This window comes from Luteimonas sp. TWI662 (assembly GCF_039673825.1).
Lineage (GTDB): Bacteria > Pseudomonadota > Gammaproteobacteria > Xanthomonadales > Xanthomonadaceae > Luteimonas.
The window spans coordinates 57,672-153,078 of the sequence record NZ_JBDJMI010000006.1 but is presented as its reverse complement, the minus strand read 5'-3'; the positions used below and the strand labels follow the sequence as shown (position 1 = coordinate 153,078).

Sequence of the window (95,407 nt, the reverse complement as noted above, 5' to 3'; positions counted from 1 at the left end):
GTGCGCGACGCCTTCGGGGGGCGCCTCCGCATCCGCCCGATGTGGGGCCGCCCGCGTCCATACCCGGGGTCTGCGTGAAATTTCGCCTGGCGAATTTGCACTCTGACCCCGGTTTTGGTTTTGCGAGCAAACAAGCAGGGCGGGTTCGCCCATGGCGTGCTGCACGCGGCCCCGACGGCCGGTGCTCTGCCGCAGACGTTGGCTGCGCTCGGCTTTGGGGGCGAAGCGGTGTTGCCCGCAGGGAGGCGTCGCGCGCTGTCGTTGCGCGCTTCGGGGAAGAGCGCTGCAATCGAGCCAACGGGAGCCGGGAGTCCCTGGTCTCAGCGAAGATCAACAAAAAAACCCGGCTAGAGCCGGGTTCTTTTTGCATCGGCCGCGCAGGCGGCCGGGCAGGGCTCAGGCAGCGGCCTTGAGCGCCTTGATGCGGGCCGACAGGCGGCTCTTGTGGCGGGCTGCCTTGTTCTTGTGGATCAGGCCGCGCGAGCTGAAACGGTCGAGGATCGGCTGGGCGACATTGAATGCCTCCTGCGCGCCGGCGGCGTCGTTGGCGTCGAGCGCCTTGAGCACCTTCTTGACGGCGGTGCGGAGCTGCGAGCGCTGGGCGGAGTTGCGCGCGTTGCGCACGACGGTCTGCTTGGCGCGCTTCTTGGCGGACTTGATGTTTGCCACGATGGATTCCTGGAAGCTGGACGTGTGAAAATCCGGCTTGGCCGGACCAATGGAAATTTGAGCAGGAAATTATGGTGCTTTCATATACTTGCGTCAACAGGCCCGGCCTGAACGGGCTGCGACGGTGACCGCGCCCGATCCGGCGGCCGCCGCGCCCAAGGCCCGAGGCGGCCTACTGCGCTCGAGCGCGGTGTTCAGTGCGATGACCCTGCTGTCGCGCATCGCCGGCTTCGCCCGCGACATGCTGCAGGCGACGCTGTTCGGAACCGGCGGGGCGATGAGCGCCTTCATTGTCGCCTATCGCATTCCCAATTTCCTGCGCCGGGTGTTCGCCGAGGGTTCGATGGCGATGGCCTTCGTGCCGGTGCTCAACGAGATCAAGGAGCGCGGCGACCGGGCGGCGCTCAAGTCCTTCGTCGACCATATGGCCGGTGCGCTGTGCGCGGTGGTGCTGGTGGTCTGCGCGGCGGGCATGCTGCTGGCGCCGCTGGTCGCGCGGCTGTTCGCGCCGGGCTGGGCGGATCAGCCGGAATTGCTGGCGCAGACCGCACAGATGCTGCGGATCACGTTCCCGTACCTGTTGTTCATCTCGCTGATGTCGCTGGCCGCGTCGATCCTCAACAGCCACGGCCGCTTCGGGCTGCCGGCGTTCACGCCGGTGCTGCACAACCTGACGATGATCGCCGCGATGCTGTGGCTGGCGCCGCGCTTTGCGTTGCCGCCGCAGGGCCTGGCCTGGGGCGTGCTGATCGCCGGTTTCCTGCAATTGGCGCTGCTGTGGCCGGCGCTGGGGCGGCTGGGCCTGCGGCCGCGGCTGCGGCCAGGCTTCGGCCATGCCGAGGTACGCAAGGTCGGCCGGCTGATGTTGCCGACGCTGTTCTCCTCGTCGGTCGCCCAGGTCAACCTGATCGTGGGCACCGCGTTCGCCTCGCTGCTGGCCAGCGGCAGCGTGGACTGGCTGTACTACTCCGACCGGCTGATCGAGTTCCCGCTCGGCCTGTTCGGCGTCGCGCTGGGCACGGTGATCCTGCCGCATCTCTCGCGCCGGCACGCGGCCCAGGACGCGCAGGGCTACAGCCAGTCGCTGGATTGGGGCCTGCGCATGGCGCTGCTGGCGGGCGTGCCCGCTGGCCTTGGCCTGTTGCTGCTGGCCGAGCCGATCACCGCGACCGTCTACAACTACGGCGCGTTCGGCGCCCATGACACGCGGATGGCCGCGGTGAGCCTGACCGCGATGAGCCTGGGCGTGCCGGCCTTCATGCTCAGCAAGGTGCTGGCCCCTGCGTTCTACGCCCGCCAGGACACCAAGACACCGATGCGCGCGGCGATCTGGACGGTGGCCGCCAATGTCGCATTGACCATCGCGCTGACCACGCCGTTGTGGTTCTACGCGGTGCCCGGCGCGCACGGTGGCATCGCGCTGGCGACGGCGCTGGCGGGTGTGGTGAATGCGGCGCTGCTGTGGCGGTACCTGCGCCAGCGCGCGATCTTCGTGCCCGAACCGGGTTGGGGGCGTTACCTGCTGCGGCTGGCTGGCGCCTGCGTGGCGATGGCCGCGGTGGTGCTCGCGCTGCGCGGCTGGATCGGCGAGTGGACCGCGATCAGCGGCTGGCAGCACCGGATCGCCTGGCTGGCGTTGGTGATCGGGGCCGGCGCGGCCGCCTACGGCTTCGCGATGGTGGCGTTGGGGTTGCGGCCGCGCCACTTGCGGCACTGACTGTCGCCGTGGGCGGGACCCTGCGGCCGGCGGCGCGGCGGCCGCGCCCGCTATAATCTCCGGTCACCTTCCCGAAGGCGGCGCCCGACGTCGCCTCCGCCCCGACGAGACGCCATGAGCAGGCTGTTCCGCGACATCGCCGGCGGGTCCGAGTGTGCCGACGGCAGCGTGGTCTGCATCGGGGCGTTCGACGGCCTGCACCTCGGCCACCAGGCGCTGGTGCGCCATGCGGTCGCGCGCGCGCAGGCCCTGGGCGTGGCGGCCGCGGCACTGAGCTTCGAACCATTGCCGCGCGAGTTTTTCGCCGCCGCCGCGCCGCCGCCGCGGCTGGGTCCGGTGCGGGCCAAGATCGAGGGTCTGCGCGCGCTCGGCGCCGACGTGGTCGGGCTGCTGCGCTTCGATGCGCGGATGGCGGCGATGTCGCCCGAGGCCTTCGTCGAGCAGGTGCTGCTGGCGCGGCTGGGCGCACGCGAGGTCTGGGTCGGGCCGGGCTTCCGGTTCGGGCACCGACGTGCCGGCGACCTGGCGACGCTGCAGGCGCTGGGACGCGAGGCCGGCTTCGTCGCCGGCGAGATCGCGCCGCTGGCGATCGACGGCGAGCGGGTGTCGAGCACGCATATCCGCGCCGCGCTCGTGGCCGGCGACTTCATCCACGCCGCCCGTTTGCTGGGACGCCCCTACGCGGTCTCCGGCCGTGTGGTGCGCGGCCAGCAACTCGGCCGCACCCTCGGCTACCCGACCGCGAACCTGCGCTTCGGCGGCAAGGTGCCTGCGCTGCGCGGCATCTACGCCACGCGCGTGCATGGCGTCGGCGACGACCCGTGGCCATCGGTGTCCAGCTTCGGCACCCGGCCCACGGTCGGCGGCGTCGAACCGCTGCTCGAGGCCCACTTGTTCGATTTCGACGGCGACCTGTACGGTCGCAGGATCGAGGTCGAGTTCGTCGCGCGACTGCGCGATGAGGAAAAGTTCGACGACCTGCCCGCCCTGGTCGCGCAGATGGACCTGGACGCCGTGCGCGCCCGGGCCCTGCTCGCCGAGGCGGCCGCCGGCGCCCCACCACGATCAAAAACCGCAACGACAGGATGACGCGTGAGCGCCCAGGCCGACACTTCCCCCAATCCCTACAAGTCGACGATCCACCTGCCGGCGACTGACTTTCCGATGCGCGGCGACCTGCCCAAGCGCGAGCCGGCGATGCTGGCGCGCTGGGAGGAGACCGGCCTGTACGCGCAGCTGCGCGAGCATGCGCGCGGCCGTCCGCTGTTCGTGCTGCACGACGGCCCGCCGTACGCGAACGGCGCGATCCACCTCGGCCATGCGGTCAACAAGATCCTCAAGGACATCATCGTCAAGTCCAAGGGCATGGCCGGCTTCGATGCGCCCTACATCCCGGGCTGGGACTGCCACGGCCTGCCGATCGAGATCGCGATCGAGAAGCAGTGGGGCAAGGTCGGGGTCAAGCTCGATGCGGTCGAGTTCCGGCGCAAGTGCCGCGAGTACGCCAACGAGCAGATCGACATCCAGCGCCGCGATTTCAAGCGTCTGGGCGTGATCGGCGACTGGGACAATCCCTATCGCACGCTGGACTTCCGCTTCGAGGCCGACGAAATCCGCGCGCTGGCGAAGATCGTCGACAACGGCCACCTGACCCGCGGGGTCAAGCCGGTGCACTGGTGTTTCGACTGCGGCTCGGCGCTCGCCGAGGCCGAGATCGAGTACGCCGACAAGGTCTCGCCGGCGATCGACGTCGCCTACGTTGCACGCGATGCGGCGGCGTTCGCACGCGCCTTCGGCGCGACGGTGCCGGCCGGTGTCGAGATCGCGCTGCCGATCTGGACCACGACGCCGTGGACGCTGCCGGCGTCGCTGGCGGTCTCGCTGGGCGCCGATCTCGAGTACGCACTGGTCGAAGGCCCGCCGGCACAGGACGGACACCGCCGCTGGCTGGTGCTGGCCGATGCGCTGGCCGAGCACGCGCTGCGTCGCTACGGCGTCGAGGGCGACATCGTCGTGCACGGCCGCGTGGCCGGCAGCGCGCTCGAGCACCTGCTGCTCGGCCATCCCTTCTACGCCGAGCGCGACATCCCGGTGATCCTCGGCGAGCACGTGTCGGCCGAGGACGGCACCGGCGCGGTGCATACCGCGCCCGGCCACGGTCAGGAAGACTATGTCGTCGGCAAGGCCTACGGCCTGCTCGAGCGCTACAGCGCCGCGCAGCTCAACCCGGTCGACGGCCGCGGCGTCTACCTGCCATCGACGCCGCCGATTGGCGACACCGCCCTGGCCGGCCTGCACATCTGGAAGGCCAACGACGTCATCGTCGACGCCCTGCGCGCGCAGGGCAGCCTGCTGGCGTTCTCCAAGCTCACCCACAGCTACCCGCACTGCTGGCGCCACAAGACGCCGATCGCGTTCCGCGCCACGCCGCAGTGGTTCATCTCGATGGAGCAGGGCGGGCTGCGCGCCGATGCGCTCAAAGCGATCGAAGGCGTGACCTGGTACCCGGCCTGGGGCCAGGCGCGCATCGCCGGCATGGTCGAGGGCCGCCCGGACTGGACGATCTCGCGCCAGCGGACCTGGGGCGTGCCGATCGCGCTGTTCGTGCATCGCGAAACCGGCGAGCCGCATCCGCGCACCGTCGAGCTGATGCGCGCGGTCGCCGAGCGCGTCGAGCAGCACGGCGTCGACATCTGGTACACGCTCGATGCGACCGAACTGCTCGGCAGTGATGCGGCCGATTACGACAGGATCACCGACATCCTCGATGTCTGGTTCGACTCGGGCGTCACCCACGAAGCGGTGCTGCGCGCGCGCGGGTACCCGAAGCCGGCCGATCTCTACCTCGAGGGCTCCGACCAGCACCGCGGCTGGTTCCAGTCCTCGCTGCTGACCGGCGTGGCGATCGACAAGGCGGCGCCGTACCGGCAGTGCCTCACGCACGGCTTCACCGTCGACGAGCACGGCCGCAAGATGTCCAAGTCGCTGGGCAACGGCATCGAGCCCCAGGACATCATGAAGACGCTCGGCGCCGACATCCTGCGCCTGTGGATCGCCTCGGCGGACTACAGCAACGAGATGTCGCTGTCGCAGGAGATCCTCAAGCGCACCGCCGACGCCTACCGCCGCATCCGCAACACCGCACGCTTCCTGCTCGGCAACCTCGCCGGGTTCACGCCGACGAGCGACCTCGTCGCGCCGCAGGACATGGTCGCGCTCGACCGCTGGATCGTGCACCGCGCCGCCCAGCTGCAGGCGCGCATCGAGGACGCCTACGCGCGCTACGACTTCGCCGAGATCGTCCAGGCGCTGTCGAACTTCTGCAGTGTCGACCTCGGCTCGCTGTATCTCGACGTGACCAAGGATCGCCTGTACACGATGCCCGAGCACGCGGTCGGGCGGCGCAGCGCGCAGACCGCGATGTACCACATCGCCGAGGCCTTCGTGCGCTGGATCGCGCCGGTGCTCAGCTTCACCGCCGACGAGATGTGGGGCTACCTACCCGCGCCGGCGCAGGGCACGCGCGAAGCCAATGTGCAGTTCGCGACCTGGTACACGGGTCTGACCCTGCTCGATGGCGACGCCGACTGGGGACCGCAGGACTTCGAGCGCGTGCTCGAACTGCGCGAACGCGTGGCCAAGGTGCTCGAGCCGATGCGCGCCAGTGGCGAGATCGGTGCCGCACTCGATGCCGAGATCGAACTGCGCTGCGGCGTCGCCGACGCCAACTGGCTCTCGCCGGTGGTCGACGAACTGCGCTTCCTGCTGATCAGCGGCGACGTGACCCTGGTCGACGACCCCAGTGCGACGGCGATCGGCGTGTTGGCACGCGTGACCGACAAGCCCAAGTGCGTGCGCTGCTGGCAGCGCCGCGCCGACGTCGGCGCGCACGCCGACCATGCGGGGCTGTGCGGCCGCTGTGCGGAGAACATTGCGACCGATGGCCGCGATGGCGGCGGCGAGATCCGGAGGTGGTTCTGATGGCCCGTCCCGTCCCCAACGCCCTGCCTTGGCTGACGCTCTCGGTGGTGGTGATCGCGCTCGATCAGCTGACCAAGTGGTGGGTGTTGACCTCGCTGCCCGAGTACACCGCGATCCCGGTGATCGAGGGCGTCTGGAACTGGTACCGCACCTACAACACCGGCGCGGCGTTCAGCTTCCTGGCCGACGCCGGCGGCTGGCAGAAGTGGTTCTTCACGATCCTGGCGATCGTCATCAGCGGCGTACTGGCCGTCTGGCTGGCCAAGACCCCGCGCCGCGACTGGCGCACCGCACTGCCGTTCGCGCTGGTGATCGGCGGCGCGCTGGGCAATGTCATCGACCGCCAGATCCACGGCCACGTCGTCGATTTCATCCAGTGGCACTGGCGCGACCACTACTGGCCGGCGTTCAACCTCGCTGACGCGGCGATCGTCGGCGGCGCGATCGGGATCGCCCTGTTTGGCTTCTTTCCGGCGAAAAAGCAGTAGGACCGCCTGCGCTCCGCCCCTTCCCCCGCTTGCGGGGGAAGGCTGGGATGGGGGCAACGATCCGTTCGCGTGCAATCTGAGCAGCTCAAAGCTGGGAGATCGCGCGCATGGCCCTCCCATCCCTTCTTCGCAGGGCGGGGGAGGGCTTCGGTGCCATGTATCCCGGACACGCCGTCCTGCCCCCGTTCCGCTTCGGAACCACCGCCTCCGGTAGACTGCGCATCTCATGGATATCGTCCTCGCCAACCCCCGCGGCTTCTGCGCCGGCGTCGACCGCGCGATCGAGATCGTCAAGCGCGCGATCGAGACGCTCGGCGCACCGATCTACGTGCGCCACGAAGTCGTGCACAACCGGTTCGTGGTCGAGGATCTCAAGCGACGCGGCGCGATCTTCGTCGAAGAACTCGACGAAGTACCCGACGGCGTGACCGTGATCTTCAGCGCCCACGGCGTCTCGCAGGCCGTGCGCGAGGAAGCCGCCCGACGCCAGCTCAAGGTCTTCGACGCGACCTGTCCGCTGGTGACCAAGGTGCACTTCGAGGTCGCGCGCCACTGCCGCGCTGGCCGCGACGTGGTGCTGATCGGCCACCAGGGCCATCCCGAAGTCGAAGGTACGATGGGCCAATGGCGCGCCGAGGCCGGCGCCGGCAGCATCTACCTCGTCGAGGACGAGGACGACGTGGCCGCGCTGGACGTCGGTCAGCCAGAGAACCTGGCCTACACGACCCAGACCACGCTGTCGGTCGACGACACCCGCGGCGTCATCGCCGCGCTGCGTGAGAAGTTCCCGGCGATCCAGGGCCCGAAGAACGACGATATCTGCTACGCCACGCAGAACCGCCAGGACGCCGTGCGCGACCTGGCGAAGGAATGCGACCTGGTGCTGGTGGTCGGCTCGCCCAACAGCTCCAACTCCAACCGCCTGCGCGAACTCGCCGAGCGCGACGGGGTGGAGGCCTACCTGATCGACGGCGCCGACGAGATCGACCCGCGCTGGGTCGAAGGCCGCCACCACATCGGTGTCACCGCCGGCGCCTCGGCCCCGGACGTGCTGGTGCAGGGCGTGCTCGACCGCCTGCGCGAGCTGGGCGCCAACGGCATGCGCGAGCTTGCCGGCGAGCCCGAGAGCATGGTCTTCGCCCTGCCCAAGGAACTGCGCCTGCGCCTCGTCGATTGACGGCCGGCCCCCCGCTCCCTAGAATTCGCGTCCCAAGCCGGAATAGCTCAGTTGGTAGAGCGGCGCATTCGTAATGCGTAGGTCGTAGGTTCGATTCCTATTTCCGGCACCAGCGTCATCGAAAGCCCCGGCCTTGGTCGGGGCTTTTTGTTGTACTCCTCTTGACCTGGTGCTTTTGTCTACGCCTCATCAGCCCGTCTTTCGGCCCGGATGGCGGCAGACGATACAGAGGATACGCATGCGTGCGCACACGCGTGCTTGAACCGCTCGGCTTTCGACACCACTGGCCTGCGGTGCTAGTGTCTGGCGGCTTCGGCTGGTCGGCGAACAGCCATCGCAGGCGCATCTTTCCGCAGCGGCATCGGGTTTGCCGCATGCATAAGATGCAAGGGCGGACTTGGCTTGCAGGAGGGCGGGCTTGGAGACAGACGATTGGCGCGGTGCGCACCGTGACGATGCCGCCGCGGACACGCGCCGCGTGCTGATCCACACTGTGGAAGGCGATTTCCATGCGGCCGTGGCCGGGCATGCACTGCGGTTGCGAGGACACGAGGTCGTGCGCTGGCGCGGCGATCACTATCCCGAGTTCAGCGCCAGTACGGTGCACTTCGGGGGCGACGGCATGCGCGGAACGCTTGTCTGCGACGGGCGGACGGTGTCGTCGGATGCGGTCGATGTGGTCTGGTATCGCCGGCGGCGTCTGGTGTCGTCGCCGGTTTATGTCGATCCGCGCGACCAGGCGTTCTGCACCGAAGAGCTGCGAATGGCGGCGCGCTCGCATCCCGAAGCGTTCGCCGATGCCTTCTGGATCAATCCGCCGGCCGCGTCCTTGCTGTGCGAGGTCAAGGCGCACCAGTTCCGTCATGCGCTGGCGGCCGGGCTCACGGTGCCGCGGACCTTGATCAGCAATGACCCGGCGACGATCCGGGACTTCATCCTCGAGGTCCGGGACTGCATCTACAAGCCGCTGGGCGGCTACATCTGGAAGGAGGACGGGGCGAGCCTGAAGACCTATACCGCGAAGGTCGAGGTGGACGATCTTCCACCCGATGCGCTGTTGCGGGCGACGCCGGGCATCTTCCAGGAGAAGGTCGCCAAGGCGTACGAAGTGCGTGCGCAGTTCTTCGGGCACAGCTGCTTCGCGATCAGGATCGAGTCCAACACGCTCGAGGGCGGCGATCTGGATTGGCGACTCGATCAGAGATCGATCCGGCGTTGCGAGTCGGCGCAGTTGCCGGCCAAGATCGAGGCGGGCTGCATCGCGCTGATGGCGCAGTTGGGCATCGTGAGCGGCGGATTCGATTTCATCGTCACGCCGGCGGGCGACTGGCATTTCCTGGAGGTCAATGAAGCGGGCCAGTTCTTCTTCATCGAGTCCTGGTGCCCGGATCTGCCGGTGCTCGATGCGTTCTGCCAATTCATCGAAACCGCGCGTGCGGATTTCAGGTATTTGGCACCCGGGAAGCCGACAACTTTGACGCAGGCCACGGTTTCGGCCCACGCGCACGGGCTAATCTCGAAGTGACCTTCGAAGTCCAAGGATCGCAGGAGCTGCCCAGTGCGGCCTCTTTCGATGTCGCGGCGGTACGTCGTGGCAATGATGTGGTGTGTCCCATCCAATCATGAGGAGTGGTGATGTCCAGGAAGTCCGAAGAGCGTACTGCCGCGGCCGTCGAAGGCAGGGTGTTGGCGCGCGTGCTGTCCCGCGAGGAGATCGCGCACGTCAGTGGCGGCGCTGGCGCGCTGGCCGAACCGACCGATTCGTGGGTCGACAATGGCACCTGCACGCCCAAGAGCGATCCGCCGCTCGTGTCGGATCCGCATCTGTGAGTCCATCGTGCGCGCGCGTCTGACGATCTCGCGGGCGCCGATCCTGGCGGCGATTCGATCGCCGCCGGGGTTTTATGACCTGGAATAATCGCATGCAGGCGCGTCTTGCGGGGGCGTTGCTGGTGTTGGCCTGCGATGCCGCACTGGCCGCGACGGGGACGTCATCGCCGTCGGATCCCTATATCGAGTTCCTGTGGTCCAAGACGCGAGAGGGCGCGCTGGCCAGGCAGGAGACGCGTTCGTTCGTGCTCGATACGCGCTTCGATCATCAGATCTGCGTCGCGGTGCTCGATGCCGACGCCACGACATCGGGGCTGACGATCGAGATGCGTGACGCCGCGGGGCGGGTGGTCGCGCAACAGGCGCATCCGGACTTCGACGGCAGCAAGCGCTGCTTTCCCGCGCAATTGCCCCCGGATGCGACGCCGGGGACGTGGCGCGTGGTCGTCTACCTGGATGGTGCAGCGGCGCCGGCTGGCAGCCGCGAGGTCGAAGTCTACGCGACGCTCGATGCGCTGATCGCTGCCACGCCCCAGGACATGCCCTATGTGCTGGGGCGCCCCAACTACGACGCGACGATCGCGCCCGAAGCGTTTGTCGGTGAGCTGGCCTGGGTCATGCACATCGCGCCTGACGGCAGCGTCGACCGGGTGGAGATCGAGCGCGCCGAAGGCATTGGCCTGAAGATCCAGGACCGCGCCATTTCCGCCGGCGAGATTTCGCTGTTTCCGCCGCGGTCTGGACCCGAGTCGACCTCGACCTTTCGCCGGCAGCTGTCGTTTCGCAACGACGAGTAGTTCCGGTATCTCGGGCACGTGGCAGGGCGCCTGGGCCCGCGTCGCCACGTCCCGAACATGTCCGTGCAGCGCTGCAACTGCAGGCATCGCGCCGTCAGCCAACGCAGCGCAACGTCAGCGGCGTCGGGTCGCATGTCCTGTGTCATCAGGCGAGGAGACAATACGCGCTCCTGCCGTTGTCTTGATCGCGATGATCTGCTCCCTATACCTCGCCGGACCCGATGTGTTCCGGCCCGATGCCCGCGCACACGGGGCCGAGCTCAAGGCGCTGTGTGCGCGCTTCGGGATCGAGGGCTTGTACCCGCTCGACCAGGACGTACCGGCGACACTCCTCGATCCGGGCGAGCAGGCGCGATGGATCTACCGCGCCAATATCGGCTTGATCGAGCGCGCCGACGCGGTGCTCGCCAATCTGGATTTCTTTCGCGGACCGGAGCCCGACAGTGGCACTTGTTTCGAGGTCGGCTATGCGGTCGCACGCGGCAAGCCGGTGTACGGCTACATCTCCGAGGGCGGCACCCTGGCCCAGCGCATCCGCCAGCGGCATCCGCAGGCGGTCGGCCCGGACGGCGTGCTCGATGCGCACGGCTGGAGCATCGAAGAATTCGGGCTGCCGCTGAACCTGATGCTGTCGGTGCCGGCGCCGCTGGTGGTCGGCGATGCGGCGATGGCGTTGGCGCAGTTGGCGCGCCAAGGCGAGACGCCGCGCATGCCGGTGGGGGCGTCACGCGTGCCCGGCCGTCAGGGCGAGGTCGCAGGCGCGGCCTAGGCGAAGACGCCGGCTCAGGCCATCGCCACGCGATTGCGTCCGGCCGCCTTGGCGCGGTAGAGGGCGCTATCTGCATCGCGCAACCATTCGGCCGGCGAGCCGAACTCAGGGCGGGTCGTCGATACCCCGATGCTGGCCGTGCACGCCAGCGTCGGATGGCCGTCGAAAGACAGCGCGGCGATGCCGGCGCGGACGTACTCGGCGACTGCGGCCGCGCGCGCCGGCCCGGCGGGCGCGAGCAGGATCGCGAACTCGTCGCCGCCGATCCGGGCCGGTGTGTCGGTGGCGCCGGCGGCGCTACGCAGCACGTCAGCCACCCGTCGCAGGACGAGATCGCCGACCCCGTGGCCGTAGCGGTCGTTGATCGACTTGAAGGCGTCGATGTCGATCAGCAGCAGCGTGGCCGGATCGCCGTGGCGATCGAAGCGCGACAAGGCATCGCGCACCCGGATGTCGAAGTGCCGCCGGTTGGGCAGGTCGCTGCCCGAGTCGGTCCGGCTGCTGCGTTCGAGTTCGCGGTTCTGTCGGGCGATCGTCCTGCCCAGCCGGTAGGTCACCAGGCTCAACGCGATGGGGTAGCCGACCATCAGCGGAACGCACGCGAGGAGGGTGCGGGGCGAGGTCGAAGGCGCGAACGGAAAGCCGGCGAGCGCCCAGCCGGCCGTGAAGGCGAGCGCGAACACCAGGGCGGCCCGCCAGAACAGGCGCCATCCGCCGGCAGCCAAGCGGTCGGAGGCCAGCACCGACGCGATGGCCGCCGTCGGCAGCAGGTTGACCGCCATCGCCGCGACCCACAGGCCACCTGCCACTGCATCGACGAGCAGGTTGCGGTACTCGGTGGCGACCGGATCGCGTGCGCGGCGCGACACCATCCAGGCCACCTGCGGCCACACCATCGCGTTGACCGCGAGTGCGGCCCAGAGCCAGGCCGGGGCCCCGCGTTCGGCCAGCACCGAGGCGATCGGCAAGGCACACAGCGCGGCGCCGAGCATGCGCATGCGGCGGATCCGGGATGGGAACTGCAGGGCGGCAGGACGTGCCCGGTCGTGGAGGTCGTCGCGGTCAGGCATCGGGGCGGGCCTCCGGGCCGGTCTGTCCGAAGCGATTGTAGCGGTGCCTGGTGGCACGCAGATGCCCGGACGCCGCGCACGCGTCCGCGTCTCCTTGGGTGCGACCGCCCTCGGCTATTCTGCCGGTCCCCCGCAACGGACCGATCGCCGATGGCCAAGCCCGCCGCCAAAGCTCGAACCGCCTTCGTGTGCAGCGAGTGCGGCGCCGACTACAGCAAGTGGCAGGGGCAGTGCAGTGCCTGCGGCGCCTGGGACACGATCGCCGAGATCGTGCTCGAGAGCGCGGCCTCGGCCCGCTCGCCGGCGGCGCGCCGTTCGGGCTGGGCCGGCAAGGTCGACGCGCCCAAGGTCATGGCGCTCAAGGATGTGCAGCAGGGCGAGGACGTGCGGGTGTCGACCGGCATCGGCGAATTCGACCGGGTGCTGGGCGGCGGCCTGGTCGAGGGCGCGGTGGTGCTGGTCGGCGGCGATCCTGGCATCGGCAAGTCGACGTTGCTGCTGCAGGCGCTGGCGCGGATGGCGCATACGCTGCCGGGGCTGTACGTCACCGGCGAGGAATCGCTGGCCCAGGTCGCCGGGCGCGCGGTCCGGCTGGGGCTGTCGCTCGACGGCCTGCACGCGCTGGCCGAGACCGGCATCGAGCGCATTCTCGAGCACGCCTCCAGGCTCAAGCCTGGGCTGATCATCGCCGACTCGATCCAGACCTTGTGGACCGAATCGCTGACCGCCGCGCCCGGCTCGGTGAGCCAGGTCCGCGAGTCGGCCGCGCGCCTGGTGCGCTATGCCAAGGAGACCGGCACGGCGGTGTTCCTGGTGGGTCACGTCACCAAGGAGGGCGGCATCGCCGGCCCGCGCGTGCTCGAGCACATGGTCGACGCGGTGCTGTATTTCGAGGGCGACAGCGGCAGTCGCTTCCGGGTGATGCGCGCATTCAAGAACCGCTTCGGCGCGGTCAACGAACTGGGCGTGTTCGCAATGGGGGAGAAGGGCCTCAAGGAAGTCGCCAACCCGTCGGCGATCTTCCTGTCGGGTGCGGGCGCGCAGCAGCCTGGCAGTTGCATCATGGTCACGCGCGAGGGGACCCGGCCGTTGCTGGTCGAAGTACAGGCGCTGGTCGATGCCTCGCCGCTGTCCAATCCCCGGCGCGTCGCGGTCGGCATGGAAGGCAACCGGCTGGCGATGCTGCTGGCGGTGCTGCACCGGCACGGCGGCATCATGACCGGCGACCAGGACGTGTTCGTCAACGTCGTCGGTGGTATTCGCGTGCAGGAGACCGCGGCCGACCTGCCGGTGCTGCTATCGGTGCTGTCGTCACTGCGCGACATCCCGCTGCCGGACAAGACCATCGCCTTCGGCGAGGTCGGTCTGGCCGGCGAGATCCGGCCGGTGCCCAACGGCGAGGAGCGCCTGAAGGAGGCCGCCACGCACGGCTTCGTGCGCGCGATCGTGCCGCGCGCGAACGCGCCCAAGGCCGGCGCCTACAAGGGCATGGAGGTCATCGCGGTCGAACGGCTGGCCGAGGCGCTCGAGCATGTCTGAGTGCCGGGCCGGGCGGGCACTGCGCCGATGAGCCGAGTCGGTCCAGTCGATGCGGTGCAGGCCGGGACGCCGTGCGATGGCATGCCGCTTGCTGCCCGGCACGATCTCGACCAGTTGCGGGGTGACTTCGCGCGCGATGGCCATGTCGTCGTGCCCCAGGTGTTGACCGATGGCTTTGCGCAGGCGCTGCGTGCCTGTCTCCTCGATTGGTCGCGCTGGGCGCTGGTGACCCGGATCGAAGGTCGGCATCGCGACTTCGACGCCGCCGCGATCGCGCAGATGGATGCCGCTTCGTTGCGGCCGTTGCAGGCGCTGATCTTCCAGGAAACGCGTCGCGGCATGCAGTATCTTTACGAACGATTTCCCGTTCATGACGTCGGCTACGACCCTGGCCCGCTGCCGCCGGCGCTGGACCGGTTCCGTATGCTGCTGGGCGGCGGCCCGCTGCGCGCCTTGGTGCGATCGGTTACGGGCGTCGACGACATCGACTTCGGCGATGCCCAGGCGACTCGCTATCGTGCAGGGCATTTCCTGACCCACCACGACGACGACCAGCCTGGGAAGCAGCGACGGCTGGCCTACGTGCTGGGCCTCTCGCCGGGCTGGCGCGCCGACGACGGCGGGCAATTGCAGTTTCTCGACGGAGACGGGCACGTCACCGATGTCGTTGTGCCGCGCTTCAATGCGCTGGCGCTGTTCCGGGTGCCGCGTCCGCACCTGGTGACGGCGGTCTCGCCATTCGTCGATGCGGCCCGGCTGTCGATCACCGGCTGGTGGCGCGCATCGTGATTGCCCGGGCAGACGCGCATCGCGCGCCGATATGTATGCGATGCGGGCCTTCGGTCCGGGGCGGGCGATGACAGGTGCCGGCTTGTCGCGGCCGCTCGCCCGGCTCGTCTCGATTGCACTGCATCCGTTCGTCGTGTTCGCGGCGCTCGCGTTGCTGGCGGCCTGGCGCGCCGATCCCGCCTCGCTCGGGCGGACCGCGCTGGGGCTCGTGGCCGGGGTGGCGATCGTCGCGGCCTTCATCTGGCAGCGGCGATGGGGCGGGCATTGGGAAACGGTCGATGCCTCGCGGCGGCAGGAGCGGCCGCTGCTCTATGCGCTGCTGCTGGTCGTCGCCGGCGGCTATTGGCTGTGGATGGGCGGTCGCGGCGCATCAACCTCGGCCGGCGTGCTCGCGGCCGTGTTGATGCTGTGCGTAGCTGGGCTCGCCAACCGCTGGATCAAGCTGTCGCTGCATATGGCGAGCCTGGCGTTTGCGGCAGTGGCGCTCTGGCCGCTGTTGCCCACGGTCTCGGTCGCCGGGCTACTGGCCCTGCCGATGTTGGGGTGGTCGCGGCTGCGTTTGGCACGGCATACGTGGCCCGAGACGATCGGCGGCACCGCGCTTGGGGTGGTCACGGGCCTGGTGCTGCTGGCCCTCGGCTGACGACGCGCACGACCTCGCGCGCGTCGCCGCTCAGTGGCCGCCCGAGGCCGCGCCGCCGATCTTCGCCGCGAACGGTGGCCGCGCCATCCAGACGAACGCGATCACCAGCAGGAACAGGATGCCCAGCAGATGGAAGATCTCGTTGAAGCCGATCTGCGTCGCCTGCTGGGCGATCATCTGATCGAGCATCATCGCGCCGCGTTGCACATCGCCCTGGCCCAGCGCTGCGACCGTCTGCTGGATCGCGGGATCGTGGGCGGGGATGTGCTCGGTCAGCTGCGCATGGTGGATGGTGCTGCGCTGGTTCCACGCCCAGGTGGTCAAGGATGCGGCGAAGCTGCCGCCGAGCGTGCGTACGAAAGTCGCCAGGCCTGAGCCGGCGGCGATCTCGTGCGGTTCGAGGTCCGACAGCAGGATGGTCAGCACCGGCATGAAGAACAGCGCCACGCCCAGGCCCTGCCACAGCTGCACCATCGCGACATGCTGGAAGTCGACGTCGAGATTGAAGCCCGAGCGGATGAAACTGGTGAAGGCCATCACCATGAACGCGAACGTCGCCAGGATGCGCAGGTCGAATCGGGTGGCGTACTTGCCCACCAGCGGGGTGAGCAGCACCGGCAGGATGCCGATCGGCGCGGTCGCAAACCCTGCCCAGATCGGCGTGTAGCCCAGGTTGCGCTGAAGCCACAGCGGCACCAGCAGGCCCACGGCGAAGAACGCCGAGTAGCCGAGCACCATCGCCAGCGTGCCGAAGGCGAAGTTGCGATGCCGGAACAACCGCAGGTTGACGATCGGGTCCTTCTCGGTGAGTTCCCAGATCAGGAACACCGCCAAGCCCAGCACCGAGGTGATCGCCAGCCATACGATCTTGGTCGACTCGAACCAGTCTTCCTCGTTGCCCAGGTCGAGCAGCGTCTGCAGCGCGCCGACGCCGATGATCAGCGTGATCAGGCCGACGTAGTCCATCTTCGGCGTCTCGAGTTTCTCCGGGCGCCCGCGCAACTGGCTGGCGACGACGAGACTGGCGAAGATGCCGATCGGCACGTTGATGAAGAAAATCCATTCCCAGCTGTAGTTGTCGGTGATCCAGCCGCCGAGGATCGGGCCGCAGATCGGCGCGACCACGGTGACCATCGCCAGCAACGCGATCGCCTGTCCGCGTTTGGCCGGGGGATAGATCGAGATCAGCAGGGCCTGGGTCACCGGATACATCGGGCCGGCGACGAAGCCCTGCAGCGCGCGGGCGGCGACCAGGAATCCCATGCTCGACGCCAGGCCGCACAGCAGCGAGGCGATCACGAACGCGAACGTCGCCCACACGAACAGCTTGCGCTCGCCGAAACGGCGGGTCATGAAGCCGGTCAACGGCAATGCGATCGCATTGCTGACCGCGAACGAGGTGATGACCCAGGTCGCCTGGTTCGAGCTTGCGCCGAGGTTGCCGGCGATCGTCGGCAACGAGACATTGGCGATCGTGATGTCGAGCACTTGCATGAACGACGCCAGCGCAAGGCCGATCGTCGTCAGCGCCAGGTTCGGCGGACGGAAGGCGGATGCAGCGGCCGGGGCAGGAGCGCCCGGCGCGTCGGCAGTGGTCGTGGACATGGCGGGCTCGATGCCGGGAACCGGCTCAGCGGCGGGTGGCGAGCTGGGGCAGGTTGGCCTCGATCGTGCGCGTGATCAGCGCATCGGCCTGGGCCTGCTGCTCGGCGTAGGCATCGGTGGACAGCAGGGGCGCGGCGCGCTTGGCCTGGGAGGTGGCCAGCACCGGGCCGTCCTGGTCGCGCACGGCGACATCGACGTGCATGCTCAGGCCCAGGCGCAGTGGATGTTCGGCCAACTGCGCGGGATCGAGCTCGATGCGCACCGGCACGCGCTGGACGATCTTGATCCAGTTGCCGCTGGCGTTCTGCGCCGGCAGCAGCGAGAACGCACTGCCGGTTCCCATGCCGAGGCTGGCGACCTTGCCGGTGTAGCGCACCTTGCTGCCGTACAGGTCGGCGCGCACCTCGACCGGCTGGCCGATGCGCATGCCGGTGAGCTGGGTCTCCTTGAAGTTGGCCTCCACCCAGACCTGTTCCAGCGGCACGATCGTCATCAGGGTGTTGCCCGGCTGCACCCGCTGGCCCAGTTGCACCTCGCGGCGGGCGATGTAGCCCGACACCGGCGCGACGATGGCCATGCGTTGCAGGTCGAGCCAGGCGCGGCGCAACTGCGCGGCGGCGGCCTGGACTTGCGGCTGGCTCGCGACCTCGGTCGCGTCGACCAGCGCGCGGCTGCGCGAGAGCTGGCCTTGCGAGGCCGACAGCGCAGCTTCGGCACCGGCCAGCACATCGCGGGCGTGGGCCAGTTCCTCGCGCGAGACCGCACCGCTGGCGACCAGGCCTTCGCGGCGCCGCACGTCTTCGCGGGCCTGGCGCACGGCGACCTGCCGCGCCGCCAGTTCGGCCTGGCCGGATTCGACGCTGCTGTAGAGGCCACGCACCTGACGGACGGTACCGGCCAGGTTCGCGACCGCCTGATCGTAGGCGACCTGCGCGTCGTTGGGGTCGAGGTGCACCAGCGCCTGCCCGGCCTCGACGCGCATACCTTCGTCGGCGTCGATCGAGACCACCGTGCCCATCGTCTGCGGGACGATGCTCACGACGTTGCCCTGCACATAGGCATCGTCGGTGTCCTGGTGCCAGCGTCCGACAAGCAGGTACCAGCCCGCCCAGCCGAGGCCGGCCAGGATCGCGACGGTGGCGAGGATCACGAGCGCGCGACGGCGCTTGCCGGGCTTGGGTGGCGGGGTGGCGGATTTGGATTCGGAGGTCATGGCGTGGTCGCCCCGGCTTGGGTCTGCGTGGAAGGGGAGGGCGCGGCGAGCGTCAGGCCGCCGCCGAGCGCGCGGTCGAGATCGACAGCGGCGCCGAAGCGCTGCGCGCGCAGCGTGGCGAGCTGTTGCTCGAGCTGGAACAGCGGCCGCTGCGCGGCAAGGACGTCGAGCTGGTTGCCGATGCCGGCGCGGTAGCGGGTGTCGGCGAGCGCGAACGCTTGGCGTGCGGCTTCGGTCGCGTCGGCGACGGTGTCGATCTGCGCATCGAGCGCACGTGCAGCCTGCAGGGCGTCGGTGACCTCGCGCAGTGCGGCGACCAACGTCTGGTCGTAGCTCGCGACCGCGGTGTCGTAGTCGGCGTCGCGCTGGGCCAGGCCCGCGCGCAGCCGGCCGCCGTCGAAGATCGGCAGGCTCAGTGCGGGTCCGCCGAAGCCGAGCACCGCATCGCTGCCGAACAGGTCCGAGAGGTTGCCCGCCGCCAGGCCGACCAGCGCGCTGAGGTTGATGCTGGGCTTGAAGGCGGCCTTGCCGGCGTCGACACCGCGTGCGGCGGCCTCGACGCGCCAACGCGCGGCGACGACGTCGGCGCGATGGCCCAGCAGCTCGCTGGGCAGTACCGCGGGCACCGCCGGCGGCGGCGCCTGCAGCAGGCGCGGGCGGACGATGTCGAGGCCGCGATCGGGGCCCTTGCCCAGCAACGCGGCCAGCGCATTGCGCGCGGCATCGATCTGCTGCTGCGCAGCCTGCGCCTGCTGGCGTGCGATGCCGATCGCGGTGTCGGCATTGCGCAGTTGCAACTGGTTGTCGAGACCGGCCTCCACGCGCTGCCGCGCAAGGTCGCGTAGCCGGGTGGCGCGGTCGATCTCGCGCTGCGCCACGTCCTGCGCGTCGAAGGCCTGCGCCAGCGCGATGTAGCCGCGGGCGACGTTGGACGACAGCGTCAGGCGCGCAGCCTGCGCATCGACTTCGGCGGCCCGTGCCTGCCCGGCGGCCGCCTCGAAGGCCGCGCGCTGGCCACCCCATAGGTCGGGCGTCCATGCGAAGTCGAGCATCAGCACGCCGCTGGCCTTGAAGTCGCCGCCGATGGGGGCAGGCGCGAGGGTTTCGGGCAATTGCACGCCGCTCACACGCGCGCTGGCACCGAGGGTCGGCCGACGCTGCGCATCGGCGAGCCCGGCCTGCGCCCGTGCGCTGCGGGTGCGGGCATCGGCGGCAGCCAGGGACGGGCTGTCGCGCAAGGCCTCATCGATCAATGCGTCGAGTTGCGGGTCGCCGAACGCAGTCCACCAGTCGCTGCGCGGAAAATCGGCAGCGCTGAGCGGGGCACCGGCCAGGCTGCGGCCGGTGGCGAGCGTGTCGGCATCGCTGGGGGTCAGCTGCGGCGCCAGGCCGCGACTGCTGGCACAGCCTGCGAGCAGCAGTGCGGCGGCGATCGGCAACACCGCAGCCGGCGCCCGTCGCCGGGCGCGTGTCGTGGGAGAAGGCATGGTCACTGTCCCGGGAAGGAGAGGTTGTCGCGAACCTGTTCGAGAAGCTGGATCAACTGCTGCCGCTGGGCATCGTCGATGCCCGACATCGCACGCTCGCGCACGCGGTTGCCGCATTGGTCGATGTCGCGCCAGATCGCCTCGCCCTGCGCGCTGAGCCGGATCCGCACCACGCGGCGGTCGTCGGGATCGGCATGGCGCTCGACCAGACCGCGGTCGATCAGCCTGTCGATCAGGCGCGTCATCGCGCCAGGGTTGAGCTCGGCTGCACGCGCAAGATCGGTCGCGTTGCTGGTGCCCAGCGCCAGTTTCTTGAGCGTGATGTATTGGCTGAAGCTCAGCTCATGCCCGGCCTGGGCGAGCTCGTCGGCCATGCGCGCCCACATGGCATCGCGGACCTGCCGGAACAGCAGGCCCAGCGACGAACCGCTGGCGGAGGCGCAAGGGCGGGGAGGAGACGACATGGTGGCGCATGGTCCTCGCCTCTGCAATTGTTGTCAAGGCAAGTATTGCCGTAGCAAGCGCTGTTCAGGCAGGCGGCTGGGATCGGTTCAGTGTTTGGGCGCCGGAGGGCGAGGTTCCCCTTCGCGGGCAGGACCGGTCAGCTCAGGCGGGCCGTCCGAGCACCAGCTCCAGCACGAACTTGCTGCCGAAGAACGCCAGCACCAGCAGCGCCATCGCCGCCAGCGTCCAGCCGACCGCGCGCGGGCCGCGCCAGCCGTGGCGCCAGCGACCCAGCAGCAGGGCGCCGAAGGCCAGCCACGAGAGCACGCTGAGCACGGTCTTGTGGATCAGGTGTTGGGCGAAGAAGTCGTCGACGAACAGCACGCCGGTGATCAGGGTCGCGGTCAGCAGCGCGAACCCGACGCCGATCGTGCGAAACAGCAGCGATTCGAGTTCGGTCAGCGGCGGCAGCGCGCGCAGCCAGCGATGGAACTCGCGTCGGCGCAGTGCGCGTTCCTGCGCCCACAGCAGCAGCGCAAGCAGCGCGGCGATCGCGAGCGTGGCGTAGGACAGCAAGGCGCAGCCGGCATGCACTTGCAACCGCCAGTCCGGCACGCTGGAGGCGACATGCGCGCCCCGGCCATAGGAGATCAGCGCCGCGGCGGCGATCGGAAACACGATCACGCCCAGCGCGGCGACCCGCCCGCGGATGTCGTAGAGCATGGTCAGCACCGCCATGCCCAGGCCGACCAGCGACAGCGCGGCGTAGAAGTGCAACTCGGTGCCCACATCGCGCCACACCAGCATGTGCGCGGCGGCATGCAGCGCGACGGCCGCACCGGCCGGCACCGCCCACCAGGCATTGGCGGGCGCGGGGTCGCGCCCGACGCCGTGCACGAGCGCCACGGCAGCGGCCACGTAGAGCAGGGCTGCGATGAGAACCATTGTCATCGCGGAAGTGTCGCACAGGAACGTGCCGAACGCGCCTGCCGCCGATCGACGCGGGCCGGGGCGCGCGGGCGTGCGGGCTATAATCGCCGACCGTTTTGACCCAGCCCGAGTCCCGCATGTTCGAGTCCCTGACCCAGCGCCTGTCCGGCACCATCGAGCGCCTGCGCGGGCGCGGCCGCCTGACCGAGGAGAACATCCGCGAGGCGACCCGCGAGGTGCGCATCGCGTTGCTCGAGGCCGACGTCGCGCTGCCGGTGGTGCAGGCGCTGATCGAGCGGATCAAGGTCCGCGCGGTCGGGCAGGAAGTGCTCAAGTCGCTGACCCCGGGCCAGGCGCTGATCAAGGTCGTGCGCGACGAGCTGACCGCGGTCATGGGCGCGCAGGCGACCGAACTCAATCTCGCCGTGCCGGCGCCCGCGGTCGTGCTGATGGCCGGCCTGCAGGGCGCGGGCAAGACGACCACGGTCGGCAAGCTGGCCAAGCTGCTGAAGGAAAAGCGCAAGAAGAAGGTCATGGTCGTCAGCGCCGACGTCTACCGTCCGGCCGCGATCGAGCAGCTGCGCACGCTGGCCGAACAGGTCGATGTGCGCTTCTTCCCGTCCGAGGCCTCGCAGCAGCCGGTCGACATCGTGCGCGCGGCGATCGCCGATGCGCGCAAGTCGTTCATCGACGTCCTGCTGGTCGACACCGCCGGCCGCCTGGCGATCGACGAGGCCATGATGGCCGAGATCAAGGCGCTGCATGCCGCGGTCAATCCGGTCGAGACGCTGTTCGTCGTCGACTCGATGACCGGTCAGGATGCGGCCAACACCGCCAAGGCCTTCGGCGAGGCGCTGCCGTTGACCGGCGTGGTGCTGACCAAGACCGACGGCGATGCCCGCGGCGGCGCGGCGCTGTCGGTGCGCTACATCACTGGCAAGCCGATCAAGTTCGTCGGCACCGGCGAGAAGGTCGATGGCCTCGATGTCTTCCATCCCGAGCGCGTCGCCAGCCGCATTCTCGACATGGGCGACGTGCTGTCGCTGGTCGAGCAGGTCGAGCACCAGGTCGACAAGGACAAGGCGGCCAAGCTGGCGCAGAAGGTCGCCAAGGGCAAGAAGTTCGACCTCAACGACATGAAGGACCAGCTCGAGCAGATGCAGAACATGGGCGGCATCGGCAGCCTGATGGAGAAGCTGCCGGGCCTGGGCCAGGTGCCCGAGCACCTCAAGCAGCAGGTCCAGCAGAACAAGGAAGTGCCGCGGATGATCGCGATCATCGATTCGATGACCAAGAAGGAGCGGCGCAATCCGGCTCTGCTCAACGGCTCGCGCCGCGCGCGTATCGCGGCCGGTTCGGGCACGACCCCGGCCGACGTCAACAAGCTGATGAAGCAGTACATGCAGATGGAAAAGATGATGGGCAAGATGGCCCGCGGCGGCATGAAAGGCATGATGCGCGGGCTGCAGGGCATGATGGGCGGCATGGGCCGCATGCCGTTCCGGTGAGCGCTGGCGCGCACCCTGCGCGCCAGCGGGCCGATGCGTTCTGCGCGCGCTTCGGCCTGCGGATTCCGGTCCTGATGGGGCCGATGGCCGGCGCCTGTCCGCCGGCGTTGGCGGCGGCGGTGGCCGACGCCGGTGGCCTGGGCGCGATGGGCGCGGTGCTGTCGCAGCCCGCCGACATCGACACGTGGATGCGCGCATTTCGCGATCGCACCACGGGCCCGGCGCAGGTCAATCTGTGGATTCCCGACCCGCCGCCAGCGCGCGACGCGGGCGCCGAAGCGGCGACCCGGGCGTTTCTCGAACGCTGGGGGCCGGCGGTGCCGGCCTCCGCCGGCGACGCCTCGCCGGCCGACTTCGATGCCCAGTTCGACGCCTTGCTGGCCGCGCGACCGGCGGTCGCCTCGAGCATCATGGGGGTGTTTTCTCCGGCGCAGGTCGAACGTCTGAAGGCGGCCGGGATCGCCTGGTTCGCGACCGTCACCACGCTCGACGAGGCGCGGCAGGCGCAGGCCGCGGGCGCCGATGCGGTGGTCGCGCAGGGCGCCGAGGCCGGCGGGCACCGCGGTGCGTTCGAGGCCGCCGAAGCCGAGCACCGCATCGTCGGGTTGTTCTCGTTGTTGCCGCGGCTGGCCGATGCCCTCGAGGTGCCGGTCATCGCCGCTGGCGGCATCGCCGATGGGCGCGGTGTCGCCGCCGCATTGTTACTCGGCGCGAGCGCGGTGCAGATCGGCACCGGCCTGTTGCGCACGCCCGAGGCGGCCATCGCACCGGCCTGGGCGGACGCGCTGGCCACGGCCGAGCCGGAGGCCTGCTGGCCGACCCGGGCGTTCAGCGGCCGGCTCGGCCGTGCGCTGGCGACCGGCTACGTGCGCGCGGCGGTTGCCGACGATGCGCCACCGCCCCGGCCGTACCCGGTCCAGCGCGGGCTCACCGCGCCGATGCGCGCGGCCGCGGTCCGCGATGGCCGGCTCGACGCGATGCAGGCCTGGGCAGGGCAATCGGCCTGGCTGGCGCAGGCGCGGCCGGCCGGCGAGCTCGTGCGCGCCTTGTGGGACGAGGCCCGGGGGCTGCTGTGACGCGCGCTGCGCTCGCGGTCAGTCACTGGATCGACGGCCGGCCGGCCGAGGCGGCGGACCTCGCCGCCGCCCTGGTCAACTACGGGCATTTCTCGACCCTGCAGGTGCGCGGACGCGCGGTGCAGGGTCTGGATCTGCACCTGGAGCGGTTGCAAGGGGCCAACCTCGAACTGTTCGGCAGCCCGCTGGCCCGGGACGCCCTGTTGGACGCGATGACCTCGGCCGTCGCGGCCGCTGGCGTCGACGATGCGACCTTGCGTATCGCGGCGTTCTCGCGCGATATGCCGGCCGTCGAGCGCGGCGAGGCGGTGCCGACGGTGCTGCTGGTCGCGTTGTCGCCGCCGCGCGCGCCGCCGGCCGCGCCGCTACGGCTGGACTCGCACGTCCATGTGCGTGCGCTGGCCCATCTCAAGCACGCCGCCACGTTGCCGCTGCTGCATGCACGCCGGCAGGCGGCGCTGGCCGGCTACGACGATGCGCTGCTGGTCGATGCCGACGGCACCATCGGCGAGGGGGCACTGTGGAACGTCGGCTTCGTCGCCGGCGATGCGGTGGTCTGGCCGGTCGCGCCGGCGTTGCGGGGCACCAGCGAGGGTCTGCTGCAGCGCGCGCTCGAGGCTGCGGGCATCGCGCAGCGCCACGCCTGTGTCGGCCTGGACGATTGCGCGGGCTTCGATGCCGCGTTCGCCTGCAACAGCGGTGGGGTGCGTGCGGTGGCGTCGATCGACGGCTGGCGCTTCGATGCCGACGCGGCGATGCTCGGACGCCTGCGCGCGCTGCTCGCCGCGCAGCCCTGGATTCCGCTCGAGGGCGCGCGTTGACCGGTGCTTGCGCCGGCGGCGGCCGCTTCCGCTATAATCGCCGGCTTACCTCGCCACCCTGGCGACTGGGCAACACAGGAAGCAAAGCAATGGTCAAGATCCGTCTGACGCGCGGCGGCGCCAAGAAGCGTCCGTTCTACCACATCATCGTGACCGACTCGCGCAGCGCGCGCGACGGCCGCAACATCGAGCGCGTGGGTTACTACAACCCGGTCGCGACCGGTGGTGAGCAGCGTGTCGTCCTCGACACCGAGCGCGTCGACCACTGGGTCAAGAACGGCGCCCAGATGAGCGACAAGGTCCGCGCCCTGTACAAGGAAGCGGGCAAGGCTGCGGTCGCCGCTGCCTGATCCATGGGCCGCGCCTACGGGCGCGGCCATGCCGAGATGAACGATCCGACGCGCCAGCCTCCCCAGCGGATGATCCAGCTGGGCAAGGTCCATGGCGCGTTCGGCGTGCGTGGCGAGGTGAAACTCGAATCGTTCACCGAGCCGCGCAGCGCGATCTTCCGCTACCAGCCCTGGGTGCTGCGCGACGGCCGCGGCGGGGAGCGCACGCTGTCGGGCGCGCGCGGTCGCGAGACGCCCAAGGGCGTGGTCGCCACGCTGCCCGACATCGCCGACCGCGATGCCGCCGAGGCGGCGCGCGGGCTGGAAGTCTGGGTGCCGCGCGAGGCGCTGCCGCCGCCTGCGCCGGGCGAGTACTACTGGGTCGACCTCGAGGGCCTGCGCGTGCGCAATCTCGAGGGGGTGGACCTGGGAACGGTGTCCCATCTGTTTTCGACCGGTGCCAACGATGTGCTGGTCGCCCAGGGCGAACGCGAGCGCATGATCCCGTTCGTCGTGCCCGACTATGTCGTCTCGATCGACTTCGACGCCGGCCTGGTGACGGTCGATTGGGACGCGGATTTTTGAACGCCGCGCGACGCGATTGGTGAGCGGACGATCCAGGTCGTGGCCTGCGAAGCCGCGCCACACCCAGGATCGGCAGTCGCAGCCGTCTCGTCGTTCGTGATCGGGAGGGAACGTCATGTCGTCCGAAGCGCAAACGCATCCCGCCTCCCGAGCCGCCGCGCACGGCGGCATCCGCATCGATGTCGTCAGCCTGTTTCCCGAGTTCATCGACCAGGCGGCAGCAGTCGGCGTGGTCGGACGTGCGCGTGAGCGCGGGCTGGTCACGCTGCAGGGCTGGAACCCGCGCGATTACGCGCAGGGCAATTACCGGCGGGTCGACGACCGGCCGTTCGGTGGTGGTCCGGGCATGGTGATGCTGATCGAGCCGTTGCGGGCCGCGCTCGCTGCCGCGCGTGCGGCCGACCCGGCGTCGGCGCGGACGATCTACATGAGTCCGCAGGGGCGGCCGTTGACCCAGGCCAAGGTGCGCGAACTGGCGGCGTTGCCGCGGCTGATCCTGCTGTGCGGCCGTTACGAGGGGGTCGATGAGCGGCTGCTCGAGGCCGAGGTGGACGAGGAGCTGTCGATCGGCGACTACGTGCTCTCGGGCGGGGAACTGGCCGCGGCGGTCGTCGTCGATGCGGTGGCCCGGTTGCAGGACGGCGCGTTGAACGATGCCGATTCGGCGGTGCAGGACAGCTTCGAGGGCGACGGCTTGCTCGACTGCCCGCACTACACCCGGCCGGTCGACCATGCGCTGGGTCGGGTGCCCGACGTGCTGCTGTCGGGCAATCATGCCCAGATCGCCGCCTGGCGTCGGCAGCAGTCGCTGGGGCGCACCGCCGAGCGGCGCCCGGACCTGCTCGACGAGTCCGCGCTGGACAAGGCCGACCGACGGCTGCTCGCGGCTTGGCGGGCCGAGCGGGAGCGGGATCCGGACGCCTGAGCGCTGCGGCGACGGCAGTGGCATTCGCCGAGCGCCTGGGCTTATAATGCGCGGCTAACCGAAACAACGGGCCATCGTGCCCGCCATGCCAGAGCGTGCGTCCACGTGCACCACGCCTACAACGACTCCAACAGGCCAAGACCATGACCACCAAGCCCTCTCTGAACACCCTGCTGCAGGAATTCGAAAGCGCCCAGACCGCGCGCGAGCTTCCCGACTTCGGCCCCGGCGACACCGTCGTCGTCAACGTCAAGGTCAAGGAAGGCAACCGCGAGCGCGTGCAGGCCTACGAAGGCGTGGTCATCGGCAAGAAGAACGCCGGCCTGAACTCCGCGTTCACCGTGCGCAAGATCTCGCACGGCTACGGCGTCGAGCGCGTGTTCCAGAGCCACAGCGCGCAGATCGAGTCGGTCGAGGTCAAGCGCCGCGGCAAGGTCCGCGCCGGCAAGCTGTACTACCTGCGCGGCCTGGAAGGCAAGAAGGCGCGCATCAAGGAAGACCTGTCGGCTTCGGCGAAGGCCAAGAACGAGAAGGCACGTGCCGACAAGGCCGCTGCCGCCGCCGCACCGGCGCCGGCTGCCGAGTAATCCGGCCCCCGGTCCGATGTCGCACGACGGCCGCCGCAAGGCGGCCGTCTGCGTTTGTGGCCTCGGACCTGGATCTCCGACATGCCGCCCGTCGACCGAGCATCGCGGCTTGATTTGGCGGGCGGCGCACCGATATCGGGCCGATGAACCAAGTCCCGGGCGCCCATGCCGCCGACAGCGTCCGCCTCGATCTCTGGCTGTGGGCGGCGCGCTTCTTCAAGACCCGCGCCCTGGCCAAGCAGGCGATCGAGACCGGCAAGATCGATGTCGGTGGCCAGCGGGCCAAGCCCGCGCGTGCGGTCCGTATTGGCGATGCGCTGCGTGTAGCCAGGGGCGAGGAAGTGTTCGAGGTCGTCGTGGCTGGCCTGTCGGACACGCGCGGACCGGCCAGCGTGGCGCAGGGGTTGTACGCCGAATCCGAGGACTCGCGCGCTGCACGCCTGGCGCGTGTCGCCGAGCAGCGCGCACAGCGCGCCGGCTATCGCGCGCCGGAGCACAAGCCCGACAAGCGCGCCCGGCGATTGATCCGGGCTCTGGGCGATATCGACGCGCTGTAGCATCGGCACGGGTTGGAGGCGGGAATCATGTCCGAACGCGCGACACGGCTGCTGCGTCTGCTCGATGACCTGCGCCGTCGGCGCCTGCCGGTCCCCGGACGCGAACTGGCCGAAGGGTTGGGCATCAGCCTGCGCACCCTGTATCGCGACATCGAGGCCTTGCGCGGGCAGGGCGCCGAGATCCAGGGCGATCCCGGCCTGGGCTATCTGCTGCGCCCCGGCTTCCTGCTGCCCGCGATGATGTTCTCCGATGAGGAGCTCGAAGCGTTGGTGCTCGGCGCACGCTGGGTCGGGAGCCACGCCGATCCGGAACTGGCGGCCGCGGCCACACGCGCACTCGACCGCCTGGTCGGCGTCCTGCCTGGTGCATTGCGCTTGCAGGTCGAGACCAGCGGTCTGTTCGCCCCACATTGGGCGCCATCGGAGCCCGAGCCCTGGCTGCCGATCCTGCGGCGCGCGATCCGGGGCGAACGTGCGCTGCGCATGCGGTATGCCGACGCCGCGGGGCGCGGCAGCGAGCGCACGATCTGGCCGTTCGCGATGGCCTTCCTGTCCGATACGCGCCTGCTCGCCGCCTGGTGCGAGGCGCGCCGCGATTTCCGTCATTTCCGTGCCGACCGGGTCGTGGCGTTGGAGGACACCGGGGTGCGGTATACCGTGCGTCGCCACGAACTGCTGCGCAGGTGGCACGCGCAGCGACGGACCGAGCAACATGCGGCGCTGGCCGGCGACGACGCTGCTGACAGCCACTGACAGCGGGGCCGCGGAGACTGGGCGCTCCTTCCAGACCGAGCAGGCCCGATGACCGAGACGCTGACCTTCTACACCCATCCGATGTCCCGTGGCCGGGTGGCCCGCTGGATGCTGGAGGAAACGGGGCTGCCCTATGAAGAGGTGCTGCTGGAGTACGACACCAGCATGAAGTCGCCGGCCTACCTGGCGATCAACCCGATGGGCAAGGTGCCGGCGATTCGCCATGGCGAGACGGTCGTGACCGAGAACGCGGCGGTGTGTGCCTATCTCGCCGAACTCGTCCCCGATACGCAACTGGCGCCACCGCCCGGTTCGCCCGAGCGGGGGAGCTACTACCGCTGGCTGTTCTTCCTCGCCGGGCCGCTCGAATCGCTGCTCACCGCGCAGGAAACCGGCGCACTCGCATCGGCGCGCGCGGCCGGCTACGGGAATCCGGACGACGTGATGCGGACCTTGGAGCAGGCGGTGACCGGCAGGACGTTCCCGGCCGGCGAGCGGTTCAGTGCGGCGGATCTGTACATGGCCGCGATGCTGGGCTACTACATGCAGATCGGCGCGATGCCATCGCGGCCGGCCTTCCTCGAGTTCGCGCGCGTCCACGCCGCACGTCCGGCGGCCCAGGCGGCTGCGAAGCGTGACGATGCCCTGGCGGCGCAGGCGTCGTCGGGCGGCTGACACCAGATCCCAGGACGGCCGCATGGCGCGGCCGTCCTGAGGCGCCTGCGTGGTGGCGGATCAGCGCAGGTCGAACCGATCGAGCTGCATCACCTTCGTCCAGGCCGCGACGAAGTCGTCGACGAACTTGTCCTGCGCGTCGTCGCTGGCATAGACCTCGGCCAGCGCACGCAGCACGGCGTTGGATCCGAACACCAAGTCGACGCGGGTGCCGGTCCACTTCACTGCACCGCTTAGACGATCGCGACCCTCGAACACGTCGCGCGCCTTGGAGCGGGGCGACCAGGCGGTGTCCATGTCGAGCAAGTGGACGAAGAAGTCGTTGCTCAGCACGCCCGGTCGGTCCGTGAACACGCCATGCCGGGCGTCGTCGACGCCGATGTCGAGCACGCGCAGGCCGCCGACGAGCACGGTCAGTTCGGGGGCGGTCAGTGTCAGCAGCTGCGCCCGGTCGATCAGCAGCGCTTCGGCGGGAATCGCCGAGGGCCCGGCCAGGTAGTTGCGGAAGCCGTCGGCGACGGGTTCGAGGACCGCGAACGATGCGACATCGGTCTGCGCCTGGCTCGCATCGGTGCGGCCGGGCGAAAACGGCACGGCAATCTCGCGGCCGGCCGCCTTCGCCGCCTGCTCGATGCCGGCATTGCCCGCAAGCACGATCAGGTCGGCCAGCGACACCTGCTTGCCGCCCGGCGCGCCGAGGTTGAACGCGCGCTGGATGCGCTGCAGTACGTCGAGTACGCGGGCCAGTCGCTCGGGGCGGTTGACCGCCCAGTCTTTCTGCGGCGCCAGGCGGATGCGTGCACCGTTGGCGCCGCCGCGCTTGTCGCTGCCGCGGAAGGTCGACGCCGACGCCCACGCTGTGCCGACCAGCTCGGGCACCGTCAGGCCCGATGCCAGCACCTGTGCCTTGAGCGTTGCCACGTCGGCCTCGTCGATCAACGGGTGCTCGGCCTCGGGCACCGGGTCCTGCCAGATCAACGCCTCCTTCGGGACTTCGGGGCCGAGGTAGCGCGCACGTGGGCCCATGTCGCGGTGGGTCAGCTTGAACCAAGCGCGGGCGAAGGCATCGGCGAAGGCCTGTGGGTTCTCGAGAAAGCGCCGCGAGATCTTGCCGTACGCAGGGTCGAAGCGCAGGGCCAGGTCGGTGGTCAGCATTCGCGGCCGATGCTTCTTGGCCGGGTCATGCGCGTCGGGCACGATGTCGCCGGCCTCGCGGGCGACCCACTGGTGCGCACCGGCGGGGGACTTCTCCAGTTCCCACTCGAAGCCGAACAGATTCTCGAAGAAGTTGTTGCTCCACAGCGCCGGTGTCGTGGTCCAGGTCACTTCCAGGCCGCTGGTGATCGTGTCGCCGCCCTTGCCCGAGCCGAAGCTGCTGCGCCAGCCCAGCCCCTGTTCCTCCAGGTCGGCGGCTTCGGTTTCTGCACCGACATGCTCGGCTGGACCGGCACCGTGGGTCTTGCCGAAAGTGTGGCCGCCGGCAATCAGCGCGACCGTTTCCTCGTCGTCCATCGCCATGCGGCCGAAGGTATCGCGGATGTCGTGCGCGGCGAGCAATGGGTCGGGGTTGCCGTCGGGGCCTTCCGGGTTCACGTAGATCAGCCCCATCTGCACCGCGGCCAGCGGACGTTCGAGCCGGCGCGTGTGGACATCGCCGTCGGCATCGTCGTCGGACACCAGCACCGCCGCGTCGCCGGGTTTCTCGACACCCTCCGAGCCGTGTGCATAGCGCACGTCGCCGGCGAGCCAGGTCGTCTCACGGCCCCAGTACACGTCCTGGTCGGGCTCCCAGGTGTCCTCGCGCCCGGCCGCGAAGCCGAAGGTGCGAAAGCCCATCGTTTCCAGCGCCACGTTGCCGGTCAGGATCAGCAGGTCCGCCCAGGAGATCCGTCGGCCGTACTTGCGCTTGATCGGCCACAGCAGTCGCCGGGCCTTGTCGAGATTGACGTTGTCGGGCCAGCTGTTGAGCGGGGCGAAGCGCTGCTGGCCCCGGCCGCCGCCGCCGCGGCCATCGCCGGTGCGGTAGGTGCCGGCCGCATGCCAGGCCATGCGGATGAACAAGGGGCCGTAGTGGCCGAAGTCGGCCGGCCACCAGTCCTGGGAGTCGGTCATCAGCGCACGCAGGTCGCGCTTGAGGCCGTGGTAGTCGAGCGTCTCGAACTCGGCGGCGTAATCGAAATCCGCGTCCATGGGATCGGACTTCGACGAATGCTGGCTGAGCAGATCGACCCGCAACTGGTTCGGCCACCAGTCTCGGTTGCTCGTGCCCTGGACCGCGGCGTCGTGATGGAAGGGGCATTTGGCTTCGGTGGACATGGGGCTACCTTGTCGGTCGGTGGCGCGCGGCGCGATTGCGGGACGCGCGCGCGGAAGTTCGGAAAGGGTCGGGCGGCGCCAGGCAGGCAAGCCGGGGCGGGAACTCAGTCGCCGGCGTGCGGCGCTGGCGACGCGGTGGCACCGGTAACGGGCGAGGGCGCAAGGTGCATGGTGGGCGGGCCGATCTGTATGGGAGAGCCCGCAGATTAGACGCGTCGATCAGGAAGTTGAAATCGATTGTTTTCCTGAGTTCGATAGGTTGAAGCTATCGAATAGGGTCCCCGGCCCCTCGCGTGACGGCAATCTCGCCGCGGACGGTTGCACGCGGGTAGGCGCGTCAAGGCACGGCATCCGCTTGAGCGCCCGCTGGGCACCGCGGCCATCGCGACCCGAACGCAGCGGGAAGTCGCCGCGTCCGACGAGCGCCGGGGGCACATGCGACAGCGGGACCGGGACGCGGCATGCCGCGCCGATGACGCGCGACAGCGATCCCGATCGATCGCGCGGGAGGCTGCCGCTTACAACAAGGTCTTGAGCCGGTACAACGCCTCAAGGGCTTCGCGCGGCGTCAGCGCGTCGGGATCGATCCCGGCCAGCGCCTCGACCGCGGCCGACGGCGGCGCGAACAGACCGATCTGCTGCGGCGCGCCGAGTGCATCGGCCGACATCGGCGGTGCAGGCGCATCGTGGCGCCGCTGTTCGAGCTCGGCCAGCCGCGCCCGGGCGTCGCGCACGACCTGTTTGGGCAGGCCGGCCAGTGCTGCGACCTGCAGACCGAAGCTGCGGTCGGCCGGCCCGTCCTTGACGGCGTGCATGAACACCAGCGTCTCGTTGCCCTGCTGGTCGCGATGTTCGACCGCGTCCAGGTGCACGTTGGCGATGCCGCTGCCGGGTTGCGCCAGCGCGGTGAGTTCGAAGTAGTGCGTTGCGAACAGCGTGTAGCTGCGGTTGCGGCCGGCGAGGTGGCGCGCGCAGGCGTCGGCCAGCGCGAGTCCGTCGTAGGTCGAGGTGCCGCGGCCGATCTCGTCCATCAGCACCAGCGATGCGTCGGTGGCGTGGTGGAGGATGTAGCTGGTCTCGGCCATCTCGACCATGAAGGTCGACTGGCCCTTGGCGAGATCGTCGCCAGCGCCGATACGGGTGAGGATGCGGTCGATCGGGCCGATCGTCGCGCGGGCCGCCGGCACGAAGCTGCCGATGTGCGCGAGCAGCACGATCAGCGCGTTCTGGCGCATGTAGGTGCTCTTGCCGCCCATGTTCGGGCCGGTGATGACCAGCATGCGGCGGTCGCCGAACTCGGGGCCGTCGCCGAGCACCAGATCGTTGGGCTCGAAGGGCTCGCGCCGCACCGCTTCGACCACCGGATGGCGGCCACGCTCGATGCGCACGCCGGAATGCGCGTCGAGCTGCGGGCGCGACCAGTCCAGCGCCTGCGCGCGTTCGGCGAAACAGGCGAGCACGTCGAGTTCGCTGAGCGCACCCGCGCATTGCTTGAGCGTGTCGAGGCTGGCGTTGAGCGCGTCGAGCAATTGCTCGTAGAGCAGGCGTTCGCGGGCCAGCGCACGCTCGCGTGCCGACAGCACCTTGTCCTCGAACTGCTTGAGTTCCTCGGTGATGTAGCGCTCGGCATTGGTCAGCGTCTGCCGCCGCGTGTAGTGCGCCGGCGCTTTGGCCGAGTGCGCTTTGCCGATCTCGATGAAGTAACCGTGCACACGGTTGTAGCCGACTTTGAGCGTGGCGATGCCGCTGGCCTCGCGCTCGCGCGCTTCCAGATCGACGAGGAACTGGTCGGCGTTGGTACTCAACCGGCGCAGCTCGGCCAGTTCGGCATCGTAGTCGTCGGCGAACACGCCACCGTCGCGCGCGAGCACCGGCGGCTGCTCGACCAGGGCCGTGGCCAGCAGGTGGGCCTGCTCGCCGTGCTCGCCGAGGGCGTCGTGCAAGGCGCGCAGGCGCGGCGAGTCGATCGCCTGCAGGGTCGTGCGCAGGTCGGGCAGCAGCGCCACGCCGTCGCGCAGCGTGGACAGGTCGCGCGGCCGCGCCGAGCGCAGCGCGATGCGTGTGAGCACGCGTTCCAGATCGCCGAGCGCACGGAAGCGCTCGCGCAGCGCGATATCGGCGCCGTCTTCGATCAGCGCCTCGACCGCGTGCAGGCGCTCGCCGAGCACACCGCGATCGCGCAGCGGCCGGTGCAGCCAGCGGCGCAGCAGGCGCCCGCCCATTGGCGTGACCGTGCTGTCGAGCACGCCGAGCAGGGTGTTACGGGTGTCGCCGTCGACGCGGGTGTCGAGTTCGAGGTGCCGCCGCGTGGCGGCGTTCATCGCGATCGCGCCGTCGCCGCTTTCCACCGCGATCGAGGTCAGGTGCGGCAGCCGCTGCTTCTGGGTCTCCTCGACGTAGCCCAGCAACGCGCCGGCTGCGGCGATCGCCAGCGGCCGGTCGTCGATGCCGAAGCCGGTGAGGTCGTGCAGGCCGAAGAACTGCAGCAACTGGCGGCGGCCCGAATCGGCGTCGAACAGCCACGGCGGCCGCCGGCGCATGCCGCTGCGCTCGGCCAGGAACGCAGGCCAGCCGTCTTCGTCGGGCACCAGCAGCTCGGCCGGGTCGAGCCGCGCCAGCTCGGCCTCCAGCGTGTCCTCGTTGGCGCATTCGCAGACCAGGAAGCGCCCGCCGGCCAGATCCGCCCAGGCCAGCCCGTAATGGCCGGCGCGATTGCGCGCGACCGCCATCAGCAGCGTGTCGCGACGCTCCTGCAGCAGCGCCTCGTCGGTCACCGTGCCCGGCGTCACGATGCGCACCACCTTGCGTTCGACCAGCCCCTTGCTCGCGGCCGGGTCGCCGATCTGCTCGCAGATCGCCACCGACTCGCCGAGCGCGACCAGCCGCGCCAGATAGCCTTCGGCCGCGTGGTGCGGCACCCCGGCCATCGGGATCGGCGCGCCGGCCGAATTGCCGCGCTGGGTCAGCGTGATGTCGAGCAGCCGCGCCGCCTTGCGGGCGTCGTCGTAGAACAGCTCGTAGAAATCGCCCATGCGGAAGAACAACAGCACGTCCGGGTGCTCCGCCTTGGCGGCGAAGAACTGCTGCATCAGGGGCGTGTGCTGGGGGGCGGTCATTGCGTCTCGGGAGGGCCAGCCGGCCGGCCATTTTGCCTCAACGCCCGGCTCCCCGCCGCCGGCCGCTAGAGCTGCTCGAGGAAATCGACGATCGCCTCGATCTCTTCGCGCTGCAACCCGAGGGGTCGCAGCAGCGGATCGGGACGCGGAAACGTCGGATCGTCGCGCTGGGCGGCCGTTGGCCGCGGCGCCGGCATGCCGGCGTCGTACGCGCGCACCACGCCGAGCAGATGGGGGAACAGACCGTTGTGCATGTACGGCGCGGTCCGGGCGACGCCGCGCAGCGACGGCGTGCGGAACTTCCCCGCGTCCGCCGGATCGCCGGTAACTTCGTAGCGGCCCAGGTCCTGCCTGCGGCGGCCGTGGAAGTGCAGCCCGAGATTGTGGAACGCGTGGTCAGTCATCTCGGGGCCGCTGTGGCAGTTCATGCAGCGCGCCTTCGTGCGGAACAGGTGCAGGCCCCACAGCTGGCGATCGTCGAGCTGGTCGTTACGGCCGGCAAGGAACCGATCCAGCCGCCCGGTGCGCGGTGCGAGGCTGCGCTGGAAGGTCGCCAGCGATCTGGCGATCAACTGCGCGTCGATGCGATCGCTGCCGTAGGCGTCCGCGAAGGCAGCGCGGTAGGCCGGATCGCGCCGCACGCGCCGGATGGCCGGGGCCAGCGACCGGTTCGCCATCTCGCGCCCGTCGACCAGCGGGTGCAGCGCCTGGTCTTCGAGCGAGGCCGCCCGGCCGTCCCAGAACAGCGTACGCATCCAGGCGCTGGTCGCCACCGAGATGGCATTGCGGCGCCCGGCCTGGCGGTCGTGCCCGAACGATACACTGCGCCCGTCGGCCCAGCCCAACTGGGGGTCATGGCAGTTCGCGCAGGCGATCTGGCCCGAGCGCGACAGCCGCGGGTCCTCGAACAGACGCTTGCCGAGCGCGATGCGCTCGGGCGTGGGCGGGTTGTTGGCCGGTGTCGGGGGCGTGCGTGGCAGGGGTGCAAGTTCTTGCCAGGCCACGCCCGGATCGACGTGCGGCGCCGGCCAGCGTTCGCGAGGTTGCGTGTAGACACGGCGCAGGCAGGCGAAGTCGACAGGCGGCCCGCCCGTCCGCTGGCGGTTTGCGCAGGCGTCAGGGGCGCTTGCCGCCGCCGAAGGCATCGTCGGCGACGCCGCGTCCGTCCACGTCGCAAAGACCAGGAAACAAAGCAATGCCGGCAGCGTGCGATGACGATGCGGGCGGGGGCACGGTCGCATGGTCAGGTTCAGAAGCGGTACCCGGCTTCGAGCCAATAGGTGCGTCCCGGTTCGTACAGGGTATTGATCGTGGTGGTCACACTGGTCATGCGATTGCGCTGATTGAAGACGTTCTGTGCTTCCACCCGGATATAGGCTTCCTGCCCGTCTCGCAGGGGCTGGGTGTACTCGAGCGTCGAGTCCAAGGTCCAGGTGCTCGGGTTGTGTCGTTCCTCGATGACGTCGACCGAGACTGTCTGCCCGTTCTCCTCCAGCACGTCCTCGCCCACGGTGACGAAGTTCAGGTGGCCGGCGCGATAGCGCAGGAAGTTGCTCCACGACAGACGCAGCGCCTCGAAGCGGGTCTGTGTGGACAGACGTGCGGTCCACGGCCGGTTGAAGCCGTCCTGGGGCAGTTCATAGGCATGCATCAGCGTGCCGTTGTAGCGGACCCAGCGGTTATAGGTCCCGTCTTTGAAGCTGACGTCGTAGTTGGCGTAGTTGCGGCGAATATCGGTATGGTCGGCGGCCAGGCGCGCCGTGGTGTGCGTATCGCGCCAGTGCCAGGTCGGCATCTCGACCGCCAGCGTGACGGTTTCGCTGTCGCTGCGGCCGGTGTTGACGTAGCGGTAGACATAGGACGAGAAGAATCCGGTGTCGTCGTCTGACGCGACGCGCTCGCGCATGATCTCGTCCCGCCCCTGGCGCCTGACGTACTTGAGGTCGGCGACGTAACCTTGCAAGCGTTGGCGGACACCGAGATTGACCTCGTCGCTGTAGGGCACGTGGAGCGTCTCGAAGCGATTGTTCGCAGTGAAGGCCTTTTTCGTCCGCCAGCCATCGGCAACCGTCGTGCGCGCGTACTCGGTCTGCAGGTTTTCGCGTCCTTCACGCAGCTTCATGCCAAACAGGCTGCGGCCGTAGTAGCGATTGACGCCACTTGTGACCAGGGTGTCTCCGCTGCCGAACACATCCCAGCTCGCCGCCAGGCGCGGCGCCAGGGTGTTGCGGTCCATCAGGTCGTCCATGTCGAAGCGCAGGCCTGGCCGCAGGCTCACGCGGCCGAGTTGGATATCGTCCTGCACATAGGCGCTGAACTCGCGTACCCGCACATCGAAGCGACCGGCCCGATAGAGGTTGTGCGTACTATGGAACTGGCCCTGGCCGGCAATCACGCGATTTGTCTGCGTACGATAGACCGGTGCCAGTGAGCACGACACGGTGTCCTCTGTGCCATCCGGACCGGTGCAGGAGGTCGTGGGTCTCGGACTGATGTAGCTGTGATGATCGTTGAGGCGGTGATACTGCGCATGGCGGTCGCGAAGGCCGACACCGGCCTGTAGGCGGTGTTCGGTTCGCCCCCACCGGAGGGGCGCGCGTTGTGCGCCGAACGACGCCGTGATGTTGCGCGTGCTCTGATCGATATTGCCCCAGTTGCCCTCAATGGCGTTTGTGTTCCCTTCGGGAGTCCAGTTCTTGTCTTCCGAACGCGCCCAGGTCTTCCAGTAATCGATCGCCGCATCGACGCGACGCGAACTGTCGATGTCGCTGTAGCCGAGGCGGCCATCGAAGGTCCAGGCATCGCCACGCCACGACCCAGTGAGATTGGCGACCGGCCCGCCCTGCTGGAGTTCGAACCAGGAGTCCTTCGCGTTCTTGGTGAAGTAGAGGTCGTTGCTCGGGGCATAGGTGATGCCTGCGCCGATCTCCAGTCGATCGGTCGGTGCGTAATTGGCGCGCAGGCTCACACTGGTATTTTCTCGCCGCTGTTCCTTGACGTTGGCATCGCTCGAGCTCATCTCGCCGTTGCTGTAGGCGCGCAGGGGAATATCCGAACGCGTACGGCTGACGGTGCCGATCAGGCCGATGCCCCGTGTCGTACGCCCCTCGAGCATCGCGCCCAGCTTGTACTTGTCGTATACCGGCTGGTTGGTCCACGTGTCCGATTCGACGAAGGCCTGCTCGTTGCCCTCCGGGACGATGAGCTCGTTCCACACCGAGCGCGACATACGGAACCAGGTCTTGCCACCGAACGCCGAGTTGGCACGCCGCGTTTTGGCGTCGACCACGCCGCCAGTGAAGCCGCCGAAGGCGGCCGGAACGTTGCTGTCGTAGACCGTCAGGCGTTCGAGCAGATCGGTGTCCAACGCGATGCCCTGGGCGGGGCTGGGCACACTGTCAACGAGGTGAGGGTTCGATGGAGAGCCGCCCCCCGGGTCTAGGTCGTTGTTGAACGAGACGCCGTCGACCAGCAGCAGGTTCTGGTGGAACAGACCGCCATGGATGCTGATGTCGGCCGGCCGGATCTCGCCCATCTGTCGCGACGAACCAATGCGCGCATCGTCGAACTGCACCGCCGGGTTGATCCGTAGCAGTGTGCCGATGTCGCCATTTCCCTTTGGCTGTTGCTGGATATCGGCCTCGTCCAGGGTCATGCCTTCCTGATAGCGAAGCATCCGCTGCCCGGGCACGCGCAGCGTGCCGAAGCGCAGCGAGGTCGCGGATGGCACGTCTTCGTCCGGCGCGGTGGCGCGGTGATCGGACGGAGCGGGGGCGGTGGCGGTGGCGGTGGCGGGGGACTGTCCGGCGGCATGGGCGGACATGGCGAGCAGGCCGATCGAAACGGCCAGGGCAAGGCGATGCATGCAAGGGTCCTGTCAGCGAAGAGACGGGCGGGGATGCCCATGTGCTGGCGAGGAAACCTGGAACGGCCCTGATGCTGGCGGCGCGGCATGATCGCGCGATGGCGGCGACGGGTCAATTCCCTGAATGCGCGACGCGCGCGTGCGAATGCGGTAAAACAGGCCTTTGAACAGGCACGCAGAACGATGAGCGCAACTCCCGATGACGCGACCTTGCAGGCGATGGCCGCCCGGCTGGGCAGCCTGCTGCGCGACCGCCACCATCGCCTGGTGACCGCCGAAAGCTGCACCGGCGGCTGGATCGCCAAGGCGATGACCGACATCGCCGGCTGCTCGGACTGGTTCGATTGCGGCTTGGCGGCGTACAGCTACGAGGCCAAGCAGGCGCTGCTGGGGGTCAGCCTGCAGACGCTGGAGACGCACGGCGCGGTCAGCCGCGAGACCGCGATCGAGATGGTGTCCGGCGCGCTGGTCAATTCCGGGGCCAGCATCGCGGTCGCGGTGACCGGCATCGCCGGGCCCGGCGGCGGCAGCGACGACAAGCCCGTCGGCACGGTGTGGATCGCGTGGAAGCGGCGCGGCGACTATGCGCGCGCGCAGATCCATCACTTCGACGGCGACCGCGAAGCGGTGCGGCGGCAGACGGTCGCGGCGGCGTTACGCGGACTCGAGGCGACCCTGGACGTGGACTGATGTGGGAGACGCTCGCCACGGTCCGGGATCTGGGCCGCATCCAGGAGATCGCATCGGTCCTGGTGCGTTACGGCTTCGGCGACGTCGTGCAGCGCATCGGCATGGCCGGGGCGCTCGAACGTGCTGGTCGCTTGCTGCATCTCCACGCGGCCGACACCGCGCGCATGACCCAACCCGAGCGCGTGCGCCATGCGCTGCAGGACCTGGGCCCGACGTTCGTCAAGCTCGGGCAGATCCTCGCCACGCGCGTCGATCTGCTGCCTCCGGACTGGATCGAAGAACTCGGCCGGTTGCAGAGCCGCGTGCCGCCGGTGCCGTACGCGGCGATCCACGCCCAGTTGGTCGAAGACCTCGGCGAGGCGCCGGACACTGCGTTCGCAAGGTTCGAGCCCGAGCCGATCGCCGCCGCCTCGCTCGCGCAGGCGCATTTGGCATGGTTGCACGACGGCACGCCGGTGGTGCTGAAGGTGCGGCGCCCCGGGATCCGTGAGATCGTCGAAGCCGACCTGCGCCTGCTCGCGCGCTTGGCCGAGATCGTCGAATCACAGGCGCCGGACCTGCGTCGCTACCGGCCGGTGGAGGTCGTGCGCCAGTTCGATGCGTCGCTGCGGCGCGAGCTCGACTTCGCGGCCGAGTGCCGGAACGCCGAGCGCATTGCGGCGAACTTCGCCGACGATCCGGCCGTGCTCGTGCCCCGGGTGCACTGGCAATGGACCTGCGAACGGCTCAACGTACAGGATCGGGTGGTCGGCATTGCCGGCGGCGACCTGGCTGGCATCGAGGCCGCGGGCCTCGACCGCCACGCGCTTGCGCTCGCGGGCAGTGCCATCGTCATGAAGATGGTGTTCGAGGACGGCCTGTTCCACGCCGACCCGCATCCGGGCAACCTGTTCTTCATGCCCGACGGCCGCATCGCTCTGATCGACTTCGGCATGGTCGGCCGCGTGCCGCCGGAACTGCGCTACCAGGTCGCGCGGTTGCTCCACGGGCTGGTGTCCCAGCAACCGCAGAGCGTGTGCGACGTGCTGCTGGACTGGACGACGAGCGATGTCGAGGTCGACGAGGGCCGATTGCAGAGCGAGATCGACGGCTTCGTCGATCAGTATCGCGGTCTGCCGCTGCGCGACCTGAGGATGGGCGCGATGCTGGCCGACATCACCGGGCTGCTGCGTCGGCACGGCCTGATGCTGCCGCCGGACCTCGCGCTGCTGATCAAGGCATTTCTGACGCTGGAAGGCCTGGGCCGCCAGCTCGATCCCGGGTTCGACATGACCAGTACCGCGCAGCCGTGGCTGGAGCGGGTGATGCTGCAGCGGTACTCGCCACGCGCGCTGGCGCGGCGCGGACAACGCACGCTATCGAGCACGATCGATCTTCTGGCCGATCTGCCGCGCGATCTGCGCCGTCTGCTGCAGACCGCGCGTCGTGGCCGCCTGCGCGCGCAGATCGAGGTGACCTCGCTCAAGTCGTTCGGCGATCAGGTCAACGCTGCGGCCAACCGGCTCACGGTCGGCGTCGTCACCGCCGCGCTGATCATCGGCTCGTCGATCGTCATGAACAGCGTCAGCGGCGGTGCAACGCACCGCTGGCTGATGGCGCTGGGCGTGCTCGGTTTCGTCGGCGCGGGCCTGAGCGGTGTGTGGATCCTGCTGTCGATCTGGCGCAGCGGCCGCAAGTAACGTGGATCTCGCCTGGGCGGCGCTATGCGCCGCCCGATCGCACGATCAGCGCACCGGCATGCCGGGCTGCGCACCGTCATCGGCCGAGAGCAGCGCGAGTGCGCCGCTGTCGAATCCGGCCGACAGGATCATGCCTTCGCTCAGGCCGAAACGCATCTTGCGCGGCGCGAGATTGGCGATGAACACCACGTTGCGGCCGACCAGCGCTTCGGGCGCGCCGTAGCTGGCGCGGATCCCGGAGAAGATCTGGCGCTTGCCCAGTTCGCCCGCGTCGAGCTCGAAGCGCAGCAGCTTGTCCGAGCCCTCGACGGCCTCGCAGACCAGGACCTTGCCGATCCGCAGGTCGAGCTTGGCGAAATCGTCGATGCCGATGTAGGCGGTATCGGCGGCCGCGGGTGCGGATGTTGCGGGCGCTTTCGCCTCGGTCTTCGTCGGGGCGGCGGGGGCAACGGCGGCGAGCGTGTCCTTGGAGGCTTCGGTCATGGCGGTGAGCAGGGTCGGGTCGATACGGGTGAACAGCGGGGCATAGGCCTGGATCGTTCGGCCGGTCAGCGGTTGGTCGAGATCGTGCCAATGAGTGACGGGCGCGGCGAGGAACGCCGCGGCCTGTGTGCTGGTGCGCGGCAGGATCGGTTGCAGGGCGCCGGCGAGGATGCGGAACAGGTTCAGGCCCTGGGTGCAGACGGCCTGCAGTTCGGCGTCCGCGCCGGCCTGTTTGGCGATCACCCAGGGCTTGCGATCGTCGATGTAGCGGTTGGCCTCATCGGCAAGCGCCATCACCTGGCGGATCGCGCTGGCCGGGTCGTTGCGCGCATAGGCCTCGCGCACGCCGGACAGCGCCGCGACGAAACGCGCGTACTGCGCCGGGTCGGGCAGTGCGTCGGCCAGGCGCGCGTCGAAGCGCTTGTGGATGAAACCGGCACAGCGGCTGGCCAGGTTGACGAACTTGCCGACCAGGTCGGCATTGACGCGTGCAACGAAGTCCTCGAGGTTCAGATCGAGGTCGTCGACGCCGCCCGAGGATTTCGCCGCGAAGTAGTAGCGCAGCGCCTCGGGGTCCAGGCCCTGATCGAGATACGTGCGCGCCATGACGAACGTGCCGCGCGACTTGGACATCTTCGCGCCGTCGACCATCAGATAGCCGTTGACGTGCAGCCGCGTCGGCGCGCGCAGGCCTGCGCCGTGCAGCATCGCCGGCCAGAACAGGCCGTGGAAGTTGACGATGTCCTTGCCCAGGAAATGGTGCAACTCGACATCGCCATCGGGCGACAACCAGGCGTCGAAATCGATGCCTTCGCGCACGCACAGCGTCTTGAAGCTGCTCAGGTAGCCGATCGGCGCGTCGAGCCAGACATAGAAGAACTTGCCCGGGTGGCCGGGGATCTCGAAGCCGAAGTAGGGCGCGTCGCGCGAGATGTCCCAGGCACGCAGGCCGCCGTCGCCGTCGAGCCATTCCGCGAGCTTGGCCTTGACGCCGGGCACCGCGACATCGCCGGCGAGCCAGTCGCGCAGGACGTCCTGGAAATGACCGAGTTCGAAGAAGAAATGCTCGGACTCGCGCACCTCGGGCGTCGCACCGCTGACCACCGACTTCGGTTCGATCAGGTCGCTGGGCGCATAGGTCGCGCCGCAGTGCTCGCAGTTGTCGCCGTACTGGTCGGGCGTGCCGCACTTCGGGCAGGTGCCCTTGACGTAGCGGTCGGGCAGGAACATGCCGCGCACCGGATCGTAGAGTTGTGCAACGGCGCGACGTGCAATGTGTCCGCCGTGCTCCAGACGCGCGTAGATCGTCTCCACCATGGCGCGGTTGGCCGCCGAGTGGGTCGAATCGTAATGGTCGAATGCGACGCCGAACGCGGCGAAATCGCGCACGTGACCGGCGTGGATCTCGGCGATGAACGCCTCGGGCGTCGTTCCCGCCTTTTCGGCCGCCAGCATGATCGGCGTGCCGTGGGTGTCGTCGGCGCAGACGAAATGAGCCACATCGCCGGCCATACGCTGGGCCCGGACCCAGGTGTCGGCCTGGATGTACCCGACCAGGTGGCCCAGGTGCAGCGGGCCGTTGGCGTAGGGCAGGGCGGCGGTGACGAGCAGCTTGCGCGACATGGCGATGGCGACGGCAGGAACGGGACCGGATTATCGCATGCCGTTCCGGCGCCCGGTCCTTGTCATAAAAAGAGCCCGGCCAAGGCCGGGCTCTTGATGCAGTGATGACGGACGCCTTGCGTCGCAGCTTATTTCCGCTGCCAGACCTGTTCGCGGCAGATGAAGGCAATACACCCCGACACACCGAGGCGGTTCGCATCGATCAGCTTGGCCTTCGACCGATAAGTCTTGCCATTGGCGGGGTCGAGGATCGTGCCACCCGACCACTCGTTTCCGTCCGGCTTGAGATCCCACAGGATGGTCATGCCGGCGATCGGCTGGTTGCGACGTTCGCCGCCGCACTTGTCGCAGGTCGGGTTCGGCCCTCGATCGGAATGCAGCACCTCCAGGACCTTGCCGCTCAGCGTGCCGTTCGCGGCCTGGCTGATCTCGACGATCGACTTCACCCGGCCGGTCTCGTCATCGATGGTTTTCCAGCGGCCGGCCGGCGACTGTGCCGAGGCCGAGAACGATACGACGACCAGCGGCAGTGCCGCGAGTGCGAGCAGTATGGCCTTCTTGTTCATCTTCATTGCGCTCCCTCCCTCGGTGTCGGCGCGATGCCGACGCAGTTGGCGACGTTATAGCCGATCTGTTGGCCGCGCGCGTGTTCTCGTCGTGCGTCCGCGGCGTTCGAGCGGCACGTGCGACATCTTGGTCGTCAGGCGTCGTCGCGTGGCATGGGACAATGGCGGCCCCAGCTCGAGCATTCGTCAGCCCATGCAACTCCCCAAGGCAGCACGCGCCGTCCAGGGCGCCCTCCATCCGCACCCCCGCATCCGCAACATCATCGCCGTCGGCTCGGGCAAGGGCGGTGTCGGCAAGTCGACGACGTCGGTGAACCTGGCGCTTGCGCTGGCGGCCGATGGCGCCCGGGTCGGAGTACTGGATGCCGACGTCTACGGGCCCAGCATCCCGACGATGCTGGGGCTGTCGGTCAAGCCGGACAGCCCCGACGGCAAGTCGATCCTGCCGCTGCAGGCCCACGGCATCGAGGCGATGTCGATCGGCCTGCTGGTCGACCAGGACACGCCGATGATCTGGCGTGGACCGATGGCGACGTCGGCCCTGCAGCAGCTGCTCAACGACACACGCTGGGGCGGCGAGGACGGCCTGGACTACCTGTTGGTCGATCTGCCGCCCGGCACCGGCGACATCCAGCTCACCCTGGCGCAGAAGATCCCGGTCGCCGGTGCGGTCATCGTGACCACGCCGCAGGAAGTCGCGACGCTCGATGCGCGCAAGGCGCTGAAGATGTTCGAAAAGGTGGAGGTCGCGGTGCTCGGTCTGGTCGAGAACATGGCCCAGCACGTGTGCTCGAACTGCGGGCACGTCGAGCATCTGTTCGGTTCGGGCGGCGGCGAGCGCATGGCCGAGCGCTATGGCGTGCCGCTGCTCGGCGCGCTGCCACTGGAGATCGGGATCCGCGAACAGGGCGATGCCGGTGCGCCGATCGTCGCCTCTGCCCCCGACTCGGCGGCGGCTGCGGCCTACCGTGCGGTCGCACGGGCCATGGTCGCCGAACTCGAGAAGCGCCCGCGCGCGCCGATGTCGATCTCCGCGTCTCTGGTGTGATCGCGGCGGGGTGCGGCGGGCCGGTGCCGGCCCTACAATGCGTATTCACTGCCGCATTTGCCCCCGGGAACACCCTATGAGCATCAAGAGCGACCGCTGGATCCGCCGCATGTCCGAGCAACCGGGGGGCATGATCGAGCCGTTCGAGGCCGGGCAGGTCAAGCACGTCGACGGCCAGCGCATCGTCAGCTACGGCACCTCGAGCTACGGCTACGACGTGCGCTGCTCGCGCGAGTTCAAGGTGTTCACCAACATCAACTCGACGATCGTCGATCCCAAGCGGTTCGACCCCAAGAGCTTCGTCGACGTGGTCGGCGACGAGTGCATCATTCCGCCCAATTCGTTCGCGCTGGCGCGTACGGTCGAGTACTTCCGCATTCCGCGCGATGTACTGGTGGTGTGCCTGGGCAAGAGCACCTATGCGCGCTGCGGCATCATCGTCAACGTGACGCCGCTCGAGCCGGAGTGGGAAGGCCACGTGACGCTGGAGTTCAGCAATACCACGCCGCTGCCGGCCCGCATCTATGCCAACGAGGGCGTCGCGCAGATGCTGTTCTTCCAGTCCGATGCGGACGACGTCTGCGAGACGTCGTACAAGGATCGCGGTGGCAAGTATCAGGGTCAGACCGGGGTGACGCTGCCGCGCACCTGAGCGGTCTGTCTTTTCCTCTCCAACAAGGACGTGCGATGCAAGAGTCCAATCCCTACCAGGCCCCGGTGGCCGAGTTGCAGGCCGATGCAGGTCAGGTGCTGGCCGAGCGCGGCACCCGGCTGGGCGCGGTGGTCGTCGATGGGCTGATCGGTCTGGCGGTCATGACGCCGGTGATGTGGCTTGGCGGCTATTGGTCTGCGGTGATGGCGGCGGCCCAGCGCGGCGAGCAGGTCGGGTTCGGCCTGCAACTGCTGTGGATGGGGATCGGCCTGCTGGTGTTCGCGGCCATCCATGCCTGGCCGCTGCATGTCGGTGGCCAGACCTGGGGCAAGCGGTGGCTGGGGATCCGCATCGTGACGCTCGATGGCCGGCCGGTGACGGTGGCGCGTGCGCTGTTCGCGCGCTATCTGCCGTTGCAGGCGGTGGGCGGGATCCCGTGCCTGGGGGCGCTCGCGGTCCTGGGCAGCGTGTGCATGATCTTCCGCAATGACCGCCGCTGCGGGCACGATTTCGTGGCCGGCACGCGCGTGGTCCGCGTGCGTTGACGCGCGATCAGTCGGGCAATACGGCCTGCAAGCGGGTGATGCGCTCGACCAACAGTTCGGGCGAGTAGGGGCGGGCCGCGACGCGGCCCCAGACCGGAGCCGGCCATGCCGGATCACCCTGGTTGCGTCCGATCACGTGCACGTGCAGTTGTGGCACCTGGTTGCCCAGCGCCGCGATGTTGAGCTTGAACGGCCGGAACGCGTCGCGGATCGCGCGGGCCACGATGTCGATCTCCTCGGTCAACCGGCTGCGTTGTTCGCGGCTCAGGTCGATCAGTTCGCGGGCGTCGGGCAGACGGGGGACCAGGATCAGCCACGGATAGTTGGCATCATCCATCAACCGCACCTCGCTCAGCGCGAGCGTGACGACAGGGTGGGTGTCGTCGGCCAATTGCGGGTGCAGGGCGTAGTGGGCAGGGGCGGTGGCGTGCGGCATGGTCGGCATCCGGTCAGCGCAGCAGCGCCGCGGCGATGAACTTCATCGTCTGCCGGCGGGCCTCGGCGGCGCTGTCGGGGTGGTAGTGGGCGGGGTCGACGTCGCGGTTGAAGGCGTGGCCGCCCGGGTGGACGTGGATCTCGGCGTCCGGCTGACGCGCGCGGTGGGCGGCGATGTCGGCTTCGGGAATGCTGGCGTCGTCGACGCCGAAGTGGAACAGCATCGGCGCCAGCAAAGGCTCATCCAGGAACGGCACGGTACGCGCGCCGTAGTAGCTGACCGCGGGCAGGCCCAGACGGGTGTTGGCGAGAAAGGCGAGGCTGCCGCCCCAGCAGAACCCGACCACCGCGATCTGGCGATGGCCTTCACTGCGCAACAGGTCGCGGGTGGCGCGAACGATGCCGACCGCGCGCTCGAAACCCAGTTCTGCGGCGAGCGCGCGGCCGCGTTCGAAGTCGGCGGCCTCGTAGGTCAGCTCGACATGACGCGCGACCGGGTCGAACAGGGCCGGGGCGATCGCGACGTAGCCAGCGGCGGCGTAGCCGTCAGCGACGCTGCGGATGTGGGCGTTGACGCCGAAGATCTCCTGCAGCACCACGATCGCGCCCTTCGCGGCGGCGCCATGCGGCGGGTCGGCCCGCCAGGCGTTGACCGCCCCCGACGCGGTGGCGACGACGATGTCCCGGCCCATGGCAGCGTCCTGTTCACGTGAACGGTCCGAGTCTACCCCAGGCCGGCGGCTGCAGGACCGCCCCGGCCGCCGCCGCTATACTGCGCGGCCCCTCGTGCCCGCAGCCGCGGACCGGCCCAGTCCGGTCGCCTGGCGGCGCGCGTGGGCTCCTCCCTCCTGCACCCGCCACGGTTCCCATGTCCGCAGCCAGTCCCAAGGTCGGTTTCGTCAGTCTCGGCTGTCCGAAGGCCCTCGTCGATTCCGAACGCATCCTCACCCAGTTGCGGGTCGAGGGCTACGACATCGTGCAGACCTACGACGATGCCGACGTGGTGGTCGTCAACACCTGCGGGTTCATCGATTCGGCGGTCGCCGAATCGCTCGACGCGATCGGCGAGGCGATGGCCGAGAACGGCAAGGTGATCGTGACCGGGTGCCTGGGCAAGCGCGAGGAGATGATCCGCGACGCGCATCCGGGCGTGCTGTCGATCAGCGGGCCGCAGGACTACGGCTCGGTGATGGGCGCGGTGCATGCGGCCTTGCCGCCGCGGCACGATCCGTTCCTCGACTTGGTGCCTGACACTGGGGTCAAGCTGACGCCGCGGCACTATGCGTATCTGAAGATCTCCGAGGGCTGCAACCACCGCTGCAGCTTCTGCATCATTCCGTCGATGCGTGGCGACCTGGTGTCGCGCCCGGTCGACGACGTGCTGCGCGAGGCCGAGCGCCTGGTGCGCGGCGGCGTGCGCGAACTGCTGGTGATCTCCCAGGACACCTCGGCCTACGGCGTGGACGTGCGCTACGCCGAGCGGACATGGCGCGATCGCGCGTACCAGACGCGGATGAAGGCGCTGTGCGAGGGACTGTCGGAACTGGGCGTGTGGACGCGGCTGCATTACGTGTATCCGTACCCGCATGTCGACGACATCATCCCGCTGATGACCGAGCGCCATGCCGACGGTAGCCGCAAGCTGCTGCCGTATCTCGACGTGCCGCTGCAGCATGCGAGCCCACGCATCCTCAAGCTGATGAAGCGGCCCGGCGCGATCGACCGTACCCGCGAGCGCATCGCGCGGTGGCGCGAGATCTGTCCGGACCTGACGATCCGCAGCACCTTCATCGTCGGCTTCCCCGGCGAGACCGAGGACGATTTCCAGCAATTGCTGGACTTCCTCGACGAGGCCCAGCTCGACCGCGTCGGCGCGTTCGCCTATTCGCCGGTCGAGGGCGCAACCGCGAACCTCTTGCCCGATGCGGTGCCAGAAGCGGTGAAGCAGGAGCGGCTGGCGCGGTTCATGGACAAGCAGGCGGAGATTTCCGCAGCGCGCCTGGAGGCCAAGGTCGGCACTGTGCAGTCCTGCCTGGTCGACGTCGTCGACGGCGACCTGGCGATCGCGCGGACGATGGGCGATGCGCCCGAGATCGACGGCGTGGTGCAGATCCAGGACGGCCGCGAGGCCGGTCTGCGCCCTGGCGATTTCGTCGAGGTGGCGATCATGGGCAGCGACGAGCATGATCTCTACGGCGAAGTCGTGGAGACGGACGCATGAGGCGATGGTCGAGGGAGATGGCGATGGGGCTGGTGCTGGCGCTCGTGGCCGGCGTCGCAGCCGCAGCAGACGGGCTGAGCGGGACCTACCGGCCGGTGGACGAGGATCCGGCGACGGTGCCGGCCGACGCGCAGCTGACGTTGCGGGCCGAGGGCCGCGGCTGGCTGGCGATGTTCCGGGGCGAGGGGCTGGCCATGCTGCCGCTCAGCGCGCGCGAGCAGGCCGGGCTGTTTCCCGGTGTTCCGCCCGAGGCCGGGCTGCAGTGCGCGTCGTCGAGCGCGTTCCTGATGTGCCGCGTCGCACCGGGCACCGTGTTCCCGGAGCAGAAGTTCACCTCGACGACCGGGTACTTCAGCGCGTTCTCGGACACGCAGATCCACGAGCTGCAGCGCATCGACTGAGCGCCCGGCCGGGCGCAGGTCCGGCGCGCGTGCCCTCGGCGGATCTACGGTGCGGGCTCGGTCTGAGTGACCGTTTCGACATAAGCCCAGGCCGCCGCCTCGATCGCGTCGATCGCCGCGATCGCGCCGGGCAGCAAGGCCCGTCCGCCGTCGCCGCCATCGTCGCGCATCTGCCCTGAGGCGTTGTAGTCGACCAGGGCCTGCCAGGCCGGCAAGCGCGCCTCGACGGTCGCAAGCAACCGCCGCAGCGCCGCGTCCGCCGTGCCATCCTCGTGCACCGACAGCGCGGCCTGCGCCCGCGCGCGGAACGCGGCGTCGAAGTGGTGGGTGTCGGTCCGGGCCTTCCAGAACGCGCCGAGCCGGAACCGCTCGTCATCGGCCGCGCGCGCGTTGCGCCCCGATGGACCCGTGCCACGTTCGATCAGGAATGGCCGCAGCCGCATGGCGAGCGCCGCATGGGCGTCGAGCGTTGTATCAGCAGGCGTCGGGGCGGTTGCGGCCGCCGGCAATGTGGGGGCGGCGCCGGGGCTGCAGGCGGCGAGCGCGGTCGCCAGCAAGATGAGGCCGGCGCAGGTCCCGCGCGCGGGGATCCCTCTGTTCGCAGCCGCGATCGCCCGGCCACCGTGTCGGCGATTGCGGCCCATCTCAGTCGGCGGCGTAGTCGACCGAGACGATCGCGAACGTGCGCGGGCCGCCCGGCAGTTCGACCGCGACCTCGTCGTCGATGCGCCTCTTGAGCAATGCGCGCGCCAGCGGCGAATCGATGCTGATCCAGCCTTCGCGCGCGTCGGTCTCGTCGGGACCGACGATGCGGTAGCGGTTGCATTGTCCGCTGTCGAGGTCTTCGAGTTCGATCCAGGCGCCGAAGAACACCGCCTCGGGATCGGTCGGCACGGTGTCGACCACCCGCAGCGCTTCGAGCCGCTTGCCGAGGTAGCGCACGCGGCGGTCGATTTCGCCCAATTGCTTCTTGCGATAGGTGTACTCGGCATTCTCCGAGCGATCGCCTTCGGCCGCCGCCGCCGACAGTGCGCGCACGACCTCGGGCCTGCGCACCCGCCACAGATCGTCGAGCTCGGCCTTGAGTCTTGCGTGGCCGCTCGGGGTGATCAGCGCGGTGCTTTTTTCCGGTGGCGGGCGCCAGCGGCTCATCGGCGCCCGATCCCGCCCAGCAGGTTGCGCACGATCCGGTTGGTGATCGAGCGCACCGCCTGCTTGCCGGCGGCCTGCACCGCGCCCTGGCGCCGTTTGGTGCCGAACAGGAACTCGTTGAGCTTCTGTTCCAGGCCGCCCTCGGCCTCGTCGGCGTCGCGGGACTTCGCCGGTGGCGCGTCGCCGGCGGTGGTCGCGGCCTGCGCACGCTGCGCCAGTCGTTCGGCGGCCGATTCGCGATTGACCGGCGCGTCGTACTTGGCGCCGACCGGACTGCCGGCGCGCACGCGCGCACGTTCGGCCTCGGTGATCGCGCCCATCCGACAGCGCGGCGGCGCGATCAGCGTGCGCTCGACCGGCGCCGGTGCGCCGCCGGCCTGCAGCATCGAGACCAGCGCCTCGCCGGTCTTGAGCGTGGAGATCGCGGCGGCGACATCGAGTGCCGGGTTGGGCACGAAGGTCTGCGCGGCGGTGCGCACGGCCTTCTGGTCGCGCGGCGTATACGCACGCAGCGCGTGCTGCACGCGGTTGCCGAGTTGGCCGAGCACGGCCTGCGGCACGTCGTCGGGGAACTGCGAACAGAAGTAGACGCCCACGCCCTTGGAGCGCACCAGCCGCACCACCTGTTCGATCCGCTGTTGCAGCGCGGCCGGCGCGTCGCCGAACAGCAGGTGCGCCTCGTCGAAGACGAATACCAGCCGCGGCTTGTCCAGATCGCCGACCTCGGGCAGCGTCTCGAACAATTGCGACAGCAGCCACAGCAGGAAGGTGGCGTACAACCGGGGCTTGAGGATCAGCCGATCGGCAGCCAGGATGCCGATCACGCCGCGGCCGTCGGTGCGCGTGCGCATCAGGTCGTCGAGCGCCAGCGCCGGCTCACCGAAGAACGGCGCGCCGCCGTCCTGTTCCAGCCGCAGCACCGCGCGCTGGATCGCCGCGACCGACGGTGCCGAGACCAGTCCGTACTCGGATGAGACCGCCTTGCGCTCCTCGGCGACCAAGCCCAGCAGCGCCCGCAGATCGTCGAGGTCGAGCAGCAGCAGGCCGCGGTCATCGGCGAGCTTGAACACGATGTCGAGCACGCCGGCCTGGGTATCGTTGAGCTCGAGGATGCGCGCCAGCAGCGTCGGTCCCATCTCGCTGACCGTCGTGCGCACCGGGTGGCCCGACACCCCGAACAGGTCCCAGAACACCACCGGGCTGGCCTCGCCGGCATAGTCGGGCACGCCGATGCGCGCGGCGCGCTCGCGCAGCGCCTCGCCGATCTCGCCCGGCATCGCCAGGCCTGCCACGTCGCCCTTCACGTCGGCCATGAACACCGGCACGCCCAGGCGCGAGAAGCCCTCGGCCAATGTGGTCAGCGTGACCGTCTTGCCGGTACCGGTCGCGCCGGCGACCAGGCCGTGACGGTTGCCCAGCGCGGGCAGCAGGTGGACGGGGCCGCCGTCGGGCGTGGTGATGGCCTTGCCGATGAGGATCGGATCCATGGATTCAGAGCGCTTGGAGGAAGTGGTGATTCTAGGACGTGGCCGCCGCCGGTGCCGGGCGGCCGTTGCGGTCCACGGCGCGCGCACAATGGACGGATGTTCTCAAGGAATGTCGCCATGCCCTCTCGACTCCCGTCGCGTCTGGTCTGCCTGATCGTTGCGGCGCTGCCCGCGCTGGTCTGGGCCTGCGCGCTGCCCGCGCCGGACGGACCGCTACCCGTGGGCCAGCAGCGCTTCGAACTGGCTGACACGACGCGGCGCGGGGTGGCAGGCGAGGCACCCGACGCGGTGCGGACCTTGCCTGTCGTCGTCTGGTACCCCGCCGCGCAGGCCGCGCCGCCGCGCCCGTATCTGCCGCAGGACGAGGCGGTGCGGCTGTTGCCGGCGCTGGCACGCAATCTGGGCTACGCCGTCGACGACACCCACGCTATCGCCGTTTGCACCGCCGCAGGCGCCGGAACGGGGGTGGCCCCGCGCCCCGACGGCGGCTTCCCGCTGGTGGTCCTGAGCCACGGCTTCTTCCTGTATGCGGCGCAGAACACCGCGTTGGCCCAGTCGCTGGCCAGCCACGGCTACGTCGTGGTGGCGCTGGGGCATCCCGGTGACGCGGTGGATCTCGCGCTGGCCGATGGTCGGGTGGTGCCCACCGACATGACCGCCGAGGCGCCGGCCCTGTTGGAATGGCGCCGACGTTTCCATGCCGCCGACGATCACGCCACGCGCACCACGCTGATCGGCGGCTACGCCCAGGCGCTGGCCGGCAGCCGGCTGGGCGCCAGCCAGGCCACCTGGCGCGAGGATGTGCTGTTCGCGGTGCACGCGCTGCAGGCCGGGCACGTGCCACCGGCGTTCGCGCCGGTGCTTGCCACGACCGACCCGCAGCGGCTGGCGATCGCCGGCATGTCCTTCGGCGGGTCGACCGCGGCGACCGCCTGCCAGCGCCTGCCGAGCTGCCGCGCGGCGGTGAGCCTGGACGGGTTGAACTTCGACCCGGGGCTCTACGATGCCGACCTCGGTCGGCCGCTGCTGGCGCTGGCCAGCGACTGGGTACGGTTTCCGCTCTACGACGGCACGCCGGCCGACCCCGCGTTCCACCACAACGACTACGCCTACGAGCGCTGGACCCAGGTTGGGCTGGCGCCGGACGTGAGCCGGCTGCGCGTGCCCGGGACCCGGCACATGGCCTTCAGCGATTTGCCGCTGCTGATGACGGAGCCGGTGCACGAGGCGCACTTCGGCGATGCGGATGCCGCGGCGACCGCGCGGGGCATCGCCGCGGTGACGCACGCGTTTCTGGCTCACCATCTCGACGCCGCGCCGGCCGCCGACCTCGATGCGGCGATCGAGGCGGCCGGCTTCGCGCGCCACGACCCGGCGCAAACGCGCGACTGGGCCCGTTCGCGGGCCCGGACCGGGCCACCGGGCGGCTGAGTCCCGGCGGTTGTCGATCGCCTTGCCCCGGCGCGACGGCGGGGGCTACCCTGCCGGCCCCTCAGAGCGAAGCCCCGCATGCCCGATTCCCGGTTCTCTTTCCCGCGCCCGTTCGCGCACCTGGGCGCGCTGGCGCTGGCGTTGGTGCTGTCCTGCCATGCCACCGATGCAAAGGCGCAGTCGCGCCGCGACCGCGAGGCCGCCGAGGCGCTGAATCAGCGCATGCTCGATGCCGAGGGGCGCTACCGCGAAGCCCTGGTACGCATCGCCAACGACGACCCGGCCGGGGTCGAGGCGAGCAATGCGGCGCTCGAGGACATGGAAGACGTGATGGTGGCCTGCGAGAAGCAGCGCGGCTGCAGCGTCCCGCAGCTGTTGACCAGCTATAAGCGCCTGCTCAAGGCCGACGCCGACGCGCAGGCCGGGCAGGGCGAGGACGACGCCCCGTCCGATGCGCTGGACGTCGCGCTGCCGACCGCCGATGTGCCGGCGGGCGCCAGCGCGTCGGCGCTGCTGAGCGAGGACGAGCGGTTCAAGCGCATGGTCGAGCTCAACCCCGCCGTCCAGGCCGGCATCCGCCGCTGGCTCACCGACATGCGCGTGTCGCTGATCACCAGTCACGAGAACTACCAGTACATGCGGCATCTGATGTCCCCGGCCTTCAAGCGCAGCGGGCTGCCCGAGGCGCTGCTGTTCGGCATCATGGCCAAGGAATCCAATGGCCGGGTGCACGCGCGTTCGCGCGCCGGCGCCGCCGGGCCTTTGCAGTTCATGCCGGCGACCGGGCGCCGGTTCGGCCTGGGTCCCGACGGCAGCGGCTTCGACACGCGCTACGACCCGCGTCAGGCGGCCGATGCGGCGGCGGTCTATCTCAATGAGCGGTTCGCCCAGCACGGCAACGAGATCGAGTACTGGCTGGCCGCCTACAACGGCGGCGAGGGGCGCGCGCTGCGCGTCTACCGCGAGGCCGCCGGTCGGCGCTTCTGGGACCCGGATGTCTACAACCAGTTCCCGCCCGAGACCCGCGATTATGTGCCGATGGTGATCGCCGCGGCGTGGCTGTACTTGCACCCGCAGGAGTATGGGCTGAGCTTCCCCAAGGTCGATGCGCGGCCGGCGACGTTCCGTCTCGAGCGGCCGGCGTCGATCTACGAGCTGACGATCTGTCTGGGCAACGGCAACACCCGCGACGGTTACATGCGCGCGCTGCGCAATCTCAATCCCAGCTACGAGGCCGAGAGCCTGCTGCCGGTCGGCACCGTGCTCAACGGCACCGTGCGCATGGCCGGGCTGTATCGCCAGTGGTGCGTGCGCGGTGCACGCGCCGATCTGGCGGCCGAACTGGTGAACAGCGACCCGCGCGCGGCGATCGTGCGGACCGGCGCGATCGAGGTGCTGCCCGACGTCAGCGCCGACGCCCCGGCGGCCCTGCCGGCCGCGCCCGCCGCCCCGCGTCCGCCGCAGGCTGCTCCGGCGCCCGCGCGCAGCCACCGCGTCGCTCGCGGCGACACCCTGGGCAAGATCGCCCAGCGTTATGGCTGCAATATCTCGACGCTCGCGCGCGCCAACGGCCTGCGCGCGCCTGCGTACGCACTCAAGCCGGGACAGACGCTGACGCTGCAGGGCTGCGCGCGCTGAACCTTGCGTGCGGCGCCCGGGCCCGCGCGTGCGGGCCGGGCGCGGTCACGGTCACGCGCCCAGGCGCGTGGCCAGCCGTTCGCCCAGGCGCACCGGCGACTCGGCGTGCAGCGCCGGCGCCAGTTCGGCCACGCCAGGCGGCAACAACACGATCACCGTCGAGCCGTAGTTGAAGCGGGCCATCTCGGCGAAACGCTCGAGCACGATGCCGCGCCCGCGGTAGTCCTTGCGCTGGATGCGGTCGCCGTAGGCGGGAATCTCCTCGCCGGCCCAGACCGTCTCCACGCCCGAGACCAGCAGCGCACCGACCATCACCTGGACCATCGGCCCGAAGTCGGTGTCGAAGTGGCACACCAGCCGCTCGTTGCGCGCGAACAACCGCGGCACGTTGGCGACCGCGTCGGTGCCGACGCTGAACAATCGGCCCGGAACGTGCACGGTCTCGCGCAGTGTGCCGGTCCAGGCCATGTGCACGCGGTGGTAGTCGCGCGGCGACAGGTACACGGTGGCGTAACGACCGTCGAGATAGGGCGCCGCGTCGTCGGCATCGCCGAGCAGTTCGGCGACCGTGAACGACTGGCCCTTGGCCTGGAAGATGCGGTCGCCGTCGATCGCGCCGCACTGGCTGATGTGGCCATCGGCCGGCATCAGCAGCGCGCGTGGGTCCGGATCGGCAGTGCGCGCGCCTTCGCGCAACGCGCGGGTGAAGAACGCATTGAAGCTGGCGTAGGACGCCGGATCGGGATTGGCCGCCTCCGACAGGTCGACGCCGAAGCGGCGCACGACCGTGTCGATCAGCCAGCGTCGCGTGCCCGGATGGGTCGAGTAGGCCAGTCGGCGCGCCATCGACGACAGCAGGCGGTGCGGCAGCGCATAGGTCAGCGTGGTGGTCAGGCTCATGGGCGGGTGTCCGCGGTCAGGCGCAACAGGTCGTCGGCGATGGCGTCGGGCCGTGGCGCCTCGCCGTTGAGCACGCTGCCCGAGACCACGCCGGCCATGCGGCCCTGGGCGTCGAGCACCGCCATCGAGGCGCTGTGGTCGATCGTGTAGGCGCCGGCCGGCGCGTCGCCGCGCAATGGCACCTTGGCGAACACCATCGACAGCGCGCGCGTGAAGCGCTCGAGCGTCGGCAGGTCGGCGGTCGCGGCGAGCGTGTCGCGGTGGAAGGCATGCGCGTAGTCGCCGAGCCGCTGCGGCGTGTCGCGCTCGGGGTCCACCGACACGAACAGCACCCGCGGCCGGGTCGCCTCCGGCAGCGCTTCCCAGCGCCGCTGGGCCTGCGCCAACTGGGTCAGCGTCATCGGGCACACGTCGGGGCATTGGGTGAACCCGATGAACACCAAGGTCCAGTGCCCGGCCAGGGCGCGGGTCGACAGCGGGGTGCCATCGGCCTGCTGCAGTTCGATCTCCGGCAGTGCACGCGGCTGGGGGTAGAGCTGCACGACCTGCAGCGGTGGGCGATCGGCGTCGGCGCCGCCGGTGAAGTAGCGCTGCGCTGCGAGCAGGCCGAGCCCGCCAGCGAGCGCGATGCACAGGATCACGAGGGTGGTGCGGTTGAACATCCGTCTGGGGCCGCCGAGTCGAGGGACCGGGCATCATAGCTCGCCGCACGTGCGCGCCTGGCGGCACGCGGGAGCGCGGCGGCCGCTGACCTATAATCGTCGGCCATCAAGCCGTCCCCCGAGCCGCGCGCGCCATGACCGAAGAACTGCAGACGATCGTCGACCTGATCCGCTACGGCGCCAGCCGCTTCAACGCCGCCGGGCTGACCTTCGGCCACAGCTACGACAATGCGATCGACGAGGCCACCCAACTGACCCTCCACGCGCTGCACCTGCCGCACGACCTGAGCCCGGTCTACGGGCAGTCGCGGGTCACGCTGGCCGAGAAGGAAGACGTGCTGGGCCTGTTCCTGCGCCGTATCGAGGAGCGGGTCCCGGCGGCCTACCTGACCGGCGAGGCGTGGTTCGCCGGGCTGAGCTTCAAGTCCGACCGCCGTGCGCTGGTGCCGCGTTCGCCGATCGCCGAGCTGATTCTGTCCGGCTTCGAGCCGTGGCTGGGCGGCCGCGAGGTGCGCCGCGCGCTGGATCTGTGCACCGGCTCGGGCTGCATCGCGATCGCGATGGCCCACCACAACCCCGATTGGCATGTCGACGGCGTCGACCTCAGCGACGAGGCGCTGACGCTGGCAGCCGAGAACGAGGCCCGGCTGGAGGTGCGCAACACGCGGTTCCTCAAGTCCGACCTGTTCGCGGGCCTGCAGGGCGAGCACTACGACCTGATCGTGACCAATCCGCCCTACGTGACCAACGACGAGACCGATGCGCTGCCGCGCGAGTACGGCTACGAGCCCGAGATGGGCTTGCGCGCCGGCGACGACGGTCTGGACCTGGTGCTGAAGATCCTGCGCGATGCGCCGCTGCACCTGACCGAAGACGGGCTGCTGATCTGCGAAGTCGGCGAATCGGAGCAGCATCTGGTCAAGCTGCTGCCCGAACTGCCCCTGCTGTGGGTCGAGTTCCAGGTCGGGCAGATGGGCGTGTTCGTCGTCGAGCGCCGCGACCTGGCCGTACACAATGCGCGCATTGCCGAGCTTGCGGCCGCGCGCGAATCGACCCCGGTCGCGGGCCCCGACGTGGCGGGCGGCTCGGCCAGCGACCTGTTCTGACGCACCGCACCACGGGCCGGCTCAGCGCGTTAAGCTTGGCGGCCCTCCGTTTCGACGGCGCGCCCGCGCCGTGGTGCCATGTCCAGCAATCGTTTCGGCCAGCTGTTCAGCGTCACGACCTTCGGCGAGAGCCACGGGCCGGCGATCGGCTGCGTGGTCGATGGCTGCCCGCCGGGCATCGCGCTCGCGCCTGAGGATTTCGTCCATGATCTGGCGCGCCGGGCGACCGGCAAGAGCCGGCACACCTCGGCGCGTCGCGAGGCCGATGCCGTCGAGATCCTCAGCGGCGTCTACGAAGGCACCACCACCGGGACGCCGATCGCGCTGTTGATCCGCAATACCGACCAGCGCAGCAAGGACTACGCCAACATCGCCGCGCAGTTCCGGCCCGGCCATGCCGATTACGCGTATTGGCAGAAGTACGGCATCCGCGATCCGCGCGGCGGCGGACGTTCGTCGGCGCGCGAGACGACGATGCGCGTGGCGGCGGGCACGATCGCCAAAAAGTGGCTCGCGCAGCGCCACGGGGTCCAGGTGCACGGCTGGCTGTCGCAACTGGGCGAACTCAAGCCGTCGGTGTCCGACCCCCAGGCGATCGACTGGGCCGTGGTCGAGGCCAACCCGTTCTTCTGGCCGGATGCGGCGCAGGTGCCCGAGCTCGAGGCCTACATGGATGCCTTGCGCAAGTCCGGCGATTCGGTCGGCGCGCGCGTGACCGTGGTCGCCGACGGCGTGCCGCCGGGCTGGGGCGCGCCGATCTACGGCAAGCTCGACGGCGACCTGGCGGCGGCGATGATGTCGATCAATGCGGTCAAGGGCGTGGAAGTCGGCGACGGCTTCGCAGCGGTCGCCCAGCGCGGCAGCGTGCACCGCGACCTGATGATGCCGGCCGGCTTCGCATCCAACCATGCCGGCGGCGTGCTCGGTGGCATCAGCACCGGCCAGCAGATCGTGGTCTCGACCGCGTTCAAGCCGACGTCGAGCCTGCGCCTGCCGGTCGACGGCGTCGACGTCGACGGCAACGTCGTCGAGGTGGTGACCACCGGCCGCCACGATCCGTGTGTGGGCATCCGCGCCACGCCGATCTGCGAAGCGATGCTGGCGCTGGTGCTGATGGACCAGGCCCTGCGCCATCGCGCGCAGTGCGGCGATGTCGGCGAGGTCGGGCCGCGGATCCCGGGGCGCCTCGATGGCTGAGCCGCGTCCGCGGGTCTGGGTCGCGCAGCCGCTGTTCGACGACATCGTCGCGCGGCTGCATGCACACTTCGATGTCGTGCAGGTGCCCTCGGTCGTCGAGCACGACGCGGCCGCGGTCGCCGCCGCGTTGCGCGACGCCGACGGCGCGCTGGTGACCCTCAACGAGCGCATCGGCCAGGCCGAGATCGCCGCGGCGCCGCGCCTGCGTGCGATCGCCAATGTCGGCGTGGGCTACAACAATCTCGATATCGCCGCGCTGCACGCGCGCGGCATCGTCGCGACCAATACGCCCGACGTGCTGACCGAGACCACCGCCGACTTCGGCTTTGCGATGATGATGGCCGCCGCGCGCCGTATCACCGAGGCCGAACGCCACCTGCGCGCGGGCCGCTGGCAGGGCTGGAACTTCAAGGACCTGCTGGGCGCCGATCTGCACGGCAGCACGCTGGGCATCCTGGGCATGGGGCGGATCGGGCAGGGCATCGCCCGGCGCGCCGCCGGTTTCGACATGCGCGTGTGCTACCACAATCGCAGCCGCCTGCAGGCGGAGGTCGAGCGCAGCTGCAACGCGCATTACGTCGAGTTCGATGCGCTGTTCGCGCAGGCCGACCACCTGGTCCTGGTGTTGCCGTACTCGGCTGCCAGCCACCACATCGTCGATGCGGCCGCGCTGGCGCGGATGAAGCCGACGGCGACGCTGACCAACATCGCCCGCGGCGGCATCGTCGACGAGGGCGCGCTGGCCGACGCGCTGGCGCATGGCCGCCTGGCATCGGCGGCGCTCGACGTGTTCGAAGGCGAACCCGACGTCGACCCGCGCTTGCTTGCGCTCGACAACGTGGTACTGACCCCGCACATCGCCAGCGGCAGCCTGGCCACGCGCCGGGCGATGGTCGCGCTGGCGGTGGACAACCTGATCGCCGCACTGGGCGCCGGCCCCGATGCCGGTCATCCGCCGAGCCCGATCGCGCCGGTCGGCCAGGATGCGAAACGACCGGGAACCGCCTGAGTTCCCGGCGAGCGGTTCCCCGAACCCCGATCAGTGCCCGCGTCTCCCACGTCCCCTTTTTCGAGAGTGCCTGTCATGTCCCAGTCTCCCTCCCGCGCCTTCCGCGTCGCTGTCGTCGGTGCCACCGGTGCCGTCGGTGACACCATGTTGTCGATCCTCGCCGAACGCGATTTCCCGGTGTCCGAACTCGTCGCCCTGGCAAGCGAGCGCTCGGCCGGCACCACCGTCAAGTTCGGCGACGAGGACATCGTCGTGCAGGACCTGGCGACGTTCGACCCGACCGGCGTCGACATCGCGCTGTTCTCGGCCGGCGGCGATACGAGCAAGGCGTACGCACCGAAGTTCGCCGCGGCCGGTGCGGTCGTCATCGACAACAGTTCGGCGTTCCGCTACGACGACGACGTGCCGCTGGTGGTCAGCGAGGTCAATCCCGAGGCGGCCCGCAACCGCCCGCGCGGCATCATCGCCAATCCCAACTGCTCGACCATGCAGATGCTGGTCGCACTGGCGCCGCTGCACCGGCAGGCGGGCATCGTGCGGATCAACGTCGCCACCTACCAGTCGGTCTCGGGCGCGGGGCGCTCGGCGATGGAGGAACTTGGCCGCCAGACCGGCGACCTGCTGAACTTCCGCGATCTCGACCCGCAGAAGTTCCCGGTGCAGATCGCCTTCAACCTGATCCCGCACATCGACGACTTCCTGGACAACGGCTTCACCAAGGAGGAAATGAAGCTGGTCTGGGAGACGCGCAAGATCCTCGGCGACGACAGCATCCTGGTGAACCCGACCGCGGTCCGCGTGCCGGTGTTCTACGGGCACTCGGAAGCGGTGGCGGTGGAAACGCGCGACAAGCTCACTGTCGAGGCGGCGCGTGCGCTGCTGGCGCAGGCGCCCGGCGTGGAGGTCGTCGACGAGCGGCGCGCGGGCGGCTATCCGACCCCGGTCACCCACGCCTCCGGCCGCGACGCGGTGTTCGTGGGCCGCATCCGTGAAGATCTCTCGCATCCCCATGGCCTGAACCTGTGGATCGTCTCGGACAACATCCGCAAGGGCGCCGCGCTCAATGCGGTGCAGGTGGCCGAACTGGTCGCAGCGGAGCGCTGAGCATGCGCGCTGGCTGCTCGCCGGGCGCGACGTCGCCGACGTTGCGCAGCGCAGCGGCCGGCCGCTACAGTCGTGCGATGGATCGGGGGAAGATCGTGTCGCGCATCGTGCAGCCCCTGCTGGTGGCGAGCGTGTTGCTGGGCGTCGCCGGGCCGGCATTGGCGCTGGGACTGGGGCGCATCGAGGTCCGCTCGCAGCAGGGCGAACCCTTGCTGGCCGAGATTCCAGTGATCTCCAGCGACCCGGCCGAACTGCGCCAGTTGCAGGCCCGGCTGGCGTCCCCGGAGACCTTCGCCCGCATCGGCCTGGCGCCGCCGCGTGGCGTGGTGTCGGACCTGCGCTTCGGCGTCGCGCTCGATGCCCGTGGCCGGCCGGTGATCCGCGTCACCAGTGCCGCACCGGTGCAGCAACCGGCGCTCGCTTTCCTGGTCGAGGTCGATTGGGGGCAGGGCAAGCTGGTGCGCGAGTACTCGGCGCTGCTCGCGGTTCCCGACACCGTCGCGGCCGAAGCGCAGCCGGCGATCCAGGCGCCGGTCGCCGTGCCGGCCGATGCGATCGTGCGGCCGCCGGCCGCTGCTGCCGCCGACACGCCCGCTGGAACCAGCCCGGTGCAGGCACAGGCGCAAGGCGCGACACAACAGGCGCAGCCGCCGGCGCCCGCGCCGCCGGTGCGTGCAGCGCCCAGGCCTGCGCCTGCGCCGCCTGCGCCGCCTGCAGCCAACGCGGTCCAGCCGGCGACCGCCGATCGCGCGCAGACGCTGCCGGCCGTCCGCCCCGGCCAGACGCTGTCGACGATCGCCGCGCCCTTGGCGCGCGAGGCCGGCATCAGCGTCAACCAGGCGATGGTGTTGCTGCTGCGGCACAACCCCGATGCCTTCATCGGCGGCAATCTCAACCTGATCCGCCAAGGCGCCGTGTTGCGTGTGCCCCCGCGCGATGACTGGGCCGAGGCCGGCACCGCCGAGGCCGATGCGCTGGTGCGCCAGCAGGTGGGGCAGTGGCGCGACATGCGCCGGCCGGCGTCTGCACCGGCCGAGGCCGGGTCGCCGGTCGCGACGGCGACGCCCGCCGCCACGACGCCGCCACCAACTGCGCCCCGTGCCGCACCGGCGGCGATTGCCGCGCCATCGGCCCGGCTCGAGATCACACCGCCGGTCGGCGACGCTGCGTCGGCGGCGACACAGTCGGGCATCGCGGCCGGCGCTGGAGGAGACATGCTGCGTCAGGACCCGCACCAGGCCGAAGAAGCCGCGATCTCGCGCGACGCCGAACTTGCCGAACTGCGGTCCCGGCTCGACGATCTGGAGCAGTTGCAACGCCAGCAGCAGCGGCTGATCGAGATGAAGGAGGCCGACCTCGCGGCTGCGCAGCAGCGTCTGGACGCGGCCACGGCATCGCAGGGCGCGCCCTGGTCCTGGCTATGGCTGGCCCCGGCGCTGCTGGTGGTCGGCGCGCTCGCATTCCTGCTCGGTCGCCGTGGCCGCCGGGCGGCACCGGCGCGGACGACCCCAAGTGCCGCGGACGGCTCGCCGACCGCCGCGCAGCCGGCCGACGCTGTGCCCGCGTTCGCGCGGTCGGCGCCGCCTCCCGCAGCGCCGGGACCTGCGCCCGTTGTGCCGGCCGCAGGTGGGCCGACCTGGCATGTCGGCGATGCGCCTTCGGCGGCCGACGCCGCGCCTGCGCCAGCGCCAGATGTGTCTGCCCCGGTCGAGCTCGATCGCGGCGATGCGGTCGAGCCGCCGCCCGGCATCGAGCGTCTGGAACTCGCCCGTGCCTACATCGATCTGGGCGATGTCGAGACCGCGCGCAGCCTGCTGCAGGATGTGGTCGATGGCGGCGACCCGGTCGCCGCGGCCGAGGCCGCGCGCTTGCTGCGCACACTCGGCTGATCGCGCGATGCGATTCGCGCTGGGCGTCGAGTACGACGGCAACGGCTTTCTGGGCTGGCAACGGCTGAGCAAGGCCGGCGAGGGCGGGCAGGAGTCGGTGCAGGCCGCGCTGGAGACGGCGCTGTCGAAGATCGCCGCGCATCCGGTGGCCACCGTGTGCGCCGGGCGCACCGATGCCGGCGTCCACGCGCAGTGCCAGGTCGTGCATTTCGATACCGACGCTGCGCGCGCGCCGCGCGCCTGGATGCTCGGTGCGACCACGTTGATGCCGCCGCAGGTCAGCGTGCGTTGGTGCCAGCCAGTGCCCGAGACATTCAATGCGCGCTTCTCCGCGCGCGCGCGGCATTACCGCTACCGCATCCTCAACCGCCAGGTGCGCCCGGCGCTGCACCGGCAATACCTGTCGTGGGAACTGCGGCCACTCGACGCGGCTGCGATGCATCGTGCGGCCCAGGCGCTGGTCGGCGAGCAGGATTTCTCCGCATTCCGCACCGTGCACTGCCAGGCGCCGCACGCGCGCCGCGACCTGCAGCGCATCGCGGTCCGCCGCGATGGCGACGAGGTCGTCGTCGAGGTGCAGGCCAACGCGTTCCTGCACCACATGGTCCGCAACATCGTCGGCTCGCTGCTCGAAGTCGGTGCCGGGGCGCAGCCGGAAAGCTGGATCGCCGAGGTGTTGGCCGGCCGCGATCGACGTCTCGCTGGCCCGACCGCCCCTGCCGCCGGCCTGGTGTTCCTCGGGCCGCTGTATCCGCCGGAGTGGGAGCTGCCGGCGGAGGTCACGCTAACGCCATGAGTGCGGTCCAGATCAAATTCTGTGGGCTGACCCGGCGCGAGGACGTCGAGACTGCGGTCGCACTCGGCGTCGACCATGTCGGCTTCGTGTTCGCGGCGCGCAGCCCGCGCCGGCTCGATCTCGATCGGGCCCAGGCGCTGCGCGCGATCGTGCCGCCACAGGTGCAGGTGATCGCGTTGACGATGGACAACGCCGCTGCCGAGGTCGCGGCGATCGTCGAGGGCTTGGCCCCCGACGTGCTGCAGTTCCACGGCAACGAGGGCGCCGCATTCTGTCGTGGCTTCGGGCGGCCTTACTGGAAGGCGATCGCGATGGGCGGCGATCCGGCTACCGCGTTGCGCACGCTCGCCGATTGGCCCGATGCCGCGGCGTTCCTGTTCGACGGCCATGCGGCCGGCGAGCCGGGCGGCGGCGGCGCGCGCTTCGACTGGGCGGCGCTGCCCGCGACGCTCGACCGGCCGTTCTGGCTGGCGGGTGGCCTGGATGCCGCCAATGTGGCACAGGCGATCGCGACCGCGCGGCCGGCGGGGGTCGACGTGTCGAGCGGGATCGAATCGGCACCCGGCTGCAAGGACGCCGAGCGCATGCGTGCGTTCGTGGCGGCGGTGCGGGGGATCGCGTCCTAGCCGGGTTCGGCGCAGGGCTGGCGACGCTTGCGCGCGGTGGTCATGCCAGTTCCCGCGACAGCCAGTCCGCCAGGGCGTCGGCGCGCGCATCGTCGCCGTCGCGCGGGCTCGCGAGCACCCACTGCGCGCCGGTGGTGGCAAAGCCCCAGGGGGCGAGCAGGCGGCCGGCAGCGAGATCGTCGGCGACCAGTTCCTGCGGCGCGATCGCGACGCCGAGCCCGGCGACCGCGGCCTCGAGCAAGAAGTAGAGATGCTCGAATCCCGTGCCCAGGGCCTGGGGTGGCGCTGCGCCCGCGGCGGCGGCCCAGGCGGGCCAGGCCTGCGGCCGGGAGATCGTGTGCAGCAGCGGCTCGCGCAGCAGGGCGTCTGGCGCGAGCGTGCGCAGGCGCGCGACCTCCGGATGCCGTGGGCTGATCACCGGCCCGACGCGTTCGGGCGCCAGCGGGCGCACGCGCCAGGTGGCAGGCCAAGGCGCCTGGCCGATCAGCAGCGCAGCATCGAAGCCGGCGAGCTTGGGTGGAAACGCGCCCTCGTGCGGCGAGAGGTGCAAGCGCAGCTCAGGCAACGCCCCGGCCAGCCGCGGCAGGCGCGGGATCATCCAGCGTGCGACCAGGCTGCCCGGGCAACCGAGCACCAATGCGGCATCGCCCTGCGTGCGCCGGATCGTCGCGACCGCGCCGCGCAGGCGCGCGAAGGCATCGCCGGCCGCGTCGCGCAGGCGTTCCCCGGCCGGCGTCAGCCGCAGGCCGCGGCCGGCACGCACGAACAACGGCGTGCCCAACGCGTCCTCGAGCAGTCGCACCTGGCGACTGACCGCGCCGTGGGTCACGTGCAGGGCCTCGGCGGCCCGGGTGAGGCTACCCAGCCGGGCGGCGGCCTCGAATGCACGCACGGCATTGAGCGACGGCAGGTCGGCATCGGTCATCTGTGAGATTTCCTGACGGAATGGTCAGATCTTATCGGTTCCTGGGCCTGGACGTGTGCGCTAGAGTGCAAGCCATCATCTCCGCCGTGTCTGTTCGATGTCCAACGCTCCGATCACCGATTTCCACGCCTATCCCGATGCCGCCGGCCACTTCGGTCGCTACGGGGGCCGCTTCATCGCCGAGACGCTGGTCGGGCCGGTCGCCGAGCTTGCGGCCGCCTACGATGCCGCGAAGGTCGATCCCGCTTTCCAGCAGGCGTTCGACGCTGACCTCGCGCATTACGTCGGTCGGCCCAGTCCGATCTATCACGCGCAGCGGCTCAGCGACGCGGTCGGCGGAGCGCGCATCCTGCTCAAGCGCGAGGACCTCAACCACACTGGTGCGCACAAGATCAACAACACCATCGGCCAGGCGCTGCTCGCCAGCCGCATGGGCAAGACCCGGATCATCGCCGAGACCGGCGCCGGCCAGCACGGCGTGGCCTCGGCGACTGTCGCCGCGCGCCTCGGGCTTGAATGCGTGGTCTACATGGGCGCGACCGACATCGAGCGGCAGAAGATCAACGTCTACCGCATGCGCCTGCTCGGCGCGCAGGTGGTGCCGGTGACCTCGGGCTCGGCGACGCTCAAGGACGCGCTCAACGAGGCCATGCGCGACTGGGTCACGAACATCGCCGACACCTTCTACATCATCGGCACCGTCGCCGGTCCCGACCCGTACCCGCGCATGGTGCGCGACTTCAATGCCATCGTCGGCCGCGAGGCGCGCGCGCAGATGCTCGCCGAGTACGGGCGGCTGCCCGACGCGATCACTGCGTGCGTGGGCGGCGGCAGCAACGCGATCGGCCTGTTCCATGCCTTCCTCAACGACCGGGGTGTGCGCATCGTCGGGGCCGAGGCTGCTGGCGACGGCATCGCGACCGGGCGCCACGCCGCCTCGATCGCGGCCGGCCGGCCGGGTGTGCTGCACGGCAACCGAACCTATGTGATCTGCGACGACGACGGCCAGATCACCGAGACCCACTCGGTCTCGGCCGGCCTCGACTACCCGGGCGTCGGCCCCGAGCATGCGTTCCTGGCCGACGCCGGCCGCGCGCAGTACGTCGGCGTCACCGACGACGAAGCGTTGGCCGCGTTCCACCAGCTCGCCCGGACCGAGGGCATCCTCGCTGCACTCGAATCCAGCCATGCGATCGCCCAGGCGATCAAGCTCGCGCGCGAACTGCCCAAGGACGCGATCGTTCTCGCGAACCTGTCGGGCCGCGGCGACAAGGACGTGCACACGATCGCCGGGCGCGAGGGGTTCACGCTGTGAGCGCGGCCACCGGATCTCGCACGTCCCGCCTCGACGCCTGCTTCGCCGCGTTGCGCGCCAGCGGCCGCAAGGCTCTGATCCCGTTTGTCACCGCCGGCGATCCGTCGCTGGAGGCGACGGTGCCTGTGATGCATGCGCTGGTCGACGCGGGCGCGGACATCCTGGAACTGGGCGTGCCGTTCTCCGACCCGATGGCCGACGGCCCGACGATCCAGCGCAGTTCCGAACGCGCACTCCAGCGTGGCGCGGGCATGGCCTGGGTGCTCGATGCGGTACGTGCGTTCCGGGCGAAGGATGTCGCCACGCCGGTCGTGCTGATGGGCTATCTCAATCCGGTCGACATCCGCGGCCCGGTGGCCTTCGCTGCGCAGGCGCGCGATGCCGGCGTCGACGGCGTGCTGCTGGTGGACCTGCCCCCGGAGGAGGCCGGCGAGTACCGCGCCGCCTTCGATGTCCAAGGGCTGGCGCTGATCCTGCTGGCCTCGCCGACGACCGATGCCGCCCGCATCGAGAGCCTGTGCGCCCAGGCGCAGGGCTACCTGTACTACGTCAGCTTCGCCGGGGTCACTGGTGCGTCCGACCGGCTCGATCCGACGCAGGCCTCGACCCGGTTGCAGGCCCTGCGCCGGGCCAGCCACGCGCCGGTCGTCGCCGGGTTCGGTATCCGCGATGCCGCCGGGGCCGCGGCGATGGCGGCCGACGCCGATGGCGTGGTCGTGGGCAGCGCCCTGGTCGCCGAGATTGCCGAGGCCGCCGATCCGGGCGAGGCCGCGCGTCGCGCCGGGGCGTTCCTGGCGCCGTTGCGGGCCGCGCTCGACGCTGCCTGAACGGCGCGGCCCGGCCCCGGCCGTCGGTTACACTTCCGCGCTTCGCGGCCCCGTACGGGCCGGCGGGAGTACACGAGCCATGTCCTGGTTGCAGAAGATCATGCCGCCGCGCATCCGCACCGATGCCGCCGCGGTCCGCAAGCGCAGCGTCCCCGAGGGCCTGTGGGAGAAGTGCGAGCGCTGCAGCGCCGTGCTCTACGGCCCCGAACTCGAAGAGAACCTCGAGGTCTGCCCCAAGTGCGGTTTCCACCGCCCGATCCGCGCACGCGCGCGCCTGAAGGCGTTCCTGGATCCGGGCAGCACGCAGGAGATCGCGGCCGATCTCGGCCCGACCGACATCCTGAAGTTCAAGGACCAGAAGAAGTATTCGGACCGCATCAAGGCCGCGCAGCGCTCGACCGGCGAGCGCGACACCCTGGTTGCGATGCAAGGCACGCTGCTGCAGCGCCCGATCGTTGCCAGCGCAATGGACTTCGCCTACATGGGCGGCTCGATGGGCTCGGTCGGCGGCGAGAAGTTCGCGCGCGCCGCCGAACAGGCGCTGGCCGCCGGTACCCCGTTCGTGAGCTTCGCCGCCAGCGGCGGCATGCGCATGCAGGAGAGCATGTTCTCGCTGATGCAGATGGCCAAGACCTCGGCCGCCCTCGGCCGCTTGCGCGACGCCGGCCTGCCGTATATCTCGGTGTTGACCAATCCGACTTTCGGCGGTGCCTCGGCGTCGTTCGCGATGCTCGGCGACATCAACATGGCCGAGCCCGAGGCGCTGATCGGTTTCGCCGGTCCGCGCGTGATCGAGCAGACCGTGCGCGAGACCCTGCCCGAGGGGTTCCAGCGCAGCGAGTTCCTGCTCGAGCACGGCGCGATCGACCAGATCTGCGACCGCCGCGAACTGCGTCCGCGCATCGCACACCTGCTGGCGCTGCTGACCCGGCAGGACGCGCCAGTCGAGGCCGCCGCGTGAGCCGCAGATACTTCGGCACAGACGGCATCCGCGGCCGGGTGGGCGAAGGCTCGATCTCGGCCGATTTCGTGCTGCGCCTGGGCAATGCCTACGGCCATTCGCTGCGCGCGCGCGGCGCCGACTGGCGGCGCCCGCAAGTGGTGATCGGCAAGGACACGCGGATCTCCAACTACATGTTCGAGGCCGCGCTCGAGGCCGGCCTGGTCGCAGCCGGCGTCGATGTGCAGCTGATGGGTCCGATGCCCACGCCTGCGGTCGCGCACCTCACGCGCTCGCTCGGCGCCGACGGCGGCATCGTGATCTCCGCCTCGCACAACCCGCACCACGACAACGGCATCAAGTTCTTCAGCGCGCAGGGCGAGAAACTCGACGATGCCACCGAACTGGCGATCGAGGCCGCGCTCGACCAGCCATTCCGCACCGTGGCGTCGGAGCGGCTGGGCAAGGCGGTGCGCACGCGCGATGCGGTCGGCCGCTATGTCGAGGCCTGCAAGGCCTCGGTGCCGCGCGGTTTCGACCTCGATGGCATGCGCATCGTCGTCGACTGCGCCAACGGCGCGACTTACCAGGTCGGGCCGATCGTGCTGCGCGAACTCGGCGCCCAGGTCGAGGTGATCGGCGCCGAGCCCAATGGCGTCAACATCAACGACGGCGTCGGTTCGACCCATCCCGAAGGCCTGGCCGCACGCGTCAGCCACAGCGGTGCGAACCTCGGCATCGCCTTCGACGGCGATGGCGACCGCGTGCTGTTCGTCGACAGCAACGGCACCGTGCGCGACGGCGACGACCTGCTGTACGTGCTGGCCGGCGACTGGCAGCAGCAGGGCCGCCTGCAAGGGCCGGTCGTCGGCACGCTGATGAGCAACTATGGCCTGGAGCGCGCGTTCGGCGAGGCCGGAATCGGCTTCCTGCGCGCCAAGGTCGGCGATCGCTACGTACACCAGGCGCTGATCGAACACGACGGCGTGCTCGGCGGCGAGACCTCCGGTCACCTGCTGTGCCTGGATCGCGCCAGCACCGGCGACGGCATCATCAGTGCGCTGCAGGTGCTCGAAGTGCTGCGCCGTCGTGGCGTTTCGCTGCAACAGGCGCTGCACGGCCTGGTCAAGGTGCCGCAGCGCACCGTCAACGTCCGCTATACGGGCGATGCGAAGCCGGCCCAGGCGCCGTCGGTGCAGGCTGCACTGGTGCAGGCGCAGACGGCGGTCGAGGGCCGCGGCCGCGCGTTCCTGCGGCCGTCGGGCACCGAGCCGGTCGTGCGCGTGACCGTTGAGGCCGACGATGCCGCGTTGATGCAAACCACACTCGATCGACTGGCCGACGCCGTGCGCGCGGCCGCTGCCTGATGCCTGGAGACCCTGTCATGACCGCCCGCATTCCGACCCTCGACATCCGACGCTTCGACACAGACCGAGACGCCTTCGTCGCCGAACTCGGCGCCGCCTACCGGCAGTGGGGCTTTGCGGGCATCAAGGGTCACGGCATTGCGCAGCCGCAGATCGATGCCGCCTACGATGTCTTCAAGGCGTTCTTCGCGCTGCCCGAGGCGACCAAGCTGCAGTACCACGTGCCCGGCGGCGGCGGCGCGCGGGGCTATACCGCTTTCGGTGTGGAGACCGCCAAGGGCGCGAAGCACTTCGATCTCAAGGAGTTTTGGCACATCGGCCGCGAGATTCCCGACGATTCGAAGTATCGCGACGTGATGCCGCCCAACCTGTGGCCATCCCAGGTGCCGGGCTTCCGCGAGCACGGTTACGGGCTGTACCAGGCGCTCGACGCGCTGGGCGCGCGGGTGTTGTCGGCGCTGGCGCTGCACATCGGCCTGCCCGAGGACTGGTTCGCCGACAAGACCGACTTCGGCAACTCGATCCTGCGCCCGATCCACTATCCGCCGATCACCGCCGATGACATCCCGAATGTGCGCGCCGGCGCGCACGAGGACATCAACCTGATCACGCTGCTGGTCGGTGCCAGTGCTGCCGGGCTGGAAGTGCGTTCGCGCGAGGGCGAGTGGGTGCCGTTCACTTCGGACGCCGACACCATCGTGGTCAACATCGGCGACATGCTGCAGCGCCTGACCAATCACGTGTATCCGTCGACGACCCACCGGGTGACCAATCCGCCGGGCGAGGCCGCACGCCAGCCGCGCTACTCGGTCCCGTTCTTCCTGCATCCCAATCCGGACTTCGTGATCGACGTGCTGCCCTCGACGGTCACCGCCGACAATCCGAGCCGCTATCCCGAGCCGATCACCGCCCAGGGCTATCTCGAGGAGCGGCTGCGCGAGATCAAGCTCAAGTAACGAGATTCGCGATGCGTTATAGCTGATTTGAAACGGCGCTTTTGGGCGCCGTTTCTTTTGGTGCTTCTCTCAACTGCGGATGAGAGTCCACTTCGGATGGGCACCGGCCTGTCAGCCGGAAGCCGCTCTTCCCTCGGTCAAGGCCGCTTCGCGGTCCGGCCACGCGAAGCACGCGTGGCGTTCGCATGGATGCGCGGCAGTGCCGCGCAGGCCATCCATGCTCGCCCTGCCTTGACTCGGGCGCGCGCCCTCCATGGCGCGCTCGACGCGGCCACCGGCTGTCAGTCCGCTGCCATAGACGTTTGCAACCCGACTTCGGGTGGATGTGAAGTCGCCCGCTGGAAGAAGTCGCGCACTGTCGGCCTCAGTGCGTCGTGCTGGTCGGGGATTGCGATAGCGGGCCATGGATGGCCCGCGGCGGCGAGTCAGCCATGGGTGAGTGCGGGCTGCTCGCGCGGCATGCCGCGCAGCCCACACGAACGCCCGGCGTGCTTCGCCGGGCCGGACCGCGGAGCGGGCTGACCGAGCCGGGGAGCAGTCCCCGGCCGGCGCGACGCTCGCTCCGGGGATGGCCCCATGATCGAGCGAGCAGAAGTAGGATCCCCTGATCTCGGCGGAGAACCTTCTTCGGGCGTTGTTGCCCCTTCGGATCGCCCCTGCACCCATCAAAAGCCTCTCAGAACCCGTACACCACGTTCACCGTCGTCAGGCGGTCGGTGCGCTGGCGGTCGTCGGTGACCTCGGTGTTGTGGCGGATCTCGAAGCCGGCCTTCAGCGCCAGGGCGTCGGTCATCTTCACCTGCACGCCGAGCTCGTTGCGGGCAAAGGTGTTGTCGCTGCCCGATTCGATCAGCAGGATGTCGTAGAGGCGGGTGCTGTCGTTGAGCTGGTGGCTGAAGTCCATGAAGCCGCGGACGATCGCCTCGTTGTTGTGCACGCGCACGTCCTGCTCCTTGGCCCAGCGGTAGCCGGGGCCGATCTCGAACACCAGTTTGGTGCGCTCGTCCATGAACGCCTCGAAACCGTAGCCGCCCGCGACCGTGGTCTGGTACTCGTTGGTGCTGAAATGGTCGCGTTCGTTGCGTGCCGACCCGAACAGATAGTGCCGCTCGCCGAGGCGGTAGCCGGACGAACCGAACAACTCGTAACGGCGCGCATTCTCGACGTCGTCGGCGGTGCCGTAGAGGAATGCGGCGTTCACGGCATGCTTCCACAGCGCATCCTCGCGGGCGAGCGCGAGCTTGCCGACGACGGTTTCGCTGTCGGTATTGCCCTTGGAGATCGCCACGCCGAGTTCGCCGGTGCCGCTCCAGCCGTCGGCAGCCAGGAGGTGGGCGGGGGCGAGTGCGAGGCAGCAAGCCAGGGCGGTGAGGATGGGGTAGGGGCGCATGCAGGACTCCAGTAATCGCAGGTGTGTCGCGGAACGAAAAAAGCCGGCATCTGCCGGCTGTGCGTATTCTGCAATGTGAAGGACGCGCTTTGAAGCCCGGCAGGGCGCTTGCGCTATGCCCTGCGGGGTCCAGCGCCTAGAATCCCCTGTTCCGCATTCATGAGGATCGCCCCATGCGTCCACGCATCGTCGCCGGCAACTGGAAGCTGCATGGCAGTCGCGAATTCGCGAGCGCGCTCGTGTCGCGGATCGCCGCGACCCCCACGCCAGGGGTCGAGGTGGTGATCCTGCCGCCATTGCCCTATCTGGGCGATTTGGCCAAAGCCTTCGCCGGTGCCCAGGGCGTCGCGTTCGGTGCCCAGGATGTCAGCAGCAACCAGGAAGGCGCCTATACCGGCGAGGTCTCGGCGACGATGCTCGTCGATGTCGGCGCGCGCTTCGGGCTGGTGGGCCATTCCGAGCGCCGGCAGTACCACCATGAGAGCAGCGAGCATGTGGGGCGCAAGTTCCTGGCGGCGGTCAACGCGGGGCTGCGGCCGATCCTGTGTGTCGGCGAATCGCTGCAGCATCGCGACGCGGGCCTCACCGAGGACGCCATCGCCGCCCAGCTGCGCCCGGTGCTCGATCTGGTCAGCGCGGCCGCCTTCGCCGACGCGGTGGTCGCCTACGAGCCGGTCTGGGCGATCGGTACCGGCCGGACCGCGTCCCCGGACCAGGCCCAGGCCGTCCACGCCTTCATCCGTAGCGAAATCGCGGCACGGGATGCTAAGATCGCCGATTCGTTGCCGATCCTGTATGGCGGCAGCGTCAAGCCCGCCAACGCGGCCGAGCTGTTCGCGCAGCCGGATGTCGACGGCGGGTTGATCGGCGGAGCCTCGCTGTCGGCCGCCGATTTCCTGGCCATCGTCGCTGCAGCCGCGCGCTGAGCGGCCCCTCGTACCACACGTTCTGCGAGCGCCCACGCAATGCTGTTCGTCTTCAACATTCTGTTTGTCATCATCGCGATCGCGATGATTGCATTGGTCCTGATGCAGCGCGGCGCCGGCGCGTCGGCCGGTTCGGGCTTTGGCGGCGGCGCCTCGGCCACGGTCTTCGGCGCACGCGGTTCGTCGAACTTCCTGTCCAAGGCCACCAAGTGGCTGGCGATCTCGTTCTTCTCGATCACCCTGTTCATGGCTTGGTACGCGATGCATCGCGCCAACCCCAATGCGCTGGACATGGATCTGGGCGTGATGGGCGCGCAGCAGGTGCCGGCCGTTCCGGCAGCGCCGCAGGGCGATGCCGCCGTGCCCGCAGCGCCTGCGGCCTCGGATGCGGTCCCGCAGGCGCCGGCCGATGCCGCGACCGTGCCGTCGGCGCCGACGCAGGACCCTGCGCCGCAGGCTCCCCAGACGGAATAATTCGCGCTACAATGCGCGGCTCCCGAGCGCTTCGGTATCGCGCCGGGAAAGTTTCAGGTTTGCCCAGGTGGCGGAATTGGTAGACGCACTACCTTGAGGTGGTAGCGGCTTAGGTCGTGGGGGTTCGAGTCCCCCCTTGGGCACCAGGAAGTACGGACGTCGGCACGCGGTGTCGCACCGGCGAAAAGCCCCCGCGAAAGCGGGGGTTTTTCGTTTGCATCGGGCGCGCTTGGGCGTCGTTGGGGCGGGATCTTGCGGCGTGGGTCCGGTCGGCCCGTGCTCGGCGCGCTGCGGGCGGTCGAAATGCTGTGTCCGCCGGGGTAATCGTTTACTCGCCAGTTCTGAAAACGGTACAATTAGGGGGATCGGTGGAGGCGTCGCCAAGGCGGCGGTCCCCGATATGCGTGAGGCGCCCAGGCGCCTTGTGAGTGCGACGTCACGACGTCGAGCCAAGGCCGCGATCGTGCGGCTGTAGCCGAGAGAACAATCCAGTGCTGGCCGAATATCTGCCGACCCTGCTGTTCCTGATCGTTGCCACGGGGATCGGCATCGCCTTGCTGGTCGTTGGCAACCTGCTCGGGCCCAAGCGCCCGTCGCTGGAGAAGCTGTCGCCCTACGAGTGCGGATTCGAAGCATTCGAGGACGCGCGCATGCAGTTCGATGTGCGCTACTACCTGATCGCCATCCAGTTCATCGTCTTCGACCTGGAAATCATCTTCATCGTGCCCTGGGCCACCGTGTTCCGCGAACTCGGCATGCTCGGCCTGATCGAGATGGGCATCTTCGCCGGCATGCTGCTGCTCGGCTTCATCTACGTGTGGAAGAAGGGAGCGCTGGAATGGGAGTGAGCCAGACCGTTGCGCGCCTGATGAACAACCCGCTGCCGGAAGGCCGGGTCGACGACATCCTGCGCCCCGAAGGCGAGAATCCGCTGCTCGAGCGTGGTTTCGTCACGACCAGCTCCGACGCGCTGCTCAACTGGGCGCGGACCGGCTCGATGTGGCCGATGACCTTCGGCCTGGCCTGCTGCGCGGTCGAGATGATGCACGCCGGCGCGGCGCGTCTGGACCTGGACCGCTACGGCGTGGTGTTCCGTCCCAGCCCGCGCCAGTCCGACGTGATGATCGTGGCCGGCACCCTGGTCAACAAGATGGCGCCGGCACTGCGCAAGGTCTACGACCAGATGCCCGACCCGAAGTGGGTCATCTCGATGGGCAGCTGCGCCAATGGTGGCGGTTACTACCACTATTCCTATTCCGTGGTGCGCGGCTGCGACCGCATCGTGCCCGTGGACGTCTACGTGCCGGGCTGTCCGCCGACGGCCGAGGCGCTGGTCTACGGCATCCTGCAGCTGCAGAAGAAGATCCGCCGCGCCACCAATTTCGGCGACGAGAAGACGGGGCTGCGCGATGCGTGACCAACCTGTTCGGGAATCGGCGAGCGCATTCGCCGCGCGCCTGCGCACCCGCTTTGCAGATGCCGAGGTCGCCGTCGCGCTGCCGCGTGGCGAGGTGGCGATCACCACCGCCGGCGACTGGCTCGACACCTGTCGCGTGCTGCGCGAGGAGTTCGGCTTCGAGTCGCTGATCGACCTGTGCGGCGTCGACTATCTGGGCTACGGCAGCGATGAGTGGGACACCGAGGTGTCCTCCGAGGGCTTCAGCCGCGGCGTCGAAGGTCGTGGTCCGGGGCGCTTCCGCTTCGGCGAGGCGCCGAGCCGCCAGGTCGGCCAGCCCGATGCGACCGCCGAGATCCCGGTCCCGCAGCGTCGCTTCGTCGTGGTCGCGCAGTTGCTGTCGATCCGCCACAACCGCCGCCTGACGGTGCGCTGCTTCGCGCCGAGCGACGACCTGCCGGTCGTCTCCTCGCTGACCGGGCTATGGCCGGTCGCCGACTGGTTCGAGCGTGAGGCGTTCGATCTGTTTGGCGTGATTTTCGAAGGCCATCCGGACCTGCGCCGCATCCTGACCGACTACGGCTTCGTCGGTCATCCGTTCCGCAAGGATTTCCCGTTGATCGGCAACGTCGAAGTGCGTTACGACGCCGAGCGCAAGCGCGTGGTCTACGAGCCGGTGACCTCGGTCGAGCCGCGCGTCGGCGTGCCGCGCGTGATCCGCGACGATGCCCGCTATGCGACCGCCAGCGGCGAGCAGATGGCCCGCCGCGCGGAGGACGCCAAATGAGTGCCGTGCCGACTACCTCCCTGCACCAGGCGAACACCACGCCGAGCGCGGATGTCCTCAAGCAGGAGATCCGCAACTACACGTTCAACTTCGGCCCGCAACATCCGGCCGCGCATGGCGTGTTGCGCCTGATCCTGGAAATGGACGGCGAAACGGTGATGCGCGCCGATCCGCATATCGGCCTGCTGCATCGCGGGACCGAGAAGCTGGCCGAGTCCAAGCCGTTCAACCAGTCGATCGGCTACATGGACCGCCTCGACTACGTGTCGATGATGTGCAACGAGCACGCCTACGTGCGCGCCATCGAGACGCTGATGGGCATCGAGGCGCCCGAGCGCGCGCAGTGGATCCGCACCCTGTTCGACGAGGTCACGCGGATCCTCAATCACCTGATGTGGATCGGCTCCAACGCGCTCGATCTGGGGGCGATGGCGGTGATGCTCTATGCGTTCCGCGAGCGCGAGGAGCTGATGGACGTCTACGAGGCGGTCTCGGGCGCGCGCATGCATGCGGCCTACTACCGACCCGGCGGTGTCTACCGCGACTTGCCCGAGCGCATGCCGCAGTACAAGGAATCGCGCTGGCGCAAGGGCGAAAAGCTCAAGCGCTTCAATGCCTGGCGCGAGGGCTCGATGCTCGACTATCTGGAGGCGTTCGCCAAGGACTTCCCCAGCCGCGTCGACGAGTACGAGACCCTGCTCACCGACAATCGCATCTGGAAGCAGCGCACCGTCGGCATCGGCGTCATCCCGCCCGAACAGGCGATGGCCTGGGGCATGACCGGCCCGATGCTGCGTGGTTCGGGCATCGAGTGGGATCTGCGCAAGACCCAGCCGTATGCGCGCTATGCCGATGTCGACTTCGATATCGCGGTCGGCGTCAACGGTGACTGCTATGACCGCTACCTGGTCCGCGTCTTCGAGATGCGCCAGTCGGCACGGATCATCGCCCAGTGCGTCGCGTGGCTGAAGGCCAACCCCGGCCCGGTCATGCTCGACAACTACAAGGTGTCGCCTCCCTCCCGTGCGGAGATGAAGGACGACATGGAAGCGCTGATCCACCACTTCAAGCTGTTCACCGAGGGCTACTGCGTGCCCGAGGGCGAGACCTACAGCGCGGTCGAAGCGCCCAAGGGCGAGTTCGGCTGCTACCTGGTCTCCGACGGCGCGAACAAGCCGTTCCGCGTGCATCTGCGCGCGCCCGGCTTTGCGCATCTCTCGTCGATGGACGCGATCACCAAGGGCCACATGCTCTCGGACGTCGTCGCGATGATCGGCACCTACGACATCGTGTTCGGAGAAGTCGACCGATGAAGGCGACCGGAAATTTCGAGAACGCCCGCAACGTCGACCCGATGGTCGTGCTCAGCGAGGACACCCGCGCGCACATCGACCACTGGTTGACCAAGTTCCCGCCCGACCGCAAGCGTTCGGCGGTGCTGCAGGGCCTGTTCGCGGCGCAGGAGCAGAATGGCGGTTATCTCACCGACGAGATCATCGCCGGTGTCGCCAAGTACCTGGACCTGCCGCCGGTGTGGGCCTACGAAGTCGCGACGTTCTACTCGATGTTCGAAACCGAGAAGGTCGGCCGCAACAACGTCGCCTTCTGCACCAACATCAGCTGCTGGCTCAACGGCGCCGAGGACCTGGTTGCGCACGCCGAGAAGAAGCTCGGCTGCAAGCTGGGCGAGTCCACGGCCGACGGCCGCGTCTTCCTCAAGCGCGAGGAAGAATGCGTCGCCGCGTGCTGCGGCGCGCCGGTCGTGGTCATCAACGGTCACTACCACGAGAAGCTCTCGCCCGAGAAGGTCGACGAGCTGCTCGATGGTCTGAAGTAGGGCAACGCGCGGACATGGCACATCACCATCCCAAGTCTTCCGAAGGCTACGGGCCCGTCGGGCCTGCGCCCAAGGAACACCAGGCGGTCTACACCACGCTGCATTTCGACAAGCCGTGGAGCTACGAGAACTACCTCAAGACGGGTGGTTACAGCGCGCTGCGCAAGATCCTCGAAGAGAAGATCCCGCCGGCCGACGTCATCGAGATGGTCAAGCAGTCGGGCCTGCGCGGCCGCGGCGGCGCGGGCTTCCCGACCGGCCTGAAGTGGAGCTTCATGCCCAAGGGCGAGATGCAGAAGTACATCCTCTGCAACTCCGACGAGTCGGAGCCCGGCACCGCCAAGGACCGCGACATCCTGCGCTACAACCCGCACGCGGTCATCGAGGGCATGGCGATCGCCTGCTACGCGACCGGCTCGAGCGTGGCCTACAACTACCTGCGCGGCGAGTTCCACCACGAGCCGTTCGAGCATCTCGAGGAAGCCACCGCCGAGGCCTACGCCAATGGCTGGCTGGGCAAGAACGTGCTCGGTTCGGGCATCGATATCGACATCTACAACGCGTTGGGCGCGGGCGCCTACATCTGCGGTGAGGAAACCGCGCTGATGGAATCGCTCGAAGGCAAGAAGGGCCAGCCGCGCTTCAAGCCGCCGTTCCCGGCCAACTTCGGCCTGTATGGCAAGCCGACCACGATCAACAACACCGAGACCTACGCCTCGGTGCCGGCGATCGTGCGCAACGGCCCGGAGTGGTTCCTGAACCTGGGCAAGCCCAACAACGGCGGCTGCAAGATCTTCTCGGTCTCCGGCCACGTCGCGCGTCCTGGCAACCACGAGATCCGTCTGGGCACGCCGTTCTCCGAACTGCTCGACCTGTGCGGCGGCATGCGCAACGGGCACCGCATCAAGGCGGTGATCCCGGGCGGCTCGTCGATGCCGGTGCTGCCGGGCGAGACGATGATGGGTCTGACGATGGACTACGACGCGATCCAGAAGGCCGGTTCGGGCCTGGGGTCGGGTGCGGTCATCGTGATGGACGAGACCACCTGCATGGTGCGCGCCTGTCAGCGCATCGCCCGTTTCTACTTCAAGGAGTCCTGCGGCCAGTGCACGCCCTGCCGCGAGGGCACCGGCTGGATGTACCGCATGCTGACCCGCATCGCCGAACACAAGGCGACCGTCGACGACCTGCAGATGCTGCGGGCGGCCGCCGGCCAGATCGAGGGACACACCATCTGCGCGTTCGGTGAGGCCGCTGCGTGGCCGGTGCAGGGGTTCCTGCGCCACTTCTGGGACGAGTTCGAGTACGCGATCGTCAACCGGCGCTTCCTGGTCGACGATCAGCGCAACGGCACCGTGGTGGCGAAGGCGGTGGCCGCATGAGCGCAGCACGTCTCCAGCTCCCCGGACGCATTCGCGCGTCGCGCGAACGCGCCCAGCCCCTCGACTCGAGGGGCGTCGTCGCAATGTTGAAGGGTGTCGCCGCATGAGCGCGCAACCTGTGAATCCGAATCTGCCGCCCGACCACGTCACCGTCTTCATCGACGGCGTCGAGCTGGCCGCGCCCAAGGGCTCGATGATCATCCAGGCCGCCGACAAGGCCGGCATCGCGATCCCGCGCTTCTGCTATCACGACAAGCTGGCGATCGCGGCGAACTGCCGGATGTGCCTGGTCGAAGTCGAAAAGATGCCCAAGCCGGCGCCGGCCTGCGCCACGCCGGTGATGGACGGCATGAAGGTCGTCACGCGCAGCGAAAAGGCTCTCAAGTCGCAGCGCAACGTGATGGAGTTCCTGCTGATCAATCATCCGCTCGATTGCCCGATCTGCGATCAGGGTGGCGAGTGCGAGCTGCAGGACCTGTCGCTGGGTTACGGCCGCTCGGTCAGCCGTTTTGCTGAGCGCAAGCGCGTGGTGCCCGACGAAGACCTCGGTCCGCTGGTCGCCACCGAGATGACGCGCTGCATCCAGTGCACGCGCTGCATCCGCTTCACCGCCGAAATCGCCGGCACCTACGAGCTGGGCGGCATGCAGCGCGGCGAGAACCTGCAGATCGGCACCTACGACGGCAAGCCGCTGACGACCGAACTGTCGGGCAACGTCATCGACGTGTGCCCGGTCGGCGCGCTGACCAACAAGGTCTTCCGCTTCCGCGCGCGGCCGTGGGAACTGATCGCGCGCGAGTCGCTCGGCGGCCATGACGCGCTGGGCAGCAACTTGTTCCTGCATCTGCGCCGCGGTGAAGTGATGCGGGCGGTGCCGCGTGACAACGAAGCGGTCAACGAGTGCTGGCTGTCGGATCGCGATCGCTATTCGCATCAGGGGCTGGCGGCCGAGGACCGGGCGCTGCATCCGCAGATCAAGGACGGTGGCCAGTGGCGGGAGGCGACCTGGGACGAGGCGCTCACGCGCGCGGCCCGGATCCTGCGCGACAACCCGGCCGACGAACTCGGCATGCTGGTGCATCCGGCCACCTCGAACGAGGAGGGCGCGCTGCTGGCGCGTCTGGCCGATGCCCTGGGTACGGGCAACCTCGACCACCGCATCGCCCAGCGCGACCTGTCCGACGGCGCCGTCGCGCAAGCCTTCGCGATGCCGGTCGCCGAGCTCGACAAGGCCGACGCGGTGCTGATCGTCGGATCCAACCTGCGCCACGAAGTGCCGCTGCTGCACCACCGTGTGCGCCAGGCATGGAAGCGCGGCGCGAAGGTCTACGTCGTCAATCCGGTCGATTTCGAGTTCACCTTCGACATCGCCGACAAGGCCATCGTGCCGCCGTCGCGTATCGCCCAGACGCTGCAGGTCGGCGAGCTCGCCGACGCACTGCGCGGCGCCGCGCATGCGGCGATCATCGTCGGCGCGCAGGCGGAAGCCAGCGCGCACGCCGCCGACATCCGCAAGGCCGCGGCCGCGCTCGCGCAGTCGACCGGGGCCGCGCTGTGCCGGATCCCGCAGGGCGCGAACGCGGTTGGCCTGACGGCGGCCGGCGTGCTGCCGACCACGCGCGATGCCAACGCGATGCTTGCGCAGCGTCGCGGCGCCTATGTGATCTACGGCATCGAGCCGGGCCTGGACTTCGCCGATCCGGCGCAGGCGATGCAGGCACTGGGTGCAGCCCAGGTCGTGGCCTTCAGCCAGTTCGCCTGCGAATCCACCCGCAGCGTCGCCGACGTGATCCTGCCGATCGGCGCGCTCGCCGAGATCGATGCCACGCTGACCAACCTCGACGGACGCGCGCAGCATGCGACCGCAGCGGGCAAGCTGCCGGGCGATGCCAGGGCGGGCTGGCGTGTGCTGCGTGCGCTCGGCGGCGAGCTGGCGGTGCCGGGCTTCGAGTTCACCGATCTGGCCGGCCTGCGTGCCAGCCTGCAGCCGCGGACCGTGGCGGTTGCGGCCTCCGCGGCCCCGACGGTGGACGGCGACGGGCTCGAGCTGGCGGTGACCCAGGCGATCTACCGGGTCGATGCGCTGACCCGTCGCGCTGCGGCGTTGCAGTCCCATCCGCTGACCCTGGGTCCGCGCATCGCGCTGCATCCCGATGACGCCTCGGCGCATGGGGTGGCCGACGGACGCATGGCCAAGGTCACTAACGCAGTGGGCACCGGCACGTTGCAGGTCGTCGTCGACGATCGCGTCGCGCTCGGTGCGGCATGGATCGAATCGGGCTACGGCGCCACCGCGGCGCTGGTGGCCGGCAAGGTCAAGGTGGTGGCGGCATGAGCATGCCTATGTTGCAAGCCGGCACTTCGCAGGCCGGCGTCACGAACACTGCAACGCTGCTCGGCGATCTCACCGCGCCGCTGCACGAGGCCCTGCTGTCGCTGGGCGGCATCGGCGCGGTGCTGTGGATCGTGCTCAAGATCCTCGTGATCGCGATGCCGGTGATCATCGCCGTGGCGTTCTACGTGGTCTGGGAGCGCAAGCTGATCGGCTGGATGCACGTGCGTCACGGGCCGATGTACGTCGGCATGGGCATCTTCCAGGCCTTCGCCGACGTCTTCAAACTGCTGTTCAAGGAAGTCATCCAGCCGACCAACGCGCAGCGCGTGCTGTACGTGCTGGCGCCGCTGATCACCCTTGCGCCGGCATTCGCGGCCTGGGCGGTGGTGCCGTTCGATACCCAGTTGGTGCTGTCGAACGCCAATGCGGGCCTGCTGTACCTGCTGGCGATGACCAGCCTGGGCATCTACGGGATCATCCTGGCCGGCTGGGCGTCGAACTCCAAGTACGCGTTCCTGGGCGCGATGCGCGCCTCGGCGCAGATGATCAGCTACGAGATCGCGATGGGCTTCGCGCTGGTCGGCGTGATGGTCGGCGCCGGCAGCCTGAATCTGAGCGAGATCGTCATGGCGCAGTCCGGCGGCAAGGGCCTGTTCGACTGGTTCTGGCTGCCGATGCTGCCGCTGTTCGTGATCTATTTCGTGTCCGGTGTCGCCGAGACCAACCGCTCGCCGTTCGACGTCGTCGAGGGCGAGTCGGAGATCGTCGCAGGTCACATGGTCGAATACTCGGGGTCGGCGTTCGCGCTGTTCTTCCTGGCCGAGTACGCGAACATGATCCTGATCAGCTTCCTGACCGCGACGTTCTTCCTTGGCGGCTGGCTGTCGCCGTTCCAGGGCTGGTTCGACGGCGTGCCGGTGCTCGAATGGCTGGCGGTCGACGGCTGGTGGTGGCTGTTTGCGAAGGTGTTCTTCTTCGCCAGCTGCTTCATCTGGTTCCGCGCGTCGTTCCCGCGCTATCGCTACGACCAGATCATGCGGCTGGGCTGGAAGGTGTTCATCCCGATCAGCATCGGCTGGATCGTGGTCACCGCGTTGATGGCGTACTTCGGTGTATTCGAGGCAGGGCAGTGATGGGCAAGTTCGTTGCATGGTTCAGGAGCCTGCTGCTGCTCGAATTGCTCGGCGGCATGGCACTGACGTTCCGGTATCTGTTCCGGGACAAGTACACGCTGATGTACCCGATGGAGAAGGCGCCGCAGTCGCCTCGCTTCCGCGGGCTGCATGCGCTGCGCCGCTATCCCAACGGCGAGGAGCGCTGCATCGCGTGCAAGCTGTGCGAGGCGGTGTGCCCGGCGCTGGCGATCACGATCGATTCGGAGCAGCGCGCCGACGGCACCCGCCGCACCACGCGCTACGACATCGACCTGTTCAAGTGCATCTACTGCGGGTTCTGCGAAGAGTCGTGCCCGGTGGATTCGATCGTCGAGACGCATATCCACGAGTACCACTTCGAGAACCGCGGCGAGAACATCGTGACCAAGCCGCAGCTGCTGGCCATCGGCGACCGTCTCGAGTCCGAGATCGCCGAACGCCGCGCCGCCGACTCCGCGTACAGGTAAGCCATGGACCTCGCCCTGATCTTCTTCCTCGTCTTCGCCGCGACGACCGTGATGTCCGCGGTTGCGGTGATCAGCGCCCGCAACCCGGTGCATGCGGCGCTGTTCCTGGTGCTGACGTTCTTCTCCACCGCCTGCACCTGGCTGCTCATCGGCGCCGAGTTCCTCGGTATCGCCCTGGTGCTGGTCTATGTCGGCGCTGTGATGGTGCTGTTCCTGTTCGTGGTGATGATGCTCGACATCGATGTCGCGCCGCTGCGCGAAGGCTACGTGCGCTATCTGCCGGTCGGCCTGATCGTGGCGGTGGTGATGCTGCTCGAGATCCTCGCGTTGATCGGCGTGCGCAGCCGCATGACGCCATTCGCGGTCGATGCGGTCGACGCGGCCGGGGCCTCGAACACGGTGTGGCTGGCCCGCCGGCTGTTCACTGACTTCCTGCTGCCGTTCGAGGTCGCCGCAGTGATCCTCACCGTTGCGGTGATCGCCGCGGTGACGCTGACGCTGCGCCGCCGTCCGGGCGCCAAGCACCAGAACCCGGGCGAGCAGGCGCGCGTGCGTGCCAAGGACCGTATGCGCGTGGTCAAGATGGACGCGGTGCGTCCGGTGGTCGAGGGGCCGGCCGATGCCGGCGACCTGCCGACCGAGGGAGAAGCGAAATGACCGAGCTGTTCGGAACCGGCCTGTCGCTGGGCCACTACCTGTCGCTGGGCGCGGTGCTGTTCTGCATTTCCGTGGCGGGCATCTTCCTCAACCGGAAGAACGTGATCATCCTGCTGATGTCGATCGAGCTGATGCTGCTCGCGGTCAACATCAACTTCGTCGCGTTCTCGCGCGAGTACGGCGATGCCGCCGGCCAGATCTTCGTCTTCTTCATCCTGACCGTGGCCGCGGCCGAGGCCGCGATCGGCCTGGCGATCCTGGTCACGCTGTTCCGCAACCGGCGCACGATCAACGTCGCCGAACTCGACACGCTGAAGGGCTGAGCCGGGCATGGAGTACACGATTTCAAAGAGCATCCTGGTCGCGATCGTCCTGGCCCCGCTGCTGGGCTCGGTCATCGCCGGCCTGTTCGGACGCCAGGTCGGGCGCGTCGGCGCGCACGTGGCGACGATCGCCGGTGTCGCGGTCAGCTGTGCGCTGTCGGTCTACACGCTGTGGCAGCTGCTGCAGGGCGCCGCACCGTTCAACGAGAACGTCTACACGTTCTTCGAGGTCGCCAACTATTCGGCGCATGTCGGCTTCCTGGTCGACAACCTGACGGCGATGATGATGGTCGTGGTGACCTTCGTGTCGCTGCTCGTGCATCTGTACACGATCGGCTACATGGCCGAGGACCCCGGCTACCAGCGGTTTTTCAGCTACATCTCGCTGTTCACCTTCTCGATGCTGATGCTGGTGATGGGCAACAACTTCCTGCAGCTGTTCTTCGGCTGGGAGGCGGTGGGCCTGGTGTCGTACCTGCTGATCGGCTTCTGGTTCAAGAAGCCCAGCGCGGTGTTCGCCAACATGAAGGCGTTTCTGGTCAACCGCGTGGGCGACTTCGGCTTCCTGCTCGGGATCGCCGGCGTGCTGTACTGGTTCGGCAGCCTTGACTACGCGACCGTGTTCGCAGCCGCCGACACCACGATCGGCGGCGGGCAGACGGTCGAGATCATCGGCGGTTTTGAGTGGTCGGTGGCCACGCTGGTCTGCATCTGCCTGTTCATCGGTGCGATGGGCAAGTCGGCCCAGGTCCCGCTGCACGTGTGGCTGCCCGACTCGATGGAAGGCCCGACCCCGATCTCGGCGCTGATCCACGCCGCGACGATGGTCACCGCCGGCATCTTCATGGTGGCGCGCATGTCGCCGCTGTTTGAACTGTCGGAGACCGCGCTGCAGTTCATCCTGTTCATCGGTGCGACCACCGCGTTCTTCACCGGCCTGATCGGCATCGTGCAGAACGACATCAAGCGCGTGGTCGCGTACTCCACGCTCTCGCAGCTTGGCTACATGACGGTGGCGTTGGGCGTGTCGGCGTATTCGGCCGCGGTGTTCCACCTGATGACGCACGCGTTCTTCAAGGCGCTGCTGTTCCTGGCCGCCGGCTCGGTGATCATCGGCATGCACCACGAGCAGGACATGCGCAAGATGGGCGGCCTGCGCAAGTACATGCCGATCACGTTCTGGACCAGCGTCATCGGCACGCTGGCGCTGGTGGGCACGCCGTTCTTCAGCGGCTTCTACTCCAAGGACACGATCATCGAGGCGGCCAAGCATGCCGGCGACGGCGGCTGGGTGTATCAGTACGCGTACTGGTCGGTGTTGCTGGGTGCGTTCGTGACCTCGTTCTACAGCTTCCGCCTGCTGTACATGACCTATTTCGGCAAGGAGCGCTTCCGCGACGCGCACGCCTCCGATGCGCACGATGCGCACGATGACCATGGTCATCACGGCCATGGCGCACACGAGCCGCACGAGTCGCCGTGGGTGGTGACGCTGCCGCTGATCCTGCTGGCGATCCCGTCGATCCTGATCGGTTACTTCACCGCAGGGCCGATGCTCTTCGGCACCGATTGGAGCGGCCACCATGCAGGTACCGGGTTCTTCGATGGCGTGATCCACGTGCTGGCGTCCAACGACGTGCTGGCGGCGCTGAAGGAAGATCTGTGGCATGGCCCGGTCGGCTTCGCGCTGCACGGCTTCGTTGCACCTGCGTTCTGGCTGGTCGTGGCCGGCTTCGTGCTTGCCACGGTGATGTACTGGTGGAAGCCGGAGCTGCCGGCCAAGGCCGCGCGCGTGTTTGCGCTGCCGATCCGGGTGCTGGAGCGCAAGTACTTCGCCGACGACCTGTGGATCGGCGGCTTTGCCGGCGGCGGCGTCGCGCTGGGCAAGCTGTCGCGCGTGTTCGACACCAAGGTCATCGATGGCCTGTTCGTGAACGGCTCGGCGCGCGTCGTCGACCTGGTCTCGGGCCTCGTCCGCCGGCTGCAGTCCGGCGCTCTCTACCACTACGCATTCGCGATGATCGTCGGCCTGATCGTGCTCCTGGCCGTCCTCATCAAGTACTGGCGCTGACGGAAATACCCACGTGTCGAACTGGCCTCTTCTCAGTCTATTGATCTGGCTGCCGATCCTCGGCGGCGCCTGCGTGCTCGCTTTGGGCGATCGCCGCGCCGATGCCGTGCGTTGGGTGTCGCTCGCGGTCGCCGTGGCGGTGTTCGTGCTCAGCCTGCCGCTGTTCACCGGCTTCGATTACGCGAATGCGGGGATGCAGTTCCTCGAGCGCCGCGAGTGGATCCCGTCGCTGGACATCGAGTACCACCTGGGCGCGGACGGCATCTCGGTGGCGCTGATCATCCTGACCACGCTGACCACCGCGCTGGTGCTGATCGGCGCCTGGACGTCGGTGAGCAAGCGCGTGCACCAGTACTACGCCGCCATGCTGATCCTCGAAGGCATGATGATCGGCGTGTTCTGCGCCGTGGACGCGATGCTGTTCTACGTGTTCTTCGAGGCGATGCTGATCCCGATGTTCATCATCATCGGCGTGTGGGGCGGTCCGCGGCGTGTCTACGCCTCGGTCAAGTTCTTCCTCTACACGTTCCTCGGCTCGGTGTTCATGCTGGTCGGGCTGATCTACCTGTATCTGCAGGCCGGCAGCTGGCAGCTGCCCGACCTGTACGCGGTGCGGCTGTCGGCGACCGAGCAGACTTGGCTGTTCTTCGCCTTCCTCGCCGCGTTCGCGGTCAAGGTGCCGATGTTCCCGGTGCACACCTGGCTGCCCGATGCGCACGTCGAGGCGCCGACCGGCGGCTCGGTGATCCTGGCGGCGATCATGCTCAAGATCGGCGGCTACGGCTTCCTGCGCTTCAACCTGCCGATCACCCCCGATGCGGGCCACGAGTGGGCGTGGCTGGTGATCGCACTGTCGCTGATCGCGGTGGTCTACGTCGGCCTGGTCGCGCTGGTCCAGCAGGACATGAAGAAGCTGGTGGCGTACTCGTCGGTCTCGCACATGGGCTTCGTGACCCTGGGCGTGTTCATCGCGTTTGCGCTGGTGCGCGACGTCGACGCCGGCGATGCGGCCCGTCTGGGCCTGCAGGGCGCGATGGTGCAGATGGTCTCGCACGGTTTCGTGTCCGGTGCGATGTTCTCGTGCATCGGCATCCTGTACGACCGCATGCACACGCGCATGATCAAGGACTACGGCGGCGTCGCCAATGTGATGCCCTGGTTCGCGGCGTTCTACGTGCTGTTCGCGATGGCCAACTCCGGCTTGCCGGGCACGTCGGGCTTCGTCGGCGAGTTCATGGTGATCCTGGCCGCGTTCCAGAACCATCCGCTGATCGGCTTCTTCGCGGCGATGACGCTGATCATCGGCGCTGCGTACACGCTGTGGCTGGTCAAGCGGGTGCTCTACGGCGAAGTCGCCAATGCGCACGTCGCCGCGCTCAAGGACATCAACGGCCGCGAGGCGCTGGTGCTGGGCGTGTTCGCTGCGGGCACGCTGCTGATCGGTGTCTATCCCAAGCCGCTGACCGACCTGATGGAGCCGTCCATCGCGCAACTGGCGAATGTGATCGCCGCCAGCAAGCTGTGAGTCCATATTCAATGAGAGCCGTGCCGCGATGATTTCCGCTCCGATGACGCCCCCCGTCCGCACGCTGGCCGAGCTCGGCCCGATCGTGCCCGAGCTCGTCGTGATCCTGGGCGCGTTCGCGCTGCTGATGCTCGACTTGTTCCTCGACCCGCGCCGCCGCATCGTCACCCATGCGCTGGCAGTGGCCACGATGCTCGGCGCGGCCGCACTGATCGCCGCCGGCGTCGGCGGTCACGGCACCATCCTGGCCGACATGTTCGTCCGCGATGCCGGCGCCGATGTGCTCAAGGTCGCCGGTCTGATCGTCGGCGCGATCGCGCTGGGCTACGCATGGCCGTACCTGCGCGAGCGGGGCCTGTACCAGGGCGAGATCCCGGTGCTGTTCCTGTTCACCAGTGCCGGCATGATGCTGCTGGTCTCGGCCAACAACATGACGATGGTCTATGTCGGCCTGGAACTGCTGGCGCTGTGCTCGTATGCGCTGGTGGCCTGCGACCGCGACAACCCGTTGTCGTCGGAAGCGGCGATGAAGTACTTCGTCCTCGGCGCACTGGCCTCGGGCATGCTGCTGTTCGGCATGTCGCTGATCTACGGTGCGACCGGCACGCTGTCGCTGCCCGGCATCGACCAAGCGGTCGGTGGGCTGGTGGGCGAGGGGCGCGTGCTGCTGCTGACCGGCATGGTCTTCGTGTTGGTGGGCATCGCGTTCAAGTTCGGCGCCGCGCCGTTCCACATGTGGCTGCCCGACACCTACCACGGTGCGCCGACCCCCATCGTCGCGTTCATCAGCTCGGTGCCCAAGTTGGCTGCGTTCGGCATGGCCTGGCGCCTGCTCGACACCGCGCTGGGCCAGGTGCACGACCAGTCGCAGCTGCTGCTGGCGCTGCTCGCGGCGCTGTCGCTGGCGGTCGGCAACCTGTTCGCGATCGCGCAGACCAACCTCAAGCGCATGCTCGCCTACTCGACGATCTCGCACGTCGGCTTCCTGTTCCTCGGCCTGGCCGGCGGCGGCGAGACCGGACATGCGGCGGCGATGTTCTATGCGATCAGCTACGCGATCATGTCGGTGGCCTCGTTCGGCGCGATCGTCATGCTCTCGCGCGCCGGCTTCGAGGCCGAGCGGATCGAGGACTACAAGGGCCTGAACCAGCGCAGCCCGTGGATGGCCGGCCTGGTGCTGTGCATCATGGCCTCGCTCGCCGGCGTGCCGCCGTTCCTCGGCTTCTGGGCCAAGCTGGTCGTGCTGCAGGGCGCGCTGGAAGGCGACCTGCTGTGGCTGGCGATCGTCGGCATCGTGTTCGCGGTCATCGGCGCGTTCTACTACCTGCGCGTGATCAAGGTCATGTACTTCGATGCGCCCAACGCCGCGCCGGTCGCGCAGCGCCCGGGCCAGCTGCTGCGCATCGTGTTCGCGGTCAATGCGCTGGCGCTACTGGGCCTGGGGCTGTTCTGGAGCCCGCTGATGGCCTGGTGCCAGCAGGCGTTCGCCTGACCCAGGGCCGCGCGCAGTCGCGCTGACCCTCGATGTCACCAACGCCGGCCGGGTCTTCGACCCGGCCGGCGTCGTTTGTACGCCTGTTCGCGTGGGGGCCATCGGAGACTGGCATCTGGGTGATGCCGGCGAGTCCAGGGTGTGACCGCTGTCATGGCTCGCGCTTGTGTGCGGTGCATTCATTTGCATGGCTCCGCTGTGGCGTGCTACTCCGGAACCGCCCGTCGAGGACGGCGGGCCGGTGCGACGCGACTCGCCGGATCCGCCGGTGATCGCAAGAACGCCCCGGGATGTCACCCAACCGAGCACAGGAGACGATCATGGACAAGGTCAAGGCAAGCAAGGATCAGGGGACTCGTTGCAATCCGGCCGTCGATGCGAGGACCAACCTCGATCGGCTGATCGGGCAGATGCAGAAGCAGGCGCCGAAGGGGACCGCACTCGACAACGCGGGTATCGCACCGCAGTCGACCTGTTTCCGGACGATCTACTGCTTCTAGGCGCCTGTCGCCGCGTCGAGCCGGCGGTCTGGGGCGGGTGTTGCCAAGCACGCTGGCCCAGGCGATGTGACGCCGGCCATGGCGCGGGCTCGCGGCCATCGCATTCATTTGCGTCGTGCCGTGGGCGCGCGCGATCTCGATGGTGGCCCGTCAAAGACGGCGGGCGGACCTCATCCCAACAGCGAAGGAGACGAGCATGCACAAGGTCAGCGCAAGCAAGGAGCGGGGCGCCGCCCACGATCGGGCAGGCGATGCGAAGTCGACACTCGACCATCTGATCGGGCAGATGCAGAAGTCGGCGCCCAAGGGCACCGCCCTCGACAACGCGGGCGTCGCGCCGCAGGCGACCTGTTCGCGCACGATCTACTGCGTCTGAGCGCAGCCGCCGCACCCGGCTGGCGACGCCCGCCGGGTGCGGCTCTTGCGGATCGGAAGGCATCGGCCATGGACACGGCAGCAGCGCAGGCGCAGCCCGCCCAACTGGACTGGAATCGTCTGGCGTTGTGTCATCGCAGCGAGGCGCCGGGCTTGTTTCGCGCGGTCGCGCCCTGGTCGGCCGCCGCGGCGTATCGCCTGGCGGTCGCGATCTGCGGGCCATCGCGCTCCGGCATCCGCTTTTTCACGCTGCCCGCAGTGCGCTTGTTCGTTGGCGAGGCCGAGATCCGCGCGCCGGGCGCGCTGTTGCCCGACGAGCGGGACCGGTCGGGCGAGGGGTATCTGCGTCGGTTGCAGGCCTGGGCGCCGGACGACCCGGTGTCGCTGGAGATCGAGGCGCCGCTGATCGCCGATGCCGCGGCATGGAGGCGGGTCCGAAACTTCCTGTGGGCCTGGTGTGCGCATCTCGGCTGCCCCGCACGGCCGATCGTGGCGCACTTGCTGCTGGGCCGGTATCGACGGGAGGCGGCCGCGCATCGGGACGCGGCGCTGATCTTTCCGTTGTCGGGGCAGGTCGCGTTGACCTGCGCGCGCAGCGGCCACCCAGTCGCGGCCGCGGGTGCCGGCGCGCTGCTGTATCGCCCGTGCGGCGAGGCTTGGCAGGAGACCGGCGACGGGAGCTGCGTCGCGCTTCGTTTGGGCATACCCCGGCATCGCGTCGGCGCGACTCGCGAACTGCTCGATCTGTTCGCTTCCCTGCTGCCGACAGAACGCCCTGACGGGGACGCCGTGCCGTCGCTGCCGGTCCGCGGCACGGGCGTCGACGGCGCGCTCGAGTTGCCGGCCGCGCTCGCGCGCAACGCAGATGCGCTGGGCGCATGGGTGGCCGGCGCGTCGGCCGACCTGGCCGACCGTGTGCATCGACTCGCTCGGGCCAGTGCGTGCGCACTCGAACCGGTGCCCGGTCGCCTGGCGCTCCCCGCACTGGCGTCGGCAGATCGTGTTCGCACGGTGCCTGGCGCGCGGATTCTCGAGATCCCGGCCGGCGAGGGGGTGCGGCTGTGGGCGGTCAATGGCCACACGCTGGCCGTCGACGACACGCCAGCCAGTCGCGCATTGCGGATGACGCTTGCCGGCGGTGGCGCCTGGACGGTCGACGCGCTCTGCGGCGCCGATCCCGCGCTGCGCGCCGTGCTGGCGCAACTCCAGAGCGTGCGTGGCGTCGTGCCGGATGTCCCGGCGGCCGTCGGCCATCGCGACGGGGAGCCCTGAGGCTTTGGCCGGCCGGACGGGGGCGCGCGCCGGGCGCATTCGGGACGCGCTCGATCGCCCCGCGCTGCAGGACGCACTGGTATCGCTGCCACGGTCGGCGCGCCCGGTCCGACTACCGCCCCAGACCCGGGCCCTCGTGCGCAGGATCGCTCGCGGCGATGGGGGTGCGCTGTTGCCGCCGGTCGCGCGTCATCGCGCCGACGGACGAATCGAACCGCTGCGCACGTTGCGGGGGGGCGATGATGCGCGATCGCTGGCGGTGGTGCTGGCGCGGCCCGAGTTCGCGGCATTCGTCGAGATGCTCGAGACCCTGGGTCCCTGGTGCCGGGCATTGGGACGGGCGCATGCCGACCTGTTCGGCGTTCGCGTGCTCGGCCTCGGCAATGCGGCCTTGTTTGCGCCGTTGGTCAGCGAGGCCTTCGTCCGTTGCGCCATCGGCGGTGCCGACCATCGTGACGAGGTCGCCGAGCGCTGTCGCCTGTTCCGGACCTTCCTCATGCGGTTTATTGCGCGCCTGCGCCGCGACCTGCAGGCCGGGGTCTTCGGCGATGCAGTGCGTGGCCCCGTCGTCGGGCTGTGGGCCAGCCCCTCGGAAACCCACAATGGCGGCCAGCGGGTGCTGTGTCTGCGCCTGCGCAATGGCACCCGCATCGCCTACAAACCCAGGCCGGTCGATGGCGAGCGGATCTTCCTGGCGGACGCGCCGGTCGACGGGCGCGTGTCGATCTTCGCCTGGCTCAATGGTCTGGCGCCGGTGTCCGGTCCGATCCGCCTGCCCACGTTGCGCGTGTGGCGCGGCGTCGGCCGCGATCGCTGGACCTACAGTTGGCAGGACTGGGTGGAGCGGCCACGAGACTGGGGCATGTTGGACCCGCAGGCGCGTCCGGCGATCGAGGGGGCGCGGTTGTCGCCACCTGCAGTGCGCGCGTATTGGCGCTCGGCCGGTGCCTTGGGCGTGGCCTGTCACGTGGTCGGCGCGACCGACCTGGGCGAGAGCAACGTGTTGTGCGGAGTGCGGTCGGGTGCGCGCGATCCCATGCCGCACGTCGTCGATCTGGAAGTGTTCGGGTGCCGGATGCAGCGAATGACCGGCACCGGATTGGTCGCCTCGCCCGCGCACCGTTGCGGGGGCCATCCGGCGTTTGCGTCGAAACTGCGGCCCGACGACGTCGAAGGGCCGGCCGTAGCATTCTTCTCCGCCCCGGGCAGGACGTTGCAGCTGCGGCGCACGATGGCTGCCTGGGCGCGCCGTGAGACCCGTGCCGCGGTGGCCGATGCCGTCGGCAACCTCGGGCCGGCGCGCCAACTGCCGGCGATGCTGCGCGGCATGTTCGACACGTGGACCTGCCTGCTGCAGCATCGCCAGGCGCTGCACGCGCGCCTGCGCGCCTCGCTGCGCGGCGGCCGGGTCCGCGTCTTGCCCAAACTCACGTCGACCTATGCGCGCGCACTCGAGCGCGGCGCCGACGGCGGGGAGCGCGCGGACGCGGGCGTGCCGTTGTGCGAGGAGGAGCGCGCGCAGCTGGCGCGCGGCGACGTGCCGTACTTCTTCGCGCCCCTCGACGGCGGCGCCCCGCGCGCGCTGGCGGCGCCGTCGTTCGCGCGCGCGCGGCGGGTCGGGCCGTTGTCGGTCGAGGTACCGTCGCTGTTGCCCGACCTGGACGGCCTGCTGGCACGCGAGCTCGATTTCGTCGATCTGGCGACGTTGATCCAAGATGCCGTCGCGCACGCCTTTCCAGAATTGGCGCGCGATGCGCCCGACACATGGCGCGACGGCGCCGGCTGGCGGCTGCGCGACCCAGCGCTTGGCGTGGACCTGCGTATCCGCAGCACCCAGGCCGGCAGCGTGCATTTCGACTGGGCCCAGGCCGGTTGCCGGGTGGCCTACCGCTGGAATCGCCAGCGGATCGAGGTGCAGGCGCTGCCGTTGCCTGCCGGTCCGCCGCGCCTACGCGCGATAGGCCGGCGGCTGCTGGCGATTCAGCGACTCGACGGCGCGCTGCGTCGGCAATGGGCGGCCGACGGTTTCCGGGATCGCGAGACCGCTGCGCGCCTGCGGGCACTGACGCAGACCGCGCTGGCCTGGCTCGAGTCCGTGCTCGACGCACACGGCTGGCCCACGGTGGCCCGGGTCGGCCCCCGTGCCTGCGAGGCCGCGGTGACACTCGCCCAGCATGCCGATCGCCGTGGCGCGACGCTGCAGCGACGATGCCTGGCGCTGGTGCAGGCCGCTGCGGCCGAAGGGGACGTGCCGCTGCGCCACCTCGCCTACTTGACCGACGCGGTCTGCGTGAACGCGGGCCGCAGGCAACGCTACGGGACGAAGTTCAGGCGGCGACAGGGGCGGCTGGTGCCGTATCCGCTCCAGTCGCCGACGCAGGTCGATACGTGGCGGCGACAGATGGGCCTGCCGCCCCTGGCCGAGTATCGGGCGCTGCTGCAACGTGTCTACGGGGGAGGAGGGGAATGAAGGCCATGCCCTACCTGCAAGCGCAGGGACCGATCGACTGGGCGCAGTTCGTTGCGACGTGTTGGGACCGCCGGCCGGTGGTGTTCCGGCGCCATGGCGCGGCGCCGTATCCGTTGGACGCGGCACTGGCGGCAGCGGCGTCAGCCGCGCGCACGGCCAACGGCGACGAGCAGGCCTGCCGGTTCGTGCTCGACGATCGCCAGCGGCGGCAGCCCGGTGCCTGGTTGCCGCGCCAAGAGGACGCCACGTTCGAACGTTACGCGCAGCGGATACTGCGCGAGGGCGGCGGGCGCAGCTATGCGCTGATCGTCAACGAGTTCCACCGACACGATCGGCGTATCTGGGAGGGCGGGCGGCGTTTTTTCCAGGGCCTGTTCGCGCAGGTCGGGTTACCGTCGACCGGGGCGATCACCACGCTGTTCCACGGTAACTACGAACGCACGCCGGTGGGGGTGCACAAGGACCGGTTCGCGACCTTCGTATTCGTGCTGCAGGGGCGCAAGCGCATGCGGTTCTGGCCCACGCGGCCCTGGCAGGACGCGGTGGCGACGCGGGTCGATTACGCCGAGCATCTGGCCGACTCCTTCGCGATCGATGTCGGGCCGGGCGATCTGCTCTACTGGCCCGCGGCGTACTACCACGTCGGCGAAACCCTCGGCGTCGAGGTGGCGACCAGTGTCAACGTGGGGATCCCGCGTGACGGTCATGCGCTGCTCTACGACTTCGATGCGATCGTGCGTGCGGCCGATGCGGTGGATGCGCAGGCCGCCGCTGCAGGCGATGCGTGCGGAGACGACGCGGGGGCGGCCGACCAGGTCGCTGGGGCATTGGCGACGGTCCGGCGCCTGGCCACGCCGGCGGCGCTGCGCAGCGCCGCCTCGGCCGGCTATCTGGCGTTGCGCACGGGCGGCGGCTTCGTGCCGCCACCCCCGGCGTCGCCTGTGGCGCCATTGCATGCGCAGGGGCGATGGCAGCTCGCCGACCCGTCGTTTCCACTCGCCTGGATGCACGACGGCGACAGTGCGCTGTGCGGCGCAGCCGGCCATGTGCGCCGCGTCGAGGGCTTCGACGACAGGGCTGCGGCGCTGCTGCGCCGTTTCGATTCGGGGGCGGGCGTCGGCGTCGCCGAACTGCTCGCGCCCTTCGCCGGCACCGCGCCCGAGGCATCGGCGACCGGCGTGACGCTGCAGCAAACGCAGGCGCGGGCATTGCTCGAATGGCTGGTGTCCACGCGCGCGCTGGTCCCTGCATCGGCATCGGCGTCGACGCGCGATGGCGGCGCCGATGCGCATGCGGTATCATGCCGGCGGTCTTTCGTGATCCGGCCACCGGCACACGATCGAGCGATGCGAAGCGGGATGTGCAAGGGTGTTCTGGCTTGCAATTCCGCACCGCTCGCTTCATAATCGCACTCCTGATGCGGGGTGGAGCAGTCTGGCAGCTCGTCGGGCTCATAACCCGAAGGTCGCAGGTTCAAATCCTGCCCCCGCTACCAAATTTTTCGCGTTGTTCGATGGGTGTCCGCAAGGCGCCCGGAAGCGAAAAGTCTGGGCTTGCCGAAGCTCCTGCTTCGCTTCGGCGCCGACATCCAGTGGTATCGGACAAGGGGCCCGTCGGGCCCCTTGTCGTTTTCCACGACCGCAAAAACCGACGCGCGCGTCGGCAGGTCGTCGACGTGCAGGCGATCGGACGCGGTACCGGACAACGCGAGGGACGAGTGGCGGACAAGGCGACACAACTCAAGACGATGCTGGCGGCGACGGTCGAATCCCTCGGCCTCGAACTGCTGGGCATCGAGTACCTGCCTGCGCCCGGTGGCGCACTGGTGCGGCTGTATATCGATCTGCCGGCCAACGATACGGACGCCGCCGAAGGCGACGCGACCGACGGCGAGGCCGGGCAGGGCGTGACCATCGAGCACTGCGAGGCGGTCAGCCGCGAAGTGTCCGCGCAGCTCGACGTCGAAGATCCGATCAGCGGCAACTACACGCTCGAGGTGTCCTCGCCCGGCGTCGACCGGCCGCTGTTCGAGGCCGCGCATTTCGCGCGCTTCGCCGGCCAGACCGCGAAGGTCGGTCTGAAGCTGCCGCAGGACGGGCGCCGCCGCCTGACCGGCCGCATCGACGCGGTCGACGGCGAGACCATCACGTTCGACGTCGACGGTACGCCGCTGACGGTGCGCATCGACAACATCGACAAGGCGCGGCTGGTCCCCGACTGGGCCGCGCTGGGCCTGGCGCCGTCGAAGGACAAGAAGGGCCGCGCCGCCGGCGCGGCCCGCAACGCTGACAACACACCACGTGACAACAAGCGGCCGCGCAAGCCGGCCGGTGCGGAGTGAATGAAAAGATGAGCAAGGAACTGTTGCTGGTCGTCGATGCGGTCGCCAGCGAAAAAGGCGTCCCCGAGACCGTGATCCTGGAGGCCATCGAGGCCGCGCTGGCCACGGCGGCCAAGAAGCGCTATGTCGATCAGGACGTGCTGACCCGCGTGGCGATCGATCCCAAGGACGGCAGCTACGAGACCTTCCGCCGCTGGGAGGTCGTGGCCGACGACGTGGTGATGGAGTCGCCCGATCGCCAGATCCGCCTGATGGACGCGGTCGACGAGGCCGACGGCGTCGAGGTCGGCGACTACATCGAA

Annotated in this window: 88 protein-coding genes and 3 tRNA genes (1 of these 91 running past the window's edge); 69 read left to right on the top strand and 22 right to left on the bottom strand. The window is 69.3% G+C overall.

Features of this window, described 5'->3' with window-relative positions; genetic code table 11:
• Window positions 1-396: 396 nt before the first annotated feature.
• Window positions 397-669, bottom strand: coding sequence for a 30S ribosomal protein S20 (gene rpsT, locus ABE488_RS06855; protein WP_047136305.1), 273 nt, complete (start codon window positions 667-669; stop codon window positions 397-399).
• 175 nt (window positions 670-844) lie between these two features.
• Here rpsT and murJ point away from each other — a divergent pair, with 175 nt between their 5' ends.
• The 10 genes from murJ (at window position 845) to ABE488_RS06805 (ending at window position 11,428) form a co-directional block, all read left to right on the top strand.
• Window positions 845-2,386, top strand: coding sequence for a murein biosynthesis integral membrane protein MurJ (murJ, locus tag ABE488_RS06850; protein WP_346447599.1), 1,542 nt, complete (start codon window positions 845-847; stop codon window positions 2,384-2,386).
• Between the two features lie 114 nt (window positions 2,387-2,500).
• Complete coding sequence (locus tag ABE488_RS06845; RefSeq protein WP_346447591.1) at window positions 2,501-3,475, top strand: bifunctional riboflavin kinase/FAD synthetase; 975 nt, start codon at window positions 2,501-2,503, stop codon at window positions 3,473-3,475.
• 75 nt (window positions 3,476-3,550) lie between these two features.
• Window positions 3,551-6,367, top strand: a complete 2,817-nt coding sequence (gene ileS / locus ABE488_RS06840) for an isoleucine--tRNA ligase (RefSeq protein WP_346447598.1) — start codon at window positions 3,551-3,553, stop codon at window positions 6,365-6,367.
• The gene (gene lspA, locus ABE488_RS06835; protein WP_346447597.1) at window positions 6,364-6,855 is read left to right on the top strand and encodes a signal peptidase II; all 492 of its coding nucleotides are present in this window, start codon (window positions 6,364-6,366) and stop codon (window positions 6,853-6,855) included. The genes ileS and lspA overlap by 4 nt, the downstream gene beginning before the upstream one ends.
• 226 nt (window positions 6,856-7,081) lie before the next feature.
• Entirely contained in the window at window positions 7,082-8,032 is a 951-nt protein-coding gene (gene ispH, locus ABE488_RS06830; protein ID WP_346447590.1) for a 4-hydroxy-3-methylbut-2-enyl diphosphate reductase, read from the top strand.
• A gap of 36 nt (window positions 8,033-8,068) precedes the next feature.
• A tRNA-Thr gene (locus tag ABE488_RS06825) sits at window positions 8,069-8,144 on the top strand.
• A gap of 306 nt (window positions 8,145-8,450) precedes the next feature.
• Entirely contained in the window at window positions 8,451-9,557 is a 1,107-nt protein-coding gene (locus tag ABE488_RS06820; protein WP_346447589.1) for an MvdC/MvdD family ATP grasp protein, read from the top strand.
• A gap of 110 nt (window positions 9,558-9,667) precedes the next feature.
• A complete protein-coding gene (locus ABE488_RS06815; protein ID WP_346447588.1) occupies window positions 9,668-9,862 on the top strand; it encodes a hypothetical protein in 195 nt (64 codons plus the stop codon).
• Between the two features lie 92 nt (window positions 9,863-9,954).
• A complete protein-coding gene (locus ABE488_RS06810) occupies window positions 9,955-10,659 on the top strand; it encodes a hypothetical protein (protein WP_346447587.1) in 705 nt (234 codons plus the stop codon).
• Between the two features lie 190 nt (window positions 10,660-10,849).
• A complete protein-coding gene (locus tag ABE488_RS06805) occupies window positions 10,850-11,428 on the top strand; it encodes a nucleoside 2-deoxyribosyltransferase (RefSeq protein WP_346447586.1) in 579 nt (192 codons plus the stop codon).
• A 14-nt stretch (window positions 11,429-11,442) separates the two neighbouring features.
• Here the strand turns inward: ABE488_RS06805 and ABE488_RS06800 are convergent, their stop codons facing one another.
• A complete protein-coding gene (locus ABE488_RS06800; protein WP_346447585.1) occupies window positions 11,443-12,498 on the bottom strand; it encodes a diguanylate cyclase in 1,056 nt (351 codons plus the stop codon).
• Window positions 12,499-12,648: 150 nt separating this feature from the next.
• Here ABE488_RS06800 and radA point away from each other — a divergent pair, with 150 nt between their 5' ends.
• From radA to ABE488_RS06785, 3 genes are all read left to right on the top strand, one after another.
• Window positions 12,649-14,037, top strand: coding sequence for a DNA repair protein RadA (gene radA, locus ABE488_RS06795; RefSeq protein WP_346447584.1), 1,389 nt, complete (start codon window positions 12,649-12,651; stop codon window positions 14,035-14,037).
• A 27-nt stretch (window positions 14,038-14,064) separates the two neighbouring features.
• Window positions 14,065-14,826, top strand: coding sequence for a 2OG-Fe(II) oxygenase family protein (locus ABE488_RS06790; protein ID WP_346447583.1), 762 nt, complete (start codon window positions 14,065-14,067; stop codon window positions 14,824-14,826).
• An 82-nt stretch (window positions 14,827-14,908) separates the two neighbouring features.
• Window positions 14,909-15,469, top strand: a complete 561-nt coding sequence (locus ABE488_RS06785; protein ID WP_346447582.1) for a hypothetical protein — start codon at window positions 14,909-14,911, stop codon at window positions 15,467-15,469.
• Window positions 15,470-15,499: 30 nt separating this feature from the next.
• Here the strand turns inward: ABE488_RS06785 and ABE488_RS06780 are convergent, their stop codons facing one another.
• From ABE488_RS06780 to ccsA, 5 genes are all read right to left on the bottom strand, one after another.
• Window positions 15,500-17,074, bottom strand: a complete 1,575-nt coding sequence (locus tag ABE488_RS06780; RefSeq protein ID WP_346447581.1) for a DHA2 family efflux MFS transporter permease subunit — start codon at window positions 17,072-17,074, stop codon at window positions 15,500-15,502.
• A 25-nt stretch (window positions 17,075-17,099) separates the two neighbouring features.
• On the bottom strand, window positions 17,100-18,287 hold the full coding sequence (locus ABE488_RS06775) for an efflux RND transporter periplasmic adaptor subunit (protein ID WP_346447580.1): 1,188 nt from the start codon (window positions 18,285-18,287) through the stop codon (window positions 17,100-17,102).
• On the bottom strand, window positions 18,284-19,774 hold the full coding sequence (locus ABE488_RS06770; RefSeq protein ID WP_346447579.1) for an efflux transporter outer membrane subunit: 1,491 nt from the start codon (window positions 19,772-19,774) through the stop codon (window positions 18,284-18,286). Before ABE488_RS06770 ends, ABE488_RS06775 begins: the two co-directional genes overlap by 4 nt.
• 2 nt (window positions 19,775-19,776) lie before the next feature.
• On the bottom strand, window positions 19,777-20,238 hold the full coding sequence (locus tag ABE488_RS06765; protein WP_346442263.1) for a MarR family transcriptional regulator: 462 nt from the start codon (window positions 20,236-20,238) through the stop codon (window positions 19,777-19,779).
• A 142-nt stretch (window positions 20,239-20,380) separates the two neighbouring features.
• Window positions 20,381-21,169, bottom strand: coding sequence for a cytochrome c biogenesis protein CcsA (gene ccsA / locus ABE488_RS06760; RefSeq protein ID WP_346447578.1), 789 nt, complete (start codon window positions 21,167-21,169; stop codon window positions 20,381-20,383).
• Between the two features lie 116 nt (window positions 21,170-21,285).
• Between ccsA and ffh the strand changes: the two genes are divergently transcribed.
• From ffh to ABE488_RS06710, 10 genes are all read left to right on the top strand, one after another.
• On the top strand, window positions 21,286-22,656 hold the full coding sequence (ffh, locus tag ABE488_RS06755) for a signal recognition particle protein (RefSeq protein ID WP_346442265.1): 1,371 nt from the start codon (window positions 21,286-21,288) through the stop codon (window positions 22,654-22,656).
• Window positions 22,653-23,732, top strand: a complete 1,080-nt coding sequence (locus ABE488_RS06750; RefSeq protein ID WP_346447577.1) for a nitronate monooxygenase — start codon at window positions 22,653-22,655, stop codon at window positions 23,730-23,732. Before ffh ends, ABE488_RS06750 begins: the two co-directional genes overlap by 4 nt.
• Window positions 23,729-24,553: an aminotransferase class IV gene (locus ABE488_RS06745; RefSeq protein ID WP_346447576.1), complete on the top strand. Its 825-nt coding sequence runs from the start codon at window positions 23,729-23,731 to the stop codon at window positions 24,551-24,553. The genes ABE488_RS06750 and ABE488_RS06745 overlap by 4 nt, the downstream gene beginning before the upstream one ends.
• 89 nt (window positions 24,554-24,642) lie before the next feature.
• Complete coding sequence (rpsP, locus tag ABE488_RS06740) at window positions 24,643-24,903, top strand: 30S ribosomal protein S16 (RefSeq protein WP_047136289.1); 261 nt, start codon at window positions 24,643-24,645, stop codon at window positions 24,901-24,903.
• Between the two features lie 36 nt (window positions 24,904-24,939).
• Window positions 24,940-25,467 (top strand): ribosome maturation factor RimM, encoded by a 528-nt coding sequence (rimM, locus tag ABE488_RS06735; protein WP_346447596.1) that lies wholly within the window; start codon window positions 24,940-24,942, stop codon window positions 25,465-25,467.
• A gap of 169 nt (window positions 25,468-25,636) precedes the next feature.
• Window positions 25,637-26,392, top strand: a complete 756-nt coding sequence (gene trmD, locus ABE488_RS06730; RefSeq protein ID WP_346447595.1) for a tRNA (guanosine(37)-N1)-methyltransferase TrmD — start codon at window positions 25,637-25,639, stop codon at window positions 26,390-26,392.
• Window positions 26,393-26,535: 143 nt separating this feature from the next.
• A complete protein-coding gene (gene rplS, locus ABE488_RS06725; protein WP_183426030.1) occupies window positions 26,536-26,979 on the top strand; it encodes a 50S ribosomal protein L19 in 444 nt (147 codons plus the stop codon).
• Window positions 26,980-27,122: 143 nt separating this feature from the next.
• On the top strand, window positions 27,123-27,536 hold the full coding sequence (locus ABE488_RS06720) for an RNA-binding S4 domain-containing protein (protein ID WP_346447575.1): 414 nt from the start codon (window positions 27,123-27,125) through the stop codon (window positions 27,534-27,536).
• 27 nt (window positions 27,537-27,563) lie between these two features.
• A complete protein-coding gene (locus tag ABE488_RS06715) occupies window positions 27,564-28,289 on the top strand; it encodes a YafY family protein (RefSeq protein WP_346447574.1) in 726 nt (241 codons plus the stop codon).
• 48 nt (window positions 28,290-28,337) lie between these two features.
• The gene (locus ABE488_RS06710; RefSeq protein ID WP_346447573.1) at window positions 28,338-28,964 is read left to right on the top strand and encodes a glutathione S-transferase family protein; all 627 of its coding nucleotides are present in this window, start codon (window positions 28,338-28,340) and stop codon (window positions 28,962-28,964) included.
• Between the two features lie 60 nt (window positions 28,965-29,024).
• Here the strand turns inward: ABE488_RS06710 and katG are convergent, their stop codons facing one another.
• From katG to ABE488_RS06690, 4 genes are all read right to left on the bottom strand, one after another.
• On the bottom strand, window positions 29,025-31,280 hold the full coding sequence (gene katG, locus ABE488_RS06705; RefSeq protein ID WP_346447572.1) for a catalase/peroxidase HPI: 2,256 nt from the start codon (window positions 31,278-31,280) through the stop codon (window positions 29,025-29,027).
• 518 nt (window positions 31,281-31,798) lie between these two features.
• Window positions 31,799-34,396, bottom strand: a complete 2,598-nt coding sequence (mutS, locus tag ABE488_RS06700) for a DNA mismatch repair protein MutS (RefSeq protein WP_346447571.1) — start codon at window positions 34,394-34,396, stop codon at window positions 31,799-31,801.
• A 65-nt stretch (window positions 34,397-34,461) separates the two neighbouring features.
• On the bottom strand, window positions 34,462-35,400 hold the full coding sequence (locus tag ABE488_RS06695) for a cytochrome c peroxidase (RefSeq protein WP_346447570.1): 939 nt from the start codon (window positions 35,398-35,400) through the stop codon (window positions 34,462-34,464).
• A gap of 245 nt (window positions 35,401-35,645) precedes the next feature.
• A complete protein-coding gene (locus ABE488_RS06690) occupies window positions 35,646-38,261 on the bottom strand; it encodes a hypothetical protein (protein WP_346447569.1) in 2,616 nt (871 codons plus the stop codon).
• A gap of 183 nt (window positions 38,262-38,444) precedes the next feature.
• On the opposite strand from ABE488_RS06690, the gene ABE488_RS06685 reads away from it, so the two are divergent.
• Window positions 38,445-38,951: a CinA family protein gene (locus ABE488_RS06685; RefSeq protein ID WP_346442276.1), complete on the top strand. Its 507-nt coding sequence runs from the start codon at window positions 38,445-38,447 to the stop codon at window positions 38,949-38,951.
• On the top strand, window positions 38,951-40,630 hold the full coding sequence (locus ABE488_RS06680; protein ID WP_346447568.1) for an AarF/UbiB family protein: 1,680 nt from the start codon (window positions 38,951-38,953) through the stop codon (window positions 40,628-40,630). Before ABE488_RS06685 ends, ABE488_RS06680 begins: the two co-directional genes overlap by 1 nt.
• A 45-nt stretch (window positions 40,631-40,675) precedes the next feature.
• Here the strand turns inward: ABE488_RS06680 and metG are convergent, their stop codons facing one another.
• The gene (gene metG, locus ABE488_RS06675) at window positions 40,676-42,736 is read right to left on the bottom strand and encodes a methionine--tRNA ligase (RefSeq protein WP_346447567.1); all 2,061 of its coding nucleotides are present in this window, start codon (window positions 42,734-42,736) and stop codon (window positions 40,676-40,678) included.
• A gap of 128 nt (window positions 42,737-42,864) precedes the next feature.
• On the bottom strand, window positions 42,865-43,308 hold the full coding sequence (locus tag ABE488_RS06670; protein WP_346447566.1) for a DUF2147 domain-containing protein: 444 nt from the start codon (window positions 43,306-43,308) through the stop codon (window positions 42,865-42,867).
• A gap of 187 nt (window positions 43,309-43,495) precedes the next feature.
• Here ABE488_RS06670 and apbC point away from each other — a divergent pair, with 187 nt between their 5' ends.
• From apbC to ABE488_RS06655, 3 genes are all read left to right on the top strand, one after another.
• Window positions 43,496-44,350, top strand: coding sequence for an iron-sulfur cluster carrier protein ApbC (gene apbC / locus ABE488_RS06665; protein WP_346447565.1), 855 nt, complete (start codon window positions 43,496-43,498; stop codon window positions 44,348-44,350).
• A 76-nt stretch (window positions 44,351-44,426) separates the two neighbouring features.
• Window positions 44,427-45,002 carry a dCTP deaminase gene (gene dcd, locus ABE488_RS06660; protein ID WP_183426014.1) on the top strand — a complete coding sequence of 192 codons (576 nt, stop codon included), beginning with the start codon at window positions 44,427-44,429 and terminating at the stop codon, window positions 45,000-45,002.
• A gap of 35 nt (window positions 45,003-45,037) precedes the next feature.
• Entirely contained in the window at window positions 45,038-45,547 is a 510-nt protein-coding gene (locus ABE488_RS06655; RefSeq protein WP_346447564.1) for an RDD family protein, read from the top strand.
• A 7-nt stretch (window positions 45,548-45,554) separates the two neighbouring features.
• On the opposite strand, the gene ABE488_RS06650 is transcribed toward ABE488_RS06655, so the two are convergent.
• Window positions 45,555-45,983, bottom strand: coding sequence for an HIT family protein (locus tag ABE488_RS06650; RefSeq protein ID WP_346442283.1), 429 nt, complete (start codon window positions 45,981-45,983; stop codon window positions 45,555-45,557).
• A 13-nt stretch (window positions 45,984-45,996) separates the two neighbouring features.
• Window positions 45,997-46,674, bottom strand: coding sequence for a dienelactone hydrolase family protein (locus tag ABE488_RS06645; RefSeq protein WP_346442284.1), 678 nt, complete (start codon window positions 46,672-46,674; stop codon window positions 45,997-45,999).
• Window positions 46,675-46,850: 176 nt separating this feature from the next.
• On the opposite strand from ABE488_RS06645, the gene rimO reads away from it, so the two are divergent.
• The gene (gene rimO / locus ABE488_RS06640) at window positions 46,851-48,203 is read left to right on the top strand and encodes a 30S ribosomal protein S12 methylthiotransferase RimO (RefSeq protein ID WP_346442285.1); all 1,353 of its coding nucleotides are present in this window, start codon (window positions 46,851-46,853) and stop codon (window positions 48,201-48,203) included.
• Window positions 48,200-48,604 carry a hypothetical protein gene (locus tag ABE488_RS06635; RefSeq protein WP_346442286.1) on the top strand — a complete coding sequence of 135 codons (405 nt, stop codon included), beginning with the start codon at window positions 48,200-48,202 and terminating at the stop codon, window positions 48,602-48,604. Before rimO ends, ABE488_RS06635 begins: the two co-directional genes overlap by 4 nt.
• Before the next feature lie 44 nt (window positions 48,605-48,648).
• Here ABE488_RS06635 and ABE488_RS06630 read toward each other — a convergent pair whose 3' ends face one another.
• From ABE488_RS06630 to ABE488_RS06620, 3 genes are all read right to left on the bottom strand, one after another.
• A complete protein-coding gene (locus tag ABE488_RS06630; RefSeq protein ID WP_346442287.1) occupies window positions 48,649-49,047 on the bottom strand; it encodes a hypothetical protein in 399 nt (132 codons plus the stop codon).
• 202 nt (window positions 49,048-49,249) lie between these two features.
• Window positions 49,250-49,756 (bottom strand): transcription elongation factor GreB, encoded by a 507-nt coding sequence (gene greB / locus ABE488_RS06625; protein ID WP_346447563.1) that lies wholly within the window; start codon window positions 49,754-49,756, stop codon window positions 49,250-49,252.
• Window positions 49,753-51,243: a helicase HerA-like domain-containing protein gene (locus ABE488_RS06620; RefSeq protein WP_346447562.1), complete on the bottom strand. Its 1,491-nt coding sequence runs from the start codon at window positions 51,241-51,243 to the stop codon at window positions 49,753-49,755. The genes greB and ABE488_RS06620 overlap by 4 nt, the downstream gene beginning before the upstream one ends.
• A gap of 117 nt (window positions 51,244-51,360) precedes the next feature.
• Between ABE488_RS06620 and ABE488_RS06615 the strand changes: the two genes are divergently transcribed.
• Window positions 51,361-52,674 carry a hypothetical protein gene (locus ABE488_RS06615; protein WP_346447561.1) on the top strand — a complete coding sequence of 438 codons (1,314 nt, stop codon included), beginning with the start codon at window positions 51,361-51,363 and terminating at the stop codon, window positions 52,672-52,674.
• 78 nt (window positions 52,675-52,752) lie between these two features.
• A complete protein-coding gene (locus tag ABE488_RS06610; protein WP_346442291.1) occupies window positions 52,753-54,312 on the top strand; it encodes a transglycosylase SLT domain-containing protein in 1,560 nt (519 codons plus the stop codon).
• 51 nt (window positions 54,313-54,363) lie between these two features.
• Here ABE488_RS06610 and asd read toward each other — a convergent pair whose 3' ends face one another.
• The gene (gene asd, locus ABE488_RS06605; RefSeq protein ID WP_346442292.1) at window positions 54,364-55,212 is read right to left on the bottom strand and encodes an archaetidylserine decarboxylase; all 849 of its coding nucleotides are present in this window, start codon (window positions 55,210-55,212) and stop codon (window positions 54,364-54,366) included.
• Complete coding sequence (locus ABE488_RS06600) at window positions 55,209-55,874, bottom strand: SCO family protein (protein WP_346447560.1); 666 nt, start codon at window positions 55,872-55,874, stop codon at window positions 55,209-55,211. The genes asd and ABE488_RS06600 overlap by 4 nt, the downstream gene beginning before the upstream one ends.
• A 134-nt stretch (window positions 55,875-56,008) precedes the next feature.
• Between ABE488_RS06600 and prmB the strand changes: the two genes are divergently transcribed.
• The 7 genes from prmB (at window position 56,009) to ABE488_RS06565 (ending at window position 63,601) form a co-directional block, all read left to right on the top strand.
• The gene (gene prmB, locus ABE488_RS06595) at window positions 56,009-56,980 is read left to right on the top strand and encodes a 50S ribosomal protein L3 N(5)-glutamine methyltransferase (RefSeq protein ID WP_346442294.1); all 972 of its coding nucleotides are present in this window, start codon (window positions 56,009-56,011) and stop codon (window positions 56,978-56,980) included.
• Window positions 56,981-57,058: 78 nt separating this feature from the next.
• Window positions 57,059-58,177, top strand: coding sequence for a chorismate synthase (aroC, locus tag ABE488_RS06590; RefSeq protein ID WP_346447559.1), 1,119 nt, complete (start codon window positions 57,059-57,061; stop codon window positions 58,175-58,177).
• Window positions 58,170-59,186 carry a D-glycerate dehydrogenase gene (locus ABE488_RS06585; RefSeq protein WP_346447558.1) on the top strand — a complete coding sequence of 339 codons (1,017 nt, stop codon included), beginning with the start codon at window positions 58,170-58,172 and terminating at the stop codon, window positions 59,184-59,186. Before aroC ends, ABE488_RS06585 begins: the two co-directional genes overlap by 8 nt.
• A 75-nt stretch (window positions 59,187-59,261) precedes the next feature.
• Window positions 59,262-60,290, top strand: a complete 1,029-nt coding sequence (locus ABE488_RS06580) for an aspartate-semialdehyde dehydrogenase (RefSeq protein WP_346447557.1) — start codon at window positions 59,262-59,264, stop codon at window positions 60,288-60,290.
• Between the two features lie 77 nt (window positions 60,291-60,367).
• A complete protein-coding gene (locus tag ABE488_RS06575) occupies window positions 60,368-62,179 on the top strand; it encodes a FimV/HubP family polar landmark protein (protein ID WP_346447556.1) in 1,812 nt (603 codons plus the stop codon).
• A 7-nt stretch (window positions 62,180-62,186) separates the two neighbouring features.
• Window positions 62,187-62,975: a tRNA pseudouridine(38-40) synthase TruA gene (truA, locus tag ABE488_RS06570; RefSeq protein WP_346442299.1), complete on the top strand. Its 789-nt coding sequence runs from the start codon at window positions 62,187-62,189 to the stop codon at window positions 62,973-62,975.
• Window positions 62,972-63,601, top strand: a complete 630-nt coding sequence (locus tag ABE488_RS06565) for a phosphoribosylanthranilate isomerase (protein ID WP_346447555.1) — start codon at window positions 62,972-62,974, stop codon at window positions 63,599-63,601. The genes truA and ABE488_RS06565 overlap by 4 nt, the downstream gene beginning before the upstream one ends.
• A gap of 40 nt (window positions 63,602-63,641) precedes the next feature.
• Here ABE488_RS06565 and ABE488_RS06560 read toward each other — a convergent pair whose 3' ends face one another.
• Window positions 63,642-64,526: a LysR family transcriptional regulator gene (locus ABE488_RS06560; protein WP_346447554.1), complete on the bottom strand. Its 885-nt coding sequence runs from the start codon at window positions 64,524-64,526 to the stop codon at window positions 63,642-63,644.
• A gap of 97 nt (window positions 64,527-64,623) precedes the next feature.
• On the opposite strand from ABE488_RS06560, the gene trpB reads away from it, so the two are divergent.
• The 5 genes from trpB (at window position 64,624) to ABE488_RS06535 (ending at window position 69,931) form a co-directional block, all read left to right on the top strand.
• Window positions 64,624-65,841, top strand: coding sequence for a tryptophan synthase subunit beta (trpB, locus tag ABE488_RS06555; RefSeq protein ID WP_346447553.1), 1,218 nt, complete (start codon window positions 64,624-64,626; stop codon window positions 65,839-65,841).
• On the top strand, window positions 65,838-66,668 hold the full coding sequence (gene trpA, locus ABE488_RS06550; RefSeq protein WP_346447552.1) for a tryptophan synthase subunit alpha: 831 nt from the start codon (window positions 65,838-65,840) through the stop codon (window positions 66,666-66,668). The genes trpB and trpA overlap by 4 nt, the downstream gene beginning before the upstream one ends.
• Window positions 66,669-66,747: 79 nt before the next feature.
• The gene (accD, locus tag ABE488_RS06545) at window positions 66,748-67,629 is read left to right on the top strand and encodes an acetyl-CoA carboxylase, carboxyltransferase subunit beta (protein WP_346442304.1); all 882 of its coding nucleotides are present in this window, start codon (window positions 66,748-66,750) and stop codon (window positions 67,627-67,629) included.
• Complete coding sequence (gene glmM, locus ABE488_RS06540; RefSeq protein WP_346442305.1) at window positions 67,626-68,975, top strand: phosphoglucosamine mutase; 1,350 nt, start codon at window positions 67,626-67,628, stop codon at window positions 68,973-68,975. The genes accD and glmM overlap by 4 nt, the downstream gene beginning before the upstream one ends.
• 17 nt (window positions 68,976-68,992) lie before the next feature.
• Window positions 68,993-69,931, top strand: a complete 939-nt coding sequence (locus ABE488_RS06535; protein ID WP_346442306.1) for a 2-oxoglutarate and iron-dependent oxygenase domain-containing protein — start codon at window positions 68,993-68,995, stop codon at window positions 69,929-69,931.
• A 676-nt stretch (window positions 69,932-70,607) separates the two neighbouring features.
• On the opposite strand, the gene ABE488_RS06530 is transcribed toward ABE488_RS06535, so the two are convergent.
• The gene (locus ABE488_RS06530; RefSeq protein WP_346442307.1) at window positions 70,608-71,321 is read right to left on the bottom strand and encodes a DUF481 domain-containing protein; all 714 of its coding nucleotides are present in this window, start codon (window positions 71,319-71,321) and stop codon (window positions 70,608-70,610) included.
• Window positions 71,322-71,494: 173 nt separating this feature from the next.
• On the opposite strand from ABE488_RS06530, the gene tpiA reads away from it, so the two are divergent.
• From tpiA to nusA, 25 genes are all read left to right on the top strand, one after another.
• The gene (gene tpiA, locus ABE488_RS06525) at window positions 71,495-72,247 is read left to right on the top strand and encodes a triose-phosphate isomerase (RefSeq protein WP_346442308.1); all 753 of its coding nucleotides are present in this window, start codon (window positions 71,495-71,497) and stop codon (window positions 72,245-72,247) included.
• 39 nt (window positions 72,248-72,286) lie between these two features.
• The gene (gene secG / locus ABE488_RS06520; protein WP_346447551.1) at window positions 72,287-72,721 is read left to right on the top strand and encodes a preprotein translocase subunit SecG; all 435 of its coding nucleotides are present in this window, start codon (window positions 72,287-72,289) and stop codon (window positions 72,719-72,721) included.
• A gap of 61 nt (window positions 72,722-72,782) precedes the next feature.
• Window positions 72,783-72,867: transfer RNA gene (locus ABE488_RS06515), tRNA-Leu, on the top strand.
• A gap of 345 nt (window positions 72,868-73,212) precedes the next feature.
• Window positions 73,213-73,569, top strand: a complete 357-nt coding sequence (locus ABE488_RS06510; RefSeq protein WP_183426507.1) for an NADH-quinone oxidoreductase subunit A — start codon at window positions 73,213-73,215, stop codon at window positions 73,567-73,569.
• Complete coding sequence (locus ABE488_RS06505; RefSeq protein ID WP_183426506.1) at window positions 73,560-74,138, top strand: NADH-quinone oxidoreductase subunit B; 579 nt, start codon at window positions 73,560-73,562, stop codon at window positions 74,136-74,138. The genes ABE488_RS06510 and ABE488_RS06505 overlap by 10 nt, the downstream gene beginning before the upstream one ends.
• Window positions 74,131-74,904, top strand: a complete 774-nt coding sequence (locus ABE488_RS06500) for an NADH-quinone oxidoreductase subunit C (RefSeq protein ID WP_346442310.1) — start codon at window positions 74,131-74,133, stop codon at window positions 74,902-74,904. Before ABE488_RS06505 ends, ABE488_RS06500 begins: the two co-directional genes overlap by 8 nt.
• Window positions 74,901-76,217: an NADH-quinone oxidoreductase subunit D gene (locus tag ABE488_RS06495; protein WP_346447550.1), complete on the top strand. Its 1,317-nt coding sequence runs from the start codon at window positions 74,901-74,903 to the stop codon at window positions 76,215-76,217. The genes ABE488_RS06500 and ABE488_RS06495 overlap by 4 nt, the downstream gene beginning before the upstream one ends.
• Complete coding sequence (nuoE, locus tag ABE488_RS06490; RefSeq protein WP_346442311.1) at window positions 76,214-76,741, top strand: NADH-quinone oxidoreductase subunit NuoE; 528 nt, start codon at window positions 76,214-76,216, stop codon at window positions 76,739-76,741. Before ABE488_RS06495 ends, nuoE begins: the two co-directional genes overlap by 4 nt.
• 14 nt (window positions 76,742-76,755) lie before the next feature.
• Window positions 76,756-78,123 carry an NADH-quinone oxidoreductase subunit NuoF gene (gene nuoF / locus ABE488_RS06485; RefSeq protein ID WP_346442312.1) on the top strand — a complete coding sequence of 456 codons (1,368 nt, stop codon included), beginning with the start codon at window positions 76,756-76,758 and terminating at the stop codon, window positions 78,121-78,123.
• A gap of 103 nt (window positions 78,124-78,226) precedes the next feature.
• Window positions 78,227-80,458, top strand: a complete 2,232-nt coding sequence (nuoG, locus tag ABE488_RS06480) for an NADH-quinone oxidoreductase subunit NuoG (protein ID WP_346447549.1) — start codon at window positions 78,227-78,229, stop codon at window positions 80,456-80,458.
• A gap of 8 nt (window positions 80,459-80,466) precedes the next feature.
• Window positions 80,467-81,591 carry an NADH-quinone oxidoreductase subunit NuoH gene (gene nuoH / locus ABE488_RS06475; RefSeq protein WP_346442395.1) on the top strand — a complete coding sequence of 375 codons (1,125 nt, stop codon included), beginning with the start codon at window positions 80,467-80,469 and terminating at the stop codon, window positions 81,589-81,591.
• A complete protein-coding gene (nuoI, locus tag ABE488_RS06470; protein ID WP_183426500.1) occupies window positions 81,591-82,079 on the top strand; it encodes an NADH-quinone oxidoreductase subunit NuoI in 489 nt (162 codons plus the stop codon). The genes nuoH and nuoI overlap by 1 nt, the downstream gene beginning before the upstream one ends.
• Window positions 82,080-82,082: 3 nt before the next feature.
• A complete protein-coding gene (locus ABE488_RS06465; protein ID WP_346442314.1) occupies window positions 82,083-82,736 on the top strand; it encodes an NADH-quinone oxidoreductase subunit J in 654 nt (217 codons plus the stop codon).
• Window positions 82,733-83,059 (top strand): NADH-quinone oxidoreductase subunit NuoK, encoded by a 327-nt coding sequence (gene nuoK / locus ABE488_RS06460; protein WP_337245097.1) that lies wholly within the window; start codon window positions 82,733-82,735, stop codon window positions 83,057-83,059. Before ABE488_RS06465 ends, nuoK begins: the two co-directional genes overlap by 4 nt.
• A 7-nt stretch (window positions 83,060-83,066) precedes the next feature.
• Window positions 83,067-85,130 carry an NADH-quinone oxidoreductase subunit L gene (gene nuoL, locus ABE488_RS06455; protein WP_346442315.1) on the top strand — a complete coding sequence of 688 codons (2,064 nt, stop codon included), beginning with the start codon at window positions 83,067-83,069 and terminating at the stop codon, window positions 85,128-85,130.
• A gap of 13 nt (window positions 85,131-85,143) precedes the next feature.
• Window positions 85,144-86,655: an NADH-quinone oxidoreductase subunit M gene (locus ABE488_RS06450; protein ID WP_346442316.1), complete on the top strand. Its 1,512-nt coding sequence runs from the start codon at window positions 85,144-85,146 to the stop codon at window positions 86,653-86,655.
• 28 nt (window positions 86,656-86,683) lie between these two features.
• A complete protein-coding gene (gene nuoN, locus ABE488_RS06445) occupies window positions 86,684-88,147 on the top strand; it encodes an NADH-quinone oxidoreductase subunit NuoN (protein WP_346442317.1) in 1,464 nt (487 codons plus the stop codon).
• Between the two features lie 320 nt (window positions 88,148-88,467).
• Entirely contained in the window at window positions 88,468-88,647 is a 180-nt protein-coding gene (locus ABE488_RS06440; RefSeq protein WP_346442318.1) for a hypothetical protein, read from the top strand.
• A gap of 196 nt (window positions 88,648-88,843) precedes the next feature.
• The gene (locus tag ABE488_RS06435; protein WP_346447548.1) at window positions 88,844-89,023 is read left to right on the top strand and encodes a hypothetical protein; all 180 of its coding nucleotides are present in this window, start codon (window positions 88,844-88,846) and stop codon (window positions 89,021-89,023) included.
• Window positions 89,024-89,091: 68 nt separating this feature from the next.
• A complete protein-coding gene (locus ABE488_RS06430; RefSeq protein WP_346447547.1) occupies window positions 89,092-90,294 on the top strand; it encodes a hypothetical protein in 1,203 nt (400 codons plus the stop codon).
• Window positions 90,295-90,430: 136 nt separating this feature from the next.
• Window positions 90,431-92,764 (top strand): DUF4135 domain-containing protein, encoded by a 2,334-nt coding sequence (locus ABE488_RS06425; RefSeq protein ID WP_346447546.1) that lies wholly within the window; start codon window positions 90,431-90,433, stop codon window positions 92,762-92,764.
• Complete coding sequence (locus ABE488_RS06420; protein WP_346447545.1) at window positions 92,761-94,170, top strand: cupin domain-containing protein; 1,410 nt, start codon at window positions 92,761-92,763, stop codon at window positions 94,168-94,170. Before ABE488_RS06425 ends, ABE488_RS06420 begins: the two co-directional genes overlap by 4 nt.
• Window positions 94,171-94,182: 12 nt before the next feature.
• Window positions 94,183-94,259, top strand: a tRNA-Met gene (locus tag ABE488_RS06415).
• A gap of 222 nt (window positions 94,260-94,481) precedes the next feature.
• On the top strand, window positions 94,482-95,105 hold the full coding sequence (gene rimP / locus ABE488_RS06410) for a ribosome maturation factor RimP (protein ID WP_346447594.1): 624 nt from the start codon (window positions 94,482-94,484) through the stop codon (window positions 95,103-95,105).
• 8 nt (window positions 95,106-95,113) lie between these two features.
• Window positions 95,114-95,407 carry the 5' portion of a transcription termination factor NusA gene (gene nusA, locus ABE488_RS06405; protein ID WP_346442323.1) on the top strand. 1,218 nt of this gene lie beyond the right edge of the window, so the window shows 294 of its 1,512 coding nt (coding positions 1-294); it begins with the start codon at window positions 95,114-95,116; its stop codon lies beyond the right edge, outside the window.

Coding starts and splice junctions, on each gene's coding strand:
- ABE488_RS06845 (WP_346447591.1), top strand. CDS start 2,501: ATGAGCAGGCTGTTCCGCGACATCGCCGGCGGGTCCGAGTGTGCCGAC.
- ileS (WP_346447598.1), top strand. CDS start 3,551: ATGCGCGGCGACCTGCCCAAGCGCGAGCCGGCGATGCTGGCGCGCTGG.
- ispH (WP_346447590.1), top strand. CDS start 7,082: ATGGATATCGTCCTCGCCAACCCCCGCGGCTTCTGCGCCGGCGTCGAC.
- ABE488_RS06815 (WP_346447588.1), top strand. CDS start 9,668: ATGTCCAGGAAGTCCGAAGAGCGTACTGCCGCGGCCGTCGAAGGCAGG.
- ABE488_RS06810 (WP_346447587.1), top strand. CDS start 9,955: ATGCAGGCGCGTCTTGCGGGGGCGTTGCTGGTGTTGGCCTGCGATGCC.
- ABE488_RS06805 (WP_346447586.1), top strand. CDS start 10,850: ATGATCTGCTCCCTATACCTCGCCGGACCCGATGTGTTCCGGCCCGAT.
- ABE488_RS06800 (WP_346447585.1), bottom strand. CDS start 12,498: ATGCCTGACCGCGACGACCTCCACGACCGGGCACGTCCTGCCGCCCTG.
- radA (WP_346447584.1), top strand. CDS start 12,649: ATGGCCAAGCCCGCCGCCAAAGCTCGAACCGCCTTCGTGTGCAGCGAG.
- ABE488_RS06790 (WP_346447583.1), top strand. CDS start 14,065: ATGAGCCGAGTCGGTCCAGTCGATGCGGTGCAGGCCGGGACGCCGTGC.
- ABE488_RS06780 (WP_346447581.1), bottom strand. CDS start 17,074: ATGTCCACGACCACTGCCGACGCGCCGGGCGCTCCTGCCCCGGCCGCT.
- ABE488_RS06775 (WP_346447580.1), bottom strand. CDS start 18,287: ATGACCTCCGAATCCAAATCCGCCACCCCGCCACCCAAGCCCGGCAAG.
- ABE488_RS06770 (WP_346447579.1), bottom strand. CDS start 19,774: ATGCCTTCTCCCACGACACGCGCCCGGCGACGGGCGCCGGCTGCGGTG.
- ABE488_RS06765 (WP_346442263.1), bottom strand. CDS start 20,238: ATGTCGTCTCCTCCCCGCCCTTGCGCCTCCGCCAGCGGTTCGTCGCTG.
- ccsA (WP_346447578.1), bottom strand. CDS start 21,169: ATGACAATGGTTCTCATCGCAGCCCTGCTCTACGTGGCCGCTGCCGTG.
- ffh (WP_346442265.1), top strand. CDS start 21,286: ATGTTCGAGTCCCTGACCCAGCGCCTGTCCGGCACCATCGAGCGCCTG.
- rpsP (WP_047136289.1), top strand. CDS start 24,643: ATGGTCAAGATCCGTCTGACGCGCGGCGGCGCCAAGAAGCGTCCGTTC.
- rimM (WP_346447596.1), top strand. CDS start 24,940: ATGAACGATCCGACGCGCCAGCCTCCCCAGCGGATGATCCAGCTGGGC.
- rplS (WP_183426030.1), top strand. CDS start 26,536: ATGACCACCAAGCCCTCTCTGAACACCCTGCTGCAGGAATTCGAAAGC.
- ABE488_RS06720 (WP_346447575.1), top strand. CDS start 27,123: ATGAACCAAGTCCCGGGCGCCCATGCCGCCGACAGCGTCCGCCTCGAT.
- ABE488_RS06715 (WP_346447574.1), top strand. CDS start 27,564: ATGTCCGAACGCGCGACACGGCTGCTGCGTCTGCTCGATGACCTGCGC.
- ABE488_RS06710 (WP_346447573.1), top strand. CDS start 28,338: ATGACCGAGACGCTGACCTTCTACACCCATCCGATGTCCCGTGGCCGG.
- katG (WP_346447572.1), bottom strand. CDS start 31,280: ATGTCCACCGAAGCCAAATGCCCCTTCCATCACGACGCCGCGGTCCAG.
- mutS (WP_346447571.1), bottom strand. CDS start 34,396: ATGACCGCCCCCCAGCACACGCCCCTGATGCAGCAGTTCTTCGCCGCC.
- ABE488_RS06690 (WP_346447569.1), bottom strand. CDS start 38,261: ATGCATCGCCTTGCCCTGGCCGTTTCGATCGGCCTGCTCGCCATGTCC.
- ABE488_RS06685 (WP_346442276.1), top strand. CDS start 38,445: ATGAGCGCAACTCCCGATGACGCGACCTTGCAGGCGATGGCCGCCCGG.
- ABE488_RS06680 (WP_346447568.1), top strand. CDS start 38,951: ATGTGGGAGACGCTCGCCACGGTCCGGGATCTGGGCCGCATCCAGGAG.
- metG (WP_346447567.1), bottom strand. CDS start 42,736: ATGTCGCGCAAGCTGCTCGTCACCGCCGCCCTGCCCTACGCCAACGGC.
- ABE488_RS06670 (WP_346447566.1), bottom strand. CDS start 43,308: ATGAAGATGAACAAGAAGGCCATACTGCTCGCACTCGCGGCACTGCCG.
- apbC (WP_346447565.1), top strand. CDS start 43,496: ATGCAACTCCCCAAGGCAGCACGCGCCGTCCAGGGCGCCCTCCATCCG.
- dcd (WP_183426014.1), top strand. CDS start 44,427: ATGAGCATCAAGAGCGACCGCTGGATCCGCCGCATGTCCGAGCAACCG.
- ABE488_RS06655 (WP_346447564.1), top strand. CDS start 45,038: ATGCAAGAGTCCAATCCCTACCAGGCCCCGGTGGCCGAGTTGCAGGCC.
- ABE488_RS06650 (WP_346442283.1), bottom strand. CDS start 45,983: ATGCCGCACGCCACCGCCCCTGCCCACTACGCCCTGCACCCGCAATTG.
- ABE488_RS06645 (WP_346442284.1), bottom strand. CDS start 46,674: ATGGGCCGGGACATCGTCGTCGCCACCGCGTCGGGGGCGGTCAACGCC.
- rimO (WP_346442285.1), top strand. CDS start 46,851: ATGTCCGCAGCCAGTCCCAAGGTCGGTTTCGTCAGTCTCGGCTGTCCG.
- ABE488_RS06635 (WP_346442286.1), top strand. CDS start 48,200: ATGAGGCGATGGTCGAGGGAGATGGCGATGGGGCTGGTGCTGGCGCTC.
- ABE488_RS06630 (WP_346442287.1), bottom strand. CDS start 49,047: ATGCGGCTGCGGCCATTCCTGATCGAACGTGGCACGGGTCCATCGGGG.
- greB (WP_346447563.1), bottom strand. CDS start 49,756: ATGAGCCGCTGGCGCCCGCCACCGGAAAAAAGCACCGCGCTGATCACC.
- ABE488_RS06620 (WP_346447562.1), bottom strand. CDS start 51,243: ATGGATCCGATCCTCATCGGCAAGGCCATCACCACGCCCGACGGCGGC.
- ABE488_RS06615 (WP_346447561.1), top strand. CDS start 51,361: ATGCCCTCTCGACTCCCGTCGCGTCTGGTCTGCCTGATCGTTGCGGCG.
- ABE488_RS06610 (WP_346442291.1), top strand. CDS start 52,753: ATGCCCGATTCCCGGTTCTCTTTCCCGCGCCCGTTCGCGCACCTGGGC.
- asd (WP_346442292.1), bottom strand. CDS start 55,212: ATGAGCCTGACCACCACGCTGACCTATGCGCTGCCGCACCGCCTGCTG.
- ABE488_RS06600 (WP_346447560.1), bottom strand. CDS start 55,874: ATGTTCAACCGCACCACCCTCGTGATCCTGTGCATCGCGCTCGCTGGC.
- prmB (WP_346442294.1), top strand. CDS start 56,009: ATGACCGAAGAACTGCAGACGATCGTCGACCTGATCCGCTACGGCGCC.
- aroC (WP_346447559.1), top strand. CDS start 57,059: ATGTCCAGCAATCGTTTCGGCCAGCTGTTCAGCGTCACGACCTTCGGC.
- ABE488_RS06585 (WP_346447558.1), top strand. CDS start 58,170: ATGGCTGAGCCGCGTCCGCGGGTCTGGGTCGCGCAGCCGCTGTTCGAC.
- ABE488_RS06580 (WP_346447557.1), top strand. CDS start 59,262: ATGTCCCAGTCTCCCTCCCGCGCCTTCCGCGTCGCTGTCGTCGGTGCC.
- ABE488_RS06575 (WP_346447556.1), top strand. CDS start 60,368: ATGGATCGGGGGAAGATCGTGTCGCGCATCGTGCAGCCCCTGCTGGTG.
- truA (WP_346442299.1), top strand. CDS start 62,187: ATGCGATTCGCGCTGGGCGTCGAGTACGACGGCAACGGCTTTCTGGGC.
- ABE488_RS06565 (WP_346447555.1), top strand. CDS start 62,972: ATGAGTGCGGTCCAGATCAAATTCTGTGGGCTGACCCGGCGCGAGGAC.
- ABE488_RS06560 (WP_346447554.1), bottom strand. CDS start 64,526: ATGACCGATGCCGACCTGCCGTCGCTCAATGCCGTGCGTGCATTCGAG.
- trpB (WP_346447553.1), top strand. CDS start 64,624: ATGTCCAACGCTCCGATCACCGATTTCCACGCCTATCCCGATGCCGCC.
- accD (WP_346442304.1), top strand. CDS start 66,748: ATGTCCTGGTTGCAGAAGATCATGCCGCCGCGCATCCGCACCGATGCC.
- ABE488_RS06535 (WP_346442306.1), top strand. CDS start 68,993: ATGACCGCCCGCATTCCGACCCTCGACATCCGACGCTTCGACACAGAC.
- ABE488_RS06530 (WP_346442307.1), bottom strand. CDS start 71,321: ATGCGCCCCTACCCCATCCTCACCGCCCTGGCTTGCTGCCTCGCACTC.
- tpiA (WP_346442308.1), top strand. CDS start 71,495: ATGCGTCCACGCATCGTCGCCGGCAACTGGAAGCTGCATGGCAGTCGC.
- secG (WP_346447551.1), top strand. CDS start 72,287: ATGCTGTTCGTCTTCAACATTCTGTTTGTCATCATCGCGATCGCGATG.
- ABE488_RS06505 (WP_183426506.1), top strand. CDS start 73,560: ATGGGAGTGAGCCAGACCGTTGCGCGCCTGATGAACAACCCGCTGCCG.
- ABE488_RS06500 (WP_346442310.1), top strand. CDS start 74,131: ATGCGTGACCAACCTGTTCGGGAATCGGCGAGCGCATTCGCCGCGCGC.
- ABE488_RS06495 (WP_346447550.1), top strand. CDS start 74,901: ATGAGTGCCGTGCCGACTACCTCCCTGCACCAGGCGAACACCACGCCG.
- nuoE (WP_346442311.1), top strand. CDS start 76,214: ATGAAGGCGACCGGAAATTTCGAGAACGCCCGCAACGTCGACCCGATG.
- nuoF (WP_346442312.1), top strand. CDS start 76,756: ATGGCACATCACCATCCCAAGTCTTCCGAAGGCTACGGGCCCGTCGGG.
- nuoG (WP_346447549.1), top strand. CDS start 78,227: ATGAGCGCGCAACCTGTGAATCCGAATCTGCCGCCCGACCACGTCACC.
- nuoH (WP_346442395.1), top strand. CDS start 80,467: ATGTTGCAAGCCGGCACTTCGCAGGCCGGCGTCACGAACACTGCAACG.
- nuoI (WP_183426500.1), top strand. CDS start 81,591: ATGGGCAAGTTCGTTGCATGGTTCAGGAGCCTGCTGCTGCTCGAATTG.
- ABE488_RS06465 (WP_346442314.1), top strand. CDS start 82,083: ATGGACCTCGCCCTGATCTTCTTCCTCGTCTTCGCCGCGACGACCGTG.
- nuoK (WP_337245097.1), top strand. CDS start 82,733: ATGACCGAGCTGTTCGGAACCGGCCTGTCGCTGGGCCACTACCTGTCG.
- nuoL (WP_346442315.1), top strand. CDS start 83,067: ATGGAGTACACGATTTCAAAGAGCATCCTGGTCGCGATCGTCCTGGCC.
- nuoN (WP_346442317.1), top strand. CDS start 86,684: ATGATTTCCGCTCCGATGACGCCCCCCGTCCGCACGCTGGCCGAGCTC.
- ABE488_RS06440 (WP_346442318.1), top strand. CDS start 88,468: ATGGACAAGGTCAAGGCAAGCAAGGATCAGGGGACTCGTTGCAATCCG.
- ABE488_RS06435 (WP_346447548.1), top strand. CDS start 88,844: ATGCACAAGGTCAGCGCAAGCAAGGAGCGGGGCGCCGCCCACGATCGG.
- ABE488_RS06430 (WP_346447547.1), top strand. CDS start 89,092: ATGGACACGGCAGCAGCGCAGGCGCAGCCCGCCCAACTGGACTGGAAT.
- ABE488_RS06420 (WP_346447545.1), top strand. CDS start 92,761: ATGAAGGCCATGCCCTACCTGCAAGCGCAGGGACCGATCGACTGGGCG.